Annotated in this window: 109 protein-coding genes and 4 tRNA genes (2 of these 113 running past the window's edge); 49 read left to right on the plus strand and 64 right to left on the minus strand. The window is 54.4% G+C overall.

The genetic code is table 11. The features are described 5' to 3' along the window. The 3 genes in view from P0H77_RS20300 to tamA are tightly spaced (at most 2 nt apart) and all read right to left on the minus strand, a layout consistent with a single transcriptional unit that may run on beyond the window. Positions 1-85, minus strand: the 5' portion of a protein-coding gene (locus tag P0H77_RS20300) for a gamma-glutamylcyclotransferase (RefSeq protein WP_276158994.1). It extends 260 nt beyond the left edge of the window; only the first 85 of its 345 coding nucleotides appear in the window; it begins with the start codon at positions 83-85; its stop codon lies off the left edge, out of view. Between the two features lie 2 nt (positions 86-87). Further along, positions 88-3,864 (minus strand): autotransporter assembly complex protein TamB, encoded by a 3,777-nt coding sequence (tamB, locus tag P0H77_RS20305; protein WP_276158995.1) that lies wholly within the window; start codon positions 3,862-3,864, stop codon positions 88-90. Next, the gene (gene tamA, locus P0H77_RS20310) at positions 3,861-5,594 is read right to left on the minus strand and encodes an autotransporter assembly complex protein TamA (RefSeq protein ID WP_276158996.1); all 1,734 of its coding nucleotides are present in this window, start codon (positions 5,592-5,594) and stop codon (positions 3,861-3,863) included. Before tamA ends, tamB begins: the two co-directional genes overlap by 4 nt. Positions 5,595-5,804: 210 nt before the next feature. Between tamA and msrA the strand changes: the two genes are divergently transcribed. Beyond that, positions 5,805-6,443 carry a peptide-methionine (S)-S-oxide reductase MsrA gene (msrA, locus tag P0H77_RS20315; RefSeq protein WP_194207112.1) on the plus strand — a complete coding sequence of 213 codons (639 nt, stop codon included), beginning with the start codon at positions 5,805-5,807 and terminating at the stop codon, positions 6,441-6,443. A gap of 53 nt (positions 6,444-6,496) precedes the next feature. Here the strand turns inward: msrA and P0H77_RS20320 are convergent, their stop codons facing one another. Together P0H77_RS20320 and P0H77_RS20325 are read right to left on the minus strand one after the other, a co-directional pair. Continuing rightward, entirely contained in the window at positions 6,497-9,091 is a 2,595-nt protein-coding gene (locus P0H77_RS20320) for a hypothetical protein (RefSeq protein ID WP_276158997.1), read from the minus strand. A gap of 273 nt (positions 9,092-9,364) precedes the next feature. Beyond that, positions 9,365-10,435 carry a LacI family DNA-binding transcriptional regulator gene (locus tag P0H77_RS20325; RefSeq protein WP_276158998.1) on the minus strand — a complete coding sequence of 357 codons (1,071 nt, stop codon included), beginning with the start codon at positions 10,433-10,435 and terminating at the stop codon, positions 9,365-9,367. A gap of 191 nt (positions 10,436-10,626) precedes the next feature. On the opposite strand from P0H77_RS20325, the gene P0H77_RS20330 reads away from it, so the two are divergent. The 6 genes from P0H77_RS20330 (at position 10,627) to P0H77_RS20355 (ending at position 18,221) form a co-directional block, all read left to right on the plus strand. After that, positions 10,627-11,781: a Gfo/Idh/MocA family oxidoreductase gene (locus tag P0H77_RS20330; protein ID WP_276158999.1), complete on the plus strand. Its 1,155-nt coding sequence runs from the start codon at positions 10,627-10,629 to the stop codon at positions 11,779-11,781. A gap of 16 nt (positions 11,782-11,797) precedes the next feature. Further along, positions 11,798-12,982: a Gfo/Idh/MocA family oxidoreductase gene (locus P0H77_RS20335; RefSeq protein WP_276159000.1), complete on the plus strand. Its 1,185-nt coding sequence runs from the start codon at positions 11,798-11,800 to the stop codon at positions 12,980-12,982. After that, positions 12,979-14,046 (plus strand): Gfo/Idh/MocA family oxidoreductase, encoded by a 1,068-nt coding sequence (locus P0H77_RS20340; RefSeq protein ID WP_276159001.1) that lies wholly within the window; start codon positions 12,979-12,981, stop codon positions 14,044-14,046. The genes P0H77_RS20335 and P0H77_RS20340 overlap by 4 nt, the downstream gene beginning before the upstream one ends. Positions 14,047-14,055: 9 nt before the next feature. Next, positions 14,056-15,078 (plus strand): Gfo/Idh/MocA family oxidoreductase, encoded by a 1,023-nt coding sequence (locus tag P0H77_RS20345; RefSeq protein ID WP_276159002.1) that lies wholly within the window; start codon positions 14,056-14,058, stop codon positions 15,076-15,078. 79 nt (positions 15,079-15,157) lie between these two features. After that, entirely contained in the window at positions 15,158-16,705 is a 1,548-nt protein-coding gene (locus P0H77_RS20350) for an MFS transporter (protein WP_276159003.1), read from the plus strand. A gap of 178 nt (positions 16,706-16,883) precedes the next feature. Then, positions 16,884-18,221 carry a hemolysin family protein gene (locus P0H77_RS20355; RefSeq protein WP_276159004.1) on the plus strand — a complete coding sequence of 446 codons (1,338 nt, stop codon included), beginning with the start codon at positions 16,884-16,886 and terminating at the stop codon, positions 18,219-18,221. A gap of 215 nt (positions 18,222-18,436) precedes the next feature. Here the strand turns inward: P0H77_RS20355 and P0H77_RS20360 are convergent, their stop codons facing one another. Next, positions 18,437-18,643 carry a DUF1107 domain-containing protein gene (locus P0H77_RS20360; protein ID WP_049838959.1) on the minus strand — a complete coding sequence of 69 codons (207 nt, stop codon included), beginning with the start codon at positions 18,641-18,643 and terminating at the stop codon, positions 18,437-18,439. Between the two features lie 322 nt (positions 18,644-18,965). Here P0H77_RS20360 and P0H77_RS20365 point away from each other — a divergent pair, with 322 nt between their 5' ends. The 3 genes from P0H77_RS20365 to P0H77_RS20375 all read left to right on the plus strand — a co-directional run bounded on the left by P0H77_RS20365 (position 18,966) and on the right by P0H77_RS20375 (position 21,576). Beyond that, positions 18,966-19,523: a YtfJ family protein gene (locus P0H77_RS20365; RefSeq protein ID WP_276159005.1), complete on the plus strand. Its 558-nt coding sequence runs from the start codon at positions 18,966-18,968 to the stop codon at positions 19,521-19,523. A gap of 84 nt (positions 19,524-19,607) precedes the next feature. Next, a complete protein-coding gene (locus tag P0H77_RS20370) occupies positions 19,608-20,033 on the plus strand; it encodes a hypothetical protein (RefSeq protein ID WP_276159006.1) in 426 nt (141 codons plus the stop codon). Positions 20,034-20,490: 457 nt separating this feature from the next. Continuing rightward, positions 20,491-21,576 carry a radical SAM protein gene (locus P0H77_RS20375; protein ID WP_276159007.1) on the plus strand — a complete coding sequence of 362 codons (1,086 nt, stop codon included), beginning with the start codon at positions 20,491-20,493 and terminating at the stop codon, positions 21,574-21,576. On the opposite strand, the gene cysQ is transcribed toward P0H77_RS20375, so the two are convergent. Beyond that, a complete protein-coding gene (cysQ, locus tag P0H77_RS20380; protein ID WP_276159008.1) occupies positions 21,570-22,313 on the minus strand; it encodes a 3'(2'),5'-bisphosphate nucleotidase CysQ in 744 nt (247 codons plus the stop codon). The two genes, P0H77_RS20375 and cysQ, sit on opposite strands and share 7 nt — an antisense overlap. Before the next feature lie 189 nt (positions 22,314-22,502). On the opposite strand from cysQ, the gene P0H77_RS20385 reads away from it, so the two are divergent. Next, entirely contained in the window at positions 22,503-24,446 is a 1,944-nt protein-coding gene (locus tag P0H77_RS20385) for a bifunctional 2',3'-cyclic-nucleotide 2'-phosphodiesterase/3'-nucleotidase (protein ID WP_276159009.1), read from the plus strand. Positions 24,447-24,705: 259 nt separating this feature from the next. Here the strand turns inward: P0H77_RS20385 and P0H77_RS20390 are convergent, their stop codons facing one another. Continuing rightward, positions 24,706-25,086 (minus strand): winged helix-turn-helix transcriptional regulator, encoded by a 381-nt coding sequence (locus tag P0H77_RS20390; RefSeq protein WP_176919488.1) that lies wholly within the window; start codon positions 25,084-25,086, stop codon positions 24,706-24,708. Between the two features lie 89 nt (positions 25,087-25,175). Here P0H77_RS20390 and P0H77_RS20395 point away from each other — a divergent pair, with 89 nt between their 5' ends. From P0H77_RS20395 to ytfE, 4 genes are all read left to right on the plus strand, one after another. Beyond that, the gene (locus tag P0H77_RS20395) at positions 25,176-26,024 is read left to right on the plus strand and encodes an SDR family oxidoreductase (protein WP_276159010.1); all 849 of its coding nucleotides are present in this window, start codon (positions 25,176-25,178) and stop codon (positions 26,022-26,024) included. Positions 26,025-26,105: 81 nt separating this feature from the next. Continuing rightward, positions 26,106-26,930, plus strand: coding sequence for an AraC family transcriptional regulator (locus P0H77_RS20400; protein ID WP_276159011.1), 825 nt, complete (start codon positions 26,106-26,108; stop codon positions 26,928-26,930). Positions 26,931-27,002: 72 nt separating this feature from the next. Next, complete coding sequence (locus tag P0H77_RS20405) at positions 27,003-27,974, plus strand: DMT family transporter (protein ID WP_276165186.1); 972 nt, start codon at positions 27,003-27,005, stop codon at positions 27,972-27,974. Positions 27,975-28,055: 81 nt separating this feature from the next. After that, the gene (gene ytfE / locus P0H77_RS20410; RefSeq protein WP_276159012.1) at positions 28,056-28,718 is read left to right on the plus strand and encodes an iron-sulfur cluster repair protein YtfE; all 663 of its coding nucleotides are present in this window, start codon (positions 28,056-28,058) and stop codon (positions 28,716-28,718) included. An 82-nt stretch (positions 28,719-28,800) separates the two neighbouring features. Here ytfE and cycA read toward each other — a convergent pair whose 3' ends face one another. Both cycA and fklB read right to left on the minus strand, forming a co-directional pair. Next, on the minus strand, positions 28,801-30,213 hold the full coding sequence (gene cycA, locus P0H77_RS20415) for a D-serine/D-alanine/glycine transporter (protein ID WP_276159013.1): 1,413 nt from the start codon (positions 30,211-30,213) through the stop codon (positions 28,801-28,803). Between the two features lie 304 nt (positions 30,214-30,517). Next, positions 30,518-31,138 (minus strand): FKBP-type peptidyl-prolyl cis-trans isomerase, encoded by a 621-nt coding sequence (fklB, locus tag P0H77_RS20420; RefSeq protein ID WP_194207129.1) that lies wholly within the window; start codon positions 31,136-31,138, stop codon positions 30,518-30,520. Positions 31,139-31,366: 228 nt separating this feature from the next. Here fklB and P0H77_RS20425 point away from each other — a divergent pair, with 228 nt between their 5' ends. Beyond that, entirely contained in the window at positions 31,367-32,002 is a 636-nt protein-coding gene (locus tag P0H77_RS20425) for a LysM-like peptidoglycan-binding domain-containing protein (RefSeq protein WP_276159014.1), read from the plus strand. Between the two features lie 61 nt (positions 32,003-32,063). Here P0H77_RS20425 and rplI read toward each other — a convergent pair whose 3' ends face one another. The 10 genes from rplI to ulaA form a co-directional block, all read right to left on the minus strand. Next, positions 32,064-32,513: a 50S ribosomal protein L9 gene (gene rplI / locus P0H77_RS20430; protein WP_276159015.1), complete on the minus strand. Its 450-nt coding sequence runs from the start codon at positions 32,511-32,513 to the stop codon at positions 32,064-32,066. Positions 32,514-32,552: 39 nt separating this feature from the next. Further along, a complete protein-coding gene (gene rpsR, locus P0H77_RS20435; RefSeq protein WP_176919496.1) occupies positions 32,553-32,780 on the minus strand; it encodes a 30S ribosomal protein S18 in 228 nt (75 codons plus the stop codon). 4 nt (positions 32,781-32,784) lie between these two features. Continuing rightward, entirely contained in the window at positions 32,785-33,099 is a 315-nt protein-coding gene (gene priB, locus P0H77_RS20440) for a primosomal replication protein N (RefSeq protein WP_176919497.1), read from the minus strand. 6 nt (positions 33,100-33,105) lie between these two features. Then, on the minus strand, positions 33,106-33,501 hold the full coding sequence (rpsF, locus tag P0H77_RS20445; RefSeq protein WP_020456251.1) for a 30S ribosomal protein S6: 396 nt from the start codon (positions 33,499-33,501) through the stop codon (positions 33,106-33,108). A gap of 247 nt (positions 33,502-33,748) precedes the next feature. Beyond that, on the minus strand, positions 33,749-34,435 hold the full coding sequence (locus P0H77_RS20450) for an L-ribulose-5-phosphate 4-epimerase (RefSeq protein ID WP_276159016.1): 687 nt from the start codon (positions 34,433-34,435) through the stop codon (positions 33,749-33,751). Continuing rightward, positions 34,435-35,289 (minus strand): L-ribulose-5-phosphate 3-epimerase, encoded by an 855-nt coding sequence (locus P0H77_RS20455; protein WP_276159017.1) that lies wholly within the window; start codon positions 35,287-35,289, stop codon positions 34,435-34,437. Before P0H77_RS20455 ends, P0H77_RS20450 begins: the two co-directional genes overlap by 1 nt. Before the next feature lie 9 nt (positions 35,290-35,298). Next, positions 35,299-35,949, minus strand: a complete 651-nt coding sequence (gene ulaD / locus P0H77_RS20460) for a 3-keto-L-gulonate-6-phosphate decarboxylase UlaD (protein WP_176919276.1) — start codon at positions 35,947-35,949, stop codon at positions 35,299-35,301. Positions 35,950-35,961: 12 nt separating this feature from the next. Next, complete coding sequence (gene ulaC, locus P0H77_RS20465; protein WP_276159018.1) at positions 35,962-36,429, minus strand: PTS ascorbate transporter subunit IIA; 468 nt, start codon at positions 36,427-36,429, stop codon at positions 35,962-35,964. Positions 36,430-36,438: 9 nt separating this feature from the next. Beyond that, entirely contained in the window at positions 36,439-36,744 is a 306-nt protein-coding gene (ulaB, locus tag P0H77_RS20470) for a PTS ascorbate transporter subunit IIB (protein ID WP_176919274.1), read from the minus strand. A gap of 11 nt (positions 36,745-36,755) precedes the next feature. After that, on the minus strand, positions 36,756-38,156 hold the full coding sequence (gene ulaA / locus P0H77_RS20475; RefSeq protein WP_276159019.1) for a PTS ascorbate transporter subunit IIC: 1,401 nt from the start codon (positions 38,154-38,156) through the stop codon (positions 36,756-36,758). 357 nt (positions 38,157-38,513) lie between these two features. Here ulaA and ulaG point away from each other — a divergent pair, with 357 nt between their 5' ends. Both ulaG and ulaR read left to right on the plus strand, forming a co-directional pair. After that, positions 38,514-39,578, plus strand: a complete 1,065-nt coding sequence (gene ulaG / locus P0H77_RS20480) for an L-ascorbate 6-phosphate lactonase (RefSeq protein WP_276159020.1) — start codon at positions 38,514-38,516, stop codon at positions 39,576-39,578. 121 nt (positions 39,579-39,699) lie between these two features. Next, complete coding sequence (gene ulaR / locus P0H77_RS20485) at positions 39,700-40,455, plus strand: HTH-type transcriptional regulator UlaR (protein WP_276159021.1); 756 nt, start codon at positions 39,700-39,702, stop codon at positions 40,453-40,455. Here the strand turns inward: ulaR and yjfP are convergent. Further along, on the minus strand, positions 40,452-41,180 hold the full coding sequence (gene yjfP, locus P0H77_RS20490) for an esterase (RefSeq protein WP_276159022.1): 729 nt from the start codon (positions 41,178-41,180) through the stop codon (positions 40,452-40,454). The two genes, ulaR and yjfP, sit on opposite strands and share 4 nt — an antisense overlap. Before the next feature lie 206 nt (positions 41,181-41,386). Between yjfP and bsmA the strand changes: the two genes are divergently transcribed. From bsmA to P0H77_RS20505, 3 genes are all read left to right on the plus strand, one after another. Further along, the gene (bsmA, locus tag P0H77_RS20495; RefSeq protein WP_276159023.1) at positions 41,387-41,698 is read left to right on the plus strand and encodes a biofilm peroxide resistance protein BsmA; all 312 of its coding nucleotides are present in this window, start codon (positions 41,387-41,389) and stop codon (positions 41,696-41,698) included. Positions 41,699-41,843: 145 nt separating this feature from the next. Further along, on the plus strand, positions 41,844-42,107 hold the full coding sequence (gene yjfN, locus P0H77_RS20500; RefSeq protein WP_176919268.1) for a DUF1471 family protease activator YjfN: 264 nt from the start codon (positions 41,844-41,846) through the stop codon (positions 42,105-42,107). 49 nt (positions 42,108-42,156) lie between these two features. Continuing rightward, positions 42,157-42,879, plus strand: a complete 723-nt coding sequence (locus tag P0H77_RS20505) for a GH25 family lysozyme (protein WP_276159024.1) — start codon at positions 42,157-42,159, stop codon at positions 42,877-42,879. Here P0H77_RS20505 and P0H77_RS20510 read toward each other — a convergent pair. The 26 genes from P0H77_RS20510 to nnr form a co-directional block, all read right to left on the minus strand. Next, entirely contained in the window at positions 42,876-44,498 is a 1,623-nt protein-coding gene (locus P0H77_RS20510; RefSeq protein WP_276159025.1) for an isovaleryl-CoA dehydrogenase, read from the minus strand. The two genes, P0H77_RS20505 and P0H77_RS20510, sit on opposite strands and share 4 nt — an antisense overlap. A gap of 222 nt (positions 44,499-44,720) precedes the next feature. After that, positions 44,721-45,452 (minus strand): 23S rRNA (guanosine(2251)-2'-O)-methyltransferase RlmB, encoded by a 732-nt coding sequence (rlmB, locus tag P0H77_RS20515; protein WP_276159026.1) that lies wholly within the window; start codon positions 45,450-45,452, stop codon positions 44,721-44,723. Between the two features lie 96 nt (positions 45,453-45,548). After that, entirely contained in the window at positions 45,549-46,349 is an 801-nt protein-coding gene (locus tag P0H77_RS20520; RefSeq protein ID WP_276159027.1) for an ATP-binding cassette domain-containing protein, read from the minus strand. Next, complete coding sequence (locus P0H77_RS20525; protein ID WP_276159028.1) at positions 46,346-47,338, minus strand: ABC transporter ATP-binding protein; 993 nt, start codon at positions 47,336-47,338, stop codon at positions 46,346-46,348. Before P0H77_RS20525 ends, P0H77_RS20520 begins: the two co-directional genes overlap by 4 nt. Continuing rightward, positions 47,331-48,188, minus strand: coding sequence for an ABC transporter permease (locus P0H77_RS20530; RefSeq protein ID WP_276159029.1), 858 nt, complete (start codon positions 48,186-48,188; stop codon positions 47,331-47,333). The genes P0H77_RS20525 and P0H77_RS20530 overlap by 8 nt, the downstream gene beginning before the upstream one ends. Beyond that, complete coding sequence (locus tag P0H77_RS20535; protein WP_276159030.1) at positions 48,188-49,144, minus strand: ABC transporter permease; 957 nt, start codon at positions 49,142-49,144, stop codon at positions 48,188-48,190. Before P0H77_RS20535 ends, P0H77_RS20530 begins: the two co-directional genes overlap by 1 nt. 11 nt (positions 49,145-49,155) lie before the next feature. Further along, positions 49,156-50,718 carry an ABC transporter substrate-binding protein gene (locus tag P0H77_RS20540; RefSeq protein ID WP_276159031.1) on the minus strand — a complete coding sequence of 521 codons (1,563 nt, stop codon included), beginning with the start codon at positions 50,716-50,718 and terminating at the stop codon, positions 49,156-49,158. Between the two features lie 23 nt (positions 50,719-50,741). Next, entirely contained in the window at positions 50,742-51,959 is a 1,218-nt protein-coding gene (locus tag P0H77_RS20545; protein ID WP_276159032.1) for a M20 family metallopeptidase, read from the minus strand. Positions 51,960-51,994: 35 nt separating this feature from the next. After that, positions 51,995-52,774 carry an ABC transporter ATP-binding protein gene (locus P0H77_RS20550; protein WP_276159033.1) on the minus strand — a complete coding sequence of 260 codons (780 nt, stop codon included), beginning with the start codon at positions 52,772-52,774 and terminating at the stop codon, positions 51,995-51,997. After that, positions 52,774-53,544 (minus strand): ABC transporter permease, encoded by a 771-nt coding sequence (locus P0H77_RS20555; RefSeq protein WP_103678521.1) that lies wholly within the window; start codon positions 53,542-53,544, stop codon positions 52,774-52,776. Before P0H77_RS20555 ends, P0H77_RS20550 begins: the two co-directional genes overlap by 1 nt. Continuing rightward, complete coding sequence (locus P0H77_RS20560) at positions 53,541-54,542, minus strand: glycine betaine ABC transporter substrate-binding protein (protein ID WP_276159034.1); 1,002 nt, start codon at positions 54,540-54,542, stop codon at positions 53,541-53,543. Before P0H77_RS20560 ends, P0H77_RS20555 begins: the two co-directional genes overlap by 4 nt. Before the next feature lie 25 nt (positions 54,543-54,567). Beyond that, positions 54,568-55,293, minus strand: coding sequence for an amino acid racemase (locus P0H77_RS20565; protein ID WP_276159035.1), 726 nt, complete (start codon positions 55,291-55,293; stop codon positions 54,568-54,570). Continuing rightward, entirely contained in the window at positions 55,290-56,291 is a 1,002-nt protein-coding gene (locus tag P0H77_RS20570) for a D-cysteine desulfhydrase (protein WP_276159036.1), read from the minus strand. Before P0H77_RS20570 ends, P0H77_RS20565 begins: the two co-directional genes overlap by 4 nt. A gap of 372 nt (positions 56,292-56,663) precedes the next feature. After that, entirely contained in the window at positions 56,664-59,120 is a 2,457-nt protein-coding gene (gene rnr / locus P0H77_RS20575; protein ID WP_276159037.1) for a ribonuclease R, read from the minus strand. A 38-nt stretch (positions 59,121-59,158) separates the two neighbouring features. Then, complete coding sequence (gene nsrR / locus P0H77_RS20580; RefSeq protein ID WP_276159038.1) at positions 59,159-59,584, minus strand: nitric oxide-sensing transcriptional repressor NsrR; 426 nt, start codon at positions 59,582-59,584, stop codon at positions 59,159-59,161. Positions 59,585-59,750: 166 nt separating this feature from the next. Next, positions 59,751-61,049 (minus strand): adenylosuccinate synthase, encoded by a 1,299-nt coding sequence (locus P0H77_RS20585; protein WP_276159039.1) that lies wholly within the window; start codon positions 61,047-61,049, stop codon positions 59,751-59,753. Positions 61,050-61,149: 100 nt separating this feature from the next. Further along, positions 61,150-61,347: a DUF2065 domain-containing protein gene (locus P0H77_RS20590; RefSeq protein ID WP_176919251.1), complete on the minus strand. Its 198-nt coding sequence runs from the start codon at positions 61,345-61,347 to the stop codon at positions 61,150-61,152. 78 nt (positions 61,348-61,425) lie between these two features. Next, the gene (gene hflC, locus P0H77_RS20595) at positions 61,426-62,430 is read right to left on the minus strand and encodes a protease modulator HflC (RefSeq protein ID WP_276159040.1); all 1,005 of its coding nucleotides are present in this window, start codon (positions 62,428-62,430) and stop codon (positions 61,426-61,428) included. 2 nt (positions 62,431-62,432) lie between these two features. Continuing rightward, positions 62,433-63,689, minus strand: a complete 1,257-nt coding sequence (gene hflK / locus P0H77_RS20600; protein WP_276159041.1) for an FtsH protease activity modulator HflK — start codon at positions 63,687-63,689, stop codon at positions 62,433-62,435. 98 nt (positions 63,690-63,787) lie between these two features. Beyond that, the gene (hflX, locus tag P0H77_RS20605) at positions 63,788-65,068 is read right to left on the minus strand and encodes a ribosome rescue GTPase HflX (RefSeq protein WP_276159042.1); all 1,281 of its coding nucleotides are present in this window, start codon (positions 65,066-65,068) and stop codon (positions 63,788-63,790) included. Between the two features lie 74 nt (positions 65,069-65,142). Next, positions 65,143-65,454 carry an RNA chaperone Hfq gene (gene hfq, locus P0H77_RS20610; protein WP_176919246.1) on the minus strand — a complete coding sequence of 104 codons (312 nt, stop codon included), beginning with the start codon at positions 65,452-65,454 and terminating at the stop codon, positions 65,143-65,145. Positions 65,455-65,542: 88 nt separating this feature from the next. Further along, positions 65,543-66,493, minus strand: coding sequence for a tRNA (adenosine(37)-N6)-dimethylallyltransferase MiaA (gene miaA, locus P0H77_RS20615; RefSeq protein WP_276159043.1), 951 nt, complete (start codon positions 66,491-66,493; stop codon positions 65,543-65,545). Further along, a complete protein-coding gene (mutL, locus tag P0H77_RS20620; RefSeq protein WP_276159044.1) occupies positions 66,486-68,330 on the minus strand; it encodes a DNA mismatch repair endonuclease MutL in 1,845 nt (614 codons plus the stop codon). Before mutL ends, miaA begins: the two co-directional genes overlap by 8 nt. Before the next feature lie 9 nt (positions 68,331-68,339). Beyond that, positions 68,340-69,701 (minus strand): N-acetylmuramoyl-L-alanine amidase AmiB, encoded by a 1,362-nt coding sequence (gene amiB, locus P0H77_RS20625; protein ID WP_276159045.1) that lies wholly within the window; start codon positions 69,699-69,701, stop codon positions 68,340-68,342. 16 nt (positions 69,702-69,717) lie between these two features. Beyond that, positions 69,718-70,179 carry a tRNA (adenosine(37)-N6)-threonylcarbamoyltransferase complex ATPase subunit type 1 TsaE gene (gene tsaE / locus P0H77_RS20630; RefSeq protein WP_276159046.1) on the minus strand — a complete coding sequence of 154 codons (462 nt, stop codon included), beginning with the start codon at positions 70,177-70,179 and terminating at the stop codon, positions 69,718-69,720. Then, a complete protein-coding gene (gene nnr, locus P0H77_RS20635) occupies positions 70,172-71,698 on the minus strand; it encodes a bifunctional ADP-dependent NAD(P)H-hydrate dehydratase/NAD(P)H-hydrate epimerase (protein ID WP_276159047.1) in 1,527 nt (508 codons plus the stop codon). Before nnr ends, tsaE begins: the two co-directional genes overlap by 8 nt. Here nnr and queG point away from each other — a divergent pair. Further along, on the plus strand, positions 71,697-72,836 hold the full coding sequence (gene queG, locus P0H77_RS20640; protein WP_276159048.1) for a tRNA epoxyqueuosine(34) reductase QueG: 1,140 nt from the start codon (positions 71,697-71,699) through the stop codon (positions 72,834-72,836). The genes nnr and queG overlap by 2 nt on opposite strands. Before the next feature lie 271 nt (positions 72,837-73,107). Here the strand turns inward: queG and P0H77_RS20645 are convergent. The 4 genes from P0H77_RS20645 to orn form a co-directional block, all read right to left on the minus strand. Then, a tRNA-Gly gene (locus P0H77_RS20645) sits at positions 73,108-73,183 on the minus strand. A 25-nt stretch (positions 73,184-73,208) separates the two neighbouring features. Beyond that, positions 73,209-73,284: transfer RNA gene (locus P0H77_RS20650), tRNA-Gly, on the minus strand. A 24-nt stretch (positions 73,285-73,308) separates the two neighbouring features. Further along, positions 73,309-73,384, minus strand: a tRNA-Gly gene (locus P0H77_RS20655). Positions 73,385-73,578: 194 nt separating this feature from the next. Further along, a complete protein-coding gene (gene orn, locus P0H77_RS20660; RefSeq protein WP_276159049.1) occupies positions 73,579-74,121 on the minus strand; it encodes an oligoribonuclease in 543 nt (180 codons plus the stop codon). Between the two features lie 129 nt (positions 74,122-74,250). Here orn and rsgA point away from each other — a divergent pair, with 129 nt between their 5' ends. From rsgA to mscM, 3 genes are all read left to right on the plus strand, one after another. Then, positions 74,251-75,303, plus strand: a complete 1,053-nt coding sequence (gene rsgA / locus P0H77_RS20665; RefSeq protein ID WP_276159050.1) for a small ribosomal subunit biogenesis GTPase RsgA — start codon at positions 74,251-74,253, stop codon at positions 75,301-75,303. 97 nt (positions 75,304-75,400) lie between these two features. Beyond that, the gene (gene asd / locus P0H77_RS20670; RefSeq protein ID WP_276159051.1) at positions 75,401-76,363 is read left to right on the plus strand and encodes an archaetidylserine decarboxylase; all 963 of its coding nucleotides are present in this window, start codon (positions 75,401-75,403) and stop codon (positions 76,361-76,363) included. A gap of 20 nt (positions 76,364-76,383) precedes the next feature. Continuing rightward, entirely contained in the window at positions 76,384-79,710 is a 3,327-nt protein-coding gene (gene mscM / locus P0H77_RS20675) for a miniconductance mechanosensitive channel MscM (RefSeq protein ID WP_276159052.1), read from the plus strand. A 46-nt stretch (positions 79,711-79,756) separates the two neighbouring features. Here the strand turns inward: mscM and P0H77_RS20680 are convergent, their stop codons facing one another. The 4 genes from P0H77_RS20680 to epmA form a co-directional block, all read right to left on the minus strand. Beyond that, positions 79,757-80,068: a YjeO family protein gene (locus tag P0H77_RS20680; RefSeq protein WP_276159053.1), complete on the minus strand. Its 312-nt coding sequence runs from the start codon at positions 80,066-80,068 to the stop codon at positions 79,757-79,759. Beyond that, on the minus strand, positions 80,065-80,781 hold the full coding sequence (locus P0H77_RS20685; protein ID WP_276159054.1) for a hypothetical protein: 717 nt from the start codon (positions 80,779-80,781) through the stop codon (positions 80,065-80,067). Before P0H77_RS20685 ends, P0H77_RS20680 begins: the two co-directional genes overlap by 4 nt. A 206-nt stretch (positions 80,782-80,987) precedes the next feature. After that, entirely contained in the window at positions 80,988-82,475 is a 1,488-nt protein-coding gene (gene yjeM / locus P0H77_RS20690) for a glutamate/gamma-aminobutyrate family transporter YjeM (protein ID WP_276159055.1), read from the minus strand. A 172-nt stretch (positions 82,476-82,647) separates the two neighbouring features. Continuing rightward, positions 82,648-83,625 (minus strand): elongation factor P--(R)-beta-lysine ligase, encoded by a 978-nt coding sequence (gene epmA / locus P0H77_RS20695; protein WP_276159056.1) that lies wholly within the window; start codon positions 83,623-83,625, stop codon positions 82,648-82,650. Between the two features lie 297 nt (positions 83,626-83,922). On the opposite strand from epmA, the gene frdA reads away from it, so the two are divergent. The 5 genes from frdA (at position 83,923) to P0H77_RS20720 (ending at position 87,854) form a co-directional block, all read left to right on the plus strand. Continuing rightward, a complete protein-coding gene (gene frdA, locus P0H77_RS20700; RefSeq protein WP_276159057.1) occupies positions 83,923-85,713 on the plus strand; it encodes a fumarate reductase (quinol) flavoprotein subunit in 1,791 nt (596 codons plus the stop codon). After that, on the plus strand, positions 85,706-86,440 hold the full coding sequence (locus P0H77_RS20705; RefSeq protein ID WP_276159058.1) for a succinate dehydrogenase/fumarate reductase iron-sulfur subunit: 735 nt from the start codon (positions 85,706-85,708) through the stop codon (positions 86,438-86,440). Before frdA ends, P0H77_RS20705 begins: the two co-directional genes overlap by 8 nt. Before the next feature lie 10 nt (positions 86,441-86,450). After that, positions 86,451-86,846: a fumarate reductase subunit FrdC gene (gene frdC / locus P0H77_RS20710; protein WP_276159059.1), complete on the plus strand. Its 396-nt coding sequence runs from the start codon at positions 86,451-86,453 to the stop codon at positions 86,844-86,846. 10 nt (positions 86,847-86,856) lie between these two features. Further along, positions 86,857-87,216, plus strand: coding sequence for a fumarate reductase subunit FrdD (frdD, locus tag P0H77_RS20715; protein ID WP_276159060.1), 360 nt, complete (start codon positions 86,857-86,859; stop codon positions 87,214-87,216). 107 nt (positions 87,217-87,323) lie between these two features. Next, complete coding sequence (locus P0H77_RS20720; protein ID WP_276159061.1) at positions 87,324-87,854, plus strand: lipocalin family protein; 531 nt, start codon at positions 87,324-87,326, stop codon at positions 87,852-87,854. Here P0H77_RS20720 and sugE read toward each other — a convergent pair. Then, positions 87,851-88,168: a quaternary ammonium compound efflux SMR transporter SugE gene (sugE, locus tag P0H77_RS20725; RefSeq protein ID WP_276159062.1), complete on the minus strand. Its 318-nt coding sequence runs from the start codon at positions 88,166-88,168 to the stop codon at positions 87,851-87,853. The genes P0H77_RS20720 and sugE overlap by 4 nt on opposite strands. 257 nt (positions 88,169-88,425) lie before the next feature. Here sugE and P0H77_RS20730 point away from each other — a divergent pair, with 257 nt between their 5' ends. Next, positions 88,426-89,031 carry a LuxR C-terminal-related transcriptional regulator gene (locus P0H77_RS20730; RefSeq protein WP_276159063.1) on the plus strand — a complete coding sequence of 202 codons (606 nt, stop codon included), beginning with the start codon at positions 88,426-88,428 and terminating at the stop codon, positions 89,029-89,031. A 49-nt stretch (positions 89,032-89,080) separates the two neighbouring features. Here P0H77_RS20730 and ecnB read toward each other — a convergent pair whose 3' ends face one another. Both ecnB and efp read right to left on the minus strand, forming a co-directional pair. Next, positions 89,081-89,227: a lipoprotein toxin entericidin B gene (gene ecnB / locus P0H77_RS20735; protein WP_049839023.1), complete on the minus strand. Its 147-nt coding sequence runs from the start codon at positions 89,225-89,227 to the stop codon at positions 89,081-89,083. A 224-nt stretch (positions 89,228-89,451) separates the two neighbouring features. Further along, on the minus strand, positions 89,452-90,018 hold the full coding sequence (gene efp / locus P0H77_RS20740) for an elongation factor P (protein WP_176919226.1): 567 nt from the start codon (positions 90,016-90,018) through the stop codon (positions 89,452-89,454). A gap of 40 nt (positions 90,019-90,058) precedes the next feature. Here efp and epmB point away from each other — a divergent pair, with 40 nt between their 5' ends. Further along, a complete protein-coding gene (gene epmB, locus P0H77_RS20745; RefSeq protein ID WP_276159064.1) occupies positions 90,059-91,087 on the plus strand; it encodes an EF-P beta-lysylation protein EpmB in 1,029 nt (342 codons plus the stop codon). A 187-nt stretch (positions 91,088-91,274) separates the two neighbouring features. Next, positions 91,275-92,135 (plus strand): YjeJ family protein, encoded by an 861-nt coding sequence (gene yjeJ / locus P0H77_RS20750; protein WP_276159065.1) that lies wholly within the window; start codon positions 91,275-91,277, stop codon positions 92,133-92,135. A 43-nt stretch (positions 92,136-92,178) separates the two neighbouring features. Here the strand turns inward: yjeJ and P0H77_RS20755 are convergent, their stop codons facing one another. The 3 genes from P0H77_RS20755 to P0H77_RS20765 form a co-directional block, all read right to left on the minus strand. Further along, positions 92,179-92,532 carry a DUF4156 domain-containing protein gene (locus tag P0H77_RS20755; RefSeq protein WP_176919223.1) on the minus strand — a complete coding sequence of 118 codons (354 nt, stop codon included), beginning with the start codon at positions 92,530-92,532 and terminating at the stop codon, positions 92,179-92,181. Positions 92,533-92,663: 131 nt separating this feature from the next. Further along, positions 92,664-94,310 carry a chaperonin GroEL gene (gene groL / locus P0H77_RS20760; protein ID WP_276159066.1) on the minus strand — a complete coding sequence of 549 codons (1,647 nt, stop codon included), beginning with the start codon at positions 94,308-94,310 and terminating at the stop codon, positions 92,664-92,666. 43 nt (positions 94,311-94,353) lie between these two features. Further along, positions 94,354-94,647, minus strand: coding sequence for a co-chaperone GroES (locus P0H77_RS20765; protein ID WP_043081801.1), 294 nt, complete (start codon positions 94,645-94,647; stop codon positions 94,354-94,356). 230 nt (positions 94,648-94,877) lie between these two features. Here P0H77_RS20765 and yjeH point away from each other — a divergent pair, with 230 nt between their 5' ends. Further along, entirely contained in the window at positions 94,878-96,125 is a 1,248-nt protein-coding gene (gene yjeH, locus P0H77_RS20770; RefSeq protein WP_276159067.1) for an L-methionine/branched-chain amino acid transporter, read from the plus strand. 32 nt (positions 96,126-96,157) lie between these two features. Here the strand turns inward: yjeH and P0H77_RS20775 are convergent, their stop codons facing one another. Further along, a complete protein-coding gene (locus P0H77_RS20775) occupies positions 96,158-96,628 on the minus strand; it encodes an FxsA family protein (protein ID WP_276159068.1) in 471 nt (156 codons plus the stop codon). A gap of 337 nt (positions 96,629-96,965) precedes the next feature. Between P0H77_RS20775 and aspA the strand changes: the two genes are divergently transcribed. The 9 genes from aspA to P0H77_RS20820 all read left to right on the plus strand — a co-directional run bounded on the left by aspA (position 96,966) and on the right by P0H77_RS20820 (position 106,118). Next, positions 96,966-98,402 (plus strand): aspartate ammonia-lyase, encoded by a 1,437-nt coding sequence (gene aspA, locus P0H77_RS20780; protein WP_276159069.1) that lies wholly within the window; start codon positions 96,966-96,968, stop codon positions 98,400-98,402. Positions 98,403-98,515: 113 nt separating this feature from the next. Further along, a complete protein-coding gene (locus P0H77_RS20785) occupies positions 98,516-99,817 on the plus strand; it encodes an anaerobic C4-dicarboxylate transporter (protein WP_276159070.1) in 1,302 nt (433 codons plus the stop codon). Positions 99,818-99,911: 94 nt separating this feature from the next. After that, positions 99,912-100,235, plus strand: coding sequence for a divalent cation tolerance protein CutA (cutA, locus tag P0H77_RS20790; RefSeq protein WP_276165187.1), 324 nt, complete (start codon positions 99,912-99,914; stop codon positions 100,233-100,235). After that, entirely contained in the window at positions 100,211-101,932 is a 1,722-nt protein-coding gene (locus P0H77_RS20795; RefSeq protein ID WP_276159071.1) for a protein-disulfide reductase DsbD, read from the plus strand. Before cutA ends, P0H77_RS20795 begins: the two co-directional genes overlap by 25 nt. 35 nt (positions 101,933-101,967) lie before the next feature. Further along, positions 101,968-102,543, plus strand: coding sequence for a transcriptional regulator (locus P0H77_RS20800; RefSeq protein WP_276165188.1), 576 nt, complete (start codon positions 101,968-101,970; stop codon positions 102,541-102,543). A gap of 91 nt (positions 102,544-102,634) precedes the next feature. Further along, positions 102,635-102,710: transfer RNA gene (locus P0H77_RS20805), tRNA-Phe, on the plus strand. 254 nt (positions 102,711-102,964) lie between these two features. Further along, the gene (idnO, locus tag P0H77_RS20810) at positions 102,965-103,729 is read left to right on the plus strand and encodes a gluconate 5-dehydrogenase (RefSeq protein WP_276159072.1); all 765 of its coding nucleotides are present in this window, start codon (positions 102,965-102,967) and stop codon (positions 103,727-103,729) included. A 23-nt stretch (positions 103,730-103,752) separates the two neighbouring features. Then, positions 103,753-105,042, plus strand: coding sequence for an MFS transporter (locus tag P0H77_RS20815; RefSeq protein ID WP_276159073.1), 1,290 nt, complete (start codon positions 103,753-103,755; stop codon positions 105,040-105,042). 83 nt (positions 105,043-105,125) lie between these two features. Beyond that, positions 105,126-106,118, plus strand: coding sequence for a substrate-binding domain-containing protein (locus P0H77_RS20820; RefSeq protein WP_276159074.1), 993 nt, complete (start codon positions 105,126-105,128; stop codon positions 106,116-106,118). Positions 106,119-106,166: 48 nt separating this feature from the next. Here P0H77_RS20820 and P0H77_RS20825 read toward each other — a convergent pair whose 3' ends face one another. Beyond that, positions 106,167-107,234: an SDR family oxidoreductase gene (locus P0H77_RS20825; protein WP_276159075.1), complete on the minus strand. Its 1,068-nt coding sequence runs from the start codon at positions 107,232-107,234 to the stop codon at positions 106,167-106,169. A 100-nt stretch (positions 107,235-107,334) separates the two neighbouring features. Here P0H77_RS20825 and P0H77_RS20830 point away from each other — a divergent pair, with 100 nt between their 5' ends. Together P0H77_RS20830 and phoC are read left to right on the plus strand one after the other, a co-directional pair. After that, the gene (locus P0H77_RS20830) at positions 107,335-108,240 is read left to right on the plus strand and encodes a LysR family transcriptional regulator (RefSeq protein ID WP_276165189.1); all 906 of its coding nucleotides are present in this window, start codon (positions 107,335-107,337) and stop codon (positions 108,238-108,240) included. Positions 108,241-108,425: 185 nt separating this feature from the next. Further along, positions 108,426-109,172 (plus strand): acid phosphatase PhoC, encoded by a 747-nt coding sequence (gene phoC, locus P0H77_RS20835; RefSeq protein WP_276159076.1) that lies wholly within the window; start codon positions 108,426-108,428, stop codon positions 109,170-109,172. Positions 109,173-109,213: 41 nt separating this feature from the next. On the opposite strand, the gene murF is transcribed toward phoC, so the two are convergent. Further along, entirely contained in the window at positions 109,214-110,641 is a 1,428-nt protein-coding gene (gene murF / locus P0H77_RS20840) for a UDP-N-acetylmuramoyl-tripeptide--D-alanyl-D-alanine ligase (RefSeq protein WP_276159077.1), read from the minus strand. A gap of 204 nt (positions 110,642-110,845) precedes the next feature. On the opposite strand from murF, the gene P0H77_RS20845 reads away from it, so the two are divergent. The 4 genes in view from P0H77_RS20845 to P0H77_RS20860 are tightly spaced (at most 23 nt apart) and all read left to right on the plus strand, a layout consistent with a single transcriptional unit that may run on beyond the window. Then, positions 110,846-112,537, plus strand: coding sequence for a Mur ligase (locus P0H77_RS20845; RefSeq protein ID WP_276159078.1), 1,692 nt, complete (start codon positions 110,846-110,848; stop codon positions 112,535-112,537). 23 nt (positions 112,538-112,560) lie between these two features. Then, positions 112,561-113,262 carry a cysteine protease LapG gene (lapG, locus tag P0H77_RS20850; protein WP_276159079.1) on the plus strand — a complete coding sequence of 234 codons (702 nt, stop codon included), beginning with the start codon at positions 112,561-112,563 and terminating at the stop codon, positions 113,260-113,262. A gap of 9 nt (positions 113,263-113,271) precedes the next feature. Beyond that, on the plus strand, positions 113,272-115,227 hold the full coding sequence (lapD, locus tag P0H77_RS20855) for a cyclic di-GMP receptor LapD (RefSeq protein ID WP_276159080.1): 1,956 nt from the start codon (positions 113,272-113,274) through the stop codon (positions 115,225-115,227). 15 nt (positions 115,228-115,242) lie between these two features. Then, positions 115,243-115,343, plus strand: partial view of a tryptophan synthase subunit beta gene (locus tag P0H77_RS20860; protein ID WP_276159081.1) — the start only. It continues 241 nt past the right edge of the window; only the first 101 of its 342 coding nucleotides appear in the window; the start codon lies at positions 115,243-115,245; its stop codon lies beyond the right edge, outside the window.

Consider the following 115,343-nt stretch of genomic DNA (forward strand, 5'->3'; position numbering starts at 1 on the left):
TGTGATCGCCCAGCCACTGAGCGTTGGTCATCCAGTGGCTGTTGCCTTGCTTACTTCGTAAACTGCCGTAGACAAATATTCGCATTGCTAAAACTCAAACTGATAGAGCAGGTCCAGTGCCTGATCTATGCCAGACACCGCTTCAAGATATAGCTTAGGCATCAGGCGATAGCGTAACGTGAGAGTCGCCAGCGAGTCAAAAATACCTACACCATATTTCACCTGTAGACCCGGCAGCACATAACCGCTGACCACCACCTGGGAAGAGTCGCCTACCCCCTGGGTATCCAGCGCCAGATTGCTTACGCCAAACGTCTCCCCGATTTTACCCACAACCTGCCCACTTTGTGCAACCCCCAGCCCAACTAACATTGAGGTCATCGCGTCGCTGTCGCTCTGTTCACTGTCCAGTCCCTGACCACGAAGCAGATAAGAAAGCGCTTCCTGTTGCGACATCGCCGGGTCCGAGAACACCTCGGCTTTCGGTTCATCCGCGGTGCCGGTGACGCGCACGCCTGCGATCACATCGTTTTCCGTCGATTCCGGGTTACGGATGGCCTCGATATTCAGCAGCGGCTGATCCGGTGGCCCGGAGAACAGCAGTTCCCCCTTACGCACAATCAAATCCTGCCCGTAAGCGTGAAAACGCCCTTCCGGAATATTAATCTGTCCGTTCAGGCCCAGCCCCTGCTTATCCTGGGCGACTTTCAAATCGCCGGTCAGCCTGGCTTTCAGGCCAAACGCATCCAGGCGAACGTTATTGCCTACATGGACTACCAGGTTGCTGTTAATCGGGATGGCCGCCGTTTTCGGCTCTTCCGGTTGCAGATCGTTTTTCAGCATCACTTCATCGCTGGAGACCCCTACCGCACTCTCCGGCAACTCATGAACCACGATCCGCGCCCACGGCACGTCGGCGCTGCCGTCGAGCGTAAACAGCTGCGGCGTGGCGGTGAAGACGATATCCGGCGACACGTCCAGGCGCACCATCGGCGGCACGGTGATACGGACGCGGCTGCCTTTGGCCGCAATACGCGCGCGCCAGTTGTCGATCTGGCTCCAGTCCGCGTCGCCGTTCAGGGCAATTTCGCCCTGTCGGGTGCGTACCACGCCCTGAAGCGTTGAACTCATACCGTTAAAGTTCATCGCCAGCTGGCTCGGCTGCATATCGAACGGCATAAAGTTAGCGTCAAGCTCTGCCCCATTAAGCTGCATCTGACCGAAGAGTTGCGGGCTTTGCGCATTGCCGGCCAGCCGCAGATTGGCGTTAAGCGTGCCCGCCGCTTTCTCGCCGCGGGAGAAAATCGCATTCACCATCGCCAGCGAGAAGTTGCGGATATTGACGTTGCCGCCGAGATTACGCTGTCCCTGCGGGTCGCTGATCTGCACCTGGCCATCGAACTGGCCGTTATTGGTCAGGCGCATCAGCCACTCCAGCTGCGCGCGGTTATTACGCAGTTCGGCGTTCAGATTCAGGGTGCTGAAGGCCACCGGCAGCGGCGCGTCGTTGACCATCTGCGTCACTTTCACATTGCGCCCGGACAGCGTTACCTGCCCCTGCGGCAATCCCTCTTTGGTGGTGTCCCAACTGACGTCGGCTTTTCCGCTGAAAGTGCCGCTGGCCTGGGTAGTGTCCGGCATAAACGGCTTCAGCATCGCCAGATCGAAGCGGTTGAGATTAACGACCGCGCGGCCTTCCGCTCCGGCGTCAATGGTTTGCGGCACGCACAGCTCAGCATTCGGGTTAGTCCAGCAGTGCGGTCCGATACTGATTTTTTGTTCCTGATTACGGTAATCCAGCGCGACGGCGCGGTTCTGCGCCCATGGACCGACCGGCGTCTGGAAGCGCGTATTGCTTAACGTGCCCTTCCAGCGCTGCGCCTGACGATCAAAGCTGCCCGCCAGATCCAGCTGGCCGGACACCGGATCGCCCTGCATGCGTAGCTGAAGCTGGTGCTGTTTCTCACTGCCCTTCGCCTCCAGCGTCAGCAATCGAACGTTCAGATCGCCCTGGACGATACGTTCAATGCGCACGTTCATGGTCCCGGCAATCTGGTCGGTGGATTTGATATCCCCTTCGATACGCGCCTGCGCTACGGAAAGCGCCTGCCAGCGCAGGCCGCGCGCGGTAATGTCCGCCAGCAGCTGCGGAGCCTCGACGGTGCCCCGAACCTTCAGTAAGCCTTTCGCAGTGCCGCCCAGTCCCGGCAGGGCGTTATCCAGCCCCGGCGCGTCAATGGTGGCATCCAGATTGAGATCCTTAACGCCAAGCTCGCCTTTGACGTCCGCGCTATTACGGCCCAGCGCCAGATGCAATTTAGGGATCGTCCATTGCAGATAGCTGTTCCCTTTGACTGCCCCTTCGACCAGCACCTTGTTCTGCTTCACGTTGCCGGTGATTTTCATCTCCGGCACGTCCATCTGCCAGCTGCCGCCGTACAGGCTACCGCGCGTTTTAATCAGACCATCCAGCTTCGACGGCCAGTCCGGGAATTCTTTCGCGGTATTAATGCCTTTCAGCGCCAGCTCGCCGCGCCAGCTGATCGCCTGCTGCCAGTCAAGCAGCGCCTTCAGCTCGGTCGTACCCTGTAGCGCGGCGACGGTGAGCTTGTCGAGATTAATCTGCTGCTCATTGCCTTTCGCGTCGAGGGTGATCGTGGCCGGGGGCAGCTCCTGACCTTTCACCGCCGTGCGGAACGACAGCGTATAGTCGGTGGCTTTGCCGGTCAGTTTGAGTTTCAGATTATCGGCCTGGTATTGTTTCTCGCCGGTAAACGGGTAGTAAAGCTGCTGGCTGGTAATATCAAGGTTTAGCGGCAGGCCAGCTTCAGCGAGGCGCGTTTGCCCCCGCAGCACTATATCGACCGGGCCGGAGAGGTTGACGCCCAGCTCAAGCTGTTCACGCAGCGCGCCGCCGACCTTAATCTTCACCTTTTCGCCCTTTAGCGGGTCGACGTTCAGCGTGCTATTCAGAGTGAGATCAAGCGGCCAGTTATCGGCTAACCGCGCGGTGCCGGTTGCATTTAACGTGCCCTGGTTGGAGTCAATATCCAGCACATCCAGTTTTGTATTGCCATCGATGCTGCTGACCTTGAGCAGCATTGTGCGCACGGTGATATCGGTATCGCCGGTCAGGCGCAGCTGTTCGCCGCGAAACTCTTCAATATTCAGATTCAACGGCAGATGAACATCGTTCATCTCCGGCAGCACTGGTTTTGAGAAGAGATCTTTCAGCGTTTCACCCAGCGGCTTTTCGTCCGGTTCAGGGTGTTCAATTTTCGGCTCCACCACCTGCTCCTGGGCGACCTTCGCCACTTTCGGCAGCGCAATCAGCACTCCCTGCAACGAGGTTGGCTTCACGGTCAGATTTTTATCCTGCCACGCCAGCCCTGACGAGAAACTCATCACCGAGACGGTGGTGTCATCAATTTTAATATTGACGTTGTTCAGCGCGATACGGCTCAACGAGATGGGATACGGCGTGGAGAGATCGAGCGGACCGTTGTCCTCTTCTTCCTTCTGTGCGGCAGGCGGCATTTTTTTGGTGTCCACCGTCACGTTGATATCCGAGAGCGCAATATCGTTCACGCACAGACTGCTCTGCTTCAGGCAGGCGAGACTGACGGAGAGATGCACCTGCCCGGCATTCACCGCCACGCCGGGCTGGTCATAGCGGATATTTTTCAGCGTTAAATCACGCCAGCCGCCCGTCACCTGTCCGATCTCCAGCCCCGGTACCCAGCGGTTAGCCGCGCTGAAGACCAGATGCAGACCGCTTTTCGTCCCCACCAGGAACGCCACGGTCCCCAGCAGCAGCAGGATAAAAATCAGCACGCCGAGGCTTATTTTCTTCCATAAACTCATAATTCTGGCCCCAGACCGATGTAAAACTGTAAATCGTGCTTATCTTTATCGCCCACCGGCACGGCAAAATCGAGTTTCACCGGCCCGACCGGCGACTGCCAGCGCACGCCGACGCCGGTGCCGGTTTTAAAGTCGCTCTTGCGGATATCGCTCACCGCCTCGCCGCTGTCGACGAAAACCGCGCCCCACCATTTGCCGGTCACGTTGTACTGATACTCCAGCGATCCGGTGGCGAGTTTTGAGGCACCTTTCAGTTTACCGTCGCTGTCTTCCGGTGAAATTGATTTGTACTTATAGCCACGAATACTGCGATCGCCCCCGGCGAAGAAACGCAGATCCGGCGGCACGCGGTCGAAATCGCCGGTTTCGATCCAGCCCAGATTGCCGCGCGCCACAAAGCGATGCTTATCATAAAGCGAGCGGATCCAGACGTTCTGTGCCTGGAAGACCGAGAAATCGACATCCGAGCCCCACGCCGTGTTGGAATAGTCGATGGAGTAACGCTGGGAATCGCCCCACGTTGGCATCAGACCGCCGCGCGAGCGGGTCCGGCTAATCATCACGCCTGGATAGAGCAGCATGGTGGTATGGGTTTCATTACCCTGGGTAAAGTGATCGAGGCTCCAGCGCAGGTTAATGGCGCGCTGCCAGCCGCTCGACAGATCCCAGTAGCGCGATAGCGCCAGGGTGGTGGAATCGGCTTCGGTATCGTTCAGATCGGTGCGCTTAACGCCGCCCTGCACCAGATAATATTGCTCCAGCGGATTTTTCAGCAGCGGGACTTTATAGCTGAAGTCCAGCACCTGTTCCGGCGCGGAGATGCTGGCGCTGGTGGTCAGGCTGTGGCCGTACGAGTTCATCCACGGCTTTTTCCACGTCGCTTTCACGCGCGGCCCAACGTCGGTGGAGTAGCCGACCCCGGTTTCGATGGTATTTTCCACGCGCGGGGAGACGACACCGTGCAGCGGCAGCACCTTCGTTTTACGCGCTTTATCGAACTCCGGCGCGACGATCACCGAGTTAAACCAGCCAGTCGCCGAGAGCCGGCGGTTAAGTTCCGCCAGATCCTTCGACTGGTAGTAATCACCCTCTTTAAACGGCACCAGGTTCTGTAAATACTCATCGCGGATTTGCGAGTTTTCAAAAGTCACCGCACCAAAACGGTAGCGCTCGCCGCTGTCGTAGTCGATATCCCAGAAGGCCTGATGACGGTCGAGCGCAACGCCCAGCTGGCTTTTTTTGAATTCGCTGTCGAAATAGCCTTTATGCAATGAGACGTTGGTCAGCCCTTTTTTAAAGCGTTCGTAATCGCCGTGATTGAGCACGGTCCCGGTGGCCGGACGCTTATTAAGGAGATCGAGGTAATCCTGATCGGTCCGCGCGCCGCCGCGCAGGATCACATTTGTGCCGCCAATGCGCACCGGCTCGCCAGCCGAGACGCGGGCAATCAGCACCTGCCGTCCTTTTTCCGGCGGCGGACGCAGTTCAAAATCAATGGTCGGTTCGTAGTAGCCCAGCGCCTTTAATCCTTCGCGGATGGCATCATCAACGCGCGCGCGAAAGCGCTGATCGGGCGTCACTTCATCGCTCTCGATGGTGGAAAGCTGGGCACGAACGTTTTTTTGCAGCTGGCCTGTCAGCCCTTCTACCTGCAAACGGACATTAGCCGCACTGGCCGCGCCGCTAAGCAGCAGTAAACTGGTCCAGCATAACTGGCGGATCTGTGGCACGTTTTCTCCTGAATATCCTTGTCTCCACCCCTACTGGAAACGAACTACCGCCCATATCGTAACAAAGTCCTAACAACAGGACTTGAAAAACAGACAACAACCCAAATATTTCTTATGTTTAAATCTAGTCTGATTCAGCGTAGTTATTGTGTTAAAAGACACGCCTCGTTACAACCCTAACGACAATTTCAGTTTCGGGAGAACAGCATCATGAGTTTATTCGACAAAAAAGAGTTTGTTTCTCAGGCCGATGCGCTGCCCGGACGCAATACACCTATGCCGGTTGCCACGCTTCACGCGGTCAATCAACACTCAATGACCAATGTACCTGACGGCATGGAAATCGCCATTTTTGCGATGGGCTGCTTCTGGGGCGTTGAACGCCTGTTCTGGGTGCTGCCCGGTGTTTACAGTACGGCGGCGGGTTATTGCGGCGGTTATACCCCTAACCCGACGTATCGCGAAGTATGCTCCGGAGAGACCGGTCATGCGGAAGCGGTGCGCGTGGTATACGATCCAAACGTCATCAGCTATGAACAGTTGTTGCAGGTGTTCTGGGAAAATCACGACCCGGCCCAGGGGATGCGCCAGGGCAACGACCATGGTACGCAGTATCGTTCCGCGATCTATCCGTTAACGCCGGAGCAGGATGCCGCCGCTCACGCCAGCCTTGAGCGTTTTCAGGCGGCAATGCAGGCCGCGGGTGACGAGCGCCATGTGACTACCGAGATTAAAACCGCTACGCCGTTCTATTATGCAGAAGACGATCATCAGCAGTATCTGCATAAGAATCCGTACGGGTATTGCGGTATTGGTGGGATTGGGGTGTGCCTGCCGCCGCAGGCATGAGATGCTGAAAAGCGTTACCCGCCCTCCGGCGGGTAACGGCACATCAAAACAAATTACTTCTCAAATTTCACTGGTGCATCACGGTAGGCTTTCAGCTTCGCGCGCATCCAGCGGCTGCTGTTGCGGTTGACCGCGCTCACAACGCCAGTGGTAGCGCCGCCGCCGACCTGCACATGGAAAATACCGCGCGACGGGAAATCCTGATATTTCGGCGCGGTGAAATCCCATTCATGGCGGCTGAACAGCTCCTGCGGGTTGCGGCCCATCATGCTGGTATGAACATCAAGGAATTCGATATTCAGCAGACGCGGGTTAATGGCGGCGACTGAACTGCCGATCTCCGGATGGCCCATCAGATAGCTACCGCCGGTGCCCCAGAACTGCTCTTCCAGTTCACCCACTTCCTCGTTTACGCTGGCCAGACGGCTTGCCGGCATCTGCCACGGCAGGACCGGCTGACGTAAATGACGGCTCAGTGACGCGCAGTAATCAAAAGTACGATCCCACTCGAACGGAGAGTAGCAGTAGCCGTTTTTGTAGGCGCGTGCGGTGAAGTCATCCGCCTCATAACGGTCAACCGCCATAAAATCGGCGCCTTTAGCGACAGCAGAGACACCAGTAGCGCGGGTATATTGCGTCTCCTCAAAGATCCCGATCAGCAGCGCATACTCAGCAGAGAGTTTGCCCGCCAGTGCAGGATTGATGGTCATACGCTTTTTAGTGCCATCAATCGGATCAAACACATCGTCGTAGGTGAAATCGTTATAAACCCACTGCGAACCGCCGACGCTCCACAGGTTAATCTGCCAGCCGAGTACCACATCCGGTGCGACCACGCGGGCCAGCCAGTTAACGCCTTTAACATAGCCTTTCAGCGTATCGGTAATGCCCGCCGGGATAGCGACATTAACGCCGTGATGCGCCATCGCTTCAGACAACGGCTGGCGGACCGGGATCGGGTAATCCGGGGAGAAACCGTACTTCTGGCATTCGCCGAGATAATCCGGGTTGATGATAAAGCCAGCCGGAACAGGATGTTGCTCATCCTTCATCGCCTGCGCCATTTGCAGCGCCTGAATGAAGTTTGCAAAGCTGAATTTATGACGAACCGGATCGTCGATGATGTTTTCAACATCGCCCAGAGACAGGTTACAGGTATAGGACACCATTACCGGCAGCACGCTTTCACCAGTTTTAGCGGAAACATTACGCGCCATTTCAATGATTTTCGGCGTTGGCTCTTTAGTCGGATCCAGATAGCCGGAAGCATCGCCCATGCCGTCATCACCGGAATATTTGAATACGGAAGCGATGCGTGCTTCAGCCAGATCGTCAACGTTGGACGGCGACATATCCGCACAGCCGCCAAAGCTCAGGAAATCCGGAAATCCTTTCACACGCAGGTTCGCACCTTCGGTAATAGTTACGGTTAACGTCTGCGGCGCATTATTTTCGATACGTAATACCTGCGGTTCGACGTCAATATAATGCACAACGCCGTCATGGATCAGGGTGCCGGAAGCAATCTGATAGATACCCTGCGCCAGCAGTACGGACGGTGCGTGACTGCCCGTTTGCATCGGCAGGTCGGTAAAGTGATACTGACGCGCAGCATCAACCAGACGCAGATCGAAAACGGCAGCAACGGTTTTCTCAGCGTTAACCTTGATGGTCAGTGTTGCGGAGCCAGCCTGAACGTCATCATTCTGGCGGATCTGCGCGCTGGTGACGGTAAGCGCATGGAACCGGTTGTCCAGCGCGCCGTTCATAGCATTAACGCTATAGTGGATATTGTTTAGCTTCACATCAGCAATACGCACGCTGTACTGGCCATTAACCGGCAATTGTTCCAGACGCAGTTTCTGCCCGGACTGCATTGTATAGCGCTGTTTTTCGACGCCATTTTCCAGATAAACCACGCTCAGTTCTTCATTATGCAATGCGTGAGTCACGGGTAAATCAATGGCAATTTCCAGCGTAGTGCTACGCTGCGCCGGCGCGAAAGTAATATTCAGCTGGGTACGCTGGCCTTTAGCAATGGTCAGTTCAGCGGTGCTTAATGCCACTGCTGCCCGCACCGTGCCATCCGCGGTGCGCAGTTCGGCCACCGAGGCGCTGTAAGTCCCGGCAGAGATGGCGAAAGAAGACGTACCCGCTTCAGGATGCAACACTTCGCTTTTTTCACCGCGCACCAGCACCAGCTGAAGCGCCGTGTCTTCAAGCCCGGCAGGAAATGCGGCACAGTTAATCACCAGCTCACCCTCCACCTGAGGCTCCTCATCCGCCGCGAAGGTGAACGTATTGCGCAATGATTCCCATTTCGGGGCAGTATCGGAAGACACATTAACGCCCATATGAATTTGCGAAATAGCATCGCCAATGGCGCTACCATCGGCAGCCGTAATAGTTAATTTAATATCGTAAATCCCGGTAGAAATTTCGCTGGATTCAATCTGGGTTTTTAATGCGATCCACGGATTAGTCGAAACGTTAATATCTCCCTCGGTAATTTTCCCCGGCGCACTAAACGTCAGAATCATTTTTTCTTTTATATCAATACGCGCGGCAGAAACAGGCTTGAATCCGGTGATATCAAGCGTAGGATACCAGGTATCATTACTAAAATTAAGTGTAGCATCTAATTGCATTTTTTATCCTTTATAAAATAGTCAACGTCAAGAAATGAATACGTTATGCATCCAGCCACTTTTATTTATAAACAACCGGGAAGAAAAATGCACTGCTATTACCAGCAAGATGAGTTTCTTTGATTTAATATTAACACCGGGATTTAATCACATTTAATTCAATGAGGATTGATTTTACTATTATGATAAAAGTGAGAAGAAAGATGATTTAAAATGAGGAGGGCTATGGCGACAACCTGCCACACCTTCCTCTGACCCGCTGATAAACATTCCTCAGCCATCAGAAGGCATAACTTGCTCTGCCCTTGCGGCAAAACGGGTCGCGCTCAATACGGTGCCGTATTCCGCCACTTTTCCCTGTAATAACAAATTAAATACTGCGGCCTGAGGACGGTTGAGTCGATTTTGTAACAGATGAACGGCTTCAATGCCCAGCTCGCGGCAGGGAACGGCGATACCCGTCAATGACCGGCCCATTTTTTTTTCCAGATGCCAGGCAAAGTCGGTCAGCATTAACGACACCTGCTCCGGCACCTGTAAATTATGCCGTTTCAGCGCACGCATTACGCCCCCCGCCATCTCCACGCTGCCACATAAAATAGCCTCCGGCCACAAATCCCTGGGATGAGAATCGAGCCAGATATTGATTGCTTCCTCTGCTTCATGCGGCGCAAACGTCTCTGTAATCGCTAAATCGCGTTGCGGATCGAATGCCTGGTGAAAATAACGGTAGGCCTCTTTAATACCCTCCAGACGCATATGCAATGTTTCCCGACGCAGGCAGGTTACCGAGAGGATCTGGCGATAGCCACGTTCAAACAGATAGCGTGCTGCGCTAAAACCGATAGCCCGATGATCGGGAGAAACACAGTCCAGCGCCATCTCACGATCGATGGAGTTAATCAGCACGCAGGGTTTATTCAACGTGGCGGCCAGCTTAAAGATCGTCGTATCATCGGTGCCAATAATAATGATGGCATCAATGTCTTTATCGCCAGCTTTTTCAAGAAACAGTTTCAGATCCGGACGCTGCTCCTCCAGACCGTAATAGCTTAAATACACATTCTGGGCGGCCGTCGCTTCAGCAATTCCCTTCGTCACTTCGAGATAAAAAACGTCGCCGCGGGCGTTGAACGTGCGCTGCGGCGCGAAGACCGCGATGCTTTTCACATACAACCGACCCGTCGTTAATTCATCAAGCACACCGAGCCTGCGGGCACACTGAACAATCGCTTCGCGCGCGCTATCGCTGGTATACGATTTACCATTTAACACCCGCGATACCGTACTGATGGAGTAGCCTGTTGCCGCTGCAATTTGATTCATTTTTAGCCTGCCAGCCATAATGTGACCTCGCTCGCAATCAATATCTGCAAAATTTTGCAGAAACAATCGCATGATTTTAAAGCTCTTTCACCACGCAAAGGTCATTTTTGTCTCATCCCTGCGAGCATTCTCACAAATTGTCATTGTCCTCGCCGATGCACTTTTCTATTTTCCAGACATTGTTAATTTCAGCGATAGCAGGATGTGACATGACAAGCGTTCGTTTCGGCATTATCGGCGTGGGCAACATTGGTACCGTTCATACCCGTTACTTACTGGCAGGTACGGTGCCCGAAGCCCGCCTGACCGCGGTATGTGACAACGATCCGACAAAACATGAGGCCATACGTCAGTTGGTAGGGGAAAACGTCACGCTTTTTAGCGATGCAGAATCGATGCTAAAAAGCGGGCTGATTGATGCAGTCATCGTCGCCACGCCGCATTATGCGCACCCGGAACTCTCCATGCTGGCGATGCGCCACGGCATTCATACGCTGTGCGAAAAACCGGCGGGCGTTTATACCGCGCAGGTGCGCGAGATGAATGAATTTGCCCGGCACAGCAAGGTGGTGTTCGGCATCATGTACAACCAGCGCCCCAATCCGCTTTATCAGAAAGTGAAAGATCTTATTGATAGCGGCGAACTCGGCGAGATCCGCCGCTCCAACTGGATCATTACTAACTGGTATCGCTCGCAGAGTTATTACAACTCCGGCGGCTGGCGCGCGACGTGGAAAGGTGAAGGTGGCGGCGTGCTGCTTAATCAGGACCCGCATCAACTCGACTTATGGCAGTGGCTGGTCGGTATGCCGGTACGTATCCGTGCCTTTTGTCAGTTCGGCAAACACCGGCAGATCGAAGTCGAAAATGAGGTCACCGCCTACGCCGAGTATGCTAACGGCGCGACGGGCGTCTTTATTACCACCACCGCCGAAGCGCCGGGTACCAATCGTCTGGAGATCGCCGGCGATCGCGGCAAGATCGTTGTGGAAGAAGGCAGGCTGCGTTTCTGGCGGCTGCGCGAATCTGAAACCGATTTTAACGCCCGCTGGCAGAATGGTTTTGGTGAGCCGGAATGCTGGGAAGTCACTATTCCAACCGCAGCGGAATGCAGTGAACATCATGTTATTACCGCCAACTTTACCGCCGCAGTGCTCCATGGGACGCCGCTTATAGCCCCGGGTCAGGAAGGGATCAATGGCCTGACGCTGTCTAACGCCATGCATCTTTCTACCTGGCTGGACGACTGGGTTGATCTACCGATTGATGAAGCTCGCTACCTGTCGCTGCTGCAGGAACACATCGCCACGTCCATTGAAAAATCATCCGAAAATCGCACGCTGGACGCCTCCGGCAGCTGGTAAATCAGGAGAACATCGCATGTTGAACGTCGCTATTGTGGGCACAGGTAATATTTCCCACAACCACATTCAGAGCTATTTGCAGTTTGCCGACCGTTGCCGGATCGTCGCGCTGGTTGATATCTACCCGGAAAAAGCCGAGGAGAAAAAGCAGCGTTATGGATTAACCGGGGCGACCGTGTACAGCAGCCATGAAGCCACGCTGGACGCCGAAGCGCAGGTAGATATTGTTGACGTCTGCACGCCTCCTTACGTCCATGCGGAGATCGCCATTCACGCGCTGGACGCCGGGAAGCATGTGCTCTGTGAAAAGCCGATGGCGGCCTCGCTGCAGGAGTGTGACGCGATGATCGCGGCACAACAACGAAGTGGCAAAATTCTCTCCATCATCGCGCAAAACCGGTTTACCGATGCCTTCTGGCGGCTGAAAAAAGCCGTGGACTCCGGCGAGATCGGCAACATTTGCCATGCGCAGGTAGATTCGTTCTGGTGGCGTGGGCACTGCTATTACGATCTGTGGTGGCGCGGCACCTGGGAGAAAGAAGGCGGCGGCTGTACGCTGAATCACGCCGTTCACCATATCGATGCGATTCAGTGGATGCTGGGCTTTCCGTCAGAAGTGGTGGCAATGATGACCAACGTTACTCACGATAATGCCGAAGTGGAAGATCTCTCGGCCGCCATTTTCCGCTACCCCAATGGCGCGCTGACTCAACTTACCGCTTCCGTCGTGCATCATGGTGAGGATCAGAAAATCGTCATTCAGGGCGATAAGGCCCGCATCTCAGCACCGTGGGACGTCTGGGCCAGCGTTTCTGCCGACAATGGTTTCCCACAGCCTGAGCATGACGTTCAGCGTGAAGGCCGCCTCAACGATCTGTTTCACACCACGCCAGCGCTGACGTGGACGCTACATAGCGGGCAAATCGACAACCTGCTCAGCGCTATCCGCCAGGATATTCCCCTGCTGATTGATGGCGTCCAGGGCAAGCGATCGCTGGAAATTATCACCGCTATTTATAAATCGTCGATCACGCGCCAGATCGTGTCGCTGCCCATTAGCACTGACGATCCCTATTACCAGACCGGCGGACTTCTCTCGCTGGCACCCCATTTTTATGAAAAAGCCGCCTCGGTAGAAAACTTCAGCGAAGTCGGCGCTATTCCGCTGGGTAAAGACCTTGATACAGGAGCACGAAAATGAGCCTCAATGATGGAATGAATTACGCCCCGAAGGGTAAACCACAGCCGGTGGTAGAAGCAGGCGCGTTTATTATTGCCGCTGCTGCACTGGATCACGGCCATATCTACGGGATGTGCAACGGGCTTATTGAAGCGGGCGCGACGCTGAAGTGGGTCTACGATCCGGACCCGGCCAAAGTCGATGCTTTCGTTCGTCAGTATCCGCAGGTCAACATTGCCGACTCGCTGGATACCATCCTTAATGACAGTAGCGTGCAGTTGGTGGCTGGCGCGGCAATCCCGTCGCAGCGCTGTGCGCTGGGCCTGAAAGTCATGGACGCCGGAAAAGATTATTTTACCGATAAAGCCCCGCTGACCACGCTGGCGCAACTGGACGCGGCAAAACGTAAAGTTGCCGAAACCGGCCGTAAGTATGCGGTTTACTACAGCGAACGTCTGCACGTTGAGAGCGCGGTGTTTGCCGGGCAACTGGTGCAGGAGGGTGCCATAGGCAAGGTCATTCAGACGCTTGGCACCGGTCCGCATCGCGAAGGCCAGGGTCGTCCCGACTGGTTTTACGAGAAAGCCTTTTTTGGCGGCATCCTCTGCGATATCGGCAGCCACCAGATCGAGCAATTCCTGTTTTATACCGGCAATAGCGACGCACGAATAGTGGCAAGTCAGGTACGTAACGTTAACCATCCGCAGTATCCGCAGTTCGAGGATTTCGGCGATGCGATGCTGGCGGGCGACAACGGCGCGACGGGCTATTTCCGCTGTGACTGGTTCACACCGGACGGGCTGTCGAGCTGGGGAGATGGACGCCTGACGCTGCTGGGCACCGAAGGCTACATTGAGATCCGCAAATATGTCGATATCACACGCGGTGAGCAGGATGTGGTTTACCTGGTCAATAAAGAGGGCGAATTCCGCTATCCGGTCGCCGGTAACGTTGGCTTCCCGTTTTTTGGTGAGCTGATTAAAGACTGCCTCAACCGTACGGAAAACGCCATGAGCCAGGCGCACGCCTTTAAAGCCGCAGAACTGTGCGTCAAAGCGCAGATGCTGGCCAACGCGGGCCGCTAAGGAGTCATCATGAGGGCGATAAACGCGGCGATTATCGGCTGTGGTGCCATTCATATCTGTCACGTTGAGGCACTGCGGCAGACGCAGGGTGCACATTTGCGCGCCATCGTGGACACCGATATCGTGAAGGGACAAGCCCTGGCAGCAAGCTACGGCTGTCATTTTTATCATGACTACCGGGAAATGTTGCAGGATCACGCTATTGAGGTAGTACATATTTGTACCCCGCACTACCTGCATAAAGCCATGATCCTCGACGCGCTGGCCGCAGGAAAAGCCGTTTTCAGCGAAAAGCCGGTGGGAATGAACACTCTGGAAGTGGCTGACATTGCCGACGCGGCCTCCCGTGCGCCGGGCCTGCTGGGCGTGTGCTTTCAGAACCGCTTCAATCCCACCAGCCGGGCGATCCGTGATGTGCTGGCATCAAAGGTGCTGGGGGAGATGCGCAGCATCAAAGCGGCGTTGACCTGGTCGCGCTCGGGAGATTACTACACCGGAAGCCCGTGGCGCGGACGCTTTGCCACCGAAGGCGGAAGTCTGCTGATCAATCAGGCGATTCATACGCTGGATCTGATGCAGTGGTTTGCTGATGGCGTGGATAGCGTCAAGGGCGTGGTCGATAGCGGCCCGCTGGCCGAAACTATCGAAACCGAAGACAGCGCGATGGCAACGTTTGCCCTGCATAACGGTGCACGCGGTTTATTCTGGGCCACCAATAACCATACGGTTGATTCACCGCTGTTGCTGGAAATCCACTGTGAAAAAGGCATGTTGCAACTCAGGGATAATACGCTGTGGCAGATTGCTGATGGCGAGTGGTTCTCCCTCACCAATGATAATCCGCCCACGGGTAACGGTAAAAATTACTGGGGCATAGGCCATCAAAAGGCAATTGAACAATTTTATCAGGCTATTCAGCATGGAGGAGATGGCGACTATATCAATATTAATCAGGCAGCAAAATCCATACATATTGTGGAAGCAATATATCGATCTTCACAATTAAGGCAATGGATTAACATTACACATTAATATTATCAATTCCAGTGTTAAAGCGCGCCCGGCCTCTGGCCGGGCGCTATAAACCCTACATCAATCTGGAAATAAAAAAATGGTTAAACCAACTGAAAGAAGAGTCGGTTATGGCGTGGCTATCGGCTACGGCGTGACGGATTTATTTGGCGGAGGTGCCTTCGCTATTATCGGAACATGGCTTCTGTTTTTCTACACTACCTATTGCGGACTATCGGTTCTGGAAGCCGGATCGATATTCGCCGTTGCCAGGATCATTGATGCGATACTTAGCCCAATTATGGGCTATATTACCGATAATTTCGGCAATACCTGGCTTGGTAAAAAATTCGGCAGACGTCGGTTTTTTCTGCTCCTGAGTTCCCCATTAATGTTCCTCTATGCCTTATTATGGGTCACGGATATGGGCTACTGGTATTATCTGGGAACCTATCTCTCTATCGAGCTGTTATCGGCAATGGTGCTTGTACCTTGGGAAACCCTGGCCGCGGAAATGACCAACCGCTACAACGAGCGCAGCCGCCTTTCCGGCGTACGTATGATCTGCTCGCAGCTGGGCGGTTTTCTGGCGGTATCGGTACCGGGGCTGATTATGCAGTTTACCGGCAAAGATAACTCATTCACTTATACGCTGACCGGCCTGCTCTTTTCAGTCATTTTCTGCGTGGCGGTGTTCTCTACCTGGTGGTGTACCTGGGAGGCCAAAGATGTGCAGGAAGAGGGACATTTTCAGCCGCAGGTCAACCGCAGTAGCGGCCTGCTTAATCACCTGAAATATCTGGTACTGGACCTGCTATCATCGTTCCGTATCCGCGCCTTTCGTTTACATATTATTATTTATATTTTCTCGTTCACCGCGATGGATGTTTTTGGCTCAGTATTTACCTATTACGTGGTGTACTGCCTGAGTCAGGATGCCGCTGCCGTTTCCGGCTGGTTAAGTATTGCCGCCTTTGCTTCCGTGCCGGGCACCTTCGGATTTATGCAATTACTTAATCGTTTTAATGTCACGCCATCGGGCGCACTGCGTTTGGCCTACGGCTGCATCTTCTTTGTGCTGGCATTCTTATTTACCGTGTATCTGACCAAAATTAGCGTTCCCACCCTGCTGCTTTCCGGCGTATTTATCGTACTGGGTTTCGCCAGAGCCGGGCTTTATTATATCCCATGGAATATTTACAGTTTTATCCCGGATATCGATGAAATGGTCACCCAACAGCGAAGGGAAGGTATTTTCGCGGGCGTGATGGTCCTGACGCGTAAAAGTACGGTAGCAATGGCGATTCTTATTATCGGCATTGTATTGCAGGAAGCCGGTTTTGTGAAAGGCAGCGGTATTCAGCCGGAAAGCGCGCTGCATGCGATTATTGGCCTGATGATTTTTGCCACCGCAGCACTGCTGGCGGTAAGTTTTTACACCACTTACAAATTCAAACTTACCCGTGAAACGCACAAATTACTGATCAAAGAGATCGCCCGGCGTAAGTTAGGCGGCGACTATCGCGATTGCGACAGCGAGACCAGGCTTGTGATCAAACAGCTTACCGGTTATGAGTACGACAAGGTATGGGGCGGGGAAGCCAGCCGCCAGTTTAATGGAAAAACGCATCTGTCTGCGCTCGAATAATAGGGAAAACCCCACGTTAACCGCCCTGACGACGATGTTGGGGCGCTTTCCCCCTCTGGCAGCCCTCCCCTCCCTTACGCTATACTAGCGGTGAAATTGCCGATCCAGTGCCTTCGGATCGGCGTATCGTGTCATTCAAACTTCCCTTCCGAGGATCTGGCCTATGGCTGGATAAGATATGTTAAACAGTATTTTAGTAATACTTTGCCTGATAGCCGTGAGTGCATTCTTCTCGTTATCTGAGATCTCGCTTGCCGCCTCACGAAAGATAAAACTCAAACTCCTTGCCGATGACGGCAATATCAACGCCCAGCGCATTTTGAAAATGCAGGAGAACCCTGGCACCTTCTTTACCGTGGTACAAATTGGCCTTAACGCCGTTGCCATTCTGGGGGGTATCGTCGGCGATGCCGCGTTTTCACCGGCGTTTTACAATGTCCTGATCCGCTTTGTCTCACCCGAAATGGCCGAACAGCTGAGCTTTATCATCTCCTTCTCCCTCGTCACCGGCATGTTTATTCTGTTTGCCGACCTGACGCCGAAACGCATCGGTATGATTTCGCCTGAAGCTGTGGCTTTACGCATCATCAACCCGATGCGCTTCTGCCTGTTTGTCTTCACGCCGCTGGTGTGGTTCTTTAACGGCATGGCAAACAACATTTTCCGTCTGTTCAAACTGCCGATGGTACGTAAAGACGACATCACTTCTGATGACATCTATGCGGTCGTCGAGGCGGGCGCACTGGCGGGCGTGCTGCGTAAACAGGAGCATGAGCTGATTGAGAACGTGTTTGAACTGGAGTCACGTACCGTTCCCTCTTCGATGACCTCGCGTGAAAACGTAGTGTGGTTCGATCTGCACGAAGATGAAGAGAGTCTGAAAAAGAAAGTCTCGGAACATCCGCACTCTAAGTTCCTGGTCTGTAAAGAAGATATCGACCATATCATCGGTTATGTCGATTCAAAAGACCTGCTTAACCGCGTGCTGGCCAATCAAAGCCTGGCGCTGAGCAGCGGCTTACAAATCCGCAATACGCTGATTGTGCCGGATACCCTGACGCTCTCCGAAGCGCTGGAAAGTTTCAAAACGGCGGGTGAAGACTTTGCGGTCATCATGAACGAATACGCGCTGGTAGTCGGTATCATCACCCTGAATGATGTCATGACCACGCTGATGGGCGATTTAATTGGTCAGGGGATGGAAGAGCAGATTGTCGCGCGCGATGAAAACTCGTGGCTGATTGACGGCGGCACGCCCATTGATGACGTGATGCGGGCGCTGGATATCGATGATTTCCCGCAGTCCGGCAATTATGAAACCATCGGCGGCTTTATGATGTATATGCTGCGTAAGATCCCCAAACGCACCGACTCGGTTAAATTTTCCGGCTATAAGTTTGAAGTGGTGGATATCGATAACTACCGCATCGATCAGCTGCTGGTAACGCGTATTGACAGTAAGCCGACGGTTCTGACGCCGAAACTGCCGGACGCAGAAGAGAAAGGCGCGGCGTAATACCGTGGAACTTTGCCTGGCGGCGCTTCGCTTGCACAGGCCTACAATAGTGAGCAACCTGCTGTCATTGGTGATGTTCCAGGCCGGGTAAGGCGAAGCCGCCACCCGGCAAAACAGCATGTACAATAGCAAAACAGGTTTCTCAAAAACATCAACGGCCCCTTCTGGGGCCGTCTTTATTTACTGCTTATATTTTTTACTGCATAGCACGTTGATTACGCCATCTCAGTTTGCAGATGCAAAACCTGACGATTGACTTCGGACATCACAGACAAATGCTGCTTGTCCTTCACTTTGGGGATAAGGATCTTACCCTTATCAAACTCAAAAGCGCCTACGTCCTTGATGTACAACCGTCCACGGAACAGGATCTTCACGTACTTCGCCACCTGACGCGGGTTGTAGCGTTGGAAAATTTTCATTCTTTTAACTCCTGCTGAAGATTACGCCCTTGTGGTGCCACATTTGGCCCAACTGGTTAAGACGCAAATTTAATGCCCTATGACTATAGACCAGAACCGCCGGGAGACCCAGCATGCATAAGTTTATTTACCGTTTGATTACAATTAATCAGAATTTTCTTTTCAGACATCGTACAAAGGCAGTATAAGCCTTCATTTTTTTCTGAATATGTGCGCTCTACCGCAAATTGGCACCCTGTTTGCGGGAAAAGGTTAAAAATAGCACATATTATTAACATTCCACCGTAAGTGGTCGGATCACCTGCACAAAAAAGGAAGCACCATGACTTTACGAACGCTGATGGCCTCTTTATGCCTCATACTGCCGATGATGGCATCTGCTCATAACTTTAAAGATAACCAGCGCGTGCCGCCCGTTGGCATCGCCGACCGTGGCGAACTCATCCTGAGTAACGACAAGTTTAGCTATAAAAAATGGAATAGCTCGCAGCTCGCCGGAAAAGTGCGGCTGCTGCAACACATCGCGGGGCGCACTTCGGCAAAAGAGAAAAATGCCAATCTGGTCGAAGCCATCAAAGCAGCGAATTTCCCGCATGATAACTATCAGACCACCACGATCATTAACACTGATGATGCGATCCCCGGCTCGGCAATGTTCGTGCGCAGCAGCATCGAGAGTAATAAAAAGCTTTACCCATGGTCACAGTTTATTGTCGACAGCGATGGAGCCGCTCGCCAGGCCTGGCAGCTGGAAGAGAAAGGATCGGCTGTTGTCGTGCTGGATAAAGAAGGCCGCGTTCGCTGGGCGAAAGACGGCGCGCTGACCCAGCAGGAAGTGCAGCAGGTGGTGAGTTTGGTGCGCCAGCTACTCGCCCAATAGTTAATGAAGCTGCTCCTGTCTATTATTAGTGGGAGCAGCAGCGTATACTCACACTCCCGGCTTAACATTCAGGGAGTAATTACAATGACGGGGAATCCATGGCTGGATCCAATCGCGTCCCTCAGCGGTATACATTTTCTATATTTCTATTACATACTCATTACAATCTTTAAATGTTTGACTGTCACGTATGAAAATTACGTATCGGGTTATAAAAACATTCAGTTACCGATCAATGTTAATGAAGATCCACTGTTCATTGCCTGGCTGAAAGATCCGGCCATGGGAATGGTAGAATTAGTTATGGGACCACTGATTGAAGGGGAATTCATCGGTAAGGTTGAAGGCAAAAATACCTGGCGAACAATAAAGAGTAAAAAACCGGGAGCGACGGCTTATGAATACCAGGCGCTTAAACTATTCAAAACACAAAAGCCTTTAAAAAAAGCAGAAAAGATATTCCCGGCATTAATTAAAAAAACCGTGATAAAGCAGAGAAGATGCAGTTGATCCTTAGCAAGTCTGTAAAAAAGAAAATAATTAATGCTAACAGAACAGCGCGGATCATATTGATGGTTCTGGGGTTATATAAATTGATTGCTGCGCTCTGTACGGGACATTATAACATCGGCTATCTATTGATAAGTATTTTCATCGTTATTCCGATCGTATTTTATAAAAGCAATACGAATGCCATTGTTATAAGTCCTTTCGGCAAGCATTATCTACAACAGTACAGCGATGTATTACTTAGCACTGACAACAAGACTCAACAGCAGGAGTGGCTCAGCAGAGTTCTCCTTGGCAGTACCATTATGGCAAACCTCTATGCCAGTGAGGCTCCCGTCATACATAACCCAGCCGCTACCAACAGTAGCGACAGTAATTATAGTGGTAGCAGTTGTAGCGGAAGCAGTTGCAGCGGCAGCAGTTGTGGAGGCAGTGGATGCGGGGGATGTGGTAGCCGATGACTCACTTCTTCCGGCCACAGCATCTGACGGTGCAGTGGCATATCACTGACAGCTGTAATTTGCGCTGCCAGCACTGTTATCAACCTGACTATCAGGGAAAGCGTAATTCTCTGACTGAGTTAATCACTACTGCGGAAGAGATCCTGCAATTTCACCGACAACTTGCCGGGACCCATCAACTCCCTTTACTATTAACATTAACTGGCGGTGAGCCTTTTGCGCATCCTGACTTTATGCACCTACTCGAATTTCTTGATACGCATCCGCTGCGCCCACAAATCGCCATACTAACGAATGGAACATTGCTTACCGACAGACGTCTGGAAAAACTCTCGCGGATCCGTCTGGCGTTTATCCAGCTCAGTCTTGACGGCGATGAAAAAACACATGATGAGATCCGCGGTAAAGGTAATTTCAATCGTGTGCTGGCCGCGACAGTAAAGCTTAATGTGCTTAACAAACGAATACTATGGTCTTTTACCGTTCATAAAAAGAATGCGCACACTTTTGCGCATGTCGCCGCGTTAGCTAAAAAATATCAGGTTAATCGTCTGTGGTTTGATCGGCTTATTCCTTACAAAGAGGATCTTCCTGATATTCTTGATCGACAACAAACACAGCAATTTTTTCAGTCCGCCTGGTTAATTAAGAAGAAGACGGAAAGAAAGCCGCTCATCTCTCTTTTTACTAAAAGAGAGAACAAAACTGAAGTGGCAATGTTAAGAGCATTACAATTTCAGTACAGTGCTACAACGCCATATCGCTGTCAGGCTGGCGCAGGGCTAATAACTATTATGCCTGATGGCGAAATATACCCGTGCCGCAGACTTCCCGTTTCCGTGGGAAATATGCATCAAACTCCACTGATGACGCTGTATCAAACTGCGCCGCTGTTAAAACAATTGCGCGATTTTACTCACCCAGCCGCTTGCACAAAATGTCTCTTTAAATCCCAGTGTCGGGGTGGACTGCGTTGTCTGGCGTGGGCAGTTAATAACGATGCTTTCAGCGCCGATCCTGGCTGTTTGTATACTGGTGAAAGCGCAGCAGACATGCTCTCTGCTGCGCCAGCGACTCAGTAAATAGACACCCGGAAGCCAGGGTTGAGGAAGGATTCACGCGGTGTATAGTCGAGAGTCCTTCCCTGCCAGTCGTGAACGTGCGCCCCGGCGGCAACCGCGACCGCATGACCTGCGGCAGTATCCCAGGCATTGGTTGGCCCGAAGCGCGGATAAAGCTGCGCCTGCCCTTCCGCCACCAGGCAAAACTTCAGCGAGGAACCGATTGACGTCGTCTGGTGCTCACCCAGTTGCTGAAGATATTCCTGCAACTCGGGATCGTTAGAGTGCGAGCGGCTGATCACCACCAGCGGCGGACGCGCATCGCGCACCTGAATTTGATTACGTACGCCGCACTCCTCTTTCCATGCTTTACCTTCAGCGGCGCTGTACATCACTTTAGGCACTGGCGCATATACCACGCCCAGAACCGGTTTGCCCTGCTCAATCAGCGCAATATTGACGGTAAACTCACCGTTGCGCTTGATAAACTCTTTGGTACCGTCAAGCGGGTCAACCAGCCAGAAACGCTGCCAGTGCTGACGCTCATCCCATGAGGGAGGATCTTCTTCCGACAGTACCGGGATATCCGGCGTCAGCGTTTTCAGTCCCTCAATAATAACGTTATGCGCCGCAATGTCCGCCGCCGTTACCGGAGAATCATCCTGCTTGCTGGTCACTTCTATCGGTTTAACGCCGTCGTAAACCTGCATAATGGCATCACCTGCATGCCGGGCAAGCTCGCATATTTGTTGTAGCATTTTCCACCTCTCTCATACGATAGTGGTATTAACTCATTGTTTTATTTATACCCTATCCGAAAATAATTCGCCATCTGTGATAACAGTTACATTTTTGTTATCAAAATACATGGCAAGATTCACACTTCTGTAAGCAACAAAACGTATATACATTTTCTTTTGTGTCTCAGATCAAAAAGGATGTCTCTGATGATTAAGTTTAGTGTAACGCTCCTGGCCACGTTGATTGCGGCAAGTGTGAATGCCGCCACTGTCGATCTCCGCATCATGGAAACGACTGATTTACATAGCAACATGATGGATTTCGACTATTACAAGGATTCGCCGACGGAAAAATTCGGACTGGTCCGCACTGCTACCCTGATTAATGCCGCTCGCAGCGAAGCGACCAACAGCGTGCTGGTGGATAACGGCGACATCATTCAGGGCAGTCCGCTGGGTGACTATGCCGCAGCGAAGGGGCTGAAAAAGGGTGATATTCACCCGGTGTATAAAGCGATGAATACGCTGGATTATGCAGTGGGCAATCTCGGGAATCATGAATTTAACTATGGTCTCGACTACCTGCAAAACGCGCTGGCCGGGGCAAAGTTCCCTTATGTGAATGCCAACGTCATTGACGTAAAAACGCAGCAGCCCTTGTTTACGCCATACCTGATTAAAGAGACGCCGGTTAAGGATCAGCAGGGGAAAGCGCAGACGCTTCGCATCGGCTATATCGGCGTGGTGCCGCCACAGATTATGACCTGGGACAAAGCCAATCTTTCCGGCAAGGTGACGGTGAATGATATTACTGAAACCGTGCGCAAATATGTCCCGGAAATGCGTGAAAAAGGCGCGGATATCGTGGTAGTGATTGCTCACTCCGGATTATCCGCCGACCCTTATCGGGCAATGGCAGAAAACTCTGTTTACTACCTCAGTGAAGTGCCGGGGGTAGATGCCATTATGTTTGGTCACGCCCACGCGGTGTTCCCGTCAAAAGATTTTGCCGCGATTAAAGGCGTCGATCTGCAAAAAGGCACGCTTAACGGCGTCCCGGCGGTAATGCCGGGTATGTGGGGCGATCACTTAGGCGTCGTGGATCTGGTATTAAATAACGACAGCGGAAAATGGCAGGTCAGCCAGGCGAAAGCGGAAGCGCGGCCGATTTATGACGTGGCAGCGAAAAAATCCCTCGCCGCTGAAGATGCAAAACTGGTGGAGGTATTAAAAGCCGACCACGATGCCACCCGCACGTTTGTCAGCCAGCCGATCGGAAAATCCGCCGACAATATGTACAGTTATTTGTCGCTGGTGCAGGATGACCCGACCGTTCAGGTGGTGAACAACGCGCAAAAAGCCTATGTAGAGCATTTTATTCAGAACGATCCGGATCTGGAAAAGCTGCCGGTGCTTTCTGCCGCCGCACCGTTTAAGGCGGGCGGACGGAAAAACGATCCGGCAAGCTATGTCGAAGTGGAAAAGGGACAGTTAACCTTCCGCAACGCAGCCGATCTTTATCTCTATCCAAATACGCTGGTAGTGGTTAAAGCCAGCGGTAAAGAGGTAAAAGAATGGCTGGAGTGTTCTGCCGGGCAGTTTAATCAAATCGACCCGCACAGCAACAAGCCGCAGGCGCTGATTAACTGGGACGATTTCCGCACCTATAATTTTGACGTCATTGACGGCGTGAATTATCAGATTGATGTGACCCAACCCGCCCGCTATGACGGCGAGTGCCAGAGCGTAAACCCGCAGGCGGAACGCATCAAGGATCTCACCTATAACGGCAAGCCTGTCGATCCAAAGGCCATTTTCCTGGTTGCCACCAATAACTATCGCGCTTACGGCGGTAAATTTGCTGGTACGGGCGACGACCATATCGCGTTTGCCTCTCCGGATGAAAACCGTGCGGTGCTGGCGGCATGGATTAGTGCAGAGTCAAAACGCGAAGGAGAGATCCATCCGGCGGCAGATAATAACTGGCGTCTGGCACCGATCCACAGCAATACGCCGCTGGATATTCGCTTTGAAACCTCGCCATCAGAGAAAGCAGCGGCGTTTATTAAGGAGAAGGCACAATATCCAATGCATCAGGTGGCGACCGATGATATTGGTTTCGCGATTTATCAGCTGGATTTAAGCAAGTAAACGTAAGGCTCAGGAGCCTGTCGTGGCTCCTGAGCCTTATATGCCGGGTGGCGGCTGCGCCTTACCCGGCCTACGGTGTCAGTTTCCAGCCCCTACGAGGGAACGCACCATTCGTCACCGCGGCACGTTTTGCCGGGTGGCGGCTGCGCCTTACCCGGCCTACAGTGTCAGATTCCAGCCCCTGCACGTTCCCCCCGTAGGCCCGGTAAGCGCAGCGCCACCGGGCAGGTAACACACCATCCGCTACCGCCTGACAACGTTACGCCGCACGCTCATCACGCGTAGCCAGCACTTCCGGCAGATTCAGTTCGATCCAGTCCGCCAGCGCCGCCACTTTTTCACTCACCTGCTCACCCAGCGCCGTCAGACTATATTCAACGTGCGGCGGCACTACCGGGTATGACACCCGGTTCACGAAGCCATCCATCTCCAGCGCCTGCAACGACTGCGCCAGCATTTTTTCACTGACGCCGCCCATCTTGCGGCGCAGATCGCTGAACCGGTGGGTGCCGTCGCGCAGCGCTACCAGAATCAACACGCCCCAGCGGCTGGTGACGTGTTTAAGCACATCGCGGGAGGGACACTGTTCCGCAAATAAATTGCCGTTGCGCAGTTGTTCGCTAAGAGTCAAATTTGCCATTTTCACACTTACCTTTTTGTGCGTACTTACTAAAAGTAAGTTTAAGTGTTAGCGTGATCCAACACAAGGCAAAACAGAAGGAAAATCCCATGATTGCAATTACCGGTGCTACTGGTCATCTTGGCCAGCTCGTAATTAACGACCTGTTGAAAACCGTCCCGGCCAGTCAGCTGGTGGCGATTGTGCGTAATCCGGCAAAAGCCGACGCGCTCCAGCAGCAGGGCGTGGTTGTCCGCCAGGCGGATTATAGCGATGAAGCTGCCCTCACCGCCGCGCTGAACGGCGTCGAGAAACTGCTGTTAATCTCCTCAAGCGAAGTGGGCCAGCGCGCGACTCAGCATCAGAACGTGATTAACGCCGCCGTTGCTGCCGGGGTTAAATTTATTGCTTACACCAGCCTGCTGCATGCCGACAACTCTCCGCTGGGGCTGCACGTTGAGCACGTCGCCACCGAAAAAGCGCTGGCCGCGTCCGGTATTCCTTACGCGCTGCTGCGCAACGGCTGGTACAGCGAAAACTATCTGGCCAGCGCCCCGGCCGCGCTGGAACACGGCGTGTTTATCGGTGCCGCAGGGGAAGGCAAAATTGCTGCTGCCACCCGCGCTGACTATGCCGCCGCTGCCGCCCGTGTCATTAGCGAAGATGACCATGCCGGTAAGGTTTATGAACTGGCAGGCGATGAGGCCTGGACTCTGAGCCAGCTTTCGGCAGAGCTAAGCAAGCAGAGCGGTAAAAAAGTGGCTTATCAGAATCTAAGCGAAGCGGATTTTGCCGCGGCGCTAAAAGGTGTAGGCCTGCCCGCCGCACTGGCCGACATGCTGGCGGACTCTGACGTCGGCGCGTCGAAAGGCGGGCTGTTTGATGACAGTCATACCCTGAGCAAGCTGATTGGCCGTCCGACCACGCCGCTGGCGGAGAGCGTCAAAGGGATCGTATAAATGTTACAAATGAGTTAATTTTTGTAGCCACCGCGCGGACCATCTTCGATAATAGAGAAATGGTCCGCGTGGAGTAACCTCGTGCAAGGTGTACCCGAACAGTTCAGCGATGAAAAAGATCGCGCCGCCTTTCGCCATCTGGCGCAGGTGCCCGGCGTCGAGCTTTATCACGCCCATATCTCACGTTACGCCTTTGAACCTCATACCCACGAAGCCTTTGGTATCGGCGCGATTGAATCCGGTGCCGAGCGCTTTCGCTATCGCGGTACGCAGCACGTTGCGCCTGTGAACGCCGTCGTCACCATGAATCCGGACGAGTTGCATACCGGCGAAGCGGAAACGGCGGACGGCTGGCGCTACCGGATGATATATCTCGATCCTGATCTGCTTGAAGAGGTTACCGGCATCCGTCACTGGTGGTTTGATGAAGTGACGCGCCTCGACCCATTACGTTCCCGCCAGATTTGCGCCTTAATACACGGCCTGTGGCAGACCGACGATCCGCTGGCGCAGAAAGGGCAGCTTCTGGATCTGATCGATACCTTCCGCCCTTATGCCCGTCATTCGCCGATAGCCCATGAGGCCGCTCATCGCTTTGAGCGTGCGCGGGAATATCTGCACGATAACTATATGCGCGCGGTGACGCTGGATGAACTGGCGCACGTCGTGGCGCTGAGTCCGTATCATTTTCAACGCCAGTTCAAAGCGCACTTTCACGTAACGCCGCACCAGATGCTGATGGCGATCCGCCTGTGGCGGGCTAAAAACTTTCTTACCCACGGCATGCCTGCGGCGCAGGTCGCGGCGGCGACCGGACTCACCGACCAGTCGCATCTCACTCGCGCCTTTACCCACCGCTACGGCATTACGCCAGTGCGCTATCAGAAGCAGGTCGCCCGGCGCTGATGCGCAATCTCATACAATATTCTACTGCGCCTGGCGTCTACACTTGCGCTTCATGAAGAAACGGGAGCGATGATGATTAGCGGCGTGCTGTATGCCTTACTGGCAGGACTGATGTGGGGATTAATTTTTGTCGGGCCGCTGATCGTGCCTGAATACCCCGCAATACTACAATCGATGGGGCGCTATCTGGCGCTGGGCCTGATTGCCCTGCCGCTGGCCTGGATGGGGCGCGCCAGGTTAAAACAGCTTACCCGTCGCGACTGGCTCACTGCGCTGGCGCTGACCATGATGGGTAACCTGATTTATTACGCCTGCCTCGCCAGTGCGATCCAGCGCACCGGTGCGCCGGTTTCAACGATGATCATTGGCACGCTGCCGGTGGTGATCCCGGTGTTCGCCAACCTGCTTTATAGCCAGCGCGACGGAAAACTGCCCTGGATAAAACTGGCGCCGGCGCTGGCATGCATCGCTGTCGGCCTGATATGCGTCAACATTGCCGAACTGCGTCACGGCCTGCCTGATTTTAGCTGGAGCCGTTATGCCTCGGGCATCTGTCTCGCGCTGATCGCAGTGGTCTGCTGGGCATGGTATGCGCTGCGCAATGCGCGCTGGCTGCGGGAGAATCCGGACAAAAATCCGATGATGTGGGCTACCGCCCAGGCGCTGGTCACACTGCCGGTCTCACTGGCAGGCTATATCGCCGCCTGCCTGTGGCTAAGCAATCAGGCAGAGGCTTTCGTCCTGCCCTTTGGCCCACGTCCGGAGGTTTTTATCACGCTAATGGTGGCAATTGCGATCCTTTGCTCGTGGGTCGGCGCCCTGTGCTGGAACGTAGCCAGCCAGCGGCTGCCGACGGTGATCGTCGGCCCGCTGATCGTCTTCGAAACGCTGGCGGGATTGCTGTATACCTTCCTGCTGCGTCAGAGTTTGCCGCCGCTCCTGACCTTCAGCGGTATTATTCTGCTGGCGATCGGCGTGGTACTGGCCGTGCGCGCAAAGCCGGTAAAACCTTCCCTCCAGCGCCTGAGCGACGAAATAAACTAGCTCACTATCCCAAAGGAGTATTCCTTACTCTTAAAGATGCATTTAAAATGCATCTTATATTTTTGAGATGAGGTAACTGCTATGACCTACCGTGACCAGGCTTTGGGTGAGCTGGCGCTTTCCATCCCGCGCGCCTCCGCGCTGTTTCGTAAATACGATATGGACTACTGCTGCGGCGGTAAGCAGACGCTGGCACGCGCGGCATTACGCAAGGAGCTGGATGTCGCGGTTATCGAAGCCGAACTGGCGAAACTGGCCGAACTTCCCATTGAGAAAGACTGGCGCGTCGTCCCGCTGGCGGAAATCATCGATCACATCATCGTGCGCTATCACGACAGGCACCGCGAACAGCTTCCTGAACTGATCCTTCAGGCCACTAAAGTGGAACGCGTTCATGCGGATAAACCGAACGTGCCGCGCGGCCTGACCAAATACCTGACCGCCCTGCATGAAGAGCTGTCCAGCCATATGATGAAAGAAGAGCAGATCCTGTTCCCGATGATCAAACAGGGCATGGGCCGCCAGGCCGCAGGCCCGATCAACGTGATGGAAAGCGAACATGACGATGCAGGCGAGCTGGTTGAGGTGATCAAACACGTCACCCGGAACGTGACGCCGCCGCCGGAAGCCTGCACCACCTGGAAGGCGATGTATAAAGGGATTAACGATATGATCGACGATCTGATGGAACACATCAGCCTCGAAAATAACGTGCTGTTTCCGCGCGCGCTGGCGGGTGAATAAAAAAGGTGCCCGAGAGCACCTTATTGATGGCCGCCCGATAAGCGGCCTTTTTATTGCGTCTGTTGCTCAAAGCACAACAGATTTACTTGCGCACATTCGCCAGCCGCTTTTTCCCTGCCAGCAGCCAGAATATCCCCAGCACCACGAACCACAGCGGAGTCACCAGCAGCGCCTGGCGGGTATCGGCTTCCAGCGTCAGCAGCACCAGTACAAACACAAAGAAGGCCATGCATACCCAGCACATCAGCTTGCCGAGCGGCATTTTAAACTTCGACTGTTCGTGCAAGTGTGGACGCTTTTTGCGATAGACCAGATACGAGCACATGATGATGGTCCAGACGAACATAAAGAGGATCGCCGATACCGTCGTCACCAGCGTAAAGGCGGTAATCACATCCGGCTTAACGTAAATCAGCACCACCCCGCCCAGCAGGCAGATGCAGGAGAAGGTCAGACCGGTGGCCGGAACCGCGCGTTTTGACAGCTTACCAAAGCTTTTTGGCGCCACGCCGTCCTGCGCCAGGCCGAACAGCATACGGCTGGTGGAGAACACGCCGCTGTTCGCCGACGAGGCCGCCGAAGTCAGCACCACAAAGTTGATGATACTCGCCGCCGCAGGCAGACCCACCAGCACGAACAGTTCCACAAACGGGCTCTTATTCGGTACGACCGAGTTCCACGGCGTGACGGACATAATCACAATCAGCGCCAGCACATAGAACATAATGATGCGCAGCGGAATCGAGTTGATGGCGCGCGGCAGGGATGTCTCCGGATCTTTAGTTTCTGCCGCCGTGGTGCCGACCAGTTCAATCCCGACAAAGGCAAAGACGGCAATCTGGAAGCCGGCAAAGAAGCCGCTAATCCCTTTCGGGAACCAGCCGCCGTTATCCCACAGATGGGTAAAGGACGCTTCAACGCCGGTCGGCGACTGGAAGTGCATCAGCACCATTACCAGACCGACGATAATCAGTGCTACGATAGCGACGATTTTAATCATCGCAAACCAGAACTCCATCTCGCCGAACATTTTCACGGTAGCGAGGTTTAGCCCCAGCAGCAGCAGGATCACGGCCAGCGAGGCCACCCATTCCGACAATCCGGGGAACCAGAACTGGGCGTAGGCGGTGATCGCCACGACGTCCGCCATCCCGGTGACGACCCAGCAAAACCAGTAGGTCCAGCCGGTAAAATAGCCGGCCCACGGGCCGAGCAGGTCCGCTGCAAAGTCGCTGAAGGATTTATATTCGAGATTCGACAGCAGCAGTTCGCCCATTGCCCGCATAACGAAAAAGAGCATAAAGCCGATGATCATATAAACAAAAATGATCGACGGTCCGGCAAGACTGATGGTTTTCCCCGATCCCATAAACAGGCCGGTACCAATCGCGCCGCCAATGGCGATAAGCTGGATATGTCGATTCGTGAGATTACGCCGCAGAGACTGCTCGCCGGATGCCTGTTCGTCGGCAACGGCCTTTATCTGATCTACCATGTGATTATCTTCCTGTGTACCTGTCTGTGTTGTTTGGGCTCTGATGGCCTTTTGTGTCTTATTCGACGTTCCCGTTACGGGATCCATCGATAGTAGGGAAGAATCGGCGGGATGAATACCTGGAAATGGCGTTAATGTTAAATTTATGTTTAAAGTGAGTGTTATATCACTGAGATAATGATAAACAGCTCACAAAAATACACTCGATGAATGTATTTGCAAGATAAAATATCAGTATTGCTCTGATTTAAGCATCTTGCGCTGTTAGCGCCTCCTCCTTTACTGAAAGAGGAGGCGAATCGACTTACAGAATTTCCAGCAGTTCGACTTCAAACACCAGGGTGCTGAACGGCGGAATAGACGCGCCAGCGCCACGCTCGCCGTAGGCCAGGTTCTGCGGGATAGTCAGTTCCCATTTGGAGCCAACCGGCATCAGGGTCAGGGCTTCAATCCAGCCTGGGATCACGCCGTTAACCGGGAACTCTGCCGGTTCGCCACGGGCGACGGAGCTGTCGAAGACGGAACCGTCGATCAGTTTACCGGTATAGTGTACGCGCACGCGGTCGGTACGCGCCGGGATCGCGCCTTCGCCCTGGGTAATCACGCGAAACTGGAGGCCGGATTCGGTGCTGTTAACGCCTTCACGCGCGCCGTTTTCTTCCAGATACTTCACGCCGTCTGCCGCCATTGACTGAAAACGCTCGCGGCGTACTGCGTCCGCGCGCTCATGAATTTCACGCAGCGCACGGTGCACCACATCGACTGGCACGGCCGGGTGCTTGCCTTCCAGCGCATCAGCGATACCCGCAACCAGCGCTTCCGGTAACAGTCCTTCCAGGCCAGATTCGCTAAGCTGCTGCCCTACCTGCAAACCAATACCGTAACTTGCCTGCGCTTCAATGGTGTCAAACGTTGGGGTCGTCATCGTCTTTCCTTTTCATACAATTTAAGTAGCGGGCAGCATAGCAGTCACGCCGCATCGGGTAAAACTTTGTCGCAGGAATGATGACAAATCGCCGCGAAACAGAAACAATATGTGCATAAGAGTTTTCCCATTCTGATGTCGCATAATCCTTCTTTGCTGCGTACATCAGGCAGTTAGCCAACTATACTGACGGTACAGGATTAAAATATGCGGAGCAGGAGGAAAGCCATGCCCGGGCGCGTTGACGTAAAATCTACCCTGGCGAGGATCTGGCATGCACCGGATCACTTTCGCCTCATGGATCCGCTCCCGCCGATGCACCGTCGGGGGATTATCATTGCCGCCGCGCTGGTGGTGATCGGCTTCCTGCTTCCCTCTGGCGACGATAATACGACGCAGCCCGTGGTGCGGGATGCTCAGCTGGATATCCAGCCGCCGCCCCAACAGCAGCAGCCGATGCAAACTCAACTTGTCACGCCGTCCAACGATCCGGGGGCGGTTGCGCCCGTCGAGCCGGAGCCAGTGCAGGAGCAGCCGGACGATCAGGCTCAGGTACAAACGCCGCCGCCAGAACAGCAGCAACCGACGCCAGGCATCGACCAACAGTGGCGTGCTTACCGCGTAGAATCAGGCAAAACGCTGGCGCAGGTGTTCCGCGATCATAATCTTCCGGCAACGGATGTATACGCGATGGCGAAGGTGGAAGGTGCAGGCAAGCCGTTAAGCACGCTGCAATCAGGTCAGATGGTGAAGATTCGTCAGAATGCCAGCGGCGTAGTGACCGGCCTGACGATTGATATGGGGAACGGACAGCAGGCGCTGTTTACCCGTCAGCCTGACGGCAATTTTATTCGCGCGCAGTAATCAGAAAAGCAAAACGCCGACCCGGGGGTCGGCGTTTTTACGCGTATTTCAGAATAAAAACTTATTCTGCAACTACGTTTACAGTCAGCTTAGCAAACACTTCGCTGTGAACCTGGAAGTTCACTTCGTGCTCGCCAGTGGTACGCAGAACGCCGTTCGGTAAACGAACTTCGCTCTTAGCTACGTCAACGCCAGCTGCAGTTACAGCGTCAGCGATGTCGCGAGTACCGATGGAACCGAACAGTTTACCTTCGTCGCCAGATTTAGACGCGATGGTAACGGTTTCCAGTGCGTTGATTTTCTCAGCGCGTGCATTGGCAGCAGCCAGAACGTCAGCCAGTTTGGCTTCCAGTTCAGCGCGACGGCCTTCGAAAAACTCAACATTTTTCCTGGTAGCAGGAACAGCTTTACCCTGTGGTACCAGGAAGTTACGAGCATAGCCCGCTTTAACGTTAACCTGATCACCCAGGCTACCCAGGTTTGCTACTTTATCAAGCAGAATAACTTGCATTACCTTATCCTCTTAAAGTCGTGAATAGACAGCGGCCGATTACTGATGACGATCGGTATACGGCAGCAGGGACAGGTAGCGAGCGCGCTTGATGCAGCGAGCCAGCTGACGCTGGTATTTTGCACGAGTACCGGTGATACGGCTCGGGACAATTTTACCGCTTTCGGTGATGTAGTTTTTCAGCGTAGCGATATCTTTATAGTCGATCTCTTGAACGCCTTCCGCGGTGAAACGGCAGAACTTGCGACGACGGAAATAACGTGCCATATGGCTAGTCTCCAGAATCTATCAATTCAATCTGCTCGGCATGCAAAACCATTTTGCTCAGACCGTTCTTTGCCTTGTGGCAAGAGATGAACCCCTGAACGGTTATGCGGCTGCCGACCGTTATACTGTGAGTAATGGCCTGGTTTTCGTGTCCGCTAATAATAACGGGCATTTGGCACCACGCCTGCCGGTGAAACCCGGCTTCCTCCTGCACAGAACGATGCTCAAGCACGAACTGGCAATGAGGAATTCCTGATGGGCTGACCTTTCGAAGGGGCATCCTGCACACGGTGCCGGAGAGCGCCAGACGGTTGGTCATCAGAAATTACTCTTCAGAATCCCCAGCATCTGCATCATCTGCGGTTTCGTTAGCGAAATCATCGCGACGCTCACGGCGCTCGTCTTTCGCTTTAACCATCGGAGATGCTTCGGTAACCGCGTGCTTAGTACGCATTACCATGCTACGGATAACGGCGTCGTTGAAGCGGAAGTTTGTTTCCAGCTCATCGATAACTTCCTGCGGTGCTTCAACGTTCATCAGAACGTAGTGCGCTTTGTGCAGTTTGTTGATCGGGTAAGCCAGCTGACGGCGGCCCCAGTCTTCCAGACGGTGAATCGTGCCTTCTGCTGCAGTGATTGCACCAGTGTAGCGTTCGATCATACCCGGAACCTGTTCGCTCTGGTCAGGATGGACCATAAAAACGATTTCGTAATGACGCATCGAATTGCTCCTTACGGATTATTCAGCCTCCTGTCTGGGTCAGCCGAGGCCCATGGAGGCAAGGAACGTGTTAAAGGTCGGCTGAAAAATGACGCGTAATAATACTTGCGTCCCTGTGCAAACTCAAGCGCATTACGCACTTTAATTCGACAAAGCGGAAGGGACGGGCATTTTACATCAAATAAAGGAAGGCCCCGGAGCCTGACCAGTTACATTCCGCGAATGTGAACGGCTCCGGAGCGCTTATTTACTTCTGCCCGTAATAGGCGTTTGGACCATGCTTACGCATGAAATGTTTGTTCATCAGGTAGCTGTCAATGGGGTTGAGCTGCGGATTTATCCCCCGCGCAATCCACGCCATCCGCGCCACCTCTTCCATGACGACAGCGTTATGCACCGCATCGTGCGCATCTCTGCCCCAGGCAAACGGACCGTGTTGATACACCACTATCCCCGGCGTATGCAGCGGTTCGCGCGTACCCAGCGTTTCCACAATCACTTTGCCGGTGTTAAGTTCGTACTCGCCCTGTACCTCGTCTTCATTTAATGCCCGAGTACAGGGGATATCGCCAAAGAAGTAATCGGCGTGCGTGGTGCCGAGCGCCGGGATCGCCAGCCCTGCCTGCGCCCATGCCGTCGCGTGCGTCGAATGGGTATGCACGACGCCGCCAAGCGACGGATAGCGGCGATACAGTTCCAGATGGGTGGCGGTATCCGAGGAGGGACGCCAGTGACCGTCCACCACGTTCCCATTGAGATCCACCGCCACCATGTCTTCCGCCTGCATGGTTTCATACGCCACGCCGCTGGGCTTAATGACGATAAGGCCACGCTCACGGTCAATCGCGCTGACGTTACCCCAGGTAAAGGTCACCAGGCCGTAGCGCGGCAAATCCATGTTGGCTTCAAATACCTGCTGTTTTAGCTTTTGCATCAGGCTGCCTCCACTAAACCGGCGCTGGCCATCCGCGCTTTTACCCAGTCGCGTGCTTTCGCCACTTCTTGCGCCGGATCGTCAGCGGTTTCGCTCCACATCTCAATCAGGTACGGCCCGCGATAGCCCGTCTCTTTCAACGTCTCAAAGCAACGTTCGAAATCGACAATGCCTTCACCAAACGGCACGTTTTTAAACACGCCAGGTTTCGTGTCCTTTACATGCACCGCCACGATATGCCCCATCCCGGCCTGTAACTCCATCTGCACGTCGTTATCCCACGCCGACAGATTGCCGATATCCGGATAAAGCTGGAACCACGGATTATTAAGATAGTGCGCGTAGCCCAGCGCCTTGCTAATGGAATTCATCAGCGGGTAATCCATGATTTCCATTGCCAGCGTCACCTGCGCGCGGCTCGCCATTTCAACGCTCTCTTTCAGGCCGTCGCGAAAACGGCGGCGCGTTTCGTCATTGGCCTGCTGATAGTAGACGTCGTATCCGGCAAGCTGAATGACGCGAATGCCGACATCCTGCGCAAACTGAATGGCCTTGCGCATAATCTCCAGCCCCTGCGCCCGCACCGCATCATCTTCGCTACCCAGCGGGAAACGACGGTGAGCGCTCAGGCACATGGAAGGAACGCGCACGCCGGTTTCTGCAATCGCACTCACCAGCGCCAGCCGCTGCTCGCGCGTCCAGTCGAGACGAGCAAGGCGCTCGTCGGTTTCATCGACGGACATCTCAACAAAATCGAAATCCAGCGTTTTCGCCAGCCGCAGGCGTTCCAGCCAGCACTCCCCGGCGGGGAGTGCTTTTTCATAAATGCCGAGCGGGATCTGTTTCGACAGCATAGCCGCTCCTTAACCCCACAACTGGGCGATGGAACGTTTGAACTGGCGTGCCGCTTCTACCGGATCGGCAGCGTCGCGAATGCTGCGACCGGCGATAAAGACATGGATCGGGATGCCTTTAAACAGCGGCAGATCTTCCAGCGCCAGGCCACCGGTAACGGTCACTTTGAAGCCCATCTCTGAAAGGCGCTTGATAGCGGTGATATCCGCCTCGCCCCACGCCACGCCCGCGGCCTGCGCATCGCGGCTGCGGTGATAAACCACCTGCTGAATGCCCGCGTCGCGCCATTGCTGCGCCTGCTCCCAGGTCCAGTAGCCGGTCAACTCGATTTGCACGTCGCCGTTGAACTCTTTCGCCACGTCCAGCGCCCCTTTGGCGGTATTGATATCGGCGCAGCAAATCACGGTCACCCAGTCAGCGTTAGCTTCAAAACACATGCGGGAGAGGATTTTGCCCGCGTCGGCGATTTTGGCATCCGCCAGCACGATTTTATGCGGATAGAGCGCTTTCAGGTCACGAACGGCGCGCACGCCTTCTCCGACGCAAAGAATGGTGCCGACTTCGATGATATCCACCTCTTCCGCAATCAGGCGGGTCGTTTCATAGGCGGAAGACATGGTCTGGTTATCCAGCGCAACCTGCAACATAGGTAGTGACATTTCAATTCCCTCTCAAGCGGCTACCGCATTAGTGCGGTCAATTAAATCAAGAACGTCCTGCGCGGTACGGCAGGCGCGTAAACGGTCGAAGTTGGCTTCGTCTTCAAAGAGATTAACGATTTGCATAATCCCCACTTCCTGATGCGTGTTGGCATCTACCGCCGCCATGGTGATCAGGATATCGACCGGGTCGTTGTCTTCGTGGTTAAACACCAGCGGTTTTTTCAGCGTCACCAGCGCAAAGCCGGTTTTTTTGACGCCCTCTTCCGGTCGTCCGTGCGGCATGGCCAGCCCCGGCGCGATAACGAAATACGGGCCGTGCTGCGCTACGCCGTCAAGGATGGCCTGGTAGTAACGCGGCTCAACCACATCCGCCTTAACCAGCAGATCGACACTGAGCTTCACCGCTTCCTGCCAGGTACTTGCCCCGGCCTGGAGAAGGATGGAATTATTTTCGGCCAGCGAATCACGTAATTTCATGGCGCCTCCTTACTTCACGTCCTGCGGGAAATGCTCTTTGATCACTTCCAGCAGTTTCGGGCCGAAATCCGCAGGCGACAGCATATTGCGCACGCCCACCACATATTTATTACCCGTGACGGTAATTTCCCCGGCGATATGCGTGGAGGCAATGATGATGTCCGCGCCGTTCAACTCACTTTTGTATTCGCCGACGGCGCAGCTGTTGACGGTATGGTCAATTTTCGACTGGGTCAGAAACTGGTCCACCTTCATTTTCATGATCATGGAACTGCCTTGCCCGTTACCACACACAGCCAGGATACGTACGGTCATAATCAAACTCCTTATTGAGCAGAGGTTTCTGCCAGTTGTTTTTCAGCGTCTTCTTCAGCGCGCAGTTCACGTCCTGCGAAGACCATATAAGCCAGCGCGATTGCAATGATGACGGCCATAAAGACGATGCCAGTGGAGGCGAAGCCCTGCATCATCGGCGGTGCCAGAATCGACCAGTCCGCCATGCCCATCCAGGCGCTCATGCCGGTGAGTTTCACCGCCCACACGCAGCCGAAGATTTCGACCATGCCCATGACAAGGCAAATCTTGAGTGCCGCGCGCCAGCCGCCAAAGTGGTTGGCGAACACGCCGATGGTGGCGTTAGAGAAGAACATCGGGATAAAGCCGGGAATAATCAGGATTGAGGAGCCGCAGCCGACCAGGACGCCCACGGCGATCAGCTGGCCGATGGTGCCCCACATAAAACCCCATACCACCGCGTTTGGCGCAAAGCTATAAATCGCGGCGCAGTCAATCGCCAGTACCGCGCCGGGGATCAGGCGCTGAGAGATACCATTAAACGCTTCTGATAGCTCGGCAACGAACATACGCACGCCCTGGGTGATGATGAAAATCGCCACCGCAAAGGAGAAACCGGTTTGCAGGATGTAGATAGTCCAGTGGGTTTTACCCGCCATCGCCTGAACAACATCGATCCCAAAGGAAAGCAGAATGGCGCCGAAGAAAATCGTCATCACAATGGCGGTAGAGACGATGTTGTCGTGGAAAATATTCAGCCAGCCGGGCAATTTGAGATCTTCAACGCTCTCTTCTTTTTTACCCAGATACGGCGCGACTTTATAGGCAATCCATGCAGCAAACTGCTGCTGGTGGCCGATCGAGAAGCCGCAGCCGTCGGTCACTTCCTGCGTCGGCTTATACATCATATTGGAGGTGATGCCCCAGTACAGCGACACCAGTACCGCGGTGCAGATGATGGTGGTCCACATGGAGTAGCCGAAAATATAGAAGAACACCGCAATTAGCCCGGCCTGCTGGAACATGATGTGCCCGGTCAGCATGATGGTGCGGATGCCCGTGATCCGGCGCAGCAGCACATAGCCAATATTCAGCGCCAGGGCCAGCAGCACGGCATACCCCACCCAGCTATAGGCATCGCCCATGCGTTCGATGGTTGCCATCATTGAAGCGTAGGTATCAGAAATCGCGCCGTTAATGCCGTACACCTGCGACATTTTTTCCACAACGGGCTTAAAGGTGCTGGTCAGAATGCCAGATCCTGCCTGCAACAGCATAAAACCGATAATGGTTTTGATGGTGCCTTTGATGATCACGCTGACGCTTTTGCGCAGCAGGATGTAGCCCAGGCACGTGACAATACCCAGTAATAGCGGCGCATTGGTCATTACCTGATTAAAGAAGACGGTAAAGATGTTGTAGAGGATCTCCATAACGCTCTCCAAAAGTGCGGGCACTGCGCGTTGCAGACGTAGTGCATAAAGTGCAGCCACTCTAACAATCAAAAGTAATCACAAAAAGATTGTCTTTGATTATTTGTGACGCATCGCGCATTTTATTTCCTTTCCCTTTGTAAGCTTTATAAGTATTACGATTTATATCCATATAAATCAGTTAATTAAATACAAAATAAAAATTAAACCATAGATGAAACATCCTCTTAACAATGTACCCTCTCGGCAAAAACGCGGTGATATAAGAAATTTTTGCGTTGCAATGGTGATCTAACGATGCCAATATAAATCAAAACTAATCACAATATGATTTATTATGAAAACAGGAGCGGTACAATGAGTAAAGTTACAACCATTACCCGTGAATCATGGATCCTCAGCACCTTCCCGGAATGGGGCTGCTGGCTGAATGAAGAGATCGAACAGGAACAGGTTGCGCCAGGAACGTTTGCGATGTGGTGGCTGGGTTGTACCGGCATCTGGCTGAAGTCTGAAGGTGGGGCCAATATCTGTGTCGACTTCTGGTGCGGCACCGGTAAACAAAGTCACGGCAATCCGCTGATGAAAAAAGGCCATCAGATGCAGCGTATGGCGGGCGTCGAGAAGCTACAGCCGAACCTGCGCACCACCCCGTTCGTGCTCGATCCCTTCGCTATCCGCCAGATCGATGCGGTCCTGTCCACCCACGATCATAACGATCACATTGATGTGAACGTCGCGGCGGCTGTAATGCAGAACTGCGCGGATGACGTGCCGTTCATCGGACCGCAAACCTGTGTGGATCTGTGGATCGGCTGGGGCGTACCGAAAGAGCGCTGCATCGTGATGAAACCCGGTGACGTGGTGAAAATCAAAGATACCGAGATCCATGCGCTGGACGCGTTTGATCGTACGGCGTTAATCACCCTGCCAGCCGATCAATGCGCGGCGGGCGTGCTGCCGGACGGTATGGATCAGCGTGCGGTCAATTACCTGTTCAAAACGCCGGGCGGCTCGCTGTACCATAGCGGTGATTCCCACTACTCCAACTACTACGCGAAGCACGGCAACGAGCATCAGATTGACGTTGCGCTCGGCTCCTACGGTGAGAACCCGCGCGGCATTACCGATAAGATGACCAGCGTCGATATGCTGCGTATGGCGGAAGCGCTGAACGCGAAGGTAGTGATCCCGTTCCATCATGACATCTGGTCAAACTTCCAGGCCGATCCGCAGGAGCTGCGCGTGCTGTGGGAGATGAAAAAAGATCGTCTGAAATACGGCTTCAAACCGTTCATCTGGCAGGTGGGCGGCAAATTTACCTGGCCGCTGGATAAGGACAATTTTGAGTATCACTATCCGCGCGGCTTTGATGACTGCTTTACCATTGAGCCTGATTTACCGTTCAAATCATTCCTGTAATGGGTTCGCAAAGACGCTGCCGGGTGCAGCGTCTTTGTAAGTATCCTTCTCAACTTATACTTAGCAATTTCAGGCTATTTCAAATATTATCTTTACCCATCATTTTTAATCGGAATAAGTCATGACGGAAGCGCAAAGGCATCAAATTTTACTGGATCTGTTGGCGCAATCTGGCTTCGTGACGGTAGAACAGGTCATCGCCCGGCTTGGTATCTCTCCGGCAACCGCGCGGCGGGATATCAACAAGCTCGACGAGGGCGGCAAATTAAAAAAAGTCCGTAACGGTGCCGAAGCCATTAGCCAACAGCGGCCACGCTGGTCGCCAAGAAACATTCACCAGGCGCAGAACCACGATGAAAAAGTGCGTATCGCCAGAGCGGCAGCGCAGCTGGTGAACCCCGGCGAAAGCGTGGTGATTAACTGCGGGTCGACGGCCTTTTTACTCGGACACGAAATGTGCGGCAAACCGGTGCAGATCATTACCAACTATCTGCCGCTGGCTAATTATCTTATCGATCAGGAGCATGAGAGCGTCATTATCATGGGCGGCCAGTACAATAAGAGCCACTCGATTACGCTCAGCCCACAGGATAATGAAAACAGTCTGTATGCCGGGCACTGGATGTTTACCAGCGGTAAAGGTCTGACGGCTGAAGGGCTGTATAAGACCGATATGCTGACCGCCATGGCCGAGCAGAAGATGCTTAACGTCGTGGGCAAACTGGTGGTAGTGGTGGATAGCAGCAAAGTAGGTGAACGCGCGGGAATGCTGTTCAGCCAGGCCGCGCAAATTGACCAGGTGATCACCGGTAAAAATGCCGACCCGGAGATCCTCAAAAAGCTGGAAGCTCAGGGCGTCAAAGTGACCCGCGTCTAAAGATGACGCCGGAAAAAATCGACCGTACAGGACAGCGCTTCCGGCGTGATCCGGTGACGCACGCCGGCCTGCCACTGACAGGTCAGATGTTGATCCAGTCCGGCATCCACCAGCGCCTGCTGTAAACGCTGCGTTTCTACCGGCGGGACAACATCATCTGCATCGCCGTGCCAGAGCAGCAAAGGCCGATCGGCAACGGTGGTCAGTTGCTGCGTCACGTCCCAGCGGGCCAGCGCTTTCTGCTGTGCCGGGAATTCGGTCTCCTGCGGCGGAAAAAGCGTGCGGGAAAGTTGGGTAAAGTAACCGGACCCCATCAGGCTGGCGACGCACGCAATGTCCGGATACTGCGTCATTAATCCCAGTGCCGTCATTCCGCCCATAGACGCGCCTGCCACCGCCAGCCGCTGCCCGTCAACCCAACCCTGTTGCACTATTGCTTCGCGAAGTGCGCTGAATTCATGAAAGTTTTGCTGCAAAATTTGCCAGAAATGAGTCATTCTCCCCTGCTCATCCCCGTGATAACGCGCACCGTGTTCCCTGGCATCCGGCATTACCACCCGAAATCCTGCCTGGGCCAGCGCTACGGCAAAATAGCTATAAACCAGTTTCGACGACGTAAAGCCGTGATAAAACACAATGCAGGGCAAAGGCTCATTACCTTTACCCGCAGGAAAAGCATGTAAAATTTCAATATCGGCCAGCGTGCGCACGTCGAGTTCAATCATGGCGTTACTCCTCTTTTATGCTGGTATGCCATGCGTCTGGCCATTAAGCAAGCCGCAGAAATACACCGCCGCGCCGGAATGTTGAGAAGTGGCTTACATTTTTCAACTATTTTCATTCGAAAATAGCGGCAGGGATAACAAATTGGGAACATTCCCCTAAATGCAAGGGCAATTCCCACTACACTAGTGCTATCAGGAGACGAGTTATGAAAATTATGCGCCGTATTGCTCCGTTAATACTGCTTACGTTGTTAAGCGGATGTAGCGTACTGGAAGGGACCCCCAAAGCGCCGCCGCCGGTAACCGATTCTCCGCAGGAGATCCAGCGTAACCAGACTCAGGGATTGCAGCGGATGGGGACGGTCAGCGTAATGATTTATGGTTCGCCAATGGATGCAGAAGATGCAATAAGAGCTAAAGCGGTTGCCGCCAAAGCGGATTACTACGTGATTATTATGGTCGATGACACTATTTTCCCGGCCCAATGGTATTCGCAGGCAATTCTTTATCGTAAATAAGCGGTTATGACTCTTTATTGATATTTACACTGCTTTGCGTCCATTCACGAATTCCTGTGCACAATGCTATTCACACTGATTAACAGGATTAATACCCGCGACGGAGCGCCTCGCTAAACGTTGGGGTAGTGAAAAGGAGCGAAGAATGAAAAGAACGTTTGCTTTGCCCTCATTGAAATTTGCGGGCGCATCGGCGCAGTCGGCCGAATTTGCCAGTGCGGATTGCGTGACTGGCCTCAACGAAATCGGCCTGATTTCGGTCAATAATATTACCGGCAACCCGCAGGATGTTGAACGCGTGGTCGCGCGTAAAGCGGACGAGCAAGGTGCATCATGGTATCGCATTGTCCAGATGTATGAAGAGCAGAATCCGGACAACTGGCGCGTGCAGGCGATTCTGTACGCCTGAGGGATCTCAGGGTATAAAAAGCAAAATAACACAATGGATGTGAGAGTTTATGAACCGCTATGGACGCGGACTGGCAGCGCTTTTATTATTTATCGCCTGCGGATGGCTTATCAAAACGGCTTTTTACCAAGGCTGGCTGCGTTTTAATTATCCCTCTCGCCAGCAGTGGCCCGTTCAGGGCATTGATGTTTCTCATCATCAAAAAATAATTAACTGGGCGCAAATAAACCCGCGCGAGATTCAGTTTGTCTTTATTAAAGCGACTGAAGGTCGCTCGTTTCGCGATCCTGCCTTTCAACAGAACTGGCAAAACGCCCGCGCCAGAGGCCTGGTAACCGGCGCTTATCACTTTTTCTCCCTCTGTACCTCCGGCGAACAGCAGGCGCAAAATTTTATCGCCACGGTTCCTGTGGCTAAAAACGCGCTACCGCCCGTGATCGACCTTGAATATGGCGCAAACTGCATCCCACAACATCACGAGCAGATCAGCGCCGCGCTACGCGTCATGACCGCTAAACTCGAGCAGGTCTATCATCAGAAAGCGATCCTTTACGCGACGCGCGAATTTTATGACGACTATTTGCAGCAGGATTTCCTGGCGCATCCGCTATGGATCCGTGATATCTGGCAAAAGCCGTCGCTGCCTTACGACCGGCAATGGACCTTCTGGCAGTATGCTAATCGCGGCCATGTTCAGGGCATTGATACCGCTGTCGATCTGAACGTGTTTCAGGGCAGCAAGGCGCAATTCGACGCCCTGCTGCAGCGTTAAATCGTGCCGCCTGTCGCCCGCAAAAGTACGTCGTCCTGTACCTGTTCGCTAAGCAGCGCACTACCGCGGGTATCCAGCATCATCTGGCACCATGCCTGCGCTAACGGTGGCGACGCCTGTTGCAGAAGCTGCGCTCCCGTTGCCAGTAAAGATAACTGTTGCGTGATCTCTCGCCCCTGCGCCTCCAGCGGTCTGCGTAACCGCTGCTGGAGCTGCCGCCAGGCGCGGTCGAAATGCCGGTCCTGGCCTTTTACCGCCGCGTATTCCTCATCCAGCAGATCCATCGTGCCCGGCTGTTTCGCCAGCACGCGCAGGACATCCAGGCACATAATATTCCCGGAACCCTCCCAGATACTGTTGACCGGCATTTCGCGGTAAAGCCGGGGAAGTTCGCTCTCCTCGCAGTAGCCGACGCCGCCCAGCACCTCCATCGCTTCCGCAACAAACGGGATCCCCGCTTTGCAGAGGGTAAACTTGGCCGCCGGCGTAAACAGCCGCGCCCACAGCGTTTCCTCTGCGCTATGGCGATGGTCCCAGGCGCGCGCCAGACGAAACATCAGGGCGGTCTGGCCTTCAAGCTGTAGCGCCATCCGGCTCAGTACCTGACGCATAATCGGCTGGTCAATCAGGCTCTTGCCAAACGCCTGTCGCTGGTGCGCGTGATACAGGGCCACCGAGAGCGCACGCCGCATCATGCCGTGACTTGCCAGCGCGCAGTCAAAACGGGTCAGGCCACCCATTTTCAGGATCTGCCGCACGCCCTCGCCCTCTTCACCAATCAACCAGCCCGCGGCGTCCAGAAACTCCGCTTCGCTACTGGCGTTCGAGCGGTTGCCAAGTTTGTCTTTCAGGCGCTCGAGACGAATCGCGTTACGCTGGCCGTCCGGCAGAAAACGCGGGACAAAGAAGCAGGAAAGGCCGCCTTTCGTCTGCGCCAGCACCAGATGCGCATCGCTTTGCGGCACCGAGAAAAACCATTTGTGTCCCACCAGCCGCCAGGAGCCGTCATCCAGCGGCTCGGCGCGCGTGGTATTGCTGAGCACGTCGGAACCGCCCTGTTTTTCGGTCATTCCCATGCCGATAAGCAGCCCACGCTTCTGGTCGCCCGGTAGCACATGCGGATCGTAGCGATCGCTGAGCAGCGGCGATAACCATGCCTTAAAGCACGCTGGCAGGGTGTGTTGCAATAGCGGCGTGGCGGCGAAGGTCATGGTAACAGGGCACAGCGTCCCCGCCTCGACCTGCGCATGAAGCATAAATCGCGCCGCCCGGGCGACAAACGATCCGCTGCGCGCCTCCGGCTGCCATGGCAAATTGTGCGTGCGATTGGCACACAGTCCCTGCATCAGGATGTGCCACGCTGGATGAAAACGCACGTCGTCCAGCCGCGCGCCGGTCTGATCGTAGCGCAACAGCTCCGGCGGGTTATGATTCGCCAGCCGTCCCAGCTCCAGCGATTCCGCCGTACCGAGCTGCTGACCAAGGCTGGCAAGAAGGTCGCTGTCCCATCCCGCCCCCTCGCGCACCACGGCTTCACGGAGCGCCGCATCGGAGAGGAATAAGTTGCTGTTGTTAAGGGGAAGTGGTTGGTTAAAAACGGTATGCGTTTGCCAGGACATAGCGTCCTCCTCCTTCAGGCATGATGGAGATAATTATGGACAGCCGGGGAGGACAAGCGTGGGAGAAAGGTCACAGAAAAAGGATGACAGTGTGGTTGGCGGTTGCGCTGCGCGGGAGCATCACAGGTGTAAACTGCCGGGTAGCAGGGGACGAGGAGACCGTGCGTAGGCCCGGTAAGCGCAGCGCCACCGGGCAGGTTACCGCCCGCCAGCGCCCCGTTATTAACTGCGCTGACGCACCGCTTCGAACAGGCAAATCCCGGTTGCCACCGACACGTTGAGCGATGAAACGCTGCCCGCCATCGGGATGCTGATCAACTCATCGCAATGCTCGCGGGTCAAACGGCGCATACCTTCGCCTTCCGCGCCCATCACCAGCGCCATCGGGCCGGTCATTTTACTTTGATAAAGCGTATGGTCCGCTTCACCCGCGGTGCCGACGATCCAGATATTCTCTTCCTGCAACAGGCGCATAGTGCGCGCCAGGTTGGTCACGCGGATTAATGGCACGTTCTCTGCCGCGCCGCAGGCCACTTTTTTCGCCGTGGCGTTAAGCTGGGCCGAGCGATCGCGCGGAACGATCACCGCGTGCACCCCCGCCGCATCCGCGCTGCGCAGGCAGGCGCCGAGGTTGTGCGGATCGGTAACGCCGTCGAGGATCAAAAAGAAAGGCTGATCGAGCGAAGCGATCAGATCCGGCAGATCGTTCTCCTGATACTGACGGCCCGGCTTGACGCGCGCAATGATCCCCTGATGCACCGCACCCTCGCTTTTCTCATCCAGATACTGACGGTTCGCCAGCTGGATCACGACGCCCTGGGCTTCCAGCGCGTGAATAAGCGGCAGCAGACGTTTATCTTCACGTCCTTTCAGAATAAAAACGTCCTGAAAACGCTCCGGTGCGCGCTCCAGCAGTGCCTGCACCGCGTGGATGCCGTAAATCATTTCACTCATCAAAGGTACTCATTTTAGGCGGGTTGCGCCGGGTTATCGGGTGATTACTCGCCCATTATAACCGACATCGTCCGCAGGTCGACTCCCCCGCAGACGTTAACCATTGACGGCGAGGCGGGCGGCATCCATTCCCGGCGGATGCGCGGGCAGGATCGCATCAAGCAAATAACGTGTATAGGGATGGGTGGGACGAGCGAAAATCGTCTCACTGTCGCCCTGCTCGACGATTTTACCGCGATGCATGACGCCGACGTTATCGGCGATATGGCGCACCACGTTCAGATCGTGAGAAATAAACAGGTAGGCCAGGCCGTACTCCCGCTGCAGCGCCATCAGTAAGTTGAGGATCTGCGATTGTATTGATACATCAAGCGCGGAGACCGGTTCGTCACAAACAATAAGCTTCGGCTTGGGGATCAGCGCCCGCGCAATCCCGATACGCTGACGCTGGCCACCGGAGAATTCATGCGGATAGCGCCTGGCATCCTCCGCATTCAGCCCGACCTGCGTCAACATCTCCGCCACTGCCCGCTGACGGTTTTTGATACCGTGGATAATCAGCGGCTCCTCCAGACTATAGCCGACGGTCCGTTTAGGATCGAGCGAGGAAAGCGGGTCCTGAAAAATCATCTGCATATCTTTGCGCACGCTGCGCCATTGCGCGGCGCGCTGCGAGAGCAGTGAGACGCCTTCAAATACTACCTCGCCACCGGAAGCAGGCGTCAGACCAAGCAGCAGCCGTCCGGTCGTGCTTTTCCCGCTGCCGGACTCGCCAACCAGCGCCCAGGTTTCTCCCGGCTGGAGACTAAAGCTGACGTCATCCACCGCCAGCACCTTCTGTCCACGGCGCTGAAAGGTTTTTGACAGATTGCGCACGCTTAATAGCGGTGTACTCATGACAGTAATGCTCCGGTTTCCTCGGCCCGCCAGCAGCGTACCTGATGAGCGGGGGTATCGAGTGGCCGTAACGCCGGTCCCTGCCCCCGGCAACGCGGCTGCGCCAGCGGACAGCGGTCGGCAAAGGCGCAGCCTGACGGCGGCTTGTGCAGCGAGGGTACCTGGCCGGGGATTTCCCGCAGCGCGGTTTTCGGCTGGCTGTCCGCCGAAGGACGCGCGGCGAGCAGCGCACGGGTATAAGGATGCCGTGGATGAGCAAACAGCGTCAGCACATCGGTTTCTTCAACCACTTCTCCGGCATACAGCACCACGACGCGCTGGCATAGCCGGGCAACAACGCTGAGATCGTGAGTGATAAAGACGATCCCCATTCCGGTTTGCCGTTTGATCTCATCCAGCAGATCGAGAATTTGCGCCTGGATCGTCGCATCCAGCGCCGTCGTTGGTTCATCGGCGATCAACAACGCGGGCGAGCTGGCGATCGCTATGGCGATCATCACCCGCTGGCGCATCCCGCCGGAAAGCTCATGCGGCCAGGCGCTGGCGCAGCGTTCAGGATCGTTTATGCCGACCTGCTGTAACAGCGCAAGGATCTTCTCCCGTCGCTCTGCGCGATTAAGCGCGGTATGCAGCCGCAGGCTTTCATCGATCTGGAAACCAATGGTCAGGACCGGATTCAGGCTGGAGAGCGGGTCCTGAAAGATCATCGCCATCTCCTGCCCGCTCAGCCGTCTGCGCGCTTTTAATGACAGTGAATGTAATGGGCGCCCCGCCAGGGTAATCGTGCCGTCCACCCGGCTAGTGCGCGGCGACAGCAGCCCCATCAGCGCCTGCGCGGTGACGCTTTTGCCGCAGCCGGATTCGCCGATAATGCCCAGCGTTTCATGGGCATTCACCTGAAACGAGACCCCGCGTACCGGCGCAACTACACCACGCCGGGTGGCGAAATTAACGCGTAAATCTTCGACCTGGAGCAGAGTCTCAGCCATGCTGGTCTCCTCGTTTTAAGCGGCGCAGTATGCGGCGCGGCAATGGTTTCAGCCCCGGATCGGCGCTGTCGCGCAGATCGTCGCCGATGATATTCAGTGCCAGGATCAGCAGCACAATGGCGATGCCAGGGAAGAAGGTCATCCACCACGCGGTGAAAATAACCGCTTTTCCTTCCAGCAACAGATTGCCCAGGCTCGGCATCGGCGCAGGCACGCCAGAGCCGAGGAAGCTTAGCGCCGCCTCGGTAAGTATTGCCACCGAGAACACCCAGCTCACCTGGACGATAAACGGTGAAACGACATTCGGCAGCAGGTGAAGCCAGATAATGCGCGAAGCCGATGCGCCCTGTGCCCGCAGCGCCTCGATAAAATTTTTCTCTTTGATCACCATTGCCGCGCCGCGGATCACTCTGGCGATGCAGGGCACATAAACCAGCGACAGCGCCAGCACCACGTTGGAGATTTTCGGCCCCAGTACGCCGACGATGGCGATCGCCAGCAGCAGTGAAGGGAAGGCAAATAGCCCGTCGCAAACCCGCATTAAAATGCGATCGACCGGACGATACCAGGCGCAGAGCAGACCGATAGCCATGCCCACCACGCCGGAAATCACTGCCACCGCCGCGCCCACGGAGAGCGAAACCCGCACCGCCAGCGCCACGCGCACAAAGAGGTCGCGGCCAAAATTATCGGTGCCGAACCAGTGGGTAGCATCCGGCGGCTTCAGGCGGCTCAGCGGATCGATGTCATAAGGGTCCCATGAGCTTATCGCGCTGGCAAAAAAGGACAGGATAACAATTGCCGCCAGCAGGATCGGCCAGATCCACAGCGTGTGATTGCGTGAGGACATCACTGTTCCTCCCCCTCAACAGACAGGCGTGGATCGGCGAAATAACTCAGCAGATCCACCGCCAGATTAATTAGCACATAGCAAACGGTAATCATCAGCACTACGCCCTGAATCACGGTGACATCGCGACGCTCGATAGAATCAACAATCAGCGATCCAACGCCGGGAATGCCAAACACGCTTTCGATGACGATGGTGCCGGTGACCAGCCCGGCGAACGACTCGCCGCAGATAGTTAAAATCGGGATCAGCGCATTCTTCAGCGTATGACGTAACAGCACCAGCCGTTCAGGGACGCCTTTCGCACGGGCGGTATTAATAAAGTTTTCCTGCAATACATCCAGCATCACCGCCCTCGTCATCCGGGCGATCAGCGCGGCGATGCGAAAACCCAGCGCGATAGCAGGTAAAGTGAGATACCAGAGATTCAGCAACAGATCGTCATTGGTGGAGCGATAGCCAACCACCGGAAACCAGCGCAGCTGTACCGCAAAGCCAAAAATCAAAAACAGCCCCAGCAGGAAGCCCGGCACCGACATGCCGAGCGTCGCCAGCGCGCGAATTACTCTGTCCGTTAATCTGCCATGCTGCCAGGCGCTGACCACGCCGCCCGTCAGCCCCAGCGTCAGGGCGATAAGCTGTGCGTAAAGCGCCAGTACCAGGGTTGGCGTGAGATGCTGTAAAAATAATCCCATCACGCTGGTATCCAGAAACAGCGAATGGCCGAGGTCGCCCCGCAGCACCGCGCCGAACCAGTGAAGAAACTGCACCATAATGGGCTTATCCAGCCCCATCTGCTGACGCAGCGCGGCAATATCGCCGGGGCTGGCATCGTTGCCGAGGATCACCATGACCGGATCGCCCGGTGCCAGATGCACCAGGCAAAACACGACTATCGAGACCACAAACAGCACCGGCAGCAACGCCAGCAGACGGTGAAAAAGGAACCCTTTCATGGGCGCTCCGATCAGGGCTTACTGACGCTAACGTTCCACAGTACCGGTCCAATCAGATCCTGATACCCCTTCACGTTGTTTTTGATCGCCACCGCGTCCGGGGCGGTGCGTCCCAGGACTATCACCGGCAGATACTGCCAGAGCTGGACGTTAAGCCGATCCACCAGCCCTTTAGCCTCTTTCAGCGACGGCGCTTGTTTGATAGCGTCCAGGGTAGCATCGATTTCCGGACTGTTGCTCAGACCGGGGAATTTCGCGCGCGAGTCGAGGAAAGGATACTGATGCAGCACCTGACGCATGGAGAATTCCAGCGCGCAAAGATCGAAGTTTTTCGGGTCCTGGCGGCGTTGCAGCACGGTCGGCCAGTCATACACGTCGAGACGCGACTTCACGCCGATCTGCTTCAATACCTGCTGGGCGACAATCGCCAGGTTATACAGTTCGGCATACTCTTTAGTGGCGATGATCACCACCTCTTCGCCTTTATAGCCGGACGCCTGTACCAGCTGGCGCGCCTCGTCCAGCTTATGTTGATTCCAGTACGGCTTGCCCGCTTCGCTATACCAGTCCACCTGATCCGGGAAGCCCAGCGACGGATCTTCTTTGAAAAAGCGCGGATCGCTGTAGCCCGCCAGCAGCGTCTGATGCACATCCAGCGCGAGGTTAAATGCCTGACGCAGTTTAACGTTGACGAAGGGCCCCTGATGCTTGTTAAACAGATAGGTGATCAGCGATCCGCCGCTCTGCGGCTGGAAGAGAGAAATATCCGGCGCGCTTTGCAGCGTTTCGATATTGTCTTTCGGCAACTGGAAAACGAGATCGTATTCCCCGGTCATTGCTCCTGCCAGACGGGTGGACTCATCGGTGATATAGCGGAACCAGATATCCTTAACGTCCGCCTTTTTCTGCCCGGCAAGGCCGCTCGCCGGTTCGCTGCGCGAAACATACTGGTCAAAGCGGGTCAGGTGCAGGTAATCGCCCTGCTTAAACTCCGCCAGCTTATAAGGGCCGGTGCCAATCAGCTCAGTCACCGGTTTTTTACTGCTATTCGCCGCGTCGATAATGCGTTTTGGCATAATCGCAGCGATATTTTTCACATCCGCCAGCACGTTCAGGGTGATTAACGACGGGGCGGGCAGCGTCAGGCTCACCGTTTTGTCATCCACTTTAACGAACTGTACGCCGGGCAAATTGGCTTTCCCCTGCGTTGAGGTCGCCAGCCAGCGATTCATGGAAGCCACCACGTCGTCGGCGGTCAGCAACTGCCCGTCGTGAAAGTGAATGCCGTCGCGCAGCACGAAGGTATAGGTTTTACGATCGTCACTCAGGGTGTAGCTCTGCACCAGCTCCGGCACCGGTTCAAATTTGGCATTAATCGTAAACAGAGTTTCGAAAATATGCCGATCCACATCCGAGGTCGCATTATTGGTGGTGAGATACGGGTCCAGCGTGCCGGGACGGTTGCCGTAGGCGATATTCAGCGTCGCATTGCGATCGACATTTGCCGCCTGCGCAGTTTCCCAGGGTAAAACCGCCGCCAGCATCAGCGCGGCGGCAGAAAACAGCATTTTCATTATCATTGTGCTCCGGTCAGGGGTTATGCGGCCTGCGTGGCCGTCTTACGTCCGGCAAATTCGTCTTTCACATCCTGCAAGAGCGCGGGCTCGGTCAGCAGACGCAGTCCGGTTCGCGCCAGCACCTGCGCGCCGGTAATCAGCGCTTCATAGCCTTTGGCGGAGTTGGCCGCCTCACGGAACGCCACGGTATGACCAATCAAATCGTCAGGACCGATTTTGATATAGGGATGAGCCGTCGGCACCGCATGGCTGATATCGCCCGCGTCGGTCGACCCCAGCCCCTCTTTCTCCTTCAGATCGACGTGCTCTCCGGCAGCGGTGAACTCGTCCAGCAGCACGGCGTTAAGCGCATGGTTGATACGAAAATCGCGCGGGCCGACCTGATGTTCGATTTTGACCGTAGTGCCGGTCGCCAGCGCAGCGCCTTCCGCAATGGCGCGGATACGCGGTTCCAGTTCAATCACCTGCTCGCGGGTGGCGGCGCGAATGTAAAAATGTCCTGAGGCATATTCCGGGATCACGTTCGGTGCCTGTCCGCCGTTAGTGATAATGCCGTGGACCCGCACGCCGTCAGGAAGTTGCTGGCGCAGCACGCTAATGCCGTTGTACAGCAGCACCAGCGCATCCAGCGCGTTAACCCCTTTGTGCGGCGAACTGCCCGCGTGTGAGGGCTTGCCGTAGAAATGAAAATAGAGGTGGTTATTGGCAAGCGACGGGCCGGTGAGGCGCGTTTTTCCGGACGGATGGACCATCAGCGCCACGTCGACATCCTCCAGAAAACCATGCTCCACAAAGCGCGCTTTGACGTTACCGTTGATCCCGCCCTTGCCGCGCAGCCCGCCCTCTTCGGCAGGCGTGCCGAGCACCACCACCTTGCCGCCGGTCTGATCCAGCGTCTCACTCAGCGCAATCGCCGCAGCGATGCTGGTAACGCCGATGATGTTATGACCACAGGCGTGGCCGATGTCGATCAGCGCGTCATACTCCGCCAGATAGGCGATGGTCGGCCCCGGTTTCGCACTCTCTTTTACGGCATAAAAAGCGGTTTCATGCCCGGCGACGTTGGAGGTGACGGTGAATCCGTGTTTCCTTAACAGCGCCGTTAATACCTCGTTGGCGTAATATTCGTTATTCCCGGTTTCCGGATGCGCATGGATATCTTTCGAAATCGCAATATAGTCGTCGCGGTGTTGATCAATACTCTGGTCCAGACGGGCTCGTAATTCGCTTGTGCTCATTGCTTCCACCTCAGGTATAACAGTTGATTGACGGATTAACTCAGATGACGCTTTGCCTCCTGACGGACGCGGTGCAGGACGTGATGTTTGATCTCGCCGTACTGCGGGTGCTCCGCAAAGGTTTCAATGTCGCGCTCGCGCCCAAACGGCAGGGCAATCTCCTCGACGATTTTGCCCGGACGCGCTGACATGATTAAAATCCGGTCGGCGAGGAACAGCGCTTCGTCCACGTCATGCGTCACGAATAACAATGTGGTATCAGTGGCGAGCCACGCCTTATAAAGAAGTTCCTGCATCATCAGGCGTGTCTGCGCATCTAACGCGCCGAACGGTTCGTCCAACAGCAGCACTTCCGGTCCGGGAAGCCAGGCGCGCGCCAGCGCCACCCGCTGTTTCATGCCGCCGGAGAGCTGCCACGGCGCATGGTTTTCAAAGCCTTTCAGCCCCACACGCGCCAGCCAGTCCCGCGCCAGGGCATTCACTTCATCTTTGTTATAGCGACCCAGACGCGGGCCGAAGGTGACGTTATCCAGCACCGACAGCCACGGAAAAAGGTTCGGCTGCTGGAAAATCATTCCCCGGTTTGGTCCCGGTCGCTGTACCGGTTTCCCTCCGGCCAGCACCTTTCCACTGTCCGGGCGCGTAAACCCGGCGACCAGGTTGAGAATGGTGGATTTCCCGCAGCCTGACGGTCCCAGCAGCACCACAAACTCCCCTTTCGTCAGCGTCAGCGAGACGTCCTCCAGTACGTTCAGCGGCTCCGGCTTTGCCGCAAAGGTCAGCGAGACCTTTTCCAGCGCGATTTGACTCGTCATCACTCTTTCCCCGCCCAGGGTACAAACAGCCGTTGCAGCCCCAGAAGTAATAAATCCAGCAGATAGCCAATGCCGCCAAGCAGCAAAATACCGAGCATGACAATATCGGTGCGCAGATAAGAGCTGGCGTTGATCACCATCCAGCCCAGCCCGGAGCTGGCGGCGACCATTTCAGCGGCAATCAATGACGTCCAGCCGATACCGATCGACAACCGGACGGTGGTGAACAATTCCGGCAGCGCATCCGGCAGCACCACGCGCAGAAAGATCTGCCGCCGCGTCGCGCCCAGCGTTTGCGCCACACGAATTCGTGAACGCCCGATACGTTCTACCGCCGCGCTGGCCCCCACCACTACACTTAAGAACGTGGCGATGAAGATCAGGAAGAATTTCGACGCTTCGCCAATGCCCAGCCAGACCACCGCCAGCGGGATCAGGGCGATTTTCGGCAGCGGACGCAGGAACTGCACGAAGGGATTGAGGACGGCGGACAGGCCGTCGGACATTCCCATCAGCAGCCCCAGCGGAATGCCGATAACTATCGCCACCGCAAAGGCGCTGAGCGCGCGCGCCAGGCTGACGGCAATGTGCTCCCATAACGGTACCTGACGGTAACCGTCCGCCAGCAGTTCTTCAGCGGTTAAGCCAATATCCGTCAGCGACGGCAGCAGCAGCGGGTCCACCCACTGCCGGGTAGCCGCTATCTGCCAGAGGCTAAAAAAGATCGCTACCGACACCACGCTGATAGCGACATGTTGACCTAATCTCATTTTGCTGCCGCTTCCCGGATGTAACGCGAGTTGATGGCCGCGTCCCAGTTGGCCGGAATATCACGTTTGCGGATCTCACCAATGCCTGCCAGGAAGTTAGAAGTTTTGGTCAGCGCTTTGCCAATCCCGCTATCCGTAGTCTGCGTGCCGTTACCCAGCCAGGCTGCGGTGCCCTGCTCGCTCAGGGTCGGGTACTCCAGCCCACCCAGCGTATTAGCGGCAGTGGTGACGGGCGCGCCCACTTCTTTCGCCACAATGGCTGCCGCACGCTCAGGATCGTTTTTAAACTCGTCCACTTTTTGCTGATGGACGCGCAGGAAGGCGCTGACCGTTTCCGGATACTGCTCGGCAAAGGCTTTACGCACTACGTAGTTGTTGTAAATCAGATAGCCGTCTTTTTGCAGATCTTTGGTGGCGAAGACCTGATGGCCGCCGGAAGATTCCAGCTCCTGGGCAAACGGTGCCCAGACGTAACCCGCGTCGATATCGCCACGCTTCCAGGCCGCGACCATTTCCGCCGGACGCAGCGGCAGCAGGGTAATTTTACTGCGGTCGAGTTTATTGACGCTGATCGCCGCTTCCAGCGCATATTGCGCGGTAGAATTTGGCGGATAAGCCACGCGTTTACCTTCGATATCTTTAATATTATTGATGCCGTCTTTGCCAATTAACCGCTCGTAACTGGCAATCACGCCGGACACGCCAATAATTTCCACCGGCAATTTACGCACAATTCCAGCGGTCGCCGGGCTGGAACCAAAATTAGCAATATCAATGGCATTACTGGCGAAATAATTTAATGCGTCCGCGCCGGAAGCAAATTGCACCCATTTGACTTTGCTGTTCAGCGCGTTATCCAGCGAGCCGTCCGCTTTTGCCAGCATTAATACCTGCGAGCCGCCGCTGTAGGCCACCCGAACTTCCGGCGGCGTTTGTGCAAAGCTGGCGCTGGCCCATAATCCACCCGCTGCAATTAATAAGCAGAGACTTTTTTTCATTTTTTATCCTTTGAGATGTATTCAGTTATGTTAAATAAGTGGTGCGGTAGTCCTGCCATATTTTCGAACATCGCTCTGCCAGTGCCTGAGCGGGATCGAACGTCAGCGGTAAGAAAGGCGCATTCACCGCCCGTAGCGCGACAGGTACTTCAGTGCAGGCGAGGATCAGCTTTTCCGCCCCGCGCTCAAACAGCGCTTTCGCCTGATGCAGAAAAGCCGCGCCGCCTTCGGCCAGATCGCCGCGTTTGACCGCATAGCAGCCGGGTACAAACCATGTCTCCAGCTCAGCCTCATGAGGCACAATCGGCGTGATGCCGTGCTGTTGCAGGCCGCGCTGAAACCACCCGGCGTCCAGCGTACCTTTGGTGGCAATGATGCCGATTCGCTGCGAGGCAGGGCTGGCGTCCACCACGGCGGCGATAGTCGCTTCCACGATATGCAGCAACGGCGCGCGGCTGGCGTCGCTTAACGCGGAATACCAGTGATGGGCGGTATTGCAGGGGATAACAATATGGGTCGCGCCTGCCTGGTTCAGTTTTGCAATTCCGGTCAGCAGTTGCGGTAGCGGCGACGGACCCTTACCCGCCAGCGCCTGCTGTCGATCGGCGATTTGCGGCACGTTCCAGACCACCGTCGGGATCTGCTGCTGGTCGCTGGCGGCGGGCGTTACGGCCAGCAGCGTGGACAGAAAGTCAACGGTGGCCAGCGGCCCCATGCCGCCCAGCACGCCGAGCAGAAACGGCTGGCTCATCGTTCAAATACCTGGCGATAGCCAAACAGGCCTGCCGAGCCGCCGGTGTGGATAAACACCACATTGTCATCTTTGCGGAAATGGCCTTTGCGGATCAGGTCAATCAGGCCCGCCATGCCTTTGCCGGAGTACACAGGATCGAGCAGGATGCCTTCGTGCTGCGCCAGCAGACGCAGCGCTTCCAGCATGCTTTCGGTTGGCAGGCCGTAACCATCGCCGACGTAATCGCTGTTCGCCACTACCGTTTCGCGGGGGAGATCGCCCGGTACACCTAACAGTTCGCGGGTGCGCGACGCCAGATTCCAGACGTTTTCTTCCTGTTTCGCTTTCGGCGCACGCACGCTGATGCCGAGTACCGGTATATGGCTGTTGGTGGCGGTGAATCCCGCGACCAGACCGGCCTGTGTGCCGGTACTGCCTGTCGCATGGACCACATGATCGATGCGCAGACGTAGCTGCGAGGATTGATACAGCAACTCTTCCGCGCAGGCGGCATAGCCGAGTGCGCCGATGGCGTTAGAGCCGCCGCCGGGAATGACATAGGGGTTATGCCCCTCCTCGCGCAATTCAGCAGCGTATTCTTCCATCGCCTGCTGCATATCGGTGCCGCCCGGCAGGTGAGCGACAATGTCTCCGCCCAGTAAAAGATCTAACTGGACGTTGCCGGAGCGCTGATAATCTTCGCCAAAATCCGTCACGCGTTTTTCCAGCAGCACTTTTGCCTTCAGCCCCAGCTTCGCCGCGCCGGCAATGGTCTGACGCACATGGTTAGATTGCGTCGCACCCTGGGTGATAACAACATCGGCTTTTTTTTGCAGCGCATCCGCCAGCAAAAATTCCAGCTTGCGGGTTTTATTACCGCCAGTGGCAAGTCCAGTGGCATCGTCACGCTTAATCCATATTTTCGGACCGCCCAGTAATTTGCTTAATTTTTCAAGCGGCTCTAAAGGGGTTGGGAAATGACCGAGGGAAATGCGCGGAAACCGGGCCAGATGCATAATAGCTCCTTGTAAATCACATTCTATTTAACGCCCGCACTTTTTCATCGGGTCAACGAATAACGTGAGATTCACTATACACATCTGGTTTCAGCGGCTAATCAATAATAAAAAATATCCATTGCCGGAATTGAGATAAGGGCGAATATAGCGGGAAATAAACGATTATTTATGGCGGAATGGAATAGCTTCAATGAAAAAAGAATAATCCGCTTTGCTGGAAGAGAGTGAAGTGGGTGGTAAACCGTCCGTGGTCATCGGGGCGACCGCCGGGTTGGGCCTCCCTCCGGGAACCCAATCCCGCCGTTTCCCCTGTTAGCCTGTATTGCACACGATTTAACCCTCTTCACTGGAAGAGGGTTATTAAGCAGGTTATTCAGCGATTTTCTTTTTCGCCGCGCGTTTGGCTTTGGTGGCCGCCGCGATTTTTTGCGTCTTCGCCGACGGTTTTTTCGCCTTCTTTACGCCTTTGCTTTCACCCGCTTTTTCCGCTTTAGGTTTGGTTTTACCCTTGCCACTACGGAACGCGCTGTCCGGCTCGAAATTGACTTTCTTGCCTGCCTGGCGACGCTTGCCTGAGCTTTTAGCCGGTGCACCCTTTCTGGCTTTTTCGCGCGCGGTTTTGCCTTCATTACGCGGTGCACGCTCGCTGGAAATCAGCGAGAAGTCGATTTTGCGCTCATCCATATTGACCGCTTCGACGCGTACTTCCACGCGGTCACCAAGACGGTAGGTCTGGCCGCCGGATTCACCAATCAGGCGCTGCCCGACCTGGTCGAAACGATAGTAGTCGTTATCCAGCGAGGAGACGTGCACCAGACCGTCGATAAACAGATCGCTAAGACGGACAAAGAAGCCAAACCCGGTAACGCTGGCAATGACGCCTTTGAAAACGTTGCCCACCTGGTCCAGCATAAAGTCACACTTCAGCCAGTCAGAGACGTCGCGGGTCGCTTCATCGGCACGACGCTCAGCCATGGAGCAGTGCTGGCCCAGTTGCAGCATCTCTTCTACGGAGTAGTGATAGCCGCCGGTCCCGGTGCTGTTGCCCTCATGCCCCTGCTCTTTTGCCAGCAGATATTTGATGGCACGGTGCAGCGACAGGTCCGGATAACGACGAATTGGTGAAGTAAAGTGAGCATACGACGACAAGGCGAGGCCAAAGTGACCGCGGTTTTCCGGATCGTAAATTGCCTGTTTCATCGAGCGCAGCAGCATGGTTTGCAGCATTTCTGCATCGGGACGGTCGGCAATTGACGTCAATAACTCCGCATAATCGCGCGGCTCTGGCTTATTCCCGCCCGGCAATTCCAGCCCCAGCTCCGCCAGCACAGAACGGAAAGAGGTGATGGCTTCGTTGGTCGGCTTGTCATGGATACGGAACAGCGCAGGCTCTTTGGCTTTCTCAACAAACCGTGCCGCCGAGATGTTGGCCAGGATCATGCACTCTTCGATCAGCTTATGCGCGTCATTGCGCTGAGTCTGCTCGATACGTTCAATGCGGCGTTCGGCATTAAAGATAAACTTCGCTTCTTCGCTTTCAAACGAGATCCCGCCGCGCTCTTCACGGGCAACATCCAGGACTTTATAGAGGTTGTGCAATTCTTCGATGTGTTTGACAAGCGGCGCATACTGCTCGCGGAGATCCTGATCGCCCTGCAACATGTGCCAGACTTTGGTGTAAGTCAGACGCGCATGGGAGCTCATCACCGCTTCGTAGAATTTAAAGCCGGTCAGGCGGCCTTTAGATGAGATAGTCATCTCACAGACCATACACAGGCGGTCAACCTGCGGGTTCAGCGAGCACAGGCCGTTAGACAATACTTCCGGCAGCATCGGAACGACCTGCGACGGGAAGTAAACGGAAGTGCCGCGGTTGCGCGCTTCCTGATCCAGCGGGGTTGGCGGACGAACATAATAGCTTACGTCGGCAATCGCTACCCACAGACGCCAGCCGCCGCCGCGTTTTTTCTCGCAGTACACCGCGTCATCAAAATCGCGGGCGTCTTCGCCGTCAATAGTGACCAGCGGCAAGTTGCGCAGATCGACGCGGCCCACTTTCGCCTCTTCCGGCACCTCTTCTTTTAGCCCGGCAACCTGCTGCTCTACCGCCTGCGGCCAAATGTAAGGGATTTCATGGGTGCGCAGCGCCATATCGACCGCCATGCCGGTGCCCATATTATCGCCGAGCACTTCAACGATTTTACCGACGGCTTTGGTGCGGCGGGTTGGGCGCTGGGTCAGTTCGACCACTACCACAAAGCCCATGCGCGCGCCCATCACCTCTTCCGGCGGGATCAGGATGTCGAAGCTCAGGCGGCTGTCGTCTGGCACCACAAAGCCAACGCCCGCGTCGGTAAAGTAGCGACCCACGATCTGGCTGGTTTTCGGCACCAGCACGCGCACAATACGCGCTTCGCGGCGGCCTTTACGATCCGCCCCCAGCGGCTGCGCCAGAACCTGATCGCCGTGGATACAGGTTTTCATCTGCTCGCTGGAGAGATAGAGATCGTCTTTGCGCCCTTCTACGCGCAGGAAGCCGAAGCCGTCGCGGTGACCAATCACTACGCCCTTAAGCAGGTCGAGACGTTCCGGTAAGGCATAGCACTGGCGACGAGTGAAGACCAGCTGTCCGTCGCGCTCCATGGCGCGCAGGCGGCGACGCAGGGCTTCAGTCTGTTCTTCGCCTTCAATATTGAGTTCAACCGCCAGTTCTTCGCGGTTGGCCGGTTTTTCACGTTTGGTTAAATGTTCGAGGATGAATTCCCGGCTCGGGATAGGGTTCGCGTATTTTTCTGCTTCGCGGTCCTGGAAAGGATCTTGTGACATAGCGGTTCCTCCGTTGTCAGCGCTGATGGTGATAATCGTTACTCCACCAGTAATAATTTATAAAGCGGTTGATTTTCTTCAACCAAATCGGCCAGCGTGAGGTTATCCAGTTCTCTGAGGAAGCTCTGCACGGCTTGTGAAAGCGCCTGCTTCAGACGACAGGCTGGCGTAATGTGGCAAAATGCGCTGTTACAGTTCACCAGCGTAAGCGGCTCCAGCTCGCGCACAACGTCACCGATACGAATAGTGCCTGCGGGTTTACCCAGCCGGATCCCGCCGTTTTTTCCCCGCACCGCGGCGACATAGCCGGCACGACTAAGCTGATTGATTATTTTGACCATATGATTACGGGATACGCCATAAACCTCGGTAACCTCGGAAATACTGGTCATTCGCCCGTCCGGTAGCGATGCCATATAGATTAGCGCACGCAATCCGTAATCGGTAAAACTCGTTAACTGCACATCAACCTCAAAACAGGGGGAAAGCGGATATTTATACTAGTGATGATAAACCAGCCAACCGTCAGGCCGCTAATTTATTTGATCGAGGGGACAAAAAGCAGAAGTTCAGGGCGGGCTTTGCTTCTCTGGCCTGCGCGTTTTGTCGCAGGCCAGTCATCAATAATGATTATGCGTCGAACGGATCGCGCAGGATCATGGTCTCGGTACGATCCGGACCGGTAGAGATGATATCAACCGGAACACCGGTCAGTTCTTCGATACGCTTAATATAGTCCAGCGCCGTCTGCGGCAGACCGTCACGCGTTTTCACGCCGAAAGTAGACTCAGACCAGCCAGGCAGGGTTTCGTAAATCGGCTCGATACCTTCCCAGTTGTCGGCCGCCAGCGGCGTAACGGTGACTTCACGGCCATCCGGCATACGGTAACCCACGCAGATTTTCACTTCTTTCAGGCCGTCCAGCACATCCAGCTTGGTCAGGCAGAAGCCGGACAGGGAGTTGATCTGCACCGCACGTTTCACCGCAACCGCGTCCAGCCAGCCGGTGCGACGGCGACGGCCGGTGGTAGCACCGTATTCGTTACCCTGCTTGCACAGGAACTCGCCGGTGTCATCAAACAGTTCGGTCGGGAACGGACCCGCACCCACGCGAGTGGAGTACGCTTTGATGATGCCAAGCACGTAGTCAACATAACGCGGACCCAGGCCGGAACCGGTCGCCACGCCACCTGCGGTGGTGTTCGACGAGGTTACATACGGGTAGGTACCGTGGTCGATATCCAGCAGCGTACCCTGCGCGCCTTCGAACATCACGAAGTCGCCGCGCTGACGCGCCTGATCCAGCAGATCGGAAACATCAACCACCATCGCGGTAAGGATGTCGGCAATCGCCATCACATCGTCCAGCACTTTCTGGTAGTCAACGGCCTCAACTTTGTAGAAGTTCACCAGCTGGAAGTTGTGATATTCCATCACTTCTTTCAGTTTGTCGGCGAAGGTCGCTTTGTCGAACAGGTCGCCAACGCGCAGACCGCGACGGGCTACTTTGTCTTCGTAAGCCGGGCCGATACCGCGACCGGTCGTACCGATAGCTTTCGCGCCGCGCGCTTTTTCACGCGCCACGTCCAGCGCGACATGGTAGTCGAGGATCAGCGGGCAGGCTTCAGAGAGCAACAGACGCTCACGAACCGGGATACCACGGTCTTCCAGCTCTTTCATCTCTTTCATCAGTGCAGCAGGCGACAGCACAACGCCGTTACCGATGATGCTGGTGACGTTATCGCGGAGAATGCCTGATGGAATAAGATGGAGAACGGTTTTTTCACCGTTGATTACGAGAGTATGGCCTGCGTTGTGACCGCCCTGATAGCGCACCACATATTTAGCCCGTTCAGTCAGAAGATCGACGATCTTCCCTTTACCTTCGTCACCCCATTGGGTGCCCAGTACGACGACGTTGTTACCCATTTTAAAATCACCGATTGCTTAAAAATGGATTCTACCACCGCTTTTGGCGTTGATCAGCACTTTTTGCACCTGAGAAACGGCAAATCCGACCACTTTTTGATCAGCCAATCGTTTTCGTCAACATGTAGTAGATCACAAAGCCAGCAACCACAAGTCCACCACCGAAGCGGCGTAAAATAGTGTCCGGTAGCTGGGTCATGGCGGCGATCATTTTGCGCCAGGCGCGCGGGTAAAGCATTGGCCCCAGGCCTTCGAGCACCAGAACCAGCGCGAGGGCCAGTAAGATTGTTGAGTTCATTTTTATTCCACTAAAAAGAAAACCACCGCTCTCACTCAGAGAGACGGTGGTTTTTATCGAACCGTCACTAACGCGATATTAACGTGTCGCGTTGGTCGGCGTCTTCATATAACGGAAGAAATCGCTGTCCGGACTCATTACCATCACGTCCTGGTTGCTTTCGAAGCTTTTCTCGTAAGCGCGCAGGCTACGGATAAAGGCATAGAAGTCCGGGTCCTGGCTAAAGGCATCCGCAAACAGCTTAGCGGCTTCTGCATCACCTTCACCGCGCATAATGCGGCCCTGACGCTCGGCTTCCGCCAGCGTTTTGGTGACCTCGTAATCCGCTGCAGCCTGGATTTTCTCTTTCTCTTCTTCACCCTGTGAACGGTGACGACGCGCGACCGCTTCACGCTCGGCGCGCATACGGTTGTAAATCGCCTCGGAGACTTCGGTTGGCAGGTTAATTTGCTTGATTCGCACGTCAACCACTTCAATACCGAGTGCCGCCATACTGTTCGGATTCACCACCGGCACTTTGCCGTTGGTTTCCGCCGCAACGCGCTCGGCAGCCTTGGCGATTTCGTTATCCGCGCCCGGCGTAGCCACTTCGTCTTCCGTACCGGCAGAGCCTGAGTTGAGGGCTTCGCGGACTTCCAGCGTCAGACGACCACGGGAGTCGGTCACGATGTCTTTCACATCCAGACGACCGATTTCAGAACGCAGACGGTCAGAGAACTTACGTTTCAGCAGCACTTCGGCCTGCGAAACGTCGCCACCACCGGTTGCCAGGTAGTAACGGCTGAAGTCGCTGATACGCCATTTGATATAGGAGTCAACGATCAGGTCTTTTTTCTCTTTAGTCACAAAACGATCGGCCTGGTTATCCATGGTCTGGATACGGGCATCAAGCATTTTCACCGATTCGATAAACGGAACCTTAAAGTGCAGTCCCGGTTCGAAGATCAGCGGTTTGTTGTCGCTGTCGCGCAGTACTTTACCGAAGCGCATGGTGATCCCACGCTCGCCTTCTTTCACCACAAACAATGAGGTATAAAGCACTACCAGCACGATGATGATAATCGCAATAACAGACTTACGCATCGTTATTCCCCCTGACGCTGGTAGTCATTACGCTGCGCATTCTCGCGGCGTTGATCCATGATATCGCCTTGTTCGGCAGACGATGGTTTATTGGCACTGCTATTGCTGCCTGAAGACGCTGGTGGCAGACGCAGAACGCTATCTGCGCCACTGCGATCGCTCTTTGCGGAACCCGCGCTGTTGCCTTTGAGCATTTGATCCAGCGGCAGAACCATCAGGTTACCGCCCTTATCGTTAACCAGCACTTTGCGGGTATGGCTAAGGACTTTTTCCATGGTTTCGATATACAGACGCTCGCGGGTGATTTCCGGTGCGGCTTTGTATTCCGGCAGCATTTTGGCAAAGCGTGCAACTTCACCCTGCGCTTCTAACACGGTGCGCGTTTTGTACGCGCGGGCTTCTTCCAGAATACGCTGTGCTGAACCGTTAGCACGCGGCTGAACTTCGTTGCTGTACGCTTCTGCTTCACGAATGGACTGCTGCTCGTTTTCACGGGCGGAGATCGCATCGTCAAACGCCGCCTGAACGGCTTCCGGCGGACGTGCGGCCTGGAAGTTGACGTCCAGCAGGGTGATCCCCATGTTGTACGGGCGAATGGTCTCTTCCAGCTCGCGCTGGGTATCGCTACGAATCACGGTACGGCCTTCGGTCAGAATACGGTCCATGGTGTATTTACCGATCACACCGCGTAACGCACTGTCCGTGGCCTGGCGCAGGCTGTCATCAGCGCTGGTCACGCTAAACAGGTAACGACGCGGATCGGTGATGCGGTACTGTACGTTCATCTCAACGCGCACTACGTTCTCATCGGACGTCAGCATCACGCCGGACGCCGCCAGTTCACGCACGGCTTCTACGTTGACAGCGGTGACGTCATCAATAAAGGTTGGCTTCCAGTTCAGGCCCGGTTCTACCAGATGGCTGAACTTACCAAAGCGCGTTACCACGCCGCGTTCCGCTTCTTTAATGGTATAGAAACCACTGGCCGCCCAGATAATAACCACTGCCGCGACAACGATACCGACAATGCGGCCGCCCATTTGAGCGCGAGGCCCCTGCGGCGCATTGCCGCCGGTTCCTTTTCCGCCACCGCCGAAGCCGCCGAGTTTCTTACTCAGCTTGCGAAAGATATCGTCCAGATCGGGCGGTCCCTGTTCACGACCGCCTTTGTTTCCATTTCCACCGGGGTTGCCGCCAGGTTTATTACTTCCCCAGGGGTCGCGGTCTTGTCCGTTATTACCGGGCTGGTTCCACGCCATGTCTGTACTCCATATTTGTTATGCGGTGATATACCCGTCGCATCTGTGCTGCACGTTACGGGCATCCTCTAATAAGAGGGAAAATAACTTCAGTCGGGTTAAATAATATATTCAACCAGAGCAGGTTCTTGTTTACAGAGTCGACGCCAGTCAACAATGGGCAGGCGAATTTGCAGACTGATACTGCCGTCGTCCTCAAGCCACTCTTTTTCTATTGCCTGAAGCTGATAAAACCGGCTTCTCAGACGCCCTTCCTGCGGAGGTAGACGCAACGTATGCTGCGCTATCTCGCCGGAAAGCCGTTCAGTCAAAGCCTCGAAAAGCAGCGGTACACCCGCTCCGGTCTGTGCCGAAAGCCAGACGCGAACCGGTTTATTTTCTTCATCACGATCGATACGCGGCTCGAAATCCTCCAGCATATCGATTTTATTCATCACCAGTAGGGTGGGAATTTCATGCGCGTCGATCTCATCGAGCACGGTATTCACCGCGTCTATGTTTTCCTGCACGCGAACATCAGCGGCATCAATAATATGCAGCAGCAGCGTCGCCTGACGCGTTTCCAGCAGCGTCGCTTTAAATGCTGCGACCAAATCGTGTGGCAGGTGACGGATAAATCCAACGGTATCCGCCAGCACGGTTTCGCCAACATCCACGACGTCGATACGGCGCAGCGTCGGGTCCAGGGTGGCGAAGAGCTGATCTGCCGCGTATACCTGTGATTCCGTGATGTGATTAAACAGCGTCGATTTTCCGGCGTTGGTATAACCCACTAGTGAAACGGTCGGAATATCGGCTTTAATACGCGATTGACGCCCTTGCTCACGCTGTTTTTCCACTTTGCCAAGCCGTGACTGGATCTGGATAATCCGGTCGCGCAGCAAACGGCGGTCGGTTTCGAGCTGGGTTTCCCCCGGGCCACGCAAACCAATACCGCCTTTTTGTCTTTCAAGGTGCGTCCAGCCACGCACCAGGCGTGTTGCCATATGACGCAACTGTGCCAGCTCGACCTGTAACTTACCCTCATGGGTACGGGCGCGCTGGGCAAAAATATCTAAGATGAGACCGGTACGGTCGATAACCCGGCATTCGCATAAGCGTTCCAGGTTACGTTCCTGGGCCGGACTTAAGGCGTGATCAAACAGCACGACTGACGCGCCAGTCGCTTTTACGGCTTCCGCAATTTCAACTGCTTTACCTTCACCAACATAATACTTTGGGTGCGGTGCTTTACGGCTACCGGTAATCACCTGAGTTGCGTCGACACCGGCGGAAGAGACCAGAGATTCAAACTCCTGCAGGTCTTCCATATCTTTGTCTTGCGAAAAATAGATGTGTACCAGTACCGCCTGCTCACCGGCGTCATAACGGTCAAACAAGCGTAAACCCTCATTAATAACCAGCGGGGAACCTGAAAAAACAAGCTCCCCCGCCTGGGAAAACAGCAAATAACTTACTCGTTGTCATCGCCGTCTTGCTGGGACGCAGAAGAACCCTGCGCGTTACTACCGTGATGATAGTTGCTGCCAGTGCCACCCGCAGCATTGTTGCTGTGATGCGATACCGGGCGGGACGGAACCACGGTAGAGATAGCGTGCTTATACACCATCTGGCTAACCGTGTTTTTCAGCAGAATCACGAACTGATCGAAAGATTCGATTTGACCTTGCAGCTTAATACCATTCACCAAATAAATAGAAACCGGAACGCGTTCACGACGTAATGCGTTCAGGAACGGGTCTTGTAAAGATTGCCCCTTAGCCATTCTCTCTTTTCCTTATATGTATGCTTGTTTTGTACGTAGAACCTTACGATTCTGCAAATTGCGCACGATACGACTCAATTGTACACATTCAATGAGCGTTAGCACCAACAACCTGCAACACCTTGTTACGCGCCTGTTCCGGTTCTTCACTATCCAGCCAGTGAACCCCTTCCCAACCGCGCAGCCAGGTGACCTGGCGTTTTGCTAACTGTCTCGTGGCGCAAACACCTCGATAAACCATTTCATCGTATGATATTTCACCTTCAAGATATGACCACATCTGGCGATATCCCACACAACGAATGGAAGGCATGTCCGTATGCAAATCTCCACGAGCAAAAAGCGCTCGCACTTCTGCTTCAAAATCTGAAGCCAACATCTGATGAAAACGCTGCTCAATGCGCTGATGGAGCAGTTCGCGGCTCGCCGGAGCGATGGCAAACTGATGCACCTTGTAAGGCAGAGCCTCTCCTGACGTTTGCGTCAGCTCTGTTAAAGTTTTACCCGAAATGAAAAAAACTTCCAGTGCCCGGGAAAGTCTTTGCGGATCATTTGGATGAATACGCATGGCCGAAACCGGATCTATTGTCTGGAGCTGCCGATGTAACGCATCCCATCCCTGTTCTGCGGCCTGCTGTTCAATCTTTGCTCTGACTTGCGGGTCCGCTGAAGGCAGCGGCGATAGTCCTTCCAGTAAGGCCTTAAAATACAACATAGTACCGCCAACCAGCAGCGGAATACGGCCCGCTGCGGCGATCTCTGCCATCTCTTTTAGCGCATCGCGACGAAAATCCGCTGCGGAGTACGCCTGGGCAGGATCGAGAATGTCGACTAAACGGTGCGGCGCAGCGCGGCGTTCTTCTTCGCTCGGCTTCGCCGTTCCGATATCCATTCCCTGATAGATAAGGGCGGAGTCGACGCTTATCAACTCTACTGGCAAAACTTTACGTAACTCAATCGCCAGCGCGGTCTTACCGGAAGCCGTTGGCCCCATTAAAAAAATTGCCTGCGGCAGTTCTGCTTGTCTCACGTTACTCATCTTTCAGGGCATTCATCGCCGTGTGTATCTCTACAGGTTGTAATAATCCGCCCGGCGGCGACATCACTAAATGGGGGCAAAGACGTTCTACGTCTGCCAGCACCGAGATAGCCTGCGCCATATTCCACTGGCTATGTTCGCTTACCAGGTTACGCGCAAGCCACAGAGCGATATCGTCCACATGCAGTGTCGTATGCTGCGCCAGGTAGCCTATCAGTTCAGAAATCAAGTTTTGTAAATTTTGTTGCCGTAAGGGTAAAGGCACGGCGCGGATTGTCACATATTGCGCATCTGATTGAAATTCAATCCCCAATTTTGCCAGCAGTTCCTGTGCCTTGTTGAGCGCCGTCATTTCAGCGACGGATACTTTCAGGCGCAGTGGGATTAGCAGCGGCTGGGCGCAAATCTCGTTTTTCCCGGGCGTTAACTGCGCTTGCCTTAGCCAGCGTTCTGCCACCGGCAGCGAGAGTAAACAGAGCTTTCCTTCCCGCTCCATCAGCGCATATTCGGTATGCAGGATGGTTAACACGCGGCCAAAGCTCTGGCTATGGCCTTCCAGCACCGGCGCGGCGGGTTGCGGTTCGCGGACCTCGCGTTGCGTGCCTGGCGTTTGCAGCAGTTCCCGATAGAGCGCTCCCTGCTTTTTCTGGTAGCCCGGCTGTGCATTGGGCCAGTTTGTGCCGCCGCCGCTGCCGGAAGGAGAGGAAGGCCGCGCGGCGGGAGCTTCTCGCGCCGGAGCGGGTTCGGCAAATTGATTGCGACCCGCAGCGACGCGGTTTTCTGGTACGTGACGCGGCGCAGGAGTTTTTTCATCTGCCAGCGGCAGCGGAGGTTCATCGCGTTGCTGTAAGACGCTTAACACGCCCTGGTAAATAAAATCGTGGACCAGCCGTGACTGGTGGAAACGCACTTCATGCTTGGCAGGATGCACGTTAACATCCACCTGGTGTGGATCGATTTCCAGATACAGCACAAAGGCGGGCTGCTGATCGATACCCAGCTTATCCTCACAGGCCTGGCGGATCGCATGATTAATCAGGCGATCGCGCATCATGCGCCCGTTAACATAGCTGTATTGCGTCTCTGCCAGCGCCGCCGTGGTGCCCTGCGGATTGGCCACCCAGCCACGCAGCGTCAGATCACCGTGCTGCCACTCGATCGCCAGCGCCTGTTCAAGGAATGCGGTCCCGCAAATCGCGCCCATGCGCCGCTCTCTCGGCGCGTTCGGCTGTACGGCCCGATACTGACGCACCATTTTACCGTTGTGATTGAGGTTAATGGTGACGTCAAAACGCGCCAGCGCGATGCGGCGAATAATCTCATCAATATGATTAAATTCGGTTTTCTCGGTGCGCATGAACTTGCGCCTGGCGGGCGTGTTATAAAACAGATCCAGCACTTCCAGCGTCGTTCCCACCGGATGAGCGGCAGGTTTGACCGTCACCTCCATATCCCGCCCTTCCGCGTAAGCCTGCCAGGCTTCCTGCTGCTCTGCGGTGCGCGAGGTCAGGGTCAGACGCGAAACGGAACTGATACTCGCCAGCGCCTCGCCGCGAAAGCCAAGGCTGATAATCGCTTCCAGATCGTCAAGGGTAGTGATCTTACTGGTGGCATGGCGCGCCAGCGCCAACGCCAGTTCGTCTTTTTTGATGCCGCAGCCGTTATCACGGATACGGATTAACTTTGCGCCGCCGCGCTCGATATCAATATCGATGCGGGTGGCACCGGCATCGATGCTGTTTTCTACCAGCTCTTTCACCACCGATGCAGGGCGCTCAACCACCTCACCGGCGGCAATCTGGTTTGCAAGCTGCGGTGGCAGGACCTGAATCGGCATGAAATCTCCTTAGTTAAGCAGCATCCCGGCAGGCGATGACGCGCTGGCCACCTGGCCCGCTCCACTCTGCGGACCCGGCTGGAGCGGATGCGCCTGGAAGTAGTTACGCAGCCCTTCATAGATTGCATTGGCGAGCTGCTGCTGATAATCATCGCTGCCGAGCAGCCGTTCCTCACCGTTATTGCTGATAAATCCGGTTTCCACCAGCACGGAAGGAATATCCGGCGAGCGCAGTACGCCAAGGCTGGCGTGCTCAGGCCGCCGCTTGTGCAGCGAGCCGATGCGCTGGAGCTGGCCCAGCATATTCACGGCAACATCATACCCGACGCGCTGCGAATGGCCGAATTGTAAATCCAGCACCGCCTGGCTCAGGTAAGGATCGGACTGGCTGTTAGCAAGCACGTCGCCCGCGCCGCCGAGCAGTTCAGACTGCTTCTCGTGCTGTTCGAGCCAGCTGGCCATTTCGCTATTGGCGCGACGGTTTGACAGCACCCAGACCGATGCGCCGGTGGCGTCGCGGTTTGGCGCAGCATCGGCGTGAATCGACACCAGGAAGTTAGCGTTTTGCTGACGTGCCACGTCTGAACGGCCCATCACCGAGATAAAGTAATCGCCGTCACGAGTCAGCACCGCTTTGAACATCGGATCGTTGTTGAGCAGCGTGCGCAGCTTACGCGCGATAGCAATGGTAACGTTTTTCTCACGCGTACCGCCCGGTCCAATCGCCCCCGGATCCTGGCCGCCGTGACCGGCGTCAATCGCAATGATCACTTTATCACCCGACGCTGTACGCGTGCGCATCGCAGGGCGCGTCACGGTATTACTGTTAGTAACGCTGGTGATGCGGTCGTTGTCGGTTTTAAACGGATTTTTCGCCGGCTGTGTCGGTTGCACAGGCCGCGCAGTTTGAACAGGTTGGGTTTGCGCGACAACCGGTGGCGCAACGCGCGGCTGCGTCACGACTGGCGGCGGAGGCGGCGGCGGCGCATCGGCGTTGATGGTAAAGACAACGGTGTAGTTACCGCCATTTTGCTGTTTCACCGCACGCGTTTTGCCGTTCTGCGTAAGATCGACGACCAGTCGCAGCGACTGGTTATCCTTCGGGGTGCCGGATCGGATCGCTTTTACCAGATTGTCGCCGCTGAACTGCAGCGGAAGCCCCTGGATCACCCCGGTTTGCTTGATATCCAGCGCCACCGTGCGGTTGCCCTGCTGTGAAAAAGCGTATTCGGGATCGCCGATAAAACTAAAGGTAATACGGGCCTGGCTATCGCCATTAGAGACCTGAATATCGGACAAGCTTGCCGCGCCGGCCTGCGCGCACAGCATAACCAACAGTGCTACCAACCACTTATGCATACGATACATCATCCCGTCACCCTTAAGGTTAACCGGCTACACGCGCCAGCAGCGAATTACCTGATGCGGAGACTGCCACAATACGCGCCTCACGACCCTGCGCCTGATATTCCAGGTGTATTTCAAGATCCGGTTCAGGCAGAACGCCCGTCCCCTGCTGCGGCCACTCCACCAGACAAATTGCCTCGTCGGTAAAATAGTCACGGATCCCCATAAACTCCAGTTCTTCCGGATCGGCCAGCCGATACAAATCGAAGTGGTACACCATCAATGCGTCGAGCGTATACGGTTCAACCAGCGTATAGGTCGGGCTTTTCACATTGCCCTGATGTCCCAACGCCTGTAGAAATCCCCGGCTGAAGGTCGTTTTGCCCGCGCCAAGGTCGCCGTACAAATAAATTACTGTTGCGCCATCACAGGCCCTGGCGATACGGTTGCCAAGGTCCAGCGTTGCTTGTTCGTCGGGTAAAGGAATCACTCGATTAATCATGTTCAGGGTCAATCACATCCGGGTTAACAACACGCACAAGCGTGGAAAAAAGATCGGTGGCCAACATGCCACGCGTCCCGTGGCGCGCCGCCAGTTTATCAGCCGCGACGCCGTGCGCCACGCATCCTGCGCTGGCAGCCTCATACAGCGGCAGCTGTTGGGCCAGCAGTGCGCCGATAATACCGGACAGCACGTCGCCCATTCCGCCGCTGGCCATGCCGGCGTTGCCAGTATCCGCAATGCCCAGCGAACCTTCATGGCTGGCGATCACCGTCCCCGCCCCTTTCAGAACCACCGTGCCGCCATACTGTTTTACCAGACGCTGCGCAGAAAGTAAGCGATCGCTCTCAATTTCTGCCACGCTGGTATTTAACAGGCGGGCAGCCTCGCCGGGATGCGGGGTCAACAGGCGATTGTGACGTGTATCGGGGTTGATTGCCAGCAGGTTCAGCGCATCCGCGTCCCAGAGCATCGGTTTGCGAAAATTCTCAACTTTATGCAGCGCCTGTTTGCCCCATTTTTGCTGTCCAAGGCCTGGACCAATGACCACGACATCTGCCCATTCAAGATTATCCTCAAGCGCCTCCGGCGTCAGTTCCTGGACCATCAATTCTGGCCGCGCGGCGAGGATGGGAACGATGTTATCGCTACGGGTTAAGATGCGTACCAGCCCGGCTCCGGCCCTCAGCGCCGCCTCACCGGTCATGCGGATCGCCCCCGCCGTACCGTGGTCACCGCCGACAATCAGCAGCTTGCCGTGATCGCCTTTATTGGAGGTCGGACGGCGCGGTTGTAGCCAGTCGGCCAGTTGCGCACCGTCGAAGCGGTTCCAGGGCGCGTCCTGACTGGCCAGCCAGCCTTCCAGGCCGAGGGCATTGTGGTGCAGACACCCCACGACATCGCGGGCTTTGCCGGTCAGCAGACCGGGCTTAAGCGCAATAAAGGTGATGGTGAGGGCCGCGTTAATCACCGCGCCCGGCGTCGCGCCTGTCTGGGCCAGCAGTCCGGAGGGAATATCCAGCGCCACCACGGGAGCCGGATGGTTATTAGCGTGGTCAATCAGCGCCGCAATAGCGTCGCGCGGCGCGCTGCGTAATCCCGTTCCCAGCAGGCCATCAATGATAACATCAACACCTTCCGGCCAGGCGGCATCGGGCGCATGGATCGTACCACCCGCGTTAAGCCAGGCATTACGCGCGCTTTCCGCCTCTTCCGGCAGCGGCTTCTTACTCTCCAGCGCAATCAGGCTGACCTGAATGCCTGCCGCCTGCGCGAGCCTCGCCACCACATAGCCATCGCCGCCGTTATTGCCAGCGCCGCAAAGAATCAGCCAGTGGCGGGAAGTCGGATACGTCTCCCGCGCCAGCGTAAAAGCCGCAAGGCCCGCACGTTGCATCAACTCGTATAGCGTAATCCCTAATGCATCCGCCGCCTCCTGCTCAAGGTGCGGCAGCGCCTGCGCAGGCCAGACAGTGTGTGGTATACTTGCGCGGTTTGTATTCATCTTATGGTCCGTCATGTCTCAGCCCCTCGATCTCAATCAGTTAGCGCAAAATATTAAACAATGGGGCACTGAACTCGGGTTCCAGCAGGTCGGTATTGCCGATACCGACCTGAGCGCCAGCGAGCCGAAACTGCAGGCGTGGCTCGATAAGCAGTACCACGGCGAAATGGAGTGGATGGCGCGTCACGGCATGATGCGCGCCCGTCCGCATGAACTTTTGCCCGGTACGCTTCGCGTCATCAGCGTGCGGATGAACTATCTGCCCGCCAACGCGGCTTTCGCCCGCACGCTGAAAAATCCCTCTCTTGGCTACGTCAGCCGCTACGCGCTGGGGCGCGACTACCATAAGCTGCTGCGCAATCGCTTAAAAAAGCTTGGGGAGAAAATTCAGGAACAGTGCGCGTCGCTGAATTTTAGACCTTTTGTCGATTCTGCGCCTCTGCTTGAGCGTCCGCTGGCAGAAAAAGCTGGGCTGGGCTGGACAGGTAAGCACTCACTTATCCTTAGCCGCGATGCCGGATCGTTCTTCTTCCTCGGTGAACTGTTAATCGACTTGCCGCTTCCGGTTGATACTCCTGTCGAAGAAGGCTGCGGACGCTGCGTGGCCTGCATGACCATCTGTCCTACCGGGGCGATTGTTGAACCCTATATCGTAGACGCCCGGCGCTGTATCTCCTACCTGACGATTGAACTGGAAGGCGCTATTCCCGAGGAATTCCGTCCGCTGATGGGCAACCGGATCTACGGCTGCGATGACTGTCAGTTGATCTGTCCGTGGAACCGTTATTCGCAGCTTACCGAAGAAGAGGATTTTAGCCCGCGCAAATCGCTGCATGCGCCGGAGCTGATCGAACTGTTTGCCTGGAGCGAGGCCTGGTTTCTGAAAGTTACCGAAGGATCGGCAATTCGCCGTATCGGTCATCTGCGCTGGCTGCGCAATATTGCCGTCGCGCTGGGAAACGCGCCGTGGGATGAAGCCACTATTCAGGCGCTGGAATCGCGCCGGGGTGAGCACTCACTTCTCGACGAACACATAGAGTGGGCGATTGCGCAGCAAATCGAGAAGCGAAATGCCTGTGTCGTGGAAGTGCAGCTGCCAAAAAAACAGCGGCTGGTACGGGTGGTTGAAAAAGGGCTGCCGCGCGACGCCTGATTCATTCACAGCGTGTGTATAAAATTAAAAACCTATTGGTATTCAACGCGCAAAAATTCGTCAAGCGATCTAATTAACATTTTGAAATATTATTTTCTCTATGATTTTCATAAGCTTAATTAAAAATCATTTACATTTTGAACTTTTTTGCCAAACAGTGAATACAATCCGGCCTGTGGATAACTCTGTTCACAGAAGTTTGTCAGAAGTGAAAGACATCCCAATCAACGGGCCTTGCCGCTGTGGATAATTTATTCTTGAGATGAAATTTTGGAGCGGGAAACGAGACTCGAACTCGCGACCCCGACCTTGGCAAGGTCGTGCTCTACCAACTGAGCTATTCCCGCTTGGGTGGTGTAAATCTTCAAATTTTGGAGCGGGAAACGAGACTCGAACTCGCGACCCCGACCTTGGCAAGGTCGTGCTCTACCAACTGAGCTATTCCCGCTTGGGTGGTGTACATCTTCAAATTTGGAGCGGGAAACGAGACTCGAACTCGCGACCCCGACCTTGGCAAGGTCGTGCTCTACCAACTGAGCTATTCCCGCTCTGTGTAACGTTGCAAATTCTGCATCGGTACGGGAGGCGCATTATACGAGAAATCCTTTATGCTGCAAGCCCCTGAACCGCAATTTTTCAACTTTCCTGCCTGAGTGCTGTTTTTATCAGCAAGGCGTACAATTTAGCGTCAAATTTCGCCCTTCGCAAGCGCGTCGGGCTGTACAGGGGCGTTAAACGCTTATCACTGAATAAAATGCTCGCGGTAATACGCCAGTTCGGCCACGGATTCGCGGATATCATCCATCGCCTGATGGGTACCCTGCTTGGTAAAGCCCGGCAGAATTTCCGGCTTCCAGCGGCGAGCCAGTTCTTTCAGGGTGCTGACATCCAGATAGCGGTAGTGGAAATACGCTTCCAGCTCAGGCATATACTTAAACAGAAAGCGGCGATCCTGGCCGATGCTGTTACCGCAAATCGGTGATTTGCCCGCCGGAACCCACTGCTGCAAAAACGCAATCGTGGCAAGCTCCGCGGCGCGATCGTCAAACTGGCTGGCTTTCACCCGCTCAACCAGCCCGCTACCGGTATGGGTGCGCACATTCCAGTCATCCATCAATGCCAGTTGTGCATCAGACTGATGCACCGCAATTATCGGGCCTTCTGCCAGGATATTTAAATTCGCATCGGTCACCAGGGTGGCAATTTCAATAATGCGATCGCGCTCGGGATCCAGCCCGGTCATTTCCAGATCGATCCAAATCAGGTTGTTTTCATCTGCACTCATGCTATTTTCCACCCATAATTTTATATTCGAGACTCGTCAACGTTATGGCGGATGACGGGTCGGCAATCTTAATCGATAGCATGTATCATAGAGGTTTTGCCCCTGACGGGCGACCAGGAGTCAGTACGATTGAGTAAAAATAAACTCTCCAAAGGTCAGCAGCGCCGCGTAAAAGCGAATCATCAGCGCCGACTTACCACGACTGCGGAGAAGCCTGATTATGATGACAATCTGTTTGGCGAGCCGGCGGAAGGCATCGTCATCAGCCGCTTTGGCATGCACGTTGACGTTGAATCCGCCGACGGTGAAACCCACCGCTGCAATATCCGCCGCACCATCCGCTCGCTGGTCACCGGAGACCGCGTCGTCTGGCGGCCAGGAAAAGCGGCGGCGGAAGGCGTCAACGTTAAAGGCATCGTGGAAGCGGTGCATGAGCGTACCTCGGTTCTGACGCGTCCGGACTTTTACGATGGCGTAAAGCCGATTGCCGCCAACATTGACCAGATTGTTATCGTCTCGGCGATCCTGCCGGAATTATCAGTCAACATCATCGATCGCTATCTTGTCGCCTGTGAAACGCTGGAAGTTGAGCCGATCATCGTCCTCAACAAAATCGACTTGCTGGATGACGACGGCATGCGTTTTGTGAACGAGCAGATGGATATTTATCGCCATATTGGCTATCGCGTGCTGATGGTATCCAGCTATACCCAGGATGGGTTGAAACCGCTGGAAGAGGCGCTGACCGACCGTATCAGCATCTTTGCCGGGCAATCCGGCGTCGGCAAATCCAGCTTGCTAAACGCGTTGTTAGGGTTACCGGTTGAGATCCTGACTAACGACGTTTCCGACAACTCCGGCCTGGGCCAGCACACCACCACCGCCGCGCGCCTGTACCACTTCCCGCACGGCGGAGATGTAATCGACTCCCCCGGCGTGCGTGAGTTTGGCCTCTGGCATCTGGAGCCAGAACAAATCACTCAGGGTTTTGTCGAATTCCACGACTATTTAGGCCTGTGCAAATACCGTGATTGTAAACATGATACCGATCCTGGCTGCGCCATTCGCGCAGCGGTAGAAGAAGGAAAAATTGCAGAGAGCCGCTTTGACAATTATCACCGTATTCTGGAAAGCATGGCGCAGGTAAAGACGCGTAAAAACTTTTCTGAAACCGATAACTGACATTTATGCTTAGCATCGCTAAAATCGTCCCCCTTTTTTCATGGACCCGTTCCGCAGGCGGGTACAGGAACGACAAAACAAAGGCCTGGAGGCTATCGTGTTAAACGATCTTAAACTTTCGCTGCAATATATTCTGCCGAAACTGTGGCTTACGCGCCTGGCGGGCTGGGGCGCAAGCAAACGCGCAGGCTGGCTGACCAAACTGGTTATCGACTTGTTCGTCAAATACTACAAAGTCGATATGAAAGAGGCACAGAAGCCAGATACCGCCAGCTACCGTTCGTTTAATGATTTCTTCGTGCGCCCGCTGCGTGACGAAGTTCGCCCGCTTAACACCGATCCTAACGTCCTGGTGATGCCAGCCGATGGCGTGATAAGCCAGCTTGGTCACATCGAAAACGACAAAATCTTGCAGGCCAAAGGACATAACTATTCCCTGGAAGCATTACTGGCGGGTAACTATACGCTGGCTGACCAGTTCCGTAACGGCTCGTTCGTTACCACCTATCTCTCGCCGCGCGACTATCACCGCGTTCACATGCCGTGCAACGGCATCCTGCGTGAGATGATTTATGTGCCGGGCGATCTGTTCTCCGTTAACCATCTTACCGCGCAAAACGTGCCTAACCTTTTTGCGCGAAATGAGCGCGTTATCTGCCTTTTCGACACCGAATTCGGCCCGATGGTGCAAATTCTGGTGGGGGCGACTATTGTTGGTAGCATTGAAACCGTCTGGGCTGGCACCATCACGCCGCCGCGTGAAGGCATTATCAAGCGCTGGACCTGGCCGGAAGGCGAAAGCGAAGGTTCCGTGGCGTTGCTGAAAGGTCAGGAGATGGGCCGCTTTAAACTGGGCTCGACGGTGATTAACCTGTTCGCGCCGGGGAAAGTGGATCTGGTTGAGACATTGCATAGTCTGTCAGTGACCAAAATCGGTCAACCGCTGGCGGTTTCTACAGAAGCGCAGATCCAGCCTGAACCTGCGCCGCTGCCAGAAGATGAAGTCAACGCCGAGCTGGACGCCAGCCCGCTGGTTGACGACAAGCGAGACGATATTTAATTCAACGTAAAGGGTTTTCCGTGCGCCTGATTATCACTTTTCTGATGGCCTGGAGCCTCAGTATGGGGGCGTACGCGGCGACGGCCCCCGACGCCAAACAGATAACCCAGGAACTGGAGCAGGCAAAGGCGGCAAAACCCGCCCAGCCCGAAGCCGTTGAGGCACTCCAGTCCGCACTTAACGCGCTTGAGGAGCGAAAAGGCTCGCTTGAGCGCGCGCAGCAATATCAGCAGGTTATCGATAACTTCCCCAAACTCTCGCAAACCCTGCGCGCCCAGCTTAACAGCCTGCGTGATGAACCGCGCGACGTGCCCGCCGGGATGTCCACCGACGCGCTGAATCAGGAAATCCTTCAGGTCAGCAGTCAGCTTCTGGATAAAAGCCGCGAGGCACAGCAGGAGCAGGAGCGCGCGCGTGACATCGCCGACTCCCTGAACCAGCTTCCTCAGCAGCAGACCGACGCCCGTCGCCAGTTAAACGAGGTCGAACGCCGCGCAGGCACCCAGAACGGCAACGCCGCGCTAACCCAGGCGCAAAGCCTGGCAGCTCAGGCGGAATCCGCCAGACTTAAGGCGCTGGTTGATGAGCTGGAACTGGCGCAGCTTTCCGCCAATAACCGTCAGGAGCTTTCGCGTCTGCGCTCCGAGCTGGCACAAAAACAGAGCCAGCAGTTAGATGCGTACTTGCAGACGCTGCGTAATCAGGTAAACAGCCAGCGCCAGCGTGAAGCGGAAAAAGCGCTGGAAAGCACGGAGTTGCTGGCGGAAAACAGCGCCAACCTGCCGCCGGATATCGTCAAGCAGTTCGCCGTCAACCGCGAGCTGTCGCAGGCGCTGAATCAGCAGGCGCAGCGAATGGATTTAGTCGCGTCACAGCAGCGTCAGGCCACTAACCAGACGCTTCAGGTGCGCCAGGCGCTTAATACGCTACGCGAACAGGCACAGTGGCTGGGCATGTCCAATATGCTGGGCGATGCCCTCCGCGCTCAGGTCGCCCGCCTGCCGGAAATGCCAAAACCGCAGCAGCTTGATACCGAAATGGCTCAGCTACGCGTCCACCGAATGCGCTATGAAGATCTGCTCAACAAGCAGGCCCAGCTTCGTCAAATGCACCAGGCAGACGGCCAGCCGCTGAGCGCGGAACAAAACCGGATCCTTGAGGCGCAGTTGCGCACCCAGCGTGAACTGCTCTCCTCGTTGTTGCAGGGCGGCGATACGCTAATTCTGGAGCTCACCAAGCTAAAAGTTACCAATAGTCAGCTTGAGGATGCGCTGAAAGAGGTTAACGAAGCCACCCACCGCTATCTGTTCTGGACCTCAGACGTCAATCCGCTGACTATCTCCTGGCCTATTGAGGTCGTACAGGATTTACGCCGCCTCATCTCGCTGGATACCGTCAGCCAATTGGGCAAAGCCAGCATCATGATGCTGACCAGTAAAGAGACGCTGCTGCCGCTGTTTGGCGCGCTGGTGCTGGTCGGCTTCAGTATTTACTCGCGTCGGCATTTTACCCGTTTCCTTGAGCGCTCCTCCTCACGCGTTGGCAAGGTCACCCAGGATCACTTCTGGCTGACCCTGCGCACGGTATTCTGGTCGATACTGGTGGCCTCTCCCCTGCCGGTGCTGTGGGCGACGCTGGGCTACGGTCTGCGTGAAGCCTGGCCTTATCCGCTGGCGGTTGCTATCGGTAACGGTGTAACGGCCACGGTGCCGCTGCTGTGGGTGGTGATGATTTGCGCGACCTTTGCCCGTCCGACCGGTCTGTTTGTGGCGCACTTTGGCTGGCCGCGTAACCGCGTGGCGCGGGCGATGCGCTATTACCTGATGAGTATCGGGCTGATTGTGCCGCTGATCATGGCGCTGATCATGTTCGATAATCTCAACGACCGGGAATTTTCCGCCTCGCTGGGACGCCTGTGCTTTATCCTGATTTGCGGCGCGCTGGCGATGGTTACCCTCAGCCTGAAACGCGCGGGCATTCCGCTGTACCTCGACAAAGAGGGTAACGGCGACAATATGGTCAACAGCATGCTGTGGAACCTGATGATGGGTGCGCCACTGATTGCTATTCTGGCGGCAGCGGTGGGCTATCTCGCCACGGCGCAGGCGCTGCTGGCGCGGCTGGAGACCTCGGTCGCCATCTGGTTCCTGCTGCTGGTGATTTACCATATCATCCGCCGCTGGATGCTGATCCAGCGCCGCCGACTGGCCTTCGACCGCGCCCGGCACCGCCGCGCCGAGATCCTGGCGCAGCGTGCGCGTGGTGAAGAGGAAACGCCGCACGCCACCAGCCTGGAAGGCGCGGTGGAAATCGATGAAAGCGAGCTGGATCTGGATGCCATCAGTACCCAGTCGCTACGTCTGGTACGCTCGATCCTGATGCTGATTGCGCTGCTCTCCGTCATTGTGCTGTGGTCGGAAATCCACTCGGCGTTTGGCTTCCTGGAAAATATTACCCTCTGGGACGTCACCTCCACGCTTCAGGGCGTGGAGAGCATTGAGCCAATCACGCTTGGCGCGGTGCTGATCGCTATTCTGGTATTTATCATTACCACGCAACTGGTGCGCAACCTGCCCGCGCTGCTGGAGCTGGCGCTGCTTCAGCATCTGGAACTTGCACCGGGCACCGGCTATGCCATCACCACCATCACCAAATATCTGTTAATGCTGGTCGGTGGTCTGGTGGGCTTCTCAATGATCGGCATTGAGTGGTCGAAGCTGCAATGGCTGGTTGCCGCGTTAGGTCTGGGTCTCGGCTTTGGTTTACAGGAGATTTTCGCCAACTTTATTTCCGGCCTGATTATCCTGTTCGAGAAGCCGATCCGCATCGGCGATACGGTGACTATCCGCGACCTGACCGGCAGCGTGACCAAAATCAACACCCGCGCAACGACGATCAGCGACTGGGACCGCAAGGAGATCATCGTGCCAAACAAGGCGTTTATCACCGAGCAGTTTATCAACTGGTCGCTGTCGGACTCCGTCACTCGCGTGGTACTCACTATTCCGGCCCCGTCAGAGGCGAACAGTGAAGAAGTAACGCAAATTCTGCTGACGGCGGCAGAACGCTGTTCGCTGGTCATTGATACCCCGCCGCCGGAAGTATTCCTGGTTGATCTCCAGCAGGGCATTCAGATTTTCGAGCTGCGTATTTACGCCGCCGAAATGGGCCACCGGATGCCGCTGCGTCACGAGATCCACCAGCTGATTCTGGCGGGCTTCCGCCAGCACGGTATTGATATGCCGTTCCCGCCGTTCCAGATGCGGCTGGAAACCCTTTCGGGACGACAAACCGGACGCACGCTGACCTCGGCGGGTAAAGGGACACGCCCGGCGGGGAGCGTGTAAACGCTATATTTCTATAAAATGAAAAGCTGGTCATCCCAGCTTTTCATCAACACAGGTAGTAGCGAAAAATAAAACGCCATAACCAAAACACCAGAAGCACCACGGCTACAGAGTATTGCCATAGACTACGCTGTTTTCTCCATATGATGACATAGATAAAAGGAAAGAATAATGGAATAGTTAAAGCAACGCCAACAAGACGAACATCATCATTTTCAATATACTCCATGACATCGCAAATATTTTTTATATCGCTGCCATCAATAAACCATTCTTTATCCTGTGTTGAAAATAGAGTTATTAAAATAACGCATAATAATAACCATATCATATTAATAGCAAATGATTTCCAACTCACTTATCGGCCCTCATTATTTTATTAATAGTTTCTTTCTTTTCAATGATCCTGCGTCCATATTCGCTATATTCTCGACCAGGAGAGCCAGGTGGCTTATGGATAGACTGGAGAATATCATCTTTACTTCTCATAGTTCCACGATTATATCTCGAAGCTGCTAAGATTATCTGTTCATCAGTTAAATGCAGAGTATCAGAGTCTGGGTTATCGTAAAGAATAAGATCATGAAGATGATATGCCACTATCCTGATATTAAAACTATTATCCAACAAGCACTGTGAAAGACGAAACTGTTGAAAATGCGTTAAAGTGTTTGGATTAATGCCAATTGTTTTTGCGGCAACCCCAAGCTGGATGGCTATTGATCCAACTGATGTTGCATTTGATAATTCATTAGTATCATTCCTGAGAATTTCTTCAATCACTTGCCTAAATTGCAACACACCTACACCTTTAAATCTTTCAGGTGTTCCGCCTACTTCAGCAACAGCGACACCCGCCAGTAGAAGTTCCGGGATTCTTGCTTCGAAAGCATATTTTTTTATTTTATCACGATGGTGAATTAGCCAGGCCGTCTTATAATACCAGAGATACGCTTTTCCTGTCATAAAGCACCAATTAGAAGGCAAAGCATACCAACGGAAAAAATCAAATCCATTCCAGTGAGGAAAACCATATTTATCAACATCACAAAAAACAAGAGAATCAAACATATTATATGTCCATATAATGCTAGTCATGCAATGATAATCCAGGCAATGTCATTATAAATGCGATCGCTATCACATCAGAAAAAATAACACTCACCAGTCATAATATATATGTATATGTCAAGATTTATTAAAAACGAGGTCAATAAAAAGCCCTGCTATTATTTAACAGGGCTTTATCTGTTTTTTTATTTTACACCATAACCTGCTCAGGGTTGTTTGCTACTCTTGCAACGGTAATTCTCATAAATCCCCGTCGCCAGCAGCGAGAAGAAAATCGGCCCGCCGACCATCCACAATGCGCTGCTCCAGTCACTGGCCTCAATGATCGGCTGAACAACGGTAAAGATGTTGGCGAAGGCCACAATCAACACCACAATAGCCGTCGCCAGAAGCGTGCTGAACCGATTTTTAAAAATCACAAACGGACGATCGACGTCCTGCCGCGCCTTGAAGAAGGGAAAGGCCAGCGCGAGGAATAAATAGGGTATCGTCATTGAAACGTTCGCCATTAGCGTCAGCTTGTTATAAAACGCCGAGGCGGTATCGCCGCCGAAAGACACCAGCAGAATAAACAGGCATACCAGCACGCACTGCATCCCCATCGCAGTGGCGGGCATCCCATTTTGATTAAGACGCGTCATTGCCACAGGCCACAGCGCTTTCGGCGTGCCCTGTATGATCGCTTTTAGCGGCGAATAGCTCAGCGTGAAAAACGCGCCGGTATAGGCCAGAAACATCGATAAACCGGTAACTCTGGCAAACCATGTTCCCATCACCAGTGCATTTTCCGGCGATAAGTTCATCGCCTGCCCTAATGTCACGCCAAGGCTTTTCATTAAGACATAAGTAATATTCCCCAGGTTTGTGCTGCTGGTACTTAATACCTGCTGCCAGTTGGTACTGACGCCCCACAGGAAGATGGCCAGCGAGTAACCGACGGAAATGACTATGGCGGCAAAAACGATACCGCGGGCAAAATTCTTTTCCGGCTTTTCGGTTTTATCGACCAGTCCACCGACGGCCTCAATACCACCGAATGCGAAAATAGCAAAAACGACAAAGGAGAGCATCGCCAGCCCCGACTGGTAGCCAGGGTTCGGCGAGGCGGCAAAATTAACCGGTTCAGCGAAATGTCCGCCATTCAGGCACAAGATGGCGATACTTGCCAACAGAAGCACCAGATTAAGACACATCACGGCGATACCGCCAACCGCGGTAACCCGAGCAATTTTGTTAATGCCTTTTGAAGCCACAGAGGTCACCAGCAGCATCCAGACTATCGCCAGGATGCCCACGACCTGCGTGGAGCTCAGGCTGGCAAATGCCCAGGTCTGCGTTCTGTCCGTGCCGAACAAAAAAGTAGAAAACGGCACCCAGACTTTTGCGGCGGAGCTGACCATCCATACCACGTAAGATGAAAACCACATAAACGTCCCGATAAAGGCATAACGGGGTCCGACGCTATGGTTCATCCACGAGTAAATCCCGCCCTCTTCCTTACGATAAGCCGAGCCCATTTCAGCCATCATCAGCGCAAAAGGGATAAAGAAAAACAGCGCGGAAAAGATATAGAACGGCGTGGCACTGTAGCCCATCAATAAGTAGGCTGAAGGACTATTGGCAAAGCCAAAAACGGAAGTAAATATCATCAGGATAAGCCCGATCAGGCTCATCTTTTTTGTCTGCTGGGTCATAAAACCATCCATAAGGGTGTGTAGCGGCGGCGGATGGTAGCAGAAGACCAGACAAATGTTGTGACTTAATGGGGCACGCCAGAAAGAAGCCCCATTTCATTTTAAAATGGCAGTTTTTAGTACCGCAAAGCGTGATTCCCGCGATGGTTCCCTCTAAAAAGAGGGAAACGAATCAGGCTCGGTCAACGCTGAAGGCCAGCACGTCGGCAAGAGTCTCCGCGCCCAGTGCCAGCATCACCAGGCGATCCACGCCTAATGCCACGCCAGAACAGTCTGGCAAACCGGCTTTTAATGCTTCCAGCAAATTGACGTCAATTGGCTGCTGCGGCAGACCGCGCGCCGCGCGCTTGCGGTTATCCTGCTCAAAACGCTGCTGCTGCTCGCGCGCGTCGGTCAGCTCATGGAAACCGTTCGCCAGCTCAAGCCCTTTGAAATAGACCTCAAAACGTTCTGCCACGCGGTGATCTTCAGTGCTGATTTGCGCCAGCGACGCCTGGCTTGCCGGGAAGTGATAGACAAACGCCGGACGCTCTTTCCCGATATGCGGCTCAACGCCCATCGCGAACAGCAGTTGCAGGAGGGTATCGCGATCCTCTTCGGTATCGGCAATATTGCTGAGATCGAGCTTCGCCGCCGCCTGACGCAGTTGGGTTTTATCAGCGGAAAGCGGATCGATTTCCAGATGGCGCTGAAACGCCTGCTGATAGGAGAGCGTTTCCGCCGCCGGACACTCCAGCACCTGTTGCAGGAGATCATCAACCTCATTCATCAGGCGGTACATATCATAGTGCGGACGATACCATTCCAGCATGGTGAACTCAGGATTATGGTGACGTCCCATCTCTTCATTACGGAAGCTGCGACAAAGCTGATATACCGGTCCGCAGCCCGCCGCGAGCAGGCGCTTCATATGGTATTCCGGGCTGGTCATCAGATACAGATTCATCCCCTGAGAATGGCCGGGACCGACGAAACGGGTTTCAAACGGGAACAGGTGAACGTCAGTTACCGTCGCCTGGCTCATGCAGGGCGTTTCCACCTCCAGTACGCCCCGGTCGGCAAAAAAACGACGGATTTCGGTCATAATTTTTGCACGTTTCAACAGGTTAGGAATGGATGCGCTCGGCTGCCAGGTTGCCGTTTCGCTCATGGTTTTGTCTCCGTTTTTTGCTAAGGGCACGAAGTCTACTCGTTCCTCCACGCGGAGACAAATTTTGTACAGCGCATCGCCCGGCCAACAACACGAATAATTTATAGAGAGAACTAAAGCAATAAATTCATCAGGAATAGTGATAAATCATCATAAAGAACCGCAAAAAAATCGAACGCGTCAAATTTCCCCTCTTTCGCCACGGGTATACTGCTTTACCTATAAAGGAGCAGTGGATACGTTTTTGCTGCCGCCCGTCGGGCGCGCGGCGAAATAACAATAATCTGGAGGAACGTCGTGCATACTTTTCAAGCCGATATTGCCATTGTAGGCGCGGGCGGTGCGGGATTACGTGCTGCTATCGCCGCAGCACAAGCCAGGCCTGACGCTAAAATCGCACTGATCTCAAAAGTCTATCCCATGCGTAGCCATACCGTTGCCGCCGAAGGGGGGTCGGCTGCGGTCACTCAGGATCATGATAGCTTTGAGTACCATTTCCACGACACCGTTGCCGGTGGCGACTGGCTGTGCGAGCAGGATGTGGTGGACTACTTTGTGCATCACTGCCCGACGGAGATGACCCAGCTTGAACAGTGGGGCTGCCCGTGGAGCCGTCGGCCTGACGGTAGCGTCAACGTGCGGCGTTTTGGCGGCATGAAGATTGAGCGCACCTGGTTTGCCGCCGATAAAACCGGTTTCCACATGCTGCATACGCTCTTCCAGACCTCCCTGCAATTCCCCCAGATCCAGCGTTTTGACGAACATTTCGTCCTCGACATTCTGGTCGACGACGGGCAGGCGCGCGGCCTGGTGGCGATGAACATGATGGAAGGCACGCTGGTACAAATTCGCGCCAACGCCGTGGTCATGGCGACCGGCGGCGCGGGCCGCGTCTACCGCTATAACACCAACGGCGGCATCGTGACCGGTGACGGCATGGGCATGGCGCTTGCGCACGGCGTCCCGCTGCGGGATATGGAATTTGTTCAGTATCACCCGACCGGCCTGCCGGGTTCCGGGATCTTAATGACCGAAGGCTGCCGTGGTGAAGGCGGTATTCTGGTCAACAAAGACGGCTATCGCTATCTTCAGGATTACGGCATGGGGCCGGAAACACCGCTTGGCGAGCCGAAAAATAAGTATATGGAACTGGGCCCGCGTGACAAAGTCTCTCAGGCATTCTGGCACGAATGGCGCAAGGGCAATACCATCTCCACGCCGCGCGGCGACGTGGTGTATCTCGACCTGCGCCATCTCGGCGAAAAGAAAATCCTCGAACGCCTGCCGTTTATCTGCGAGCTGGCAAAAGCCTATGTTGGCGTCGATCCGGTGAAAGATCCGATCCCGGTGCGCCCTACCGCGCATTACACCATGGGCGGCATTGAAACCGATCAGCACTGTGAAACCCGCATTCAGGGACTGTTCGCCGTCGGTGAATGTTCTTCTGTCGGTCTGCACGGCGCTAACCGTCTCGGCTCCAACTCGCTGGCGGAACTGGTGGTGTTTGGCAAACTGGCAGGCGAGCAGGCGATGGCGCGTGCGGCGTCAGTCGGTGCGGCCCGTGATGGTGCGCTTGATGCGCAGACCGCCGATGTTGAACAGCGTCTGAAAAATCTGGTCAATCAGCAAGGTACGGAAAACTGGGCGAAAATCCGTGATGAGATGGGCATGTCGATGGAAGAAGGCTGCGGTATCTATCGCACGCCGGAGCTGATGCAGAAAACCGTCGACAAGCTGGCGGAGCTTCAGGAACGCTTTAAACGGGTGCGCATTACTGACACGTCCAGCGTGTTCAATACCGACCTGCTTTACACCATTGAGCTGGGGCACGGCCTGAACGTGGCCGAATGTATGGCGCACTCGGCCATTGCCCGCAAAGAGTCACGCGGGGCGCATCAGCGTCTGGATGAAGGCTGCACCGGGCGTGATGACGTGAATTTCCTCAAACACACCCTCGCCTTCCGCGACGCGGACGGCACCACTCGCCTGGACTATAGCGACGTGAAGATCACCACTCTGCCGCCGGCAAAACGAGTTTATGGCGCAGAGGCGGAAGCCGCCGAGAAGAAGGAGACCACGCATGGCTGAGATGCAAACAATGAAAGTTGAGGTGGTGCGCTATAACCCGGAAACGGATACCGCGCCCCATAGTGCTTTCTACGACGTGCCTTATGATGAGCAGACCTCATTGCTGGATGCATTGGGCTATATCAAAGATAACCTTGCGCCCGATCTGAGCTATCGCTGGTCCTGCCGGATGGCGATCTGCGGCTCCTGCGGCATGATGGTAAACAAGGTGCCGAAGCTGGCCTGTAAGACCTTTATGCGCGATTACACCCACGGCCTGAAAGTGGAAGCGCTGGGCAACTTCCCTATCGAGCGCGATCTGGTGGTCGATATGACGCACTTTATCGAAAGCCTGGAAGCGATTAAACCCTATATCATCGGCAACGCCCGCACGCCGGATCAGGGGCCCAACAAACAGACCCCGGCGCAGATGGCGAAGTATCACCAGTTCTCCGGCTGCATCAACTGTGGCCTGTGCTATGCCGCCTGTCCGCAGTTCGGGCTTAATCCGGAGTTCATCGGCCCGGCAGCCATTACCCTCGCGCATCGCTATAACGAAGACAGCCGCGATCGCGGTAAAAAAGAGCGTATGGCGCAGCTGAACGGGCAAAACGGCGTCTGGACCTGTACGTTTGTAGGCTATTGTTCGGAAGTCTGCCCGAAACACGTCGACCCGGCGGCCGCTATTCAACAGGGTAAAGTCGAAAGCTCGAAAGACTTTCTTATCGCCACCCTGAAACCACGCTAAGGAGTGCACTATGACGACTAAACGCAAAGCCTACGTCCGGCCAATGCCGACGAACTGGTGGAAAAGCCTGCCGTTTTATCGCTTCTATATGCTGCGTGAAGGAACGGCGATCATGGCGGTCTGGTTCAGCATTGAGCTGATCTACGGGCTGTTTGCGCTGAAGCACGGGCCGGAACACTGGGCCGAGTTTGTGAGTTTTCTGCAAAATCCAGTCATCATCATTCTGAATGTCATTGCGCTGGCAGCAGCCTTGCTCCACACCAAAACCTGGTTTGAGCTGGCACCGAAAGCCGCCAATATCATTGTGAAAGATGAAAAATTAGGGCCAGCGCCGGTGATCGCCGGGCTGTGGGTGGTGACGATAATTGTCACCGTCGTTATTTTAGCCGTTGCCCTGTTCTGGTAAGGAGACTCCGATGATTAATCCCAATCCAAAACGTTCTGACGAACCGGTTTTCTGGGGACTCTTTGGCGCTGGCGGTATGTGGTGTGCCATTGTCGCACCCGTCATCATACTGCTGGTTGGCTTTTTGCTCCCGTTGGGCCTGTATCCTGGCGATGCCCTCAGCTACGACCGCGTGCTGGCTTTTGCCCACAGCCTGATCGGACGGGCGTTTATCTTTTTGATGATTTCTCTTCCGCTGTGGTGCGGCCTGCACCGTCTGCACCATATGATGCACGACCTGAAAATCCATGTTCCTAACGGCAAATGGGTCTTTTACGGTCTGGCTGCTATCCTGACCATCGTCACGCTGGTTGGCGTCATTTTTATGTGATTCGTACGCCCTCTTATTAAAAATGAGAGGGCGATTTTTATTTTCCCGCACAGCAATTTTTTCCGCCAGGTTCTACACTTAGCTTAAAAACCTGCAAGGAAAATACCATGCGTTTGCTGCCTGTTGTCGCCACTGCTACCGCTGCGCTTCTGCTGGTTGCCTGTAGTTCCCCAACGCCACCTGCGGGCGTCACCGTCATTAATAATTTCAACACCCAGCGCTATCTTGGCACCTGGTATGAAATCGCCCGTTTCGATCACCGTTTTGAGCGCGGATTAGAGCGGGTTACCGCCACCTACAGTCTGCGTGACGACGGCGGTCTGCGGATCATTAACCGCGGTTATAATCCGGATCGGGGAATGTGGCAGCAATCGGTAGGGAAAGCTTATTTTACGGGCGATCCGAGCCGGGCCGCGCTGAAGGTCTCGTTCTTCGGCCCGTTCTACGGCGGTTATAATATTATCGCGCTGGATAAAGAGTACAAACATGCGCTGGTATGTGGGCCGAATCGCGACTATCTGTGGATCCTCTCCAGAACGCCGACCATTTCTAAAGAGATGAAACAGCAGATGCTGGATACCGCGATCCGGCAGGGTTTTGCCGTTGAGAAGCTAATCTGGGTCGATCAGTCCCATTAATGGGTGCTGAGTTTCAGGCCAATAATCCCGGCGACAATCAACGCAAGGCTTACGATACGCGCCGGGTTGGCGGACTCGCCAAATAACAGGATGCCGGTGATGGCCGCACCCACCGCGCCAATGCCGGTCCATACCGCGTAGGCAGTGCCGACCGGTAGCGTTTTCATTGCCCATGCCAGCAAGGCAAAGCTGAAAAACATAGCGACGAGGGTAATAATGCTCGGAACAAGGCGGCTGAAACCATGGGTATATTTCAGCCCAATCGCCCAAACCACTTCAAGAAGACCAGCAATAACAAGAATTAACCAGGACATATTGGCTCCCGTATCGGGGCCGTCCCCATTGTTGAAAGCGCTGACGGGTCGTCCCGCAAGGCTGTTTGAAGAGTTTATTTTACCAGCCCGGAATAAAAACTCAATAATTTAACTTAAGTGTTATTCGGCGCGTTATTGTCAGAAATACGTCTATTTCGCAGCGTAAATCCCACCTTTATCTTTTTTACTCTTTATTATGATGACGTCATTGCCGTTGCGATACACAGGTATCGTTCTCTTTCAATTATGAAAACCCTATGTATAAAATTCTGATCATTGACCGCTGCCAGTTTAGCCGCCATGGGCTTGAGAAATGGCTGACGCAGGGACATACGTTTACCTCGCCAGTCATGGTGACCAGTCTTAATAGTCTTCTTTTAGCAAGAGAGCATATTGAACACTGGCAGCCCAGTGTGGTTATCGCAGATTTAAGCGGTTTTCAGGACGATCCTTCGCAGACCCAGTTGATTACCTCAATCTTTGCCGCCTGCGGGGAGCGTAGTCAGGTGATCCTGCTCCAGTATCGGCCTGCGCAGAATTATACCCATCATGCGGCAGTGCTGGTAACCCTGTCGAAAAAAACGCAGCTGCAGCATATTACCAATATGATTGAGTCGGCATTAAGCTCGCGCCCATGGCTGAACTATACCCATACTATTAGCCCGTTATTAACGCGTCAGGAAGAGAAGGTGTTATCGCTATGGCTGGAAGGCGTCAGCAATCCGCTCATCGCCGGTATGCTCAGTATTAGTGGGAAAACGGTATATACCTATAAACGGAATATCCGACTTAAGTTGCGGATGGATAATCGGTTTTCACCCTTCTTATCCCCTGGCGAAAAAATAGTTGAACGCACGTCATAACGGTACGACTAAAAAGCCGTACCGTATGGCGTTTTATCGCTGAATAACCTTACTGCTGAGCTTTGGTTGCTGCGCCAGAGATTGCGCTGCCGCCGTCAGAAATATCTTCGCCTACCCCACGGGTGGTGTTACAGGCGGTTAATACTGAAGAAAGCACCAGCACTGAAAAGATCGCAGCAATTGTTTTCTTAAACATAGTTTCTTCCTTTATTCACCAGTGTTATTTGTGTATAGCAACTTAAGCATAGACAAAATCCTGAGAAATGGCGGTCAGAAAGAAATTTTTAAGAGTCTTTGAAGAAGCGAAGCGACAGAACAGCAAAAGAGGCGGGTAAACAAGCTGGCGCAGCCTGATGCCGCACCAGAACAATGTGCCTGCTCAGGCCAGAACGCTTCCGACGCCAGCAGGCACAACGTACATTATTTTACGCGGGAAACGTATTCACCAGAGCGGGTATCCACTTTGATCACTTCGCCCGTCTGGACGAACAGCGGCACTTTCACCACGGCACCGGTAGACAGTTTAGCGGGTTTACCGCCAGTACCGGCGGTGTCGCCTTTCAGGCCCGGATCGGTTTCAACGATTTCCAGTTCAACGAAGTTCGGCGGGGTTACAGAGATCGGCTGGCCGTTCCACAGGGTCACGATGCACTCAGCCTGGTCCAGCAGCCATTTTTCGCTGTCGCCAATGGCTTTTGCGTCTGCAGAAAGCTGCTCGAAGGTTTCGTTATTCATGAAGTGCCAGAACTCACCGTCGTTGTACAGGTAAGTCAGGTTCATATCGATAACGTCAGCGCCTTCAGCAGAATCGGTAGACTTGAAGGTTTTCTCTACGCGGGTGCCGGTCAGCAGACGACGCATCTTAACGCGTGCAAACGCCTGACCTTTACCTGGTTTAACGAATTCGCTGGCTTCGACCGCATAAGGTTCGCCGTCCAACATGATTTTAAGACCAGCACGAAAATCGTTGCTATAGTAAGTCGCCATAAGGCCCTCTGAAATTGTTAAATGGTAGCTAAGCCACAAAATGGCGCATATTGTAACCCTAAATACCCCGTCCCGAGAAGATTGGTTAACGCAACTTGCCGATGTTATTACCAATCCCGATGAACTTCTGCGTCTTCTGAATATAGACGCTGATGATGCTCTGCTCGCAGGAATTGAGGCAAAACGCCTGTTTGCCCTGCGCGTGCCCCGTGCGTTTGCGGCGCGTATGCAGAAAGGCGACCCGCACGATCCGTTGTTGCGTCAAGTACTTACCTCGCAGGACGAGTTTATCGTCACGCCTGGTTTCAGCGCCGATCCGCTGGATGAGCAGCATAGCGTGGTGCCTGGTTTGCTGCACAAGTACCAGAATCGTGCGCTGCTGCTGGTAAAAGGCGGCTGTGCGGTTAACTGCCGCTATTGCTTCCGTCGTCACTTCCCTTACGCCGATAATCAGGGGAACAAACGTAACTGGCAAACCGCGCTGGACTACATTGCTGCGCATCCTGAGCTGGATGAAATTATTTTCTCCGGCGGCGATCCGCTGATGGCGAAAGATCACGAGCTGGACTGGCTGCTTTCGGCGCTTGAAGCGATCCCGCACATTAAGCGCCTGCGTATTCATAGTCGTTTACCCATTGTGATCCCTGCCCGCATTACGCAGACCCTGGCGGCACGTTTTGCCCGTTCATCGCTGCAAATTCTGCTGGTGAACCATATCAACCATGCTAACGAGATTGACGCAGATTTTCGCGCGGCAATGGCAACGCTACGGCAGGCTGGCGTCACGCTGCTGAACCAGAGTGTCCTGCTGCGCGGTGTCAACGACAGTGCAAAAACGCTTGCCGCGTTGAGCAATGCGCTGTTTGATGCTGGCGTGATGCCCTACTATCTTCACGTGCTGGATAAAGTTCAGGGCGCAGCGCATTTTCTGGTCAGCGACGAGGAAGCGCGAACGATCATGCGGGAGCTGTTGACGCTAATTTCAGGGTATATGGTGCCGAAACTGGCGCGTGAAATTGGCGGCGAGCCCAGCAAAACGCCGATTGATTTACATTTACGGCAAAAATGATTTTTATCTATTAAATCATTTTATCAATATGCTCAGGCTGACGTGCAACTCAGCCTGAGCACAATTGGTCATTGTATTCTTGCCTCAGTACATTAAAATAATGCCGCAGAATGCCAACTTTAAATATACAATTTAATTATTAATAACTTTTAACTATTATTTATATAAATGGTTAGGGAGAACCGCAATGGCGATAAATATTAAAGGAATAAACACCGGAGTTATCCGTCAGGGTGATACTTTTGTGGCGCTGGCGTTTAAAATCAGACAGCCGAGAAATAAAGAAACCACGCTTTTTTTCCCTGCGCTGGTACTCAGAGACCTGCTTATCGCGCTGGAGCATCGCCTCTGGCAGCACAGCCAGATGCCTGAAGAACAGCGGCTGGCACTGTCCAAAGCCCGTGACGCCGCTACCAAAAAAATGCATGCCAGCATTCCGACGCTCACTGTGGAGGAGTTGCGCGATGCTGATGCTTCGCAGCGGGTGGAGAACCTGGAGCTTAGCGACAATAAAGGCGAAAATTTACTTTTCAAATTGAGCCTTAACGGCGGCGATATACTGGACGTCGAAATTAACGAGCTGCAAATTTCGTTAATCGTGCAGGCAATTATTCATGCAATAAATAATGCGAAAATGCGCGAGCTGTCATTGCGCCTGTCTTCGCTGCTCGACTTCCTGCCGTTATATGATGTGGACTGCCTGGCGAATGGCAGTCTGGAATATGACACTTATCAGCAGCCTGAATGGAAATTACAGCTTTTCAATCATTACCTGGCGATGGTTTATCAGTACACCGACGAAAAAGGTCAGCTGCAGCAGTGCGGCACGGTGGTGAAAACGCGCAGTAAGTCAGAAACCAAACAGGCTGAAGCCATCTCTCGTCGCCTGCTGGCTTACAGCCGTCGTCTGAGCAAACTGAAAGACAAGCCCTGTGAAGTATTTGTCAAAACCCTCACGACAGATAACGCACACCCGCTCTCACAAGAGCAATGTATGCGCGCGCTGTATCAGCTACGCATGAGCGTTCAGCAGAAAGCCTCCGCCTGATAGCGTAATATGCCCCCATTCCGGGGGCATGACATAACGGCAATCAGTTCGGGCACTTATATACCTGGCCCTGCATTTCGCTGGCGGTCGGTACAAAGCTCGACAACATTCCCTGCGTTGGGCTACTTACGCCATAAATCACGTTGCCGCCCATCTGTGCCGCTTCATTACGCAGGGCGTTTGCCGCACCACGCATTGAACCGCCCTCTTCGCCGTGTTGGCCGGACAGCCAGTTACTTTGTTTGCCCGTCGCGGTGCCAACTAGCTGGCACTCCGCACCCGGCTTATCTTCAACAAAGCGAACACTCTGTCCACCGGCGGTCAGATCGTTACTGGCGCTACAACCTGCCAGCAGTAACGCTACACCCACGATCCCTGCTGAGACTTTTACGCGCATGTTATTCCTCGTTATCAATTAGCGGGACAAACCTGTCCGTGTGTAAATGTTATACTAAAAAGATGACCAAAAGAAAAACCCCCGGACATTTCTGCCCGGGGGTTTATTCATTTCTGCGAGGTGCAGGGCAATTACATCATGCCGCCCATACCACCCATGCCGCCCATACCACCAGCAGCCCCTAAGTCAGGCGCATCGCTTTTCGGCAGGTCGGTTACCATGCACTCGGTGGTGATCATCAGACCGGCTACAGATGCCGCGTACTGCAGAGCAGAACGGGTCACTTTAGTCGGATCCAGGATACCCATGTCGATCATGTTGCCGTATTCTTCGGTAGCCGCGTTGTAACCGTAGTTGCCGTCGCCCGCTTTCACGGTGTTAGCTACCACTGACGGTTCTTCACCGCAGTTCAGCACGATCTGACGCAGTGGAGCTTCCATTGCGCGCAGCGCAACTTTGATACCCACGTTCTGATCTTCGTTCTGACCACGCAGTTCGCCCAGCTTGGAGGCTACGCGGATCAGCGCAACGCCACCACCAGCAACCACGCCTTCTTCTACCGCAGCACGGGTCGCGTGCAGGGCATCTTCAACGCGCGCTTTCTTCTCTTTCATTTCAACTTCGGTAGCAGCACCGACTTTGATAACGGCCACGCCGCCTGCCAGTTTCGCTACGCGTTCCTGCAGTTTTTCACGGTCGTAGTCGGAAGTCGCTTCTTCGATCTGCTGACGGATCTGAGTCACACGACCCTGAATAGCAGATTCTTCACCCACGCCATCAATGATGGTGGTGGTGTCTTTGTTGATCACAACGCGTTTTGCCTGGCCCAGGTCTTCCAGGGTGGCTTTTTCCAGTTCCATGCCGATCTCTTCAGAGATCACGGTACCACCGGTCAGGGTAGCGATATCCTGCAGCATCGCTTTACGACGGTCGCCGAAGCCCGGTGCTTTAACCGCAGCCACTTTCACGATACCGCGCATGGTGTTAACCACCAGGGTCGCCAGCGCTTCGCCTTCAACGTCTTCAGCGATGATCAGCAGCGGTTTGCCTGCTTTTGCCACGGCTTCCAGAACCGGCAGCATTTCGCGGATGTTGGAGATTTTTTTATCAGCCAGCAGGATGAACGGGCTTTCCAGTTCTACTGCGCCAGTTTCCGGCTTGTTGATGAAGTAAGGAGACAGGTAGCCACGGTCGAACTGCATACCTTCAACCACGTCCAGTTCGTCCTGCAGACCGGTACCGTCTTCAACGGTGATCACGCCTTCTTTACCGACTTTGTCCATCGCTTCCGCGATCAGTTTACCTACGGTTTCGTCGGAGTTAGCGGAGATGGTACCTACCTGAGCAATGGCTTTGGAGTCAGAGCACGGTACGGACAGCGCTTTCAGCTCTTCAACCGCAGCAGTGACCGCTTTGTCGATACCACGTTTCAGGTCCATCGGGTTCATACCCGCAGCCACGGCTTTCAGACCTTCAGTAATGATGGACTGTGCCAGCACGGTTGCGGTGGTGGTGCCGTCGCCCGCAGCGTCGTTCGCTTTAGAGGCCACTTCTTTCACCATCTGCGCGCCCATGTTTTCGAACTTGTCTTCCAGCTCGATTTCACGTGCTACGGACACGCCATCTTTGGTGATGGTCGGTGCACCGAAAGATTTATCCAGAACTACGTTACGGCCTTTCGGGCCGAGGGTAACTTTCACTGCATCTGCCAGTACGTTTACGCCGCGCAGCATTTTCACACGAGCGTCGTTACCGAATTTTACGTCTTTAGCTGCCATTTTTTCTTTCCCTTAAATTCGTATGTTCAGTGTCGTTCGCGAATTACGCTTCAACAATTGCCAGGATGTCGCTTTCGGACATGATCAACACTTCTTCATTGTCGATCTTCTCGGATTTCACACCGTAGCCATCGTTAAAAATCACGATGTCGCCCACTTTAACGTCCAGCGGCTGCACATTACCGTTTTCCAGGATGCGGCCTTTACCGACAGCGATGATTTCGCCACGAGTTGATTTGCCTGCTGCAGAACCGGTCAGAACGATACCGCCAGCCGATTTGGATTCAACTTCTTTGCGTTTGACGATCACACGATCATGTAGCGGACGAATACTCATTGATAGCTCTCCTTTGAGAAAGTCTTTATCAGTTATGGATGACGTCAGAGAGCCACAGGCTTCTCCGACTGGTGCCTGAGAGATGGGGGTCGCTTTTTGCCCCTTCAAGGGGGAAGACGAAAAAAAATTTTATTCCCGGCGATTAATCGCTTCGCATTGCGATACCGGGGCGCTCCAGACGGAGTGTGGTACCATCGGTGACGCGTAAATCGTTAATTGAGAACTGATTGATGTCTGGATTAAAACAGGAGCTGGGACTGGCTCAGGGCGTGGGGTTGCTTTCCACGTCATTGTTGGGAACCGGCGTTTTTGCCGTTCCGGCGCTGGCGGCGCTGGTCGCGGGAAATAACAGTTTATGGGCCTGGCCCGTGCTGATTGTGCTGGTGTTTCCGATTGCCATCGTCTTCGCCATCCTGGGGCGTCATTTTCCCAGCGCGGGCGGCGTAGCGCATTTTGTCGGCATGGCGTTTGGCCCGCGTCTTGAACGCGTTACCGGCTGGCTATTTTTGTCAGTTATTCCGGTAGGCCTCCCCGCTGCGCTACATATCGCCGCCGGGTTCTGGCAGGCAATGTTTGGCTGGTACGGCTGGCAATTGCTTATCGCCGAACTGATCACTCTCGCGCTCATCTGGTTTATTGGCACACGTGGCGCAGGCTCCAGCGCTAATTTACAAAGTCTGGTAGCGCTGCTGATCGTCGCGCTGATTGTGGCTATCTGGTGGTTTGGCGATATTCCCCTGGCACACATCCCCTTCCCTGCCCCGCAGGACATTCAGACTCCGGCGCTGTTTTCCGCCCTGGCCGTAATGTTCTGGTGCTTTGTCGGGCTGGAGGCTTTTGCCCATCTGGCTTCCGAATTCAAACACCCGGAACGTGATTTCCCGCGGGCGCTGATGATCGGGTTATTGCTGGCAGGGACGGTGTACTGGGCCTGCACCGTGGTGGTCCTGCACTTTAACGCTTACGGCGAAGATCGTGCTGCCGCCGCCTCGCTGCCCGCCATCGTGGTGCAGCTTTTTGGCGTTAAGGCGCAGTGGGTGGCCTGCATTATTGGCTATCTGGCCTGCTTCGCCAGCCTGAATATTTACATTCAGAGCTTTGCGCGGCTGGTCTGGTCGCAGGCGCTGTATAAACCGCAGAGCCCGCTTGCGCGTTTGTCGAAAAAACAGCTGCCGATCAACGCGCTCAATGCCGTGCTGGGCTGCTGCGTTATCTGCACCATCGCGATTTACGGGCTGGAGATTAATCTGGACGCGCTGATCGTCTATGCCAACGGCATCTTTATCATTATTTATCTGCTGTGCATGCTGGCGGGCTGCCGTTTGCTGAAAGGACGTTACCGGGCGCTGGCGGTGATCGGCAGCCTGTTGTGCCTGCTGCTACTGGCGATGGTGGGATGGAAATGTCTGTATGCCATTATCGTGCTGGCCGCGCTGTGGCTGTTTTTGCCAAAACGCGGCATTGTCGTACCATCATAATCATTTAACGGGCCTGAGACATCGCAGGCCCGTTAGCGATCGTCCTTATGCTCAATCCGATCGCGCTCGTCATCTTTACGCTGGTATTCCCCGTCAAACGTATTTCCCCCGCCGGTTCCGGCGCTGAATCCACCGCCCGGCATGCGTGAAAAGCGCAAATGCGGCATCAGCTTCAGGGTCAGATGCTTTTGCACCGGCGGTAACAACAGGAGCAGCCCTAACAGATCGGTGAAGAAGCCCGGCAGCACCAGCAGCAGGCCGGAGATGATCAGCGAAACGCTTTTAATCATTTCGCTGGCCGGGCTTTCACCCGCCGCCATCTTCTGTTGCATCAGCAGGAAGTTTTTGAATCCCTGATTACGCACCAGCGACATGCCGATAAACGAAGTAAAAATCACCAGCAGCAATGTTAACAGCACGCCCAGCACGTGAGCGACCTGAATGAAAATCGAAATCTCGATATAAACGTAAAGAAAAACAGCAAGTAAAGGTATCCAGCGCACTGGCTTCTCCTGTGGTGGGCAGCGGCAAGTCAGCCTCTGCCAAAATGGGTTTGCAAAACGCATCTTTATGAGATGGAGGCGAATCACCAAAGTTCAACCAAATTACCCGGCTATTTTCAGGCTTTCCCCTCAGGGAGTGACACATTTCACACATCAATAATTATCTTGCGATCTCGCGCATATTAAGTGATCCAGATTACTGCAATTCGCTATCATCAGCATATGATCGTGGGCACCGGGCCGATTCAGGAGATAATCGTCGGTCAGAAAATACGCATACCCACATAAATACTGCGTATTTGGTGTAATCATTGGCAGCTTGAAAGAGAAGGTTTACATGTTAAACAACATTCGTATCGAAGAAGACCTGTTGGGCACCAGGGAAGTACCAGCGGATGCCTACTATGGCGTTCACACTCTGAGAGCGATTGAAAACTTCTACATCAGTAACAGCAAAATCAGCGATATCCCTGAATTTGTACGCGGTATGGTGATGGTGAAGAAAGCAGCGGCTCTGGCCAATAAAGAGCTACAGACCATCCCGAAAAATGTGGCAAACGCCATTATCGCCGCCTGTGATGAAGTTCTTAACAATGGCAAATGCATGGATCAGTTCCCGGTTGACGTCTATCAGGGCGGTGCAGGAACCTCCGTCAACATGAATACTAATGAGGTGCTGGCGAACATTGGCCTGGAGCTGATGGGCCATCAAAAAGGTGAGTACCAGTTCCTCAATCCTAACGACCACGTCAATAAATGCCAGTCGACTAACGATGCTTACCCGACCGGTTTCCGCATTGCGGTTTATGCCTCTCTCGTCAAACTGATCGACGCCATTCATCAGCTTGGTGAAGGTTTTGAGAAGAAAGCGGTTGAATTCCAGGACGTGCTGAAAATGGGCCGTACCCAGCTTCAGGACGCGGTGCCGATGACCCTCGGCCAGGAATTCCACGCCTTTAACGTTCTGCTCAATGAAGAGACGAAAAACCTGCTGCGCACCGCTGAACTTCTGCTGGAAGTGAACCTTGGCGCAACGGCCATCGGTACGCGTCTGAATACGCCGGACGGCTATCAGGCGCTGGCGGTGCAGAAGCTGGCTGAAGTCAGCAACCTGCCGGTAGTTCCTGCCGAAGATTTGATCGAAGCAACCTCCGACTGTGGTGCTTACGTGATGGTTCACAGCTCGCTGAAACGCCTGGCCGTGAAGATGTCGAAAATCTGTAACGACCTGCGCCTGCTCTCTTCCGGTCCGCGTGCCGGGCTGAACGAAATCAACCTGCCAGAGTTGCAGGCGGGCTCGTCCATTATGCCGGCAAAAGTGAACCCGGTCGTGCCGGAAGTCGTTAACCAGGTCTGTTTTAAAGTCATCGGTAATGACTCCACCGTGACCATGGCCTCAGAAGCCGGTCAGCTTCAGTTGAACGTGATGGAGCCGGTAATTGGACAGGCGATGTTTGAATCCATCCACATCCTTACCAACGCCTGCTACAACCTGCTGGAAAAATGCATCAACGGTATTACGGCCAACAAAGTCGTCTGTGAAAGCTATGTCTACAATTCCATCGGGATTGTCACTTACCTGAATCCGTATATCGGCCACCATAACGGCGATATCGTCGGTAAAATTTGCGCTGAAACGGGCAAGAGCGTGCGTGAAGTGGTCCTGGAGCGCGGGCTGCTCACTGAGGCGGAGCTGGATGATATCTTCTCGGCTCAAAACCTGATGCATCCGGCCTATAAAGCAAAACGTTATACTGATGAAAGCGAACAGTAACGGTTTTTGGCTCACCATGAAGGCACGTCAGCGATGACGTGCCTTTTTTGTTGCTTGCTTTTACTTAATTACAACAATTTAATATCAACTTATTAAAAACAGAGAAGGCATATATGTTTGGTGCAGAACTCGTTATCGTCCTGCTGGCAATTTATCTCGGTGCGCGCCTCGGCGGCATCGGCATTGGATTTGCTGGCGGACTGGGCGTCCTCGTCCTGACGCTTTTTTTTCAAATTACCCCCGGCGCGATCCCGTTCGATGTGATTGAAATCATTATGGCGGTAATTGCCGCGATTGCGGCGATGCAGGTCGCGGGTGGGATGGATTTTCTGGTGAGCCTGGCAGAGCGTATGCTGCGGCGGCACCCGAAGTACATTACCTTTCTCGCCCCCCTGGTGACGTGGTTTATGACCATTCTGGCGGGGACCGGACACACCGCCTTCTCCACATTACCGGTGATCACTGAGGTCGCGAAAGAACAGGGCATTCGCCCTTCTCGCCCGCTGTCTATCGCCGTCGTCGCCTCGCAGATCGCCATTACCGCCTCGCCTATCTCTGCCGCAGTGGTGTTCTTCGCCGGTATTCTGGAGCCGCTGGGCGTCAGCTATCTGACGCTGCTGGCGATCTGTATCCCGGTCACGCTGATCGCCGTGATGCTCACTGCCATCGTCTGTAACTTCCTCGGTGCCGAACTGAAAGACGATCCGGTGTATCAGGAGCGGCTGGCGAAAGGCGAAATCAAACTGCGCGGCAGTCAGGTTTTCACCCTCAAGCCGCACGCCAAACGTTCCGTGATGCTGTTTTTGATCGGTATTATCGCGGTGATGCTGTACGCCACCGCCATCAGCCCGACGGTGGGGCTCATCGCCAACCCGATCCTGCCGCGTAACGAAGCGATCGTGGTCTTCATGTTAACCATTGCGACGCTGATTTGCCTGAGCTGTAAAGTCGATACCGGGGAGATCCTCAACGCCGGGACCTTTAAATCGGGTATGAGTGCCTGTATCTGCGTGCTCGGCGTGGCGTGGCTGGGCGACACCTTCGTTAAACATCATATTAGCGATATCCAGGCGGTTGCGGGCGATCTGCTGAACAGTTATCCGTGGCTGCTGGCGGTGGTGCTGTTTTTTGCGGCCACGCTGCTTTATTCACAGGCGGCAACCACCAAAGCGCTGATGCCTGCCGCGCTGCTGCTCGGCGTCACCCCGCTGACCGCCATTGCCTCGTTTGCAGCGGTCTCCGCACTGTTTGTGCTGCCTACCTATCCGACTCTGCTGGCCGCGGTAGAAATGGACGATACTGGCTCGACGCGCATCGGCAAATACGTCTTTAACCACGCATTTTTAATCCCTGGCGTTATCGCCATCTCGCTGTGCGTGATCCTGGGATTCATTATTGGCGGCATTCTGTTGTAAATGTTGTTAAACGCGGGCCATCGGACGGCCCGCGCAATAAACCCTTTTCTTCCGCCGTGGTATAGTGCCTCTTTTCCCTGATACGAGGTTGATGATGACCACGCCCGACGCCGTTATCGTACTCTGTACCGCCCCTGATGAAGCCACCGCTCAGGATTTAGCTGCAAAAGCACTGGGCGATAAACTCGCCGCCTGCGTCATCCTCCTCCCCGGCGCAACATCGCTGTATTACTGGGAGGGTAAGCTGGAGCAGGAGTATGAGGTACAGATGGTGCTAAAAACCTCATCTGTCCATCAACAGGCGCTGCTCGATTGCCTGAAAGCACATCACCCGTATCAGACCCCCGAACTTCTGGTTTTACCCGTTCTTCACGGAGACAGTGACTATCTCTCATGGCTCAACGCATCCTTACGCTGATCCTGCTGCTGTGCGGCACATCCGCTTTTGCCGGTCTTTTTGACGCCCCCGGGCGTTCAAACTTCGTTCCGGCCGACCAGGCCTTTGCCTTTGATTTTCAGCAACATCAGCACGATCTCACGCTTAACTGGCAGGTCAAAGAGGGCTATTACCTTTATCGTCAGCAGATTAACGTTACCGCTGCGCAGGCGGACGTGGCACCGCTCGCCCTTCCCTCCGGCGAAAGTCATGAGGATGAGTTTTTTGGTAAAAGTGAGATTTACCGCCAGCAACTCTCTGTTCCGGTAACGATCCGTTCCGCCGGGAAAGGCGCGACGCTGACGGTGACGTACCAGGGCTGCGCCGCTGCGGGATTTTGCTATCCACCGGAGACCAGAGTGGTGCCGGTGAGCGAGGTACAACCTCTCCCTGAGGAGAGAGGACAGTCCGGCAGTATGCGAGGGAGCAATGACGCGGATGCTGCGTCCTCGGCGCAGGCAACCGCAGAACTGCCTTTTACCGCGCTGTGGGCGCTGTTGATCGGTATCGGCATCGCCTTTACCCCCTGCGTTCTGCCAATGTATCCGCTGATCTCCGGTATCGTCCTAGGCGGTCAGCAACGGCTTTCCACCTCCCGCGCCCTGCTGCTGGCCTTTATTTACGTTCAGGGTATGGCGCTCACCTATACCGCGCTCGGCCTGGTCGTCGCGGCAGCGGGACTGCAATTTCAGGCAGCACTTCAGCACCCGTACGTCCTGATCGGCCTGTCGATTGTCTTCACCCTGCTCGCGCTTTCCATGTTCGGCCTGTTTACTCTACAACTCCCCTCCTCGCTCCAGACGCGTCTGGCGCTGATGAGCAACCGTCAGCGGGGAGGCTCTCCCGGCGGCGTATTTGCCATGGGCGCGATTGCCGGACTGATCTGTTCCCCCTGCACCACCGCACCGCTTAGCGCTATTTTGCTCTACATCGCCCAGAGCGGTAACCTGTGGCTCGGCGGCGGCACGCTGTATCTGTACGCGCTGGGCATGGGCCTGCCGCTGATTGTCGTCACCGTCTTTGGCAACCGCATGCTGCCGAAAAGCGGACCGTGGATGGAGCAGGTTAAAACCGCATTTGGTTTTATTATTCTCGCCCTGCCCGTCTTCCTGCTGGAGCGGATCATCGGTGATATCTGGGGATCACGCCTGTGGGCGCTGCTCGGCGTGGCCTTCTTCGGCTGGGCCTTCATTACCAGCCTGAAGGCGCAACGCTCCTGGATGCGCCTGGTACAAATTGTTTTTCTCGGCGCCGCGTTGATCTGTGCTCGCCCGCTACAGGACTGGGCCTTTGGCGCACCCGCCGCGACTGAGCAGGCGCATCTGAACTTTACCCGTATCGCCAGTGTAGATGAACTGGATCGGGCGCTGGCCTCGGCGCAGGGCAAACCGGTGATGCTGGATCTCTACGCCGACTGGTGCGTCGCCTGTAAAGAGTTCGAAAAATACACCTTCAGCGATCCGCAGGTCCGTCAGGCATTAAGTCATAGCGTATTAATACAAGCCAATGTGACGGCCAATAGTGCCGCAGATATCGCCCTGTTAAAACGCCTTAACGTACTGGGATTACCGACAATTTTGTTTTTCGACGCCGAAGGCAAAGAGCATCCTGAAAGCCGGGTAACCGGTTTTATGGACGCGTCGGCCTTTTATACGCATTTGCAGAATCTGCCCCGGTAAACGACACTTCAGGGGACAAAATGGAGGAGAACATCGTGCAACGTGAAGACGTCCTGGGAGAAGCCCTTAAATTACTTGAGATAAGAGGGATAGCCAGCACCACGCTTGAGATGGTTGCCGAGCGCCTTGATTATCCACTGGAAGAGTTACAGCGTTTCTGGCCTGACCAGGAAGCATTGCTCTACGACGTATTACGCTATCTCAGCCAGCAGGTCGACGCCTGGCGCAGGCAGCTTATGCATAATGATGAGCTGACCACCGAACAAAAACTGCTGGCCCGTTACGGCGCGCTGACCGAATGCGTGAGCAATCATCGCTATCCAGGCTGCCTGTTTATCGCCGCCTGTACCTTTTACCCGGATCCGGGCCACCCGATTCACCAGCTGGCCGATCAGCAAAAGCAGGCGGCGCATGACTTCAGCCACGAGCTATTAACGCAACTGGAAGTGGACGATCCGGCGATGGTGGCGAAGCAAATGGAACTGATCCTCGAAGGCTGCCTGAGCCGTATGCTGGTGAATCGCAGCCAGACCGATGTCGACACCGCTCAGCGTCTGGCAGAAGATGTGCTGCGTTTTGCCCAGTGTCGTCAGGGTGGTGCGCTGACATAAGCGGCTTTTTGCCGCAAAGTTAAGCAAACAGACAGGATTTCGCGAAATTTCATTGACGCGAATCGGGGATTACGGTTTAATGCGCCCCGTTGCCCGGATAGCTCAGTCGGTAGAGCAGGGGATTGAAAATCCCCGTGTCCTTGGTTCGATTCCGAGTCCGGGCACCACTATTCTAAAGAACCCGCCCACAAGGCGGGTTTTTGCTTTTGAGGAAACTGATTTCGCCTCTTTTTGTAAGCTCTCAACGCGTCCCCCCTTTACCATTTAAAAACGTCCTGTCAGACATAAGTAAACCAGCTTGGCTCGCCCCCTAAATCCAATCCAGATCACAAAACAACCACATCCTTTCTGAGCGATCTTCTTTTTTTACTGTTACGCGTATACAGTTACGCGTAACAGCTACTCAAAAAGAGGTTTTTACATGAAAAATATCTTTAGTCTGGCAGGGAAACGGGCGCTGATTACCGGTTCTGCGCAAGGTATAGGGCATCTGCTGGCGTTGGGTATGGCCGAGCATGGAGCAAGCCTGGTCATTAATGACATTACTCAGGAACGTGCCAGCCAGGCGGCAGAAAAGCTACGCTCGCGGGGCCATGACGCCGTGGGGTATGGTTTTGATGTGACAAATGGCCAGCAGGTGGAAGCGGCGATTGCGCAGATAGAACAGGAAATCGGGCCAATTGATATCCTGGTCAATAATGCCGGGATCCAGCGCCGTTATCCGTTAACCGAATTTCCGGAAGCGGAATGGGATCGGGTAATTGATGTGAACCAGAAATCCGTATTTCTGGTTTCTCAGCAGGTGGCGAAATATATGATGGCGCGCCGTGAAGGAAAAATTATTAATATCTGCTCAATGCAGAGCGAATTAGGTCGCAAAACCATTACGCCCTATGCCGCCTCTAAAGGTGCCGTCAAAATGCTGACCCGCGGCATGTGCGTGGAGCTGGCGGAATATAATATTCAGGTTAATGGTATCGCGCCGGGTTATTTTGCCACGGAGATGACCGAGACGCTGGTGAATGATGAGGCATTTTCCTCGTGGTTATATCAGCGCACGCCTGCTGCGCGCTGGGGTAAACCGGAAGAACTGATTGGGGCAGCGGTCTACCTGGCGGCACCGGCATCAAATTTTGTTAATGGCCATATTCTCTTCGTCGACGGCGGAATGTTAGCTGCAGTGTAAATCCCTTCTCAAAAGGAATGCATATGAACGCTTTTGCTAAATTGCCAGCCCGGCGCTGGTGGTATTTAATGCCGATTATTTTTATTACATATAGTCTGGCTTATCTCGACCGCGCCAATTATGGATTTGCGGCAGCGGCCGGGATTGAAAACGATCTGGGGATCACCAAAGGCACCGCATCGTTAATAGGCGCGCTATTCTTCCTTGGTTATTTCTTTTTTCAGGTGCCGGGTGCGCTGTACGCCGTCAAACGTAGCGTAAGGAAAATGATTTTTTGCAGCCTGATATTATGGGGGATTTGCGCGGCGGCAACGGGCTTTGTCAGCAATATTCCCATGCTGATGGCCATCCGTTTTATCCTCGGCGTGGTGGAAGCGGCGGTGATGCCAGCGATGCTGATTTATATCAGCAACTGGTTTACGAAAACGGAACGTTCACGTGCGAATACTTTCCTGATTCTGGGCAATCCCGTCACCGTGCTGTGGATGTCAATTGTTTCCGGCTATCTGATCCAGGCATGGGGATGGCGCGAGATGTTTATTATCGAAGGGATCCCGGCGGTGCTGTGGGCATTTTGCTGGTGGGTACTGGTGCGTGATAAACCGTCTGAAGTCAGCTGGATGAATGGGAAGGAAAAAGAGGCGCTTCAGCAGGCGATGGATCGCGAACAATCCAACATCAAGCCGGTACGTAACTACGGCGAGGCGATGCGCTCACGCAATGTGGTAATGCTCTGCGCCGTCCATGCATTGTGGAGTATTGGCGTCTATGGCTTCATGATGTGGATGCCCTCCATCCTAAAATCAGCGGCGCAAATGGATATTGTCTCTGTCGGCTGGCTGGCGGCGGTGCCTTACCTGGCGGCGATATGCCTGATGCTCACGGTGTCATGGCTTTCTGATAAGTTCCAGAACCGTAAACTGTTTATCTGGCCTTTGTTGCTCATTGCCTCAGTAGCGTTCTTCTGTTCGTGGATGCTGGGAAGCAATGCCTTCTGGCTCTCCTATGCCCTGCTGGTGGTTGCCGCGGCCTGTATGTACGCGCCTTACGGACCGTTCTTCGCATTAATACCGGAGTTGCTGCCGCGTAATGTGGCAGGCGTATCAATGGGATTGATCAACAGCTTTGGCGCGTTAGGCGCTTTCCTTGGCGCATGGCTGGTTGGCTATCTGAACGGCCTCACCGGCGGACCGGGCGTGTCATATACCTTTATGGCGATTGCGCTGCTGGCATCCGTGGTATTGATGTACTACGTCCGGGCCAACCACGCGTCTTCAGCCCCGACATTACGTGCAGATAATGCGCTTAGCTAATCAGCCCGGACAGGATGCAGTCAATGACTGGCTGTGATAAGGTTCTCTGCGAATTCATTACACCGTGTTTCGCAGAGAACGCCATGAAAAACAACCGGATGACGCTACAGGATATCGCTACGCTGGCCGGGCTCAACAAGATGACGGTCAGCCGTTATCTACGCGATCCTAATCAGGTCTCGCAGCGAAGCCGTGAGCTGATTTCGAAAATCATGGAAGAAAATAACTATATCCCCAATCGCGCGCCGGAAATCCTCCTGAATGCGCGTAGCAAAACGATTGGTGTGCTGATCCCCTCGTTCCGTAACCAGATCTTTGCTGATGTGCTGGCCGGGATCGAGTCGGTAACATCTGCACACCAGTACCAGACGCTGATCGCCAACTATGAGTACGATAGTGAACGTGAAGAGCGCGAAGTACTGAATTTACTTTCCTACAATATTGACGCTCTGATCCTGACCGGAAAAAAACACACTGATCGAATGGTACAATATGTCCGTTCCAGCGGTATTCCTGTGGCTGAGCTGATGGACATTACCGAACATTGTCTGGATATTCAGGTGGGTATCGATAATGAAAAAGCGGCCTCGGAGATGACGCAGGCGTTCCTTGAGGCTGGAAAACGCTCGGTGGCCTTTCTGGGATCGATGGACGATCCGCGTGACGTCAGCCGTTTTCGCGGAGTTGAGCGGACGCTGAGCCAGCAAGGATTAAAACCGTACCACGTTGTTCCGAACGCAATTTCATCCATCGCGCTCGGGCGGCAGTTATTCTTAAAAACCCAACAGGACAGGCCGGATATTAATGCCATTTTCTGCACTAACGACGATCTGGCGGTTGGCGTGCTTCTGGAATGCGAGGCGCAACAAATTAGCGTGCCTGAACAGGTCGCTATTGCCGGTTTTCACGGTCTGGAAATGGGGCGCGCCCGGCTGCAAAAAATGGCCAGCGTCATCACGCCACGCTATGAAATGGGCAGCGTGGCGACGGAAATTTTAATTAAACGCCTGGCAGGGAAAGAAACGCGTAACACTGTAAACCTGGGATACCAAATCTATTACGGTGATACGCTGTGATCCTTTTCGCTGTTGCGGCCCGCCTTGCCTGCAGCAGGCCGCCTCACATTATCCCGGGATCACCTTCTCTTCTTTCAGCTTATCAAACAGCTGAATAAACGAATCGACCGTCGACCGATAGCCCGTAAATCCCGCCTTGCGGCTCTTGCTCATATCCGTGAACGCTTCCATAGGACGGCCTAAATCCGCGTCGGTGTGCCACCAGGACGCCAGCTTAGTGATATCCGCCTCGCGTAGTTGATAACGCGCCGCTATCTCGCGCCACATCTCAGCCGCTTCCTGCATGCGCTCGTCCAGCGGCATCATCTGCGCCGGATAGTCTGCGGCTTCAATACCAAAGTACGCGGCCAGTTGCGGCCATAACCAGTTCCAGCGGAACACGTCACCGTTAACCGTATTGAAATCCTGATTAGCCGCTGCGTCTGATGTTGCCGCCCACAGCAACTGCTCCGCCAGCAGGCCCGCATCCGTCATATCGACCAGACCGTTCCACTGCTCCGGGGAACCGGGGAAGATAAAGGGCCAGCCTTTTTCACGGCACAGCGTGGCGTAGACCGCCAGCGTCTGCCCCATGTTCATCGCGTTGCCAATGGCATAACCAATGATGGTGTGCGGGCGATGTACGCTCCATGTGTAGCCGTATTTTTCCGCCCCGGCAAAAACTTCATCTTCCTGGGCATAGTAGAAGTTATCGACGGGTTGGCGGCCCTGCTCTTCACGAAATGGCGTTACCGGCACATCCCCTTTGCCGTAAGCGTCGAAGGGACCGAGATAATGCTTCAGGCCGGTCACCAGCGCCACATGCGCCCCCTTTAGCCGATCGCCCAGCGCCTCAATAACATTACGCACCATCCCACCGTTGACGCGAATATTCTCCTTCTCATTTTCCTGCCGTGACCAGACGCTGAAGAATACGGCATCCGGTTTTTCTGCCGACAGTACCTCACGAAGCGCACTGGCATCCGTGAGATCTGCGGTCAGGCTGCGGCAACCCTGGGGGATCGCACCGCGACCACGCGATAGCCCCGTAACCTGCCAGCCTTCGCTCTGTAATTTCTCGGCCAGCGCACGGCCAATCACTCCGCTAATGCCCACAATAAGCGCCTGCTTTTGCATGTTAGTTCTCCTGAGATTGCGATATTGTTCAGGGTAGAGGAGAATTTAATTCTTATCTCGTCTATAAATTCATGACATTTTCAACCTGAGTTCATTAATGATGCGTGACCAGCGGCTAAAAGATATCGTTCCTTTTGTGGTGAGCGTTGAGAGTGGAAGCTTTACGGCTGCGGCAGAGCGCTTGTATCTCACCAGTTCGGCCGTCAGTAAAAGCGTTGCGCGTCTGGAAGACAGGCTGGGATCGCGCCTGCTGGAGCGGACAACACGGACGTTGAAACTGACCGATGCGGGAAAAGCGTATTACCAGACGTGCCTGCGTATTATGGACGAACTTGCAGAAGCGGAAGCGATCCTGAAAGCCCAGCGCACCATTCCATCAGGAAGGTTGCGGTTAGCCGTTCCCAGCACTTACGGACGTCTGGGGGTGATGCCGTTACTCATTCCTTTTTGCCAGCAGCATCCTGACGTTGAACTCAGCGTGACGTTCTCCGATCGCTTTATCGATCTGTTTGACGAAGGGATTGATGTGGCCGTGCGGATAGGCGGCCCGGCGGATCTGCCTGCGTCGCTGGGTAGCCGACAAATGGGCCGCGAGCGCATGGTCTTTTGCGCGACCCCTGAGTATCTTGATCGTACTGGCCGCCCGACCAGTGAAAGTGAGTTATTGCAGCATCGGGCCATCCTCTATGAGCGTGCCGATGGCAGCACTAAACCGTGGCTGTTTACAACCGCAGATGGTCACCCCCACTGGCGCACGGTTCCGTATTGTATGGCGCTGGGAGACGTGGATGCGCAGGTGCAGGCGCTCTGTGCTGGCCTCGGCGTAGCGCAGATGCCATCGTGGCTGATTCGTGAGCCGCTTTCACGCGGGATGCTGGAAATTATTCTGCCGGAGCAGCAACCCGACGGACTGCCGCTGTCCGTGGTCTGGCCGCGCCGCAAACAATTACTCCCCAAGGTAGATTCGCTGCTGGCGGCGCTGAGCGCATTAGAAATCGCCTGTTAAGGTTATTCTCCAGTACAAACCTGGTTTGCGATGGTTAATTTCGCATTTCATCGTTATGGAATAATGAGTTAACTATCTTTTTAATTGTTACAGTTTTGTTTCAATTGAGACCATAGTCACAGCTCATTTTGCCAAAAAAGCTACACTAGACCAGCTGATAAAACGACAAAATGCAAAGGGCTATTATGAAAAAATTATTATTACCACTGGGACTTTCGTTATTATCTTTTAACGTTTTCGCATTATCCTCACCGGGCGACGATGCTACCACCAAACCTGACTTATATTATCTGAAAAACGATCAGGCGATTAATAGCCTGGCACTTTTACCGCCGCCGCCGGAAGCGGGCAGTATTCAGTTTCTGAACGATCAGGCGATGTATGAAAAAGGCCGTCTGCTGCGTAATACCGAGCGCGGAAAGCAGGCAGCGGCGGATGCCGATCTTGCTGCTGGCGGCGTTGCTAACGCGTTTTCGGAAGCGTTTGGGCATCCTATTACCCAAAAAGACTCACCGGAGATCTATAAGCTATTAACTAATATGATTGAAGATGCGGGCGATTTGGCGACCCGTGGCGCGAAAGAAAAATATATGCGCATCAGACCGTTCGCCTTTTATGGCGTCCCGACCTGTAATACCAAAGATCAGGAAAAATTATCGACGAACGGCTCTTATCCCTCCGGACATACGTCGATTGGCTGGGCAACGGCGCTGGTGCTGACAGAAATTAATCCGCCCGATCAGGACAAGATTTTGAAGCGCGGTTATGAGTTAGGGCAGAGCCGGGTGATCTGCGGTTATCACTGGCAAAGTGATGTTGATGCGGCACGTATTGTCGGTTCCGCGATTGTGGCGACACTTCACTCCAATCCGCAGTTCCAGCAACAGCTTGAGAAAGCAAAGCAGGAGTTTTCGGGTTTCGCAAAACAATAATCGTCATAATAAACCGGACTATACGTCCGGTTTATTATTAGTCAGCGTTTCTCATTTCTCGCCATCATCCATTCCACTAATTGATGCGTATTCGCGCTGTGCGAACCTTTAAACAATACGGTATCACCCGGCTGGATCAGAGTTAATAACTCCGCTTTTATTTCATCGACAGTCGAAAAAAAGCGTCCTTTTTTATTTTCATCCAGCGCCTGCCAGCATTCCGCGTAATGTTCGCCGATAAGATAAACACGATCGATATTACTGCGATTAACCTTCTCCGCAAGCCCGGTATGATAACTCACTGCGTCCGTGCCCAAATCCGCCATCTCATCCAGTATCGCTATCCTGCGGCCTGCCAGCGGCTTTTCACTCAGGTTCTCCAGCGCGGCCTGCATTGAACCGGGATTGGCATTATAGGCATCATCAATTATGGTGAAAACACAACCGCTAACTTCAGCTGTAACTTCCCTTCCCCGTCCGGCCAGCGGCATAAAAGAGATTATTTTTTCAATCGCGGGTTCCAGAGGATAATTCAGTGCCGCGACGGCGGTGAGCGCTGCAAGGCTATTTATAGCCATATGCTGTCCGGCTGCCGACAATGAATAGTTTAACGTTTGTCCGTTAATCTGTGCCGCCACCTGATTTCCCGCAGCATTATAATGAAGTAACCGGCTGTCGCTCTCAGGATGATAGCCGTAGGTTAGCACCCTAAGCTTGCGGCTTAATGCCTTCTCAAGGACCGTTTCCCACTCCGCCATATCGCGGTTCAGAATGGCGATATCACCTGCCGTCATGCCCTGGAATATGGCGCTCTTGGTTAAGGCCACATCCCGCAACGTGTGTTTTTCTCCAAGATGCGCTGGCTGAATATTCGTGAAGATCGCTACTTTTGGCCGCGCCATGCGCGAGCTGACGCCCATGCGGCCAATGGCCATCTCGATGACCACATTTGGCGTATCCCACGGAATAGACGCCAGGTTCCAGGCCACGCCGCGTGGGAGGTTAGCCGTAAGCCGACTTTGCCCCACCGGCCCCCATGCTGACAGCGCGGCGGCCAGCATAGCCACCGTGGTCGTTTTGCCCGCGCTACCGGTAACGCCAATCACATTGCCGCTCATCTTGTTACGCGCATAGCGGCCCATCGCCAGCAGGGCTTCCGTACCGTCAGCGACCTGAAGAAGCGGAATATGCTCCATTTTAATCGACTGAGGATCGGTAGTGATAATGCAGGATGGCGGCGTGGCCATTCTGGCAACCACGCTTGCCAGCATGCCGCAATTATCCGTCGCTGAACGGACTATAGCCATATTACCAGGCAGGATGGCGGGCGCAAAAATTGAAACTCCGGTTGCTGCCCAGTCTGCGGGGGGATGACGTACCCAGGTACCTGAGGTCGCCAGTACAACATCATTGGCTGTCCAGAACGCAGAAACGCTCTCTGCATTACCCGATATATCGTGTTCGCCCACGGCTAATCCTCTTTACTCACGTCCCGGCACCGCACTTTAATATATAAATGCTGTGAATAATTACTGACAGAATAACCGTTTCTCTCTGCGCTGGCGAGAGCCTGTCATCGCCGAATATTGCGGGCAGTCATATTTCAATATATTAATGTGTGTTATAACTTCCGGCAAAATCAAAGGTTCTCGCACGGAATGCCAGGAGTTGAAATGTCATTGAGTCATTTATTGGCGCGCATTCGCCCAGCCGCTGAAAAACTGAACATTGCGGCGCTTCCCGATCCTTACCCGGCGTACGTCATTTTTTTCAGCGTCAGCGATGGCAAAGCGCGTGCGCATACACATATCGCGCGGGGTGCGAACTTTGATTTGGCCTGGCAGAACGGTGCGCAGGCGCTTCAGCGTTGGCAAAAACGGCAGACAAACGAGCCTGTCTGGCTGCGTGTGGATTGCGTTAATAGTATTGAGGCGCTGCGTTGGGAGACGTTACAAAACAAACTCAGCAAAACGAAACGTAATTACTTTCGTTTCGGGTTAAGTTTTGATCCGTCTTTTACCCACGCCATTCTCGAGCAGGAAATAGCTGCCGGGGCGCTGATGTATCAGGGAACAGAGGGCGTCGCAACGCCAAACGCCGTTAATCTGGCCTCATTTTCACGTCGTCGTTTTAACCACGAACTGCACTGGCCTGAGGAAGCCGACCAGCTACTCTGGCGCTTTACCACCCGCGCGGTATTCACGGACGGTACAAAAACTTACCCCATTGAATCAGCAGGTAAAAACGCCGGTTATCGTCAGCTTCCCGACTGGCAGGAGAAGACGCTGGAGCAGATGATCCACAGCAGCACCGACTATCTGGCGCGTCAGGTAAAAAAATCAGGATGTTATGATTACGGCTGGTTTCCCTGCTTCGATCGCCCCATTCCCACCTACAACACGTTGCGCCACGCCAGTTCGACGTATGCGCTGCTGGAAGGCTGGGAAGAAACGCGCAATCCCGCGCATCTTGCCGCCATCATCCGGGCGCTGGACGATCTCTCTACCCGCTTAATTAAAACCTTTACCCTGCCGGACGGTAGTGAAGCAGATTTTCTGGTGGATACCGGCGATGAAATCAAGCTGGGTGGCAATGCGGTGACGATTCTGGCGATGACCAAGTATACCGACTTGACCGGCGACACGCGTTTTCTGGCGCAGATGCACCGGCTGGCAAACGGCATTGCCGCGATGCAAAATCCGCAGACCGGCGGTTTTGTCCACGTCCTGCATGCTGCCGACCTGTCTGTCAAAGCGGAACACCGGATTATTTATTACGACGGCGAAGCGGCCTTTGCCTTAATGCGCCTGTACGGATTGACCCGGGAACCTCGCTGGCTGGCGATGGTAGAGCGGGCAGTTGATTATTTTATTGAGCAGAAGCACTGGCAGGCGCACGATCACTGGCTGAGCTACTGCATTAATGAACTGACACTTTATCGTCCTCTGGAACGCTATTACCAGTTCGGCCTGGATAACGTGCGCGATCATCTGGATTTCGTACGCCACCGTATTACCACCTATCCCACCTTGCTGGAATTAATGATGGCGGCCTCGCGAATGCTGACGCGTCTTGCGGATTCAGAGCATAAGCATTTACTGAAGGGTTTTCCGTTAACAGCGTTTTATGAGGCTCTGGAAATACGCGCGCGCTATCTGGCAAACGGCTTTTTCTGGCCGGAACTGGCGATGTTTTTTAAAAATCCGTCGCGCATTGTCGGCAGTTTTTTTATTCGCCACCATAGCTATCGCGTCAGAATAGACGATGTCGAACATTACCTTTCCGGCTACGTGGCGTATCACAACTATCACCGCAGCGGTTCGCCGACATTGAACGAAGCGGCAGAGCCAGACTATACTCGCTGACTCGCCTGCCCAGAAAAAGATCGATGAACCGATGCCACGTTGGTATTCAGCCTGCCCCTTTCCGGCGACGATGGTTATCGTTCTGGGTAGTGACGCTGCTTATCGTTTCGTGTGGGCTTGGTGCGGGCTGGGATTTTAATGCGATTACGCTTCGCACCCGCGATCTTTATGGCCCGGCGTCTCCGGCGGCGCAGCAGCGTATTAACGAATGGGCCGCGCTGCTAAAAAATCCGCCGCCTGCCAGCGTGCAGCAGAAATTAATGCTGGTTAATCAGTTCTTTAATTCGCGGATGGATTTTCGCGATGATAGTGTAGTCTGGCATCAACAGGATTATTGGGCCACACCCATTGAGTTTTTACGCAAAGGCGCAGGAGATTGCGAGGACTACGCGATCGCGAAGTATTTCACATTACGTGAAATGGGGGTTCCTGCTAACCAGCTACGTATTACTTATGTTAAAGCGTTAACGCTAAATCAGGCGCATATGGTCGTCACCTGGTATTCCACACCGGATGCGATCCCGCTTGTGCTTGATAACCTGAAAACGGCTATTTTACCCGCCACTCAGCGAACCGATCTGCTTCCCGTATATGCCTTTAACGGTGAAGGATTATGGCTTCCGCAGGCTGGCGGAAATAAACGTGTAGGTGACAGCAAACGTCTTTCCCGCTGGCAGGATCTTCTCACCAGAATGCGTGCAGAAGGATTTGAACTTAATGAATAGGAAGTAGCCATGTCACTTTATAAACAGCTACTAATTGGTATATGTCTGTTTACGTTTATTCTTTTCTGCGGCAACTTTGTAGTGACGCTGGAGAGTTCGCGCGATCAATATCGTAACCAGCTCAGCGCACATGCGCAGGACGCTGCCACCGCGCTGGGATTGTCGTTAACTACGCATATCGACGATCCGACTATGACCGAACTGATGGTCAATTCTATTTTTGACAGCGGCTACTTCTACAGTATCCGGGTCATCGACGTTAAAACCGGCAAAGCGATTATCGAGCGCAGCGACACCCCGCAGAGCGCCAGCGTACCCCAGTGGTTTGTGAAGCTGGTGGCGCTGAATCCGGGAATGGGTGACGCCATTGTGATGCGTGGCTGGACCCAGGCGGCACGCGTTGAAGTGGTCAGCCACCCGATGTTTGCGCTGGCCCGCCTGTGGAACAGCACCATCGCCAGCTTTCTGTGGCTGATCGGCTGTAGCACACTGTGTGTACTGGGCATGATCCTGTTATTGCGTCGCCGCCTGCGTCCGCTGAACTACATTGTCGGACAGGCGATTGCCATCAGCCGCCGGGAGTTTCTCAACTTATCTGCACTGCCCAAAACGCCCGAGCTGCGTCGGGTGGTTGACGCCATGAACATGATGGTCACTCAGCTTCAGGCGCTTTTCCGCGAGCAGGCCCAGCGCACGGAGACCCTGCGCCAGGAGGCGTACCACGATCCGCTCACTGGCGTCAGCAACCGCCGGGCCTTTGACATCCACTTACAGTCACGGTTGAGCGATGAGGAGAAAGCCTCCGGGCACCTGATCCTGCTGCGCGTTCAGGATCTGGCAGGTCTCAACCAGCGGACTGGCGGAGCCAGGACCGATGAACTCCTGCAGGCTATCGCCCACCTTCTGATGGAGATCCAGCAGCGTTTTTTCCACGCGGGCAGCCTGCTGGCCCGCGTGCGGGGCGGTGAATTCGCCCTTATCGTGCCGGGCATATTGCCGCAGGAGATGGAGACGCTGGTCAACATGCTTAGCACTCAGCTTAAGGCGCTGCATGAAACCGGACTGAGCGATGTCACGCCCGTTGCGCATTTTGCCCATGTGCCTTTTCACTATGGCAATACCCCGCAGGTTGTGCTTTCTCAGGCCGATCAGGTACTGGCGATGGCCGAGACTGAGATGCGTTACTTCGCCACCCACAATGGCAATTCGCTGGCGACAGCCGACGCGGAGCCGGAAGACGATCACCATGTCTGGCATACACGTCTGACGTCGGTCCTGCAAAACGAGTCGTTCGAACTGTTTGCCCAGCCGGTTTATGAGTGCAACCATCAGCGCATTGCTATCCATCACAAGATCCTCGCCCGCATTAAAATGCCGGATGGCGAGATGATCGCAGCAGGCCGGTTTATGCCGTGGATCCACCGTCTGGCGCTGGGCCGCCGTATGGATCTGGTTATGCTGAAGCAGACGCTGCGCGTAATGGAGAAAAACGACGATTATCTGGCGCTGAGCATCAGCGGTGAAAGCGTGGCGGACGATGCGAGCCTGAACGCCCTGCTACACCCTCTCAAACAGGCACCGCATCTCGCCGCTCGCCTGACGCTCGAACTGGATGAGAACGAACTGCCGGATCCCGAGCGCGTCAACATCCTGATGAAGAAGCTGCGCGAGACCGGCTGTCGCCTGGGTCTCCAGCACTTTGGTGGACGCTTTCACCTCGTCGGTAACCTGCCGCAATGGGGACTGGCGTGGATCAAAGTGGACGGCAGCTATATCCGTAATATTGATACCGAAGCGGATAAGAAACTTTTTATTGAAGCTATTTATTGGGCCACCCGTCAAATTAACCTGCCGCTGATTGCCGAGCGGGTTGAGACTGAGGGCGAACTCACCGTGCTGGAGAAAATGGGGCTTTATGGTGCCATGGGCCGCTACTTTGCCGATGCCAGCACCTTAACCCGCTAATCAAGGAGATTAACCATGCACTATATCGAGCGCGATACCGAGGGTCGTGTCATCCGGGTTGAGGATGAGCCTTTTATCGGGATGACGGAGCAGAGCGCCGACCTCACTTCCGAACT

This window comes from Superficieibacter sp. HKU1, assembly GCF_029319185.1.
Lineage (GTDB): Bacteria > Pseudomonadota > Gammaproteobacteria > Enterobacterales > Enterobacteriaceae > Superficieibacter.

Bases quoted from the DNA above. Each gene is read 5' to 3' on its own strand.
- tamB (WP_276158995.1), bottom strand. From the start codon at position 3,864: ATGAGTTTATGGAAGAAAATAAGCCTCGGCGTGCTGATTTTTATCCTG.
- msrA (WP_194207112.1), top strand. From the start codon at position 5,805: ATGAGTTTATTCGACAAAAAAGAGTTTGTTTCTCAGGCCGATGCGCTG.
- P0H77_RS20320 (WP_276158997.1), bottom strand. From the start codon at position 9,091: ATGCAATTAGATGCTACACTTAATTTTAGTAATGATACCTGGTATCCT.
- P0H77_RS20325 (WP_276158998.1), bottom strand. From the start codon at position 10,435: ATGGCTGGCAGGCTAAAAATGAATCAAATTGCAGCGGCAACAGGCTAC.
- P0H77_RS20330 (WP_276158999.1), top strand. From the start codon at position 10,627: ATGACAAGCGTTCGTTTCGGCATTATCGGCGTGGGCAACATTGGTACC.
- P0H77_RS20335 (WP_276159000.1), top strand. From the start codon at position 11,798: ATGTTGAACGTCGCTATTGTGGGCACAGGTAATATTTCCCACAACCAC.
- P0H77_RS20340 (WP_276159001.1), top strand. From the start codon at position 12,979: ATGAGCCTCAATGATGGAATGAATTACGCCCCGAAGGGTAAACCACAG.
- P0H77_RS20345 (WP_276159002.1), top strand. From the start codon at position 14,056: ATGAGGGCGATAAACGCGGCGATTATCGGCTGTGGTGCCATTCATATC.
- P0H77_RS20350 (WP_276159003.1), top strand. From the start codon at position 15,158: ATGGTTAAACCAACTGAAAGAAGAGTCGGTTATGGCGTGGCTATCGGC.
- P0H77_RS20355 (WP_276159004.1), top strand. From the start codon at position 16,884: ATGTTAAACAGTATTTTAGTAATACTTTGCCTGATAGCCGTGAGTGCA.
- P0H77_RS20360 (WP_049838959.1), bottom strand. From the start codon at position 18,643: ATGAAAATTTTCCAACGCTACAACCCGCGTCAGGTGGCGAAGTACGTG.
- P0H77_RS20365 (WP_276159005.1), top strand. From the start codon at position 18,966: ATGACTTTACGAACGCTGATGGCCTCTTTATGCCTCATACTGCCGATG.
- P0H77_RS20370 (WP_276159006.1), top strand. From the start codon at position 19,608: ATGACGGGGAATCCATGGCTGGATCCAATCGCGTCCCTCAGCGGTATA.
- P0H77_RS20375 (WP_276159007.1), top strand. From the start codon at position 20,491: ATGACTCACTTCTTCCGGCCACAGCATCTGACGGTGCAGTGGCATATC.
- cysQ (WP_276159008.1), bottom strand. From the start codon at position 22,313: ATGCTACAACAAATATGCGAGCTTGCCCGGCATGCAGGTGATGCCATT.
- P0H77_RS20385 (WP_276159009.1), top strand. From the start codon at position 22,503: ATGATTAAGTTTAGTGTAACGCTCCTGGCCACGTTGATTGCGGCAAGT.
- P0H77_RS20390 (WP_176919488.1), bottom strand. From the start codon at position 25,086: ATGGCAAATTTGACTCTTAGCGAACAACTGCGCAACGGCAATTTATTT.
- P0H77_RS20395 (WP_276159010.1), top strand. From the start codon at position 25,176: ATGATTGCAATTACCGGTGCTACTGGTCATCTTGGCCAGCTCGTAATT.
- P0H77_RS20405 (WP_276165186.1), top strand. From the start codon at position 27,003: ATGATTAGCGGCGTGCTGTATGCCTTACTGGCAGGACTGATGTGGGGA.
- ytfE (WP_276159012.1), top strand. From the start codon at position 28,056: ATGACCTACCGTGACCAGGCTTTGGGTGAGCTGGCGCTTTCCATCCCG.
- cycA (WP_276159013.1), bottom strand. From the start codon at position 30,213: ATGGTAGATCAGATAAAGGCCGTTGCCGACGAACAGGCATCCGGCGAG.
- fklB (WP_194207129.1), bottom strand. From the start codon at position 31,138: ATGACGACCCCAACGTTTGACACCATTGAAGCGCAGGCAAGTTACGGT.
- P0H77_RS20425 (WP_276159014.1), top strand. From the start codon at position 31,367: ATGCCCGGGCGCGTTGACGTAAAATCTACCCTGGCGAGGATCTGGCAT.
- rplI (WP_276159015.1), bottom strand. From the start codon at position 32,513: ATGCAAGTTATTCTGCTTGATAAAGTAGCAAACCTGGGTAGCCTGGGT.
- rpsR (WP_176919496.1), bottom strand. From the start codon at position 32,780: ATGGCACGTTATTTCCGTCGTCGCAAGTTCTGCCGTTTCACCGCGGAA.
- priB (WP_176919497.1), bottom strand. From the start codon at position 33,099: ATGACCAACCGTCTGGCGCTCTCCGGCACCGTGTGCAGGATGCCCCTT.
- rpsF (WP_020456251.1), bottom strand. From the start codon at position 33,501: ATGCGTCATTACGAAATCGTTTTTATGGTCCATCCTGACCAGAGCGAA.
- P0H77_RS20450 (WP_276159016.1), bottom strand. From the start codon at position 34,435: ATGCAAAAGCTAAAACAGCAGGTATTTGAAGCCAACATGGATTTGCCG.
- P0H77_RS20455 (WP_276159017.1), bottom strand. From the start codon at position 35,289: ATGCTGTCGAAACAGATCCCGCTCGGCATTTATGAAAAAGCACTCCCC.
- ulaD (WP_176919276.1), bottom strand. From the start codon at position 35,949: ATGTCACTACCTATGTTGCAGGTTGCGCTGGATAACCAGACCATGTCT.
- ulaC (WP_276159018.1), bottom strand. From the start codon at position 36,429: ATGAAATTACGTGATTCGCTGGCCGAAAATAATTCCATCCTTCTCCAG.
- ulaB (WP_176919274.1), bottom strand. From the start codon at position 36,744: ATGACCGTACGTATCCTGGCTGTGTGTGGTAACGGGCAAGGCAGTTCC.
- ulaA (WP_276159019.1), bottom strand. From the start codon at position 38,156: ATGGAGATCCTCTACAACATCTTTACCGTCTTCTTTAATCAGGTAATG.
- ulaG (WP_276159020.1), top strand. From the start codon at position 38,514: ATGAGTAAAGTTACAACCATTACCCGTGAATCATGGATCCTCAGCACC.
- ulaR (WP_276159021.1), top strand. From the start codon at position 39,700: ATGACGGAAGCGCAAAGGCATCAAATTTTACTGGATCTGTTGGCGCAA.
- yjfP (WP_276159022.1), bottom strand. From the start codon at position 41,180: ATGATTGAACTCGACGTGCGCACGCTGGCCGATATTGAAATTTTACAT.
- bsmA (WP_276159023.1), top strand. From the start codon at position 41,387: ATGAAAATTATGCGCCGTATTGCTCCGTTAATACTGCTTACGTTGTTA.
- yjfN (WP_176919268.1), top strand. From the start codon at position 41,844: ATGAAAAGAACGTTTGCTTTGCCCTCATTGAAATTTGCGGGCGCATCG.
- P0H77_RS20505 (WP_276159024.1), top strand. From the start codon at position 42,157: ATGAACCGCTATGGACGCGGACTGGCAGCGCTTTTATTATTTATCGCC.
- P0H77_RS20510 (WP_276159025.1), bottom strand. From the start codon at position 44,498: ATGTCCTGGCAAACGCATACCGTTTTTAACCAACCACTTCCCCTTAAC.
- rlmB (WP_276159026.1), bottom strand. From the start codon at position 45,452: ATGAGTGAAATGATTTACGGCATCCACGCGGTGCAGGCACTGCTGGAG.
- P0H77_RS20520 (WP_276159027.1), bottom strand. From the start codon at position 46,349: ATGAGTACACCGCTATTAAGCGTGCGCAATCTGTCAAAAACCTTTCAG.
- P0H77_RS20525 (WP_276159028.1), bottom strand. From the start codon at position 47,338: ATGGCTGAGACTCTGCTCCAGGTCGAAGATTTACGCGTTAATTTCGCC.
- P0H77_RS20530 (WP_276159029.1), bottom strand. From the start codon at position 48,188: ATGTCCTCACGCAATCACACGCTGTGGATCTGGCCGATCCTGCTGGCG.
- P0H77_RS20535 (WP_276159030.1), bottom strand. From the start codon at position 49,144: ATGAAAGGGTTCCTTTTTCACCGTCTGCTGGCGTTGCTGCCGGTGCTG.
- P0H77_RS20540 (WP_276159031.1), bottom strand. From the start codon at position 50,718: ATGAAAATGCTGTTTTCTGCCGCCGCGCTGATGCTGGCGGCGGTTTTA.
- P0H77_RS20545 (WP_276159032.1), bottom strand. From the start codon at position 51,959: ATGAGCACAAGCGAATTACGAGCCCGTCTGGACCAGAGTATTGATCAA.
- P0H77_RS20550 (WP_276159033.1), bottom strand. From the start codon at position 52,774: ATGACGAGTCAAATCGCGCTGGAAAAGGTCTCGCTGACCTTTGCGGCA.
- P0H77_RS20555 (WP_103678521.1), bottom strand. From the start codon at position 53,544: ATGAGATTAGGTCAACATGTCGCTATCAGCGTGGTGTCGGTAGCGATC.
- P0H77_RS20560 (WP_276159034.1), bottom strand. From the start codon at position 54,542: ATGAAAAAAAGTCTCTGCTTATTAATTGCAGCGGGTGGATTATGGGCC.
- P0H77_RS20565 (WP_276159035.1), bottom strand. From the start codon at position 55,293: ATGAGCCAGCCGTTTCTGCTCGGCGTGCTGGGCGGCATGGGGCCGCTG.
- P0H77_RS20570 (WP_276159036.1), bottom strand. From the start codon at position 56,291: ATGCATCTGGCCCGGTTTCCGCGCATTTCCCTCGGTCATTTCCCAACC.
- rnr (WP_276159037.1), bottom strand. From the start codon at position 59,120: ATGTCACAAGATCCTTTCCAGGACCGCGAAGCAGAAAAATACGCGAAC.
- P0H77_RS20585 (WP_276159039.1), bottom strand. From the start codon at position 61,049: ATGGGTAACAACGTCGTCGTACTGGGCACCCAATGGGGTGACGAAGGT.
- P0H77_RS20590 (WP_176919251.1), bottom strand. From the start codon at position 61,347: ATGAACTCAACAATCTTACTGGCCCTCGCGCTGGTTCTGGTGCTCGAA.
- hflC (WP_276159040.1), bottom strand. From the start codon at position 62,430: ATGCGTAAGTCTGTTATTGCGATTATCATCATCGTGCTGGTAGTGCTT.
- hflK (WP_276159041.1), bottom strand. From the start codon at position 63,689: ATGGCGTGGAACCAGCCCGGTAATAACGGACAAGACCGCGACCCCTGG.
- hfq (WP_176919246.1), bottom strand. From the start codon at position 65,454: ATGGCTAAGGGGCAATCTTTACAAGACCCGTTCCTGAACGCATTACGT.
- miaA (WP_276159043.1), bottom strand. From the start codon at position 66,493: ATGAGTAACGTGAGACAAGCAGAACTGCCGCAGGCAATTTTTTTAATG.
- mutL (WP_276159044.1), bottom strand. From the start codon at position 68,330: ATGCCGATTCAGGTCCTGCCACCGCAGCTTGCAAACCAGATTGCCGCC.
- amiB (WP_276159045.1), bottom strand. From the start codon at position 69,701: ATGATGTATCGTATGCATAAGTGGTTGGTAGCACTGTTGGTTATGCTG.
- tsaE (WP_276159046.1), bottom strand. From the start codon at position 70,179: ATGATTAATCGAGTGATTCCTTTACCCGACGAACAAGCAACGCTGGAC.
- queG (WP_276159048.1), top strand. From the start codon at position 71,697: ATGTCTCAGCCCCTCGATCTCAATCAGTTAGCGCAAAATATTAAACAA.
- nnr (WP_276159047.1), bottom strand. From the start codon at position 71,698: ATGACGGACCATAAGATGAATACAAACCGCGCAAGTATACCACACACT.
- orn (WP_276159049.1), bottom strand. From the start codon at position 74,121: ATGAGTGCAGATGAAAACAACCTGATTTGGATCGATCTGGAAATGACC.
- P0H77_RS20685 (WP_276159054.1), bottom strand. From the start codon at position 80,781: ATGTTTGATTCTCTTGTTTTTTGTGATGTTGATAAATATGGTTTTCCT.
- yjeM (WP_276159055.1), bottom strand. From the start codon at position 82,475: ATGACCCAGCAGACAAAAAAGATGAGCCTGATCGGGCTTATCCTGATG.
- epmA (WP_276159056.1), bottom strand. From the start codon at position 83,625: ATGAGCGAAACGGCAACCTGGCAGCCGAGCGCATCCATTCCTAACCTG.
- P0H77_RS20705 (WP_276159058.1), top strand. From the start codon at position 85,706: ATGGCTGAGATGCAAACAATGAAAGTTGAGGTGGTGCGCTATAACCCG.
- frdC (WP_276159059.1), top strand. From the start codon at position 86,451: ATGACGACTAAACGCAAAGCCTACGTCCGGCCAATGCCGACGAACTGG.
- frdD (WP_276159060.1), top strand. From the start codon at position 86,857: ATGATTAATCCCAATCCAAAACGTTCTGACGAACCGGTTTTCTGGGGA.
- P0H77_RS20720 (WP_276159061.1), top strand. From the start codon at position 87,324: ATGCGTTTGCTGCCTGTTGTCGCCACTGCTACCGCTGCGCTTCTGCTG.
- sugE (WP_276159062.1), bottom strand. From the start codon at position 88,168: ATGTCCTGGTTAATTCTTGTTATTGCTGGTCTTCTTGAAGTGGTTTGG.
- P0H77_RS20730 (WP_276159063.1), top strand. From the start codon at position 88,426: ATGTATAAAATTCTGATCATTGACCGCTGCCAGTTTAGCCGCCATGGG.
- ecnB (WP_049839023.1), bottom strand. From the start codon at position 89,227: ATGTTTAAGAAAACAATTGCTGCGATCTTTTCAGTGCTGGTGCTTTCT.
- efp (WP_176919226.1), bottom strand. From the start codon at position 90,018: ATGGCGACTTACTATAGCAACGATTTTCGTGCTGGTCTTAAAATCATG.
- epmB (WP_276159064.1), top strand. From the start codon at position 90,059: ATGGCGCATATTGTAACCCTAAATACCCCGTCCCGAGAAGATTGGTTA.
- yjeJ (WP_276159065.1), top strand. From the start codon at position 91,275: ATGGCGATAAATATTAAAGGAATAAACACCGGAGTTATCCGTCAGGGT.
- P0H77_RS20755 (WP_176919223.1), bottom strand. From the start codon at position 92,532: ATGCGCGTAAAAGTCTCAGCAGGGATCGTGGGTGTAGCGTTACTGCTG.
- groL (WP_276159066.1), bottom strand. From the start codon at position 94,310: ATGGCAGCTAAAGACGTAAAATTCGGTAACGACGCTCGTGTGAAAATG.
- P0H77_RS20765 (WP_043081801.1), bottom strand. From the start codon at position 94,647: ATGAGTATTCGTCCGCTACATGATCGTGTGATCGTCAAACGCAAAGAA.
- yjeH (WP_276159067.1), top strand. From the start codon at position 94,878: ATGTCTGGATTAAAACAGGAGCTGGGACTGGCTCAGGGCGTGGGGTTG.
- aspA (WP_276159069.1), top strand. From the start codon at position 96,966: ATGTTAAACAACATTCGTATCGAAGAAGACCTGTTGGGCACCAGGGAA.
- P0H77_RS20785 (WP_276159070.1), top strand. From the start codon at position 98,516: ATGTTTGGTGCAGAACTCGTTATCGTCCTGCTGGCAATTTATCTCGGT.
- cutA (WP_276165187.1), top strand. From the start codon at position 99,912: ATGACCACGCCCGACGCCGTTATCGTACTCTGTACCGCCCCTGATGAA.
- P0H77_RS20795 (WP_276159071.1), top strand. From the start codon at position 100,211: ATGGCTCAACGCATCCTTACGCTGATCCTGCTGCTGTGCGGCACATCC.
- idnO (WP_276159072.1), top strand. From the start codon at position 102,965: ATGAAAAATATCTTTAGTCTGGCAGGGAAACGGGCGCTGATTACCGGT.
- P0H77_RS20815 (WP_276159073.1), top strand. From the start codon at position 103,753: ATGAACGCTTTTGCTAAATTGCCAGCCCGGCGCTGGTGGTATTTAATG.
- P0H77_RS20820 (WP_276159074.1), top strand. From the start codon at position 105,126: ATGAAAAACAACCGGATGACGCTACAGGATATCGCTACGCTGGCCGGG.
- P0H77_RS20825 (WP_276159075.1), bottom strand. From the start codon at position 107,234: ATGCAAAAGCAGGCGCTTATTGTGGGCATTAGCGGAGTGATTGGCCGT.
- P0H77_RS20830 (WP_276165189.1), top strand. From the start codon at position 107,335: ATGCGTGACCAGCGGCTAAAAGATATCGTTCCTTTTGTGGTGAGCGTT.
- phoC (WP_276159076.1), top strand. From the start codon at position 108,426: ATGAAAAAATTATTATTACCACTGGGACTTTCGTTATTATCTTTTAAC.
- P0H77_RS20845 (WP_276159078.1), top strand. From the start codon at position 110,846: ATGTCATTGAGTCATTTATTGGCGCGCATTCGCCCAGCCGCTGAAAAA.
- lapG (WP_276159079.1), top strand. From the start codon at position 112,561: ATGAACCGATGCCACGTTGGTATTCAGCCTGCCCCTTTCCGGCGACGA.
- lapD (WP_276159080.1), top strand. From the start codon at position 113,272: ATGTCACTTTATAAACAGCTACTAATTGGTATATGTCTGTTTACGTTT.